This window comes from Coleofasciculus sp. H7-2 (assembly GCF_042747725.1).
Lineage (GTDB): Bacteria > Cyanobacteriota > Cyanobacteriia > Cyanobacteriales > FACHB-T130 > FACHB-T130.
Genome location: NZ_JBHZGO010000109.1, coordinates 1 through 92889, shown reverse-complemented (window position 1 = coordinate 92889; position 92889 = coordinate 1). Strand labels below are relative to the sequence as shown.

The window sequence follows — 92889 nt, the reverse complement described above, 5'->3', positions numbered from 1 at the left end:
GTTGGGTTTCGTCCCTCAACCCAACCTACAATTATTAGAATTTTCTCAAAACTGACAATTAAAATATTTAACATTTTCGAGCATCAGTTGGGTTTCGTCCCTCAACCCAACCTACAATTATTAGAATTTTCTCAAAACTGACAATTAAAATATTTAACATTTTCGAGCATCAGTTGGGTTTCGTCCCTCAACCCAACCTACAATTATTAGAATCATCCCAAAACTGACAATTAAAATATTTAACATTTCCTGGCAGCAGACACATTGTAATCGTGCATATCTGCATCCCAAATACTGATGTAAATAACATCACAATCTTGGCGGACAATCATGCCTTTTAAGGAGCCTTGAGTAAAACGATAAGAACTCAAGCGACGCTGTTGCACTTTTTGCAGTCCATCCTTAATGTAATTGTCGGCTCCACCTTTTAATAATCCATCCAAAGTAGTCTGCATTACTTGAGGATCGACCGATTGAGCAAAGGATGCTTCGGTTTGGCGAAGACGACCAGAATTCCGATCGAATAAGTAGCCGAGATCGATCTGATTTGGCACTAAGTTATAGATGACAGCGCGGGTTCTCCAAGCGCCACTGACATCTGTGTCTGGGTTGCCGAGGGATGCTTGTATAGCGCTTCTTGATGTACCGACGGGAAATGCGGGAACGCTTGAAACTGGACGATTTGGATTCGGGTTATTGTTTTCGGGGATGGGTACGGCGGGAGTTCGTGCAGGTTCGGGAGTTCGTGCGGGTTCGGGTGTCGCAGATTGAACGGGTGCGGGTTCGGGAGTTTGCGCTGGTTCGGGTTCTGGCGATGTTCCAAGGGGACGATCCCTTTCAGGCGATCGCTCCGATCTTGGGCTAGGAGAGGCGGCAATAGGCGGCGGCGTCGCTTCATCCTGTCTAGTCGTTGAATTTTCAGGTGATGGAGAGGGCGATGTCTCCAGAGGACGATTTCTTTCAGGGGTTCGTTCTGTTTCTCTGGTGGTTGGTGCTGATGTTGATGCGGGAGAGGAGGCGACGGTAGGCGATGATTCCGGTGATTTGCTTAAAAGTCGGCTAAGACCGACAATAGCACCGACCAAGGTCAATCCACCCACAATGCCTATCAGCAAAGGATTCCATCGCCGTCCTTGACCGACTACTACAGGCGGAGGGTTAACTTGAGGGGTACGCGGGGAATTAATGGGCGCAGGCGAAACGTTCCTCCCACCACCTGGAGACACGGCAACGGTTGCCATATTAGAAACTCCAGCACCCCCAGCCGAAGCCACCGTTGGAGTTGCACCCGATTGCAAGGCATCGAGCATTTCTCTGGCAGTAGAATAGCGATCGCGCGGATGCGACTGAATCGCCTTATCCAAAACAGCGACAAAGCTAGGACTAATATTCGCTGCGGATTGATGCCACAAAATCTCCCCCGTTCGCGGATCGGTTGGTAAATCTTGCGGTAGTTTCCCGGTTAGTAGATAAATCGCCGTCAGCGCCAAACTATATACGTCGCTGGCGAAGACGGGTTGCCCGACTCCCTGTTCCGGAGGCATAAATCCCGGCGTGCCAATTACAATCGAGGCGGGAGAATTACCTGGATTCACCGCCGCGTTCATACTTTCCTTGACGGCACCGAAATCAATCAATACCGGCTTCCCATCCCGTTGCCGGATAATAATATTGTCCGGTTTGATATCCCGGTGAATTATGCCCTTGCTGTGGATATAATCCAAAACGGGCAGCAGACTGACAAGTATTTCCTTAACCTGATTTTCAGGCACTAACCCCTGAGTTTGCACCTTTTTCGTCAGAGTTTGCCCCTCAATGAATTCCTGCACCAGGTGAAACTGCCCAGCTTCCGAAAAGTAGGCGTACAACTTGGGAATTTGATCGCTAGCTTCACCCAACGCCTCTAAAATAGCCGCTTCCCGTTGGAAGCGATCTTGAGCCATCTGGAACATCTGGGGATTGTTTGCCATCGGCTTCAGCTGTTTAATTACGCAGCGACGCCCTGACGGCATATGAGTATCTTCTGCCAGAAAGGTGTTGCCAAATCCACCACTTCCCAGCGTCTGGATAATGCGATAGCGATTGTTCAACAGGTGTGGATTCATGGGATGTCAGGGCGATCGGGGTTGCTTGGTGCAAGGGTAATATGGGTGTTATAGAAGCGAAGCATTTGTGCAGAAATCAGCAACTAGGTCAAATTAACATAGAACCTCTCCCCTAACCCCTCCCCTCGTAGGGGAGGGGAATTTGCCCCCTTCGCTACGAGGGAAGGGGGTTGGGGGGTTAGGTTTTTGTTTATATTTATACCCATTTACTTACCAAGATGATGACCTAGAAATGTCTGCACAAATGCTTCGTCCTTACTTCAGGTCAAGTAAGCCACTTTCTTTTAATTTTGGATTAAAACGGAGTTCTTCTTGAACTCCACGGGATTTGAGCTGCTGAAAAATTTCTTCTTCAACGCGCCGTGCTACATTTTTTAACAGCTTCCCTTGCCCGACTTCATCCATCGCTGGACTTGTAAACTTAGTTTGTTCCTCAGCCGTCATTGCTAGTTTGGCATCAATCGGCTCGTTCCATGCGGCTTGTTCGGAACCATTGCCAGCGGGTACGGCACCATTTTCTTCAATCCAGGCATTGCGAATGCTTTCTAGAAGGGTACGGTTTGGGCGATCGCTAGTGTGGGCTTTTAGCCAATAGCAGCGTTCGTGTTGACGTACCAAATGTTGCTTGAGGCTGAGATTGATATCGCGGGAATAGTTGATCAGTTGCAGCACTTTCTCTCGATCAAAAATTGCGTATACGCCAATTTTTCCCTGCAATTTCTCCGGTAAATGCCCGGTTTCGTCAAGGTAAGGGATATATTCTAGGCTGGCAAGAGATGGAATGTCGTCAGAAGTCATCGGTAGTTTTTGATTTTTTTATTTGACTTTTTGATAATCTCACAGAGGTGACTAGAATGAATTTAGGAAAAAATATTGATAATGAATTTATTCCTAAATTCGGATTCAGGCTTAAATTCAGATGTTCTTCCTTTGGGTGTCATCTTACTGCCAGGAAAGCGCTAAAAAATAATTATCCTTGTCTCTACGCTTCTTAGCTCACGCTTCACCAGCCTAGTCAAGGATAATGCACCTTAACTATCTTAAAGCGTCTGGGGCGGCGAACGTTGCCGAGCTGCCAATAATTGAATGATTAAGATATAATATCAATTTTTTTAATCTGAATGAATCCTGATGCCAATGGGGATGACACAGTGGCTCTGTCTGGCAGAAGATTGTAATTATTAGAATAAATAGTAAGTATGGCTACCAGGGAGATTGGGAGAATTGAATACGCAAGGCAAATGGATCTGTGATGGTGTACCGAAAAACAATCAACAGTACCCAAGCAATCAAGCCCATCCACCCCAGGAAAATCACGGGCCAGACTGTATTGTTTGTGGCTTGCCTAGAGAGGCAATGACTCCTCAGAAAAGCCAGAAAACGGTCATTTCTAAACCGCCCGGTTCTAAGCCTTCACTTGTGCTGCCAATCCTGATTTTGGTTGGGATTCTGGCGGCACTGGCGGGGGGATTTGGCTTGTATAAACTGACACAGGGGAATAAACAACCGGCAATCGTTGCGTCTCCTGAGACTCAATCTCCCACGTCTAGCGACAATGCACCAACGACAACTGCCGATCCGCAAGCGATCGCCAGCGATACCGCTGACAATGCCGAGTTGATCAGTCAAGGCGAGAAAATCCTGTTAAAGGATGCCACAAATTCCCAAAAAACAGCCGCAGCAGTAGCGTTTGCCCAGAAAAATTGGGAGGATGCGATCGCCCAATATCAACAAGCGGTTAGCGTCAACCCCAACGATCCCGAAAGCAAAATTTACCTAAACAACGCTAAAGCCAAAAAAGCCGGGAATCCCCTGACAATGGCAGTGGTGGTTCCCATCACCCCCAGTCCAGACACGGCGAAGGAAGTTCTCCGGGGTGTGGGACAAGCGCAAGACGAGTTTAACCAATCTCCGGCGACACCCGGACGCTTGTTAGAAGTCGTGATTGCCAACGATATTGACCCGGTAAAAGCAGTTTCCCTGGCGCAAGACCTCACCAAGTCACCGAATATTTTAGGCGTTTTGGGACATGGGATAGATAAGGGTTCTCAGCAAGCGATCGCCATGTACGAACAAGCTGGGTTAACCGTCCTTTCTCCCATCAGCACTAGCATTACTCCCGGTTCTGGCGGTCAGTCTACCTTGCAAACCATCCCTCTCGCCAAGAAAGCCAACGAGTTGCTGGGTACTTATCTGCAAACCGTCGGCACCACCTTAGCAAAATACGCCGCTACAAAGTCCTCAGCGCCGTCTGTGGTGGTTTTTTACAACGCCGATAGTCCTTACAGTCAGCAATTAAAGCAGCAGTTTACCACTGCCCTGTCTAAAGTTAACGGCAAAGTCGTTAAAGAAGTAGATGTCACTGGTGCCAACTTCAATGCTGCTGCTGAGATTCAGAATGCAACTGGGGCGGGGGCGAAAATTGGTTTCTTGGCACTGAGTAAGAATAAAGTAGATCGAGCGATCGCTATTGCCAAAGCCAATCCCACTGGGGCGCAAGGGTTACAGTTAATTGGCGGAGATGAACTGTATAATCCAACTATCCTCACCTCTGGCGGCGACGCGATTAAAGGCATTGTGCTGGCAGTTCCCTGGAGTTCTCAACCCAACGATCCCTTCGCCAACCAAGCTGCCACGATTTGGAAAGGACGTGTCAGCTGGCGCACTGCTACCGCTTATGATGCGACGAAAGCCTTAACGTCTGCTTTTAGTCAAAATCCCTCTCGTTCGGGCGTATCTCAGCTGCTGAATCAGGGAGTTGCAATCGGCGGCACTGCTACCGATTTTAATGTTCTCAATGAAGTGCCGCTTGTGCAAGCTGTGCCTGGTTCTAATGGGCCACCGGGATCTAAGTATGAATTTAATCCGATTTAGAAGAGAACGAACCGCCTTAGCGTTCGCGTAGCGGCGCGGATGCGCTTAGCCATGCGCGTTAGCGCTTTAGACGCAGAGGACGCAGAGGGAAGAGAGGAGAGGAAGGAAATATTTTTGCTTTAAGTGGAGTCCGGAGTGGGCAGTTAAAGGACTGTAGTGTATAGTTTGTTTTTGCTTGTCATGAGTTGTTGTTGTTAATGACTCATGACTCATGACCAATTTACAACAGGGTTCTAAGTGAGTCGTTCTCGTCGCGGTTTGTGGTTGTATCCGTTATTCCAGATTCCGTTGATGTTGCTGGGAGCGTGTATAGTCGTGACGGCACTCATCTGGCTGTTAGGATTAGGTAGACCGCCAGTAGCAGTTGCGATCGCTCTCGATCTGAGCAGCAGCACTTACAGTACGGAATTTAACGCCCCTGGTACAGTAGTGTACCAAGAAGTAGCAGCGGTGCGGTCGTATTTGCAACAAAACGCCCAACAGTTGAGAAACAAGAACCAGATACAGGTTTTGGGATTTGGGGGAGTTGTGCGATCGCTTACGGGTGATTTTAAAACAGACAGTCAACAAGTGGACGCTGAATTAACCCAAGCATTGGCAAATCCCGATTTACCTCAACTGTTAGCAAACAATACGACAGATATTAACTTAGCGATTCAAAAAGGCACGGAAGCACTTAGCGCTATTCCACAAAAACGCTGCCGCGAATTACTTTTAGTCACCGATGGCGGTGCTAACGTATCACCAGCCATTATCACCAATGCCGTGAATCGCAAAGTTAGAATCAATACAGTCGTGGTAGGGGCAGAATCTCTAGAATTGCGAGGTGCAGCCTTGGCTACTGGCGGTATTTACCTGTCTGGCAAACAAAATAATCTAGAAATGCTCTTCATCGACACGTTTTTTACCCGTTTCAACAGTAACCTCAAATGGCTTATCCTTAGTCTAGGTGCAACTTGGATTGCCCTGATGTGGACGCTAATTTTACCCCTAGATCGGTGGCTGTTTCAAGGTTTAATCGGTCTCGATCGCTCGCTTTCTGGTCAATTATCCTTAAGCCATGCCCTATTTTGGAGCGTTTTGACACCTTTGATTGTTTGGCAGCTATTTAATTTATTGGATATCGTTGTTAGATGTTAGTTGTTAGAGGGTTTATGAAGTTCCTGGCAAATAGAATTCGCGGCTATACAAACCAAGTCCGCCTGCGCGGACTTAAGACGGATACTATATTCTAAAACCTGCTCTCGTCAGGTTTTGTTTGTGTAGCTGCAAATTGTATTCGCCCGGTTTTAAAAGAGAGCTAAATAGGAGAAAAACATTATGGCAGTAGAAGAGAAAAGCATGGTTCCCACTGTATTAGTGGGTATCGGTGGCACCGGACATGAAGTATTATCACGAGTGCGTCGCTTAGTAGAAGAAACTTATGGCAGTCTGCAAAATTTCCCCCTGATTAGCTTTTTAATTATTGATACAGATAGAGAGTACAAAGTCAATAATCCTGCCGCCGCCGGTTCTCCTTTTAAAGACAATGAAAAATATTGGGCAAGTGTTGCTGGCAGTGAAGTTAAAAAAATTATGTCGGACATGGGAAACTATCCCTGGATTGAGAGTTGGTTTCCTACAGAATTAGAGCGGAATATTGGGGCAATTGAAGTCGGTGCCGGACAAATTCGCAGTTATGGGCGATTTGCTTTTTATTGCAATTATCACAAACTTCAAAGACGTTTTAATGAGGCTGCTGATGCCGTTAAAGGACACGAAACCTTTATGCGCGATCGCTATGGCATTAAGGTAGATACAACGGGTTTAAATGTCTTTGTGACGGGTTCTCTATCGGGTGGGACTGGTAGCGGAATGCTGATTGATATCGGCTATTGCGTCCGCCATTGGTTGCGGGGACAAGCGAGTCCGATGGTGACGGCAATTGTGCCAATGCCGACGGCTTTCGCTAGTATTAATGTAGGCGATCGCGTTCTCGCTAACGGTTACGCTGCTTTGATGGAATTGAGCTATTTTTCTGACTATAGAACTGAATATATTGCCCAATTTAGCAGTGGTTTGGTAGACGAAATTCGCAGTAAATCTGCGCCTTTTGACTTTACTTATCTGGTAGGAACAAAAAACGGCGAAAGTGAATTTACTCTCGATCAAATTCGGGAGATGATTTCCCAAAATATCTTCCTTGATTTAACTTCTGATTTTGCACCTTATAAACGTTCGATTCGAGATAATATTAAAGGATCTTGGGCGCAGGCAGATCCCGGTGGACGCGGTTATCCTAAGAATTTTATGAGTTTTGGGTTATCTACGGTAGAAATTCCGATAGCTCAAATTCGCACTTCTTTATCAGATAGACTTGCCGCTGATTTTATTCGCTGGTGGCTAAATGAATCGGTACAGTTGCCGCCAAATGTATTAGAAATGGTGCAAAATGACCTAAAACGGATGCGCCTGACAGAAGCGGAACTGATTGCAGATTTATCGGCGGCTGGTGACAGGTCATATATAACCGAAATCTCCGCTTGGGTAAACTCTATCCGCAATGAAATTGCTACGGATAATAAGTTGCAATGTACCCAGCAAGGCGTAAATATTGTTGGTGCAGAAAAGGGTAAGATTCTGCAATTTTTAGACTATCTCCAGCCAAAAGTTGAAGAATATAAAGCCAATCATTTGCGGAAATTAAGCCCGGATGAGCGATTGCACGGGGACTTCTTGCAAAAGATGTACGATAACCGCAACCGCATCGTGCAACAAGGACGAAAAGCGTTAGAGGAAGAGTTTTATCGGATTATTGAGGATCGCACGAGAGGGTCAAAATTTGCCGATGCTTTCGTGACGGCGGTGCGTCAAATTTTTGAAAATGCCGCCGAAAAGTTCCGCCGCGAATCAGAAAAAGTTTGGCAACCAAAGGAAACCGAACGACAGCGAGATTACGAAAAGGCGCTGCAAGATATTACTGAATTTAAAAATAAGTTTGCCCTTACCAAGCACGCAGATATGGAAAAATCCTGCGAGTTAGCGCTAACGGGTTTAGAAGGTAGCTTGGTGGCGACAATTCAAACTCAAGCTAGATATTTAGGTTTAGAAGTTATTACCAGAATGCTAGAGCATCTGGATGAATTAAACCGCAGTTTGGCACGCTTAAATCAAAAATTGAAGCAAACCCGCGATGATTTTCAGCAAAAAGCCGATCGACAAGCGGATAGTGCTGATGCTTTGATTGTGAATGGCATTAAGCTTTATAACCGCGAAGAACTCAATGAATTATATCGAGATTTAATTGAGCAACAAGCAGGTGCCAGCGAAGGTTCTAAGAGTCGCTACGAGTTGGGAATTGATGGGATTTGTAGCAATTTGTCAGTTCAAGTTCTCGCACAAGCAAGTCCGCTGTGGAAGCGCAACCGTGCGGCGGGTGAGGTAATGCGGCTATTTGATGTGCCGAATTTGGCGGATGTGCAGGAGAATGACTTTAAAGAAATTATTGGCGATCGCGCTAAATTAGTCGTGATGAGTGCGCCGGAAAGCAGCCGATTGAAGCGGGAATTGGCAGCTTGCGATCGCTTATTCAAAGTCTTCAACAACGACGAAGCCGAAATTCGCAACCGCATTGGCACTGCCTACAGCAAATCGAAGCCGTTGATTTTACTTTCTGATGCCGTTCTCAAGCGCCAAGACGCAGGCTTTACCCCCGCACTCAATGCCAAAATTGCCCTAGTTGGCGGACGCAACAGCAGCGATCCAGCGGCAATTAAGCTCATCCCCATTCTGCGGGAGAGAGTTGGTAGCAACGAAGGCATTACACCTCTGGGAGAAGCTGAACGTCACCGGATTGTCTTTGTACAAGAAATTGGTGGTTTTTCCCTGCGCTGCATTGAGGGAATGCCGGAGTTACAGCAATCTTATCAAGATTGGAAAGGACAATCCATTCAGGCAAAACGGGCGCAACTTAAAGGCGAAAGCAAAGAACCTCCGATTCCCGTTCACATTCAAAAAGAGCCGCCGTTTTGGGATATCTTTCCCGAAAATCCAGAGATTTTCCGCCTCGTTGTACAAGCAAGGGCGTTACAAGTTTTGCGAATAGAAGAAAATCGCCTAACCAAAGAAAAAGTAATTCGTTACACCCGACAAACAGTGATTGGTTCAGAAAATGTCGATATCGCCTCTAGTTGGGAAGAAGCGGTGCAAGTGCTGCAAGTGTTAGCGTGTCGCCCCGATAAAGAAGAAATTCAGCGTCAGGTGACGGCAAAATTAACCCAAGTTGACACGGTGCAGAAAAAACAAGCGCTGTATCACCAACTTAAAGCATATCTGGATCGGCGTGCCGTCGAACTAGAAAAAGAAGGCGCAACCGATAGCCTGAATTACAAGCGCGAAGCAAGAGTCATTCAGGAGATGATTGAAGCTTATAAACTTTATTCACCGGGTACTCAACTTGTTGATTCTCTTGCAACTCAGCCGATTGCGATAGCTTCAAATCATTCTCCGACTCCAGAGACTCGCACTCACGTTTTCTGCACCAACTGTGGAAATCAGAACCCAGCGAACTCAAAGTTCTGTTCCAAGTGCGGCACTAAATTGGTGCAATTGAGCTAACATCAATTCTCATTCCCTGGCTTTGTCTGGGAATGAGAATTGATTTCTTAAACAAGACAGGACTTACGCAAAGCTTATACATATAGCGTTATTGTCGGTTCAATCCCCCTGTGGTTGCCCTCAGATGTGGTGATGTGCGGCGAGTCCTGACAAGAGTTTCAATCTATCTCCATGAGTAATGTTTAATCCTGCTAGCAGCTACGCTGGGGAAGGGTAACTTCAGTGTTAGCTAAGCTTTATTAACCCTTGTTGCAACTATTATTTCAGGCAAGTTGTTACTGCATCTTTCTATAAATGGCACAAAGACGAGTCGGTTTAAATATTTTTGCTTTGAACATAAAGTTCGGCGGCACGTTGATAATAATATGCTCGTCAGATTCTTTATATTTTTCAAATTCTGCTGGCATTCCTTTGGGAGTTGCAGTGCTGTAAGGAACGGGTTGAAAAAGTAATTCTGTGAACTCAACCGCTTTCCAGTTTGCCTGCTCGGTAATTTGCGTGAGAAAAGCTTCACCTGTTAATAAACTGAACAGAGCTTCTTTCGCTTCTGGAGCAAGCGCAAAACTACTATCAAAGTTCTCGACAATTTTAAGACCCATTTTACAAATACACGCTAATTAATCAACAACGGTCAACGCGCTGCTATTGGAAGACAAACTATGTAGACCTAAGATATTTTACCCATAGATGGAGAGTAGATGGAACGCGATCGCCCGTTGATTGATCCAAGGGATGCTTCTAGACAAACGCCGCGCTCTCTTTCTTGGCTCTGGGCGATATCCTGCTTTGGTTCTATGCATCCCTTAAGATGTTCCCAATCATTTTCACTCATGGATACTGCCATCGGGCATAATTGCCTGAGTCAGGATGGCTCCGCTCAAGTCAACATCCAACAAATCGGCTCCTCTCAGATTGGCTCGACTCAAATTAGCTGCATACAGCTTCACTCCATTCAAGTTAGCTCCGCCCAAAAAAGCTTCACTTAAATTGGCATAACTAAGGTTAGTGCCACTGAGGTCAGCTTTCCACAAGTTCGCGCCAGTTAAATTGGCTTTACTGAGGTCTGCTCGCTTTAAGTCGATTGCAGCCAAATCGGCTTGACTTAGGTTAGCTCCAATTAGGACAATTCCGCTTAGACAAGCAGTTCTTAGATTAGCTCCCATCAAGTTGAACGTAGAAATGCACAGCTTGCCTGCCTGCATTGTTACCTTGCTAAAGGTTCTTTGTCCGGTTGCGTATCGTTTGAGAAGTTCGTCGGCTTTTTTTTGAACCAACTCTGACTGTGGATTCGCTGACGATTTAGTTTTCTTAGAGATAACTTCCATATTAATACTCTGCTAGTTTAAATTGAATATATTCTTATCATCCTCCTTTAGGCATAAAACTAAGCATTGAAAATGATAAAGAATCTATAAAAATTCAGTGAAGTTTTCCATCTCTTAGAGTTAAAGGAATAATAAAAAAGTTCCTAAAAAATAAACTTATACTGCGATTTCTTAATATTGCTCTATACACCTGATTATATATATCTGTATGTAAAAAATAGATTAAGTTCAGTATTTTTTAGGAGAAAACTACAAGAAGCATTTTCAAAATTAAGTAAGACTACGTAATGTGCAATGCTAAATGTGCAATGCTAATACATTTTGTTTTTTGTTTGCAGCATATAGACTTCTTAGCCCTCCAATTTATCGGGGAGCTAGGGAGGAGCTGACAAAATTTGGGTAACCGAACGAACGAAAGACCGTAAAATCAAGGCATGATCTATCAACGCCCTCGCCCCGAAATTCCCGATTGCACTTGGAGCCGTCCCATTGGTCTCGGCTGGGACAAACCCTACACAGTTCGCTACGCTAGTAATCTCGACGATGGCCCCTGGCACGGGATGCCCTTGGGCGGCTTTGGATCTGGGTGCATCGGTCGTTCCTCGCGTGGCGACTTTAACTTGTGGCATTTGGATGGCGGAGAACACGTCTTCCGGAGTCTGCCTGCTTGCCAGTTCAGCGTCTTCGAGCAGCCAGAAGACTCACCCGCGCAAGCTTACGCGCTTTGTACAGAACCGCCTGAGGATGGGACTTTATCCCGGTGGTTGTGGTATCCGAGTCAATCAAAAAGTGCAGAGAAATCGGACTCAGCAGGCAGCACTGGAACCTATCATGCGCTGTATCCCCGCAGCTGGTTTGTCTATGAAGGGGTGTTTCAGTCTCAGTTGACGTGCGAGCAATTCTCCCCCATTTGGGCGGGTAACTATCAAGAAAGCTCTTATCCGACAGCGATCTTTCACTGGACTGCCCACAATCCTACCGATAAGCCGATCGTGATTAGTATCATGCTGACGTGGCAGAATGTCGTGGGTTGGTTTACGAATGCGATTCAATCTCCGGAAGTGCGGGTGCGGGATGATGGCAGTCCGGTTTACGAATACCAGCCGCGATGGGGGGACAGTACCGGAAATTTAAATCAGTGGATTGTGGACTTCCACCGAGTGGGGTGTCTGCTAGATCGGGTGAGGCTGCACGATGAAGTCGGAGAGGGGGAAGGACAGTGGGCGATCGCAACTGTCACTAATCCTAGTTTAGAAGTCTTCTATCACGGTCGTTGGAATCCGATTGGGGATGGCTCAGATATTTGGGATTTATTCGCTTGTAATGGTTCGTTGCCAGATCGAGAAGATGAAACTCCGGCATCACCGGGAGAACAAATCAGTTGCGCGATCGCTGTCCGGTTTACTCTGAAACCTGGGAGAACTCGCCAAATTCCCTTCATCGTCTGCTGGGATTTTCCAGTTATGGAATTCCCACAGAGTGCGGAGAAACCAAATTCTCTGGGCACTCAATACTACCGCCGCTACACCGATTTCTTTGGTCGAAACGGCAAAAATGCCTGGTCGATGGTTCGCACCGCACTCAAGCAAGATGATATGTGGAAGGATGCGATTCGGGAGTGGCAACAGCCGATTTTGCAGCGTCAAGACTTGCCCAATTGGTTCAAAATGGCGCTGTTTAATGAGCTGTACTTACTTTGCGACGGCGGCACCCTCTGGACAGCAGCTTCGGAAGATGACCCCGTGGGGCAATTTGGCGTCCTAGAGTGCTTGGACTATCGCTGGTACGAAAGTCTGGACGTGCGACTTTACGGCTCATTTGCTTTGATGATGCTCTGGCCTAAACTGGACAAAGCGGTGCTAGAAGCTTATGCACGGGCGATTTCCACCCACGACGAGACGCCCCGCATTATCGGCTATAACCAAGCCGCAGCGATTCGCAAAGCCGCCGATGCGACGCCCCACGATTTGGGTGCCCCCAACGAGCATCCGTGGGAGAAAACGAACTACACTAGCTATCAAGATTGCAACCTCTGGAAAGATTTACCCTGTGACTTTGTGTTGCAGGTTTATCGAGATTTTGTCTTAACAGGTTCCACAGATATCGAATTTTTGCGCGAGTGCTGGTTGCCGATTGTGAAGACGCTTGCCTATGTCAAGCAATTTGATATCGATGGGGATGGAATTCCCGAAAATTCGGGTGCGCCCGATCAAACGTTTGATGATTGGCAGTTGCGGGGGGTTAGCGCCTACTGCGGCGGCTTGTGGATTGCGGCATTGGAGGCAGCGATCGCCATTGGTGAAATCTTACACAAGTCTGAGTTCAATTCCGAAGAAAATACCCCTGATTATCAATTACCGATTACCAATTACCAAACCTGGCTAAAACAATCCCGACAGGTGTATCAAGAACAACTCTGGAACGGTCAATACTACCGGCTCGATAGCGAAAGCGGCTCTGATATCGTGATGGCAGATCAGCTATGCGGTCAGTTCTACGCTCGTTTATTAAAATTACCCGATCTCGTGCCGTTTGAGTGTGCCCAATCTGCTTTAAAAACTGTCTATAATTCCTGCTTCTTGAATTTCAATCGGCACCTCCCAACTTCCCAACCTGCAACCATTATCGGTGCCGTTAATGGCGTCAAACCCGATGGGACACCGGCAAATCCCGACGCAACTCATCCGCTGGAAGTTTGGACTGGCATTAACTTTGGGCTGGCGGCATTCATGATCCAGATGGGAATGAAAGAGGAAGCCTTCCAGATGACGGAAGCTGTGGTGCAGCAAATTTATGACAATGGGTTGCAATTCCGAACCCCGGAAGCTATCACCGCAGCCGGTACTTTTCGCGCCAGTCATTACCTGCGAGCAATGGCAATTTGGGCAATCTACGGGGTGATGACGCACTTTTAACGGCAGTATCCTAATACTTTTCGTTATCCCAATTTCCCTAGGTGATGCTACACATTTGATTCCCCCAACCGCCCGCTCAATTGGGGGGCGAAGAGAAGCTTAAGTGTAGCGGTAAAAATATGAAATGGGATCGTTTTTTACCACAAATCGCTACAATCTTTATTCATCCAGCTTTTCAGCTTATTTCGTCGCCCCTTCAGCCTACATTTACTAGAAAGTTATAACCAATAACTCCAGCTACGCTTTTTAACTATCCAAAATAGCTCTCACCTTCACCCTCGATTTGACTTAAAGATGAATTGAAAGCAGAGGTTTTTTTAGGTGAGGGATCGGCTGTAAATTCTGCAAAGGCATCAGCATCGGTAGTCACTTTACTACTTGTCGTAAATATCTCAGTCAAAGCCTCAGTAAAAGCCTCAACCTCCACAGGCGTGTGACTAAATTTATTCAGTTCTACTGTTGCCTCAGACTTGGCTAGAGTTGCAGCCCAACCAGGCGCAGCAACGAATGCAAAACCAGCCATCAAAGGCGTTGCGAACAGCAAGAAGCGTAGGCTGGGACGTTGTTTGGTTATCATAAAAACCTTATTTTCCTATGTCGCTACAATTTTTGAAATGAGAATTTTGACCTGCTTAAAGTTGCAGATCGAAGCAATGAACTAACAAAAGAACAATTTAATCTAGACTGTTTTTAATAACGATAAACAGTCTGTTTGTTAAATGGAGACATCCATTTAACAAGCATTTGGGTTACGCTGAAAAGACTGGCGAAAAAAGTTTTTACTGCACTCTAGCCGAAAACACAGATAGAAACTTTGTACGTAAGTATCGTAATTCCAGTTTTCTTAATTTAGTGTAAAGTTCCAGTAAATCTACTGAAATAGTTTTTAAAGATTTGATGAAGTAGAAATTGTCATCGGATGTTGGACAAAATGAAAAAATTGCCGTTCTATCTATTTGTTCTACAAGGAGTGCTGTTAGGGATAGAGCTACAGGTAGCAGCGCAGCCCCTGGTGCCTCTAAAAGCGGTGGAAAGGTTAGGCGATCGCCAACAGATGCAATCGCCCAAAGCTGCTGTTACCAAGAGTCAGCAGCTATCAGGAAGCCAGAAGTCAGACCATTTTACGAATAAATTGCCACAGATTCCTCTTGATAAGAGGAAATCAAATACGTTACCTCAAAAAAGTGAATGGGTATCAGCATCAGAAATTCCTGCTGCTGATTTCACGTCTCCGTATTCTTACGTATGGGTCATCAAAAACAGCCAAAATCAGCCAGAACAACAGCCTTTTGCCTGGATGGTCAAAGATGCCAAAAAACAGTATGGGGAAGGCAGTACGGTGCCGCTACAACCGATACTGGGGTTGCTGAAAGATACCAACCAGGCAGCGCTTCAGATGGCAGAGGCGGGTAAAGTAACTAAAAAGTCTGGGTTTGATGAAATCGTTAAAAATACGGAGAAGGTGGAAGGGTTGTTTACCCTCTACCGCAACAAGAAGACAGGCAAAATATATCTGGAAATCAAGCCAGAACAGCTAAATAAAAACTTTCTCGGCACCGTGACGATGGAATCGGGGATTGGAGAACGCGGTATTTACAGCGGAGTTCCCCTGAGTGATTTCCTGTTTTATTTTCGTCGCGTGAACGAAAATTTACACTTTGTGGTTCGCAATGTTAACTTTCGCACGCGCTCTGGTGAGCCGCAAGAGCGATCGCTCAACCGGGCGTTTAGCGATTCCGTCCTCTACTCGCTAGACATCAAAGCGACTCATCCGCAACGCAAAACCCTACTTATCGATATGGGTGACTTGCTACTCACCGATTTGCCTGGGTTAACTTCAATGTTAAAAACGTTTTTGGATACTTCCTACCGCCTCGACAGCAGCAAGTCGTATTTCGACACTGCCAAAGCCTTCCCCTTCAATATAGAAATTTCCTCAATTTACGGCTTCTCGTCTACGAGTAGCCAGGACGCAAATTTAGCGACTTTACCTGATAGCAGGGCACTCAGCTTGAAGGTACATTACAGTTTATCCCAGCTACCGGAAAACAACGGCTATATTCCGCGTCTCGCTGACGACCGCATTGGCTACTTTATCACCGCCTACAAGGACTTCTCTAGCGACAACCGCAGAGAACCTTTTGTTCGTTATATTCATCGCTGGCACTTAGAAAAACAAGATCCGAAAGCATCCCTATCACCACCCAAGAAACCAATTGTCTTCTGGATTGAGAATTCTGTCCCGGTTGAATACCGCGACGCCATCCGCGAAGGCGTTCTGATGTGGAACAAAGCCTTTGAGAAGGCGGGATTTAAGGACGCCATTGAAGTGCGGCAAATGCCGGATAATGCCACCTGGAGTCCCGCAGATGTTCGCTACAACACGATTCGCTGGATCAATTCTTTAGATGGATATTCTGCTAGAGGGCCATCGCGAGTCAATCCGCTGACTGGCGAAATCTTAGACGCCGACATCATTGTAGATGCCAACATGGTGCGATCGCTCAAGCAGAGATATCGCACCCTCGTCGAGTCAAGCGAGTCGTCGGGAACCGGGTTATTTTCCCAAATTGCGGAGAATCGCAATCTCTGCAACGGATTGGGGAGAGGAACAGAGGGACCTCAATCATCTACCCCAGATTTCTCGCAACTCCTACAAGACCACGATCTCTGCTACGGCATGGAAGCTGCCACTCAATCAGCGATGGGCGCGATCGCATTATCGCTGGTTCACAATGTCTTGCCTAGCAGCAACGAAATGAAAGAATTTGTGCATCAATATATCCGCCACCTGATTGCCCACGAAATTGGACATACTTTAGGGTTGCGACACAACTTCCACGGTAGCACTCTCCTAAAGCCGGAAGAATTGAACAACACCGACATCACGCGCCTCAAAGGAATGGTGAGTTCGGTGATGGATTACGTTCCCGTCAACTTGGCACCCCAAGGCGTGAAGCAAGGAGACTATTATCCAGCCATTGTTGGCCCTTACGACAAATGGGCGATTGAGTACGGTTATAAACCGAGTGAGGCAACGAATTCTGTGACCGAGAAGCGATTTTTAGAGCAAATTGCCTCCAAATCGCCTCAATCAGAATACGCCTATGCCACGGATGAAGACATCTTGGATCTCGATCCGGGTGCCAGTCTTTGGGATTTGAGTGGGGATGTGCTGCGCTACTCGCAGTCGCAGATGGACAACGCCCGAATGATGTGGGGGCGTTTGGATAAGCGTTACCCGTTGCAAGGTGATAGCTATGAAGAAATGCGCCTGTTGTTTAACACGATACTAAGTTACTACTTCAGTAATGCTAATTTGATGAGCCAATACATTGGTGGACAGTCATTTAGCCGCAACCACGCCGGAGATCCCAATGGGCGTTTGCCGTTTGAACCCGTGCCCCTGGAAAAACAGCGCGACGCATTGACAAAACTAGAAAAGTATGTTTTTGCAGCAGACGCTTTTGATTTTCCGCCGCAATTGCTGAATCAGTTAGCACCGTCGCGCTGGAGACACTGGGGAAATCCGATCCCGATTTTCCGACTAGATTATCCGATTCATGAAAACCTACTGTTGCAGCAAAGTCGCATATTGCGATCGCTTCTATCAGAAGATCGCCTAAATCGTCTGCGCGACATTGAACTGAAGACGAAACCAGGGGAAGCGCTGACGCTACCGGAACTCTTCGACACTCTGCAAAATAGCATCTGGACAGAGGTGCAGCAATCTGATCGCAAACCCGCGAATATTTCCAGCCTCCGCCGTTCCTTGCAACGCGAACATCTGGAAATCATGCTGGGAATGGTGTTGCGGACTGAATCGGTACCGGAAGATGCCCGAACCCTAGCATGGTACGAACTGCGCCAACTGCGGAAATCGTTGGATAGTGCGTCGAAGCAGAAGAACCTCGACACCTACACCAAAGCGCACCTTCTCGAAACACGCGATCGCATTAACAAAGCCTTAAACGCCCAGATGGAATCGAAATGAATCCACGATCAACTATAAATGGTGCAACTTTAAAGAGAAAACCTAACCCCCTTCCCCCTTCCCGATTCCGGGAAGGGGGAGAAATTTACCCCTCTCCTTGCAAGCTACGGTGTACACACATCTTTGGTTAAGTGGCAAAACGTTGATTGATCCCCCCTACCCCCCTTAAAAAGGGGGGAAATAAAGTCAAAGTCCCCCTTTTTAAGGGGGATGCAAGGGGGATCAAAACGGGACTTGCAAGTTTAAGAAGACTTGTGTGTACACCGTAGCCTTGTAGGGGAGGGTTAGGGAGAGGTCAAATCCAGGTGAAACAGCCATCCGCTATTAAATATAAACTTTTTTGGTTTTTTGGCTGGCGCATAGTATTTTTAGACTGCAAAGCGGGAATCTTAAACAGGGAGACGCTACTGCACTCAACGATGGCGTTGAAGACGATGCTCAACTTTAGCGTGCAAAATAGCTCTCTAGGTTTTGTTGAAGAGAAACCAAAGGATTTATGTGCTATCTTCAGTCCCTTTTAGATGATGTTTATAAAGTACCTGGTGAAGAGACATCAAAAGATTACAAATCGTTCGTGCCAAAGCAGATTCGGAAAATCCGGAATTTTGAAATTTGCGTGGGTAGGTTTTTTGTATATCTGGTACAGACTTTTTGCCACCATGAACAAGCTTTAGAGATGCGAAATTCGGCATTTCTACTTCCCAAACCATCATAGTTTCAACTTGAATCAGTAACCGTCAATCAGTTTAATAACAATATGAAAAGATCGCCATTTTACGTGTGTTTTCTCCTGGGACTATTGCTCGGAAATGTTTCTTCAGCTAAAGCCGCCATCACGAACGCTGAAAAACCAGTCGTAAATTCTCAGGTTTTAGCTAAAGATACAAATATAGAAAATTCAGATTTTCAATCCTTCGACGAGACGGTTAAAGACACTCAAAAACTGGAGGGATTATTTACCCTCTACCGCAATAAACAGACCGGCAAAATATATCTAGAAATTAAACCAGAACAGCTCAATAAAAACTACCTTGCCACCATAACCTTAGAATCAGGGATTGGCGAACGCGGTCTTTACAGTGGAATGCCGCTGCAAGATATGCTTTTCTACTTTCGCCGGGTTAACAACAATTTGCATTTCGCCGTCCGCAACGTCAACTTCCGCACCAGTTCCGGCAATCCAGAACAGCGATCGCTAGAACGAGCCTTTTCTGACTCCGTTCTCAGTTCCCTGAAAATTATCAGCATTCATCCGCAACGTCAAACCATTCTCGTCGATCTAGGGAACCTGCTGCTAAGCGATTTACCTGGATTAAGTTCGTATTTAAAAACTGCTTTGGAGGTTTCCTACCAGCTAGAAGAAGACAAAACCTATTTCGGCGCTGCCAAAGCTTTTCCCCTAAACATGGAGATTGAATCGATTTACGGGTTCTCCAACCCTAGTGGAGAGGACGGGGTGTACCTGCCGACGCTGCCTGACAGTCGCGCGCTTTCCCTCAAGGTACATTACAGTCTCTCCCAGCTACCGGAAAACAACGGCTATATTCCGCGCCTTGCCGACGAACGGGTTGGCTACTTCACAACGGTTTACAAGGATTTTTCCAGCAAGAGTGGCAAAGATCCGTTTGTGCGCTACATCCAGCGCTGGAATCTAGAAAAGCAAGATCCCACAGCTTCCCTGTCGCCAGCCAAAAAACCAATTGTTTTCTGGATTGAAAATACTGTCCCGGTTGAGTACCGTGACGCCATCCGCGAGGGCGTTTTGATGTGGAACGCGGCGTTTGAGAAGGCGGGATTCAAGGATGCGATTGAAGTGCAGCAGATGCCAGATAATCCCACTTGGGACCCGGCTGATGTGCGCTACAACACGATTCGCTGGTTCAATTCTTTGGATGCCGCATTTGCATTAGGACCGTCGCGGGTCAACCCATTGACTGGGGAAATCTTGGATGCTGACATTATCGTGGACGCTGACTTTGTGAATTCGTTCAAGCAGGAATATCGCAACCTGATCGAACCAAACCAGAAGGGTAACAGCAGTTTTTGTAACCGTGGCTTCTTGCCTTCTCACTCGTCTAAACAAGGTGTAGAGGCGCGTAGTGGTGCCAACGGACAGCCAAAATCTTCGTTATTAGAACAGGATGGTCACAACCATCGGTGCGAGGGAATGCAATTTGCCAATCAGATGGCAGTTGGGTCGCTGTCGCTGTCACTATTGCAGAATGTCAGTCCTAGAAGCGATCGCATGAAAGAGTATATTCATCAATTTGTGCGATCGCTGATTGCTCACGAAGTCGGACACACTCTAGGCTTAAGACACAACTTTCGTGGCAGTACCCTCCTAACACCAGAGGAATTAAATAACACCGACATCACCCGCGCCAAGGGGATGGTCAGTTCCGTCATGGACTATCTGCCACCCAACTTGGCACCCCAAGGCGTCAAGCAAGGAGATTACTATACCAGCAAAGTTGGTGCTTATGATGAGTGGGCGATTGAGTATGGCTACAAACCCAGCGGCGGGGTAATTCCCATCGCCGAACAGCGGTTTCTCGATGAGATTGCCAAAAAATCGAGTCAGCCGGAATTAGCTTATGCCTCTGATGAGGACAGCTTTGACCTCGATCCCACCGTGAACCAATATGACATGAGTCGCGATCCGCTTGGTTACTCGCGATCGCAACTAGATATCGACCGCCAGCTATGGGATCGTCTCAATAAAGGTTATCCCGGCACCGGAGAAAGTTACAGCGAAGTCAGCGATCGGTTTAATACCGCGTTCATGCACTATTTGCAAAACGTGTTCTTGATTACTAAATATATTGGCGGACAATCGTTCTACCGCGATCGCCCCGGAAACCGCAACGGACGCTTACCCTTTGAACCTGTGCCAGTCGCCAAGCAGCGCGAAGCGTTAGCAGCATTACAAAAGTATGTCTTTGCTGAAGACGCTTTTAATTTCCCTCCGGATCTACTCAATAAGTTAGCACCCTCGCGCTGGATGGATTGGAGCAACGATATTGCAATTAATCGCCTTGATTTTCCCGTTCACGATAGTATTTTCTTCCCGCAAAGCATTGTTTTGAGAGAAGTGCTATCTGGCGATCGCCTCAACCGTCTGCGCGACCTGGAACTGAAGAGTCAGCCAAATCAAGCCCTAACATTACCAGAACTATTTAACACCTTGCAGAGTGACATTTGGAGTGAGTTGCAGCCAGCAGACAACAAATCGGTGAAAATATCCAGCTTTCGTCGCGCTTTGCAGCGAGAACACTTGCAGATACTGATCGGCATGGTATTACGGACTGAGGACGTGCCAGAAGACGCTCGGACGCTTGCCTGGTCGAAATTGCGCCAATTGCGCGAAGACATCAACAACAGCCTCAGACACCGGAGTGGGAACTTGGACGAATACACCAAAGCGCACCTCCAAGAAACACGCGATCGCATCTCTAAAGCCTTAGATGCTCAGATGCAATCAAAGTGAAACAAATAAGTCGCGATCGCGACTTCAAAGATACACTCATCACACCCGTTGGGGTGTTTGAAGTGATGCAGGCGATCGCCAAAACCGAAGGTAGTCTGTCACACCCTGAAACCGTTTAGTTCTTCGACAATATGAAGCAAGAAAAGCGCTTCACGAGCGATGTTTGAGGTGTGCAGTTGCACTTCAAGCCATCAAACAGGTGCAAAAAGACAACTAGCCCAAAGCTGAACGATGGCTCAATCGGTTACATCAGTCGGAGGATGGTCAAGCATCGGTTAAACAGGTGGTGCAACCGTTGCGCTTCTATAACTTGGGATTGCAAGCTTTAACCAAAGGAGTCAGGAGCTACGAATCAAAATCCAGACATTTCCTGACTCCTAAATTCTGCTAGAAGATGTAGTTAGTTGGTGCATTCCCCTATAGTCATCTTGTAAAAAAGTAGTAAACTTGTACCATATACTTGCACGCTTCGGTTATAATAATATATATTTCCATAAAAATGCTACAATTAAAAGTTTGTCCCGTTTTACGGGTCTGAGCTATGATCGATTGTCTCAATGCGGCTCGCTATTTCATTGTGAGAGCTTACGAGGACGGTATAGAAGCTGAAATGACCAACATGAAGGTTCAAAAGCTTCTGTATTATTCACAAAGCGTACATTTGGCATTGTACGATGAGCCATTGTTTGATGAAGTAATCCAAGCATGGCGATATGGCCCTGTATGCCCTCCTGCTTACAATTTTTACAGTGAATTTGAAGCTAAGCAATTACCTATCCCAGGCAAAGCATTCTTGTTGCAGATTCCTAATGAGAAGAAAAAACTTTTAGAAGAGATGTGGGGATATTTTGGTGGGTACCATGCCTATCGACTTAGTGAGATGACACATTTGGAGTTTCCTTGGAAGAAAGCTCGAAAGGGTTTGCACAGTCAAGCAAGTTCAACTGAACCGATTCTTATTGAGGATATGAAAGCGTTAGGTTATCAGAAGCTTGATGTGATAGAGCGTGACAACCCCGCGTATGAATCTGTGATGTCCAAGATATTAGAGGATGCTTGTAACTCGGAATCCTCAACTCGCATTAACCAAGGAGAAGTGCGTGACTGGCTCAACTCCCTTCTCGATTGAAGAATCCGAAAATTTCAGGCGTTCTTTCAAAAAACTTGCAAAAGCTTATGGGGCTGATTTTATTGAGCTTGTCGCGGATACCTTGGAAGATTTAACTGAAGACCAGTATCCCATGAATTCCCGTAGTGAACCTTTACCTGGGAAAATTCAGTTACCTGAAGGATGGACGTTTCATAAGCTGGAGTTAAGGGTTTCCAAGGGCGCTTCAGGACAAATCAGATTGATGTATTTAGTCAGTACCACTGTATGCGTAATCAAACCTATATGGATTTATAGCCACGAGCAGTTTGAGAAACGCCCTGCTGACAAAGAGCTGAAGAGTGTTATCAAAGGAATTTTAGACTGTTAGCTTTCACTTTAACCAAACAGGAGTGTAGCGAAACATATTACGGACTCTTGCGATCGCACTTTTTTCCTAACCTGTATTTAGATGCGATCGCTTCTCATGGCTTTACGCTTTGTATCGTCAGTTGGTAAATTAAGCTAAACAAAGATGGAACCTACAAACCAGCAAACTCAGGGACTTTATAAACTTTGTTATCGACTTACTAACGTTATTTACCTGGGATGGCTGTATAAAAGCATTGAACTTGTCCGGTTAGATGAGCGTACTGGCAATTTATACGTACTAGCTGGAGAGAATTTGGACTTTGAGATAAAGCCAACTGGAGGATACGAGCCATGACAGCAGCTAACTACAATGCTATGAGCCTTGATGAGTTACGTCGATATGTTTTGACTCATCGAGAAGATGTTGATGCCTTTAACGTATACATCGATCGCTCAAAAGCTGCGGGACGCACGATCGGTATAGACTTAAATGACGCTCATTGGGAAGAAAATTTAACTAAGCAAATTCAACAAATGACACCTGTTGAGGGTGAATCAGATCAACGGTAGTCTTGCCTAACAAATCGTTAATTTAGCTTGTTATTAATCAACACCGTTTCAAACAAACAAGAGTGCAGCGAGAGATATTACAGAAGGAGCGATCGCTCATCTACAGTAATTTAAGATGATGAGCGATCGCTCGTAGCTAACAGAGAGCTAGGGCGATTGTTCAGAGGAGAAAATCCGGTGAGTCTGCATTCGCTTCATTATCTGAATATTGCTTCTGACTCCTGATTTTGTTCTTCTAAACTCAGCACTAACTATTTTTTGATGCCCCTGGAATTGTAATATCCACCGACGTAACATTAGGCGTGATGCTGGTTAGCGGCGGCTGAATCGCAGCAGCATTTCCGACCACCAGCGTGACAATGTTTTCTGGCTGGAGATATTTTTCGGCAACCCGTTGAATATCCTCAATCGTGGTTGCTTCCACCTCCCGGCGGTAACGGAAGATAAAATCCTTCGGGTAGCCATAATATTCATATCGCATCAACCGCGATAGAGTTTGGCTGGGATCTTGGAACTTAAAGACAAAAGAATTGAGTTCCGATTCTTTGGCGTAAGAAAGTTCTGCTGGCGTCACCGAACTTGTGCGGATGCGCTCGATTTCCGATAAGACGCCTTTAATGAAGGGTACGGTCGCATCTGAACGAGTTTGTCCCCCAGCGAGGAATACGCCTGGGTAGTCATATTGAGCGCCCCAATAACCGTACACCGTGTAAGCGAGACCTTGGCGCGATCGCACTTCGTTAAACAACCGTCCGCCAAAACCGTTTAACACTCCATTTAATACTGACAGAGCCGCAAAGTCAGGACTGTTCAATTGACCGCCCAGATGACCCATGACAATATTACTCTGCGTCAGCTGCGGCTGATTCACCAGAAACACGCCTCCCTGCTTTGCCTGTTCCGCCCCTGGTATCGGCGGGTTTTGCAGTTTGCCTTCTGGCTTCCAGTTCCCAAACTTTTCCTGAATCATCTGACGCATCGTCTTACTGTCAAAATCCCCCACGATGCCCAGAATCATATTCTGAGGATGAAAATATTTCTGGTAGAAACCAATTAAGTCATCGCGGGAAATATTGTCTAACGTTGCATATTCTACGGTGCGAGCATAGGGGCTATTGTTGCCGTAGACTAATTTCTCAAATTCGCGGGAAGCAATGTCACCAGGATCGTCATTCCGACGGGCAATTTCACCGCGCTGTTGCGTCTTGGCTAAATCTAGCTTTTCGGGTGCAAAAATCGGCTCTTCGATCACCTCAGCAAACAAACTAAATACGTCCTTCAAGTCTTCAGTGAGAGTAGTAAAGTCAGCAGTACCGACAGTGCTAACAATACTGCTCTCTACCGAAGCAGCTCGTTGTTCCAACAATTGGTTCAGTTCATCGCTTGAGTGCTTCGCGGTTCCGCCAGTCCGCATCACTTCCCCAACCAACGTAGCCAAACCTACCTCGTTTTCCGGTTCCAGACGACCGCCAGTGCGAATCATCGCCGTGCCACTCACGAGGGGAAGTTCGTGATTTTCCATCAGATACACAATCATGCCATTGTCCATCTGATAGCGCGTGTACGGGGGTACCTGAATTTCCGGCAACGGCGGAAACTTCAACTCCGTATAATGCCGCGCTGTATCCGCTACCGCTGGCATCAAAAACGTCAAAAGTAAAAAGGAGAAAGTCAAAAGAAACAGAAAATAATTTTTCTTTTGTTTTCCTTTGCCCTTCTTCCTCAAATTCTGCCTAAACCACTGCATACTCATTCCTCTTCCTTCTTCCTCTTCCTCTCAGACCTCAGACCTCAGCCCTCAGACCTCAGACCTCAGCCCTCAGACCTCAGCCCTCAGTCCTCAGTCCTTAAACCTCAGTCCTCAGTCCTCTTCCCTCAGCCCTCTTTCGGGAGAATTCGCCCAATTGTCCGGTTTTGTGGCTGGAAAGTTTCTTTCGCTACGCGCTGAATATCTGCGGGTGTCACCGTAGCGATCGCATCTAGTTGCTTAAACAGGTTCCGCCACGAGCCAGTTTTCACTTCATAGTCCACCAGCGACATCGCCATGCCCATATTAGAATCGAGCGATCGCAATAAATCAGCTCTTGCTTGGGTCTTCACGCGATCCAAATCTAGCGCCGCTACGGGTTCCGTCTTCAGCCGCTCTATTTCCTTGCTCAAAGACGCTGCCACTTCATCCACTGTATGACCGGGAGCTGTCAGCGCATAGAACAGCATCAAATTCGGATACTTATCTCCCGGAAAGCCACTAAAACCTTCCGCATTCAGAGCCACTTGCTGCTCTTCTACTAAAGACTTGTAGAGGCGAGAAGTCCGACCATCGCTCAACAATCGACCGATCAATTCATAAATCGCATGATCCGGATGATTCATCGCCGGACGGTGATAGCCTTCTAGATACCAAGGTTGGGATTGCAGCCGCAAGGTAACATCCTGCGATTTCGTTTGCCTGGGTTCCGTCGGTAATTGCTCCCGTGCCGCCGTTCTAGCTTTGTAACGTCCAAAATAAACTTGAGCCAGCCGTTTCACTTGGGCTGGGTTAACATCCCCAACGACGGCGATTGTTAGCTTGCTGGGGACGTAGTGAGTGTCAAAAAACTTCTGCACATCTTCGCGGGTAAGATTGCGGATGTCTTGGTCGTAGCCAATCACTGGACGCTTATAGGGATGCACTTGAAAGGCTGCGTCGGTAAAAGCTTCAATCATTTGACCGATGGGTGAGTTATCGGTTCGCAGCCGTCGCTCTTCCAGAATGACTTCCTTTTCTTTGTAAAATTCTCGAAACACCGGATCTAAAAACCGCTCCGACTCCAGCGACATCCACAGCTCTAACTTGTTAGAAGGAAAGCTGTAGAAATAGACCGTGGAATCTGTAGAGGTCGCCGCATTTAGACCGACGCCTCCAGCTTGCTCGACAATCTGACCCAGCTCATTTTGCTTGACATATTTCGCTGCCTCGGCTTCAACCTTGTTAAATTCTGCCTGCAACGTTGTCACTTCTGCCGGTTTCTTTGCCGCTTTTGCTGCCTGAATTTGTTCGGCTAACTCGTCCAAACGGTCTAAAAGCGGCTTTTCTGCCTTGTAGTCCTGCGTGCCAATGCGCGTGGTTCCCTTAAAAGCTAAATGCTCTAGAAAGTGAGCAACGCCCGTTTTGCCATTGGGTTCGTTGGCACCCCCCACATCGGCATAGGTGTAAAACGACACGACCGGCGCTTGGTGCCGTTCCAATACAATAAACTTGAGACCATTATCTAAGCGAAACTCTGTCACCCGCTGAATCACGCGGTCTAAGTAGGGCTGAATCGATTCAGCCGTGGCAGGTTTCACATCCGCCTTTTCAAGGGTCTGGGTACGAGCCAATGCCACATTGGGCTGCATACCCCACGCCAGCAGGATAGCCAGCAGAAAAGCTAAGATGCTTCGCCACTGACGCTGTCTTGACCGCTGAGGGCTGGTCAAATCCCGTAACAGTTGCGCTGTTGTTGGGATTGATACACAAAGGAATCGACAAAACTGACTCATACAATACTAAAGATTAAGCAGCGCTAATTCCAAGATATTGACTGTAGCGTGGATTGTGTGGTGTTAACAATCTGTGAAGGTTTAGGTGATTGATTACTCGCCTATAGCACAATTGGATTAGGGTGTTAGTGGTAATCTATTCATTTATTTCTTAATATGGGAATTTTTAACCGGAAAACAGTAGGGGCAACTAAGCAAGTTGCTCATACAGAAGACGATACCCACACCCGGATTTTACAGGCAGCACAGCGGTTGTTTGCCCGCCACGGATATGAGGGGACAACAACCCGCGATCTTGCCGCGACAGCGGGGGTTGCAGAAGGAACGTTGTTTCGTCATTTTCCTAACAAAAAGGCGATCTTGATTGAGGTGGCGACGCAAGGCTGGGTGGAAATTCTCACGGATTTGTTAACGGAATTGAGCGAAATGGGCAGCTATAAAGCTGTGGCTCAGGTGATGCATCGGCGGATGATGAATCTACGTGAAAATGCGGATATGCTGCGGGTTTGTTTTACAGAAGCGCAGTTTCATCCAGAGTTGCGCGATCGCATCCAAGCTGAAGTAATTGTCAAAATGACGGATGTGGCAGAAGCTTTCTTTCAAACTGCAATGGATAGAGGCACCTATCGCCGCATGAATCCTAGAATTGTCGCCCAAGTTTTCTTAGGGATGTTCACAATCGCCGGTTTTAGCCACGACACGCTATTGGGAGAAAATGCTTCCCCGAAAGCAATGCAAGAAATGGCAGAAGGGTTGGCTGATATTTTCCTAAACGGTGTTTTGGCGAAATAAATTTACTCTGCCAGCCAGCCAGCCAGGGGTTTAAACCCCTGGCTAATAGCTAAAGTCAGTTAAAACTGACTAGCAACCATGTTCTTTAAGTTTGTTGAAACTCACATTTTGCACCATTCTTAACTCGGCGGTTTCAACCGCGTCTACACGAGACTTTACCCGCCTTCACGGGTTTCAAAACCTTTGATTTGTCTTATAGTCCGCGCAGGTGGACTTAGTTTGTGAAGCCGCGATTACGAACATCGCCAGGGCTTATTATAACTTGGAATAAATTCCAAGGCGGCACTGAAGCAAAGCGGTAAACTGATGCAAGTGCGCGATAATTGCTAAGCTAAATCAACAATGGACGCTGAAGAACTTCTAGAAAAATACGCCAAAGGCGAACGAAAATTTCATTCTGTACAACTGAGTGGGGTAAATCTCAAAGGTGCAGACCTTAGTGAAATAAGCCTATTCCAGGGAAATTTGAATGGAGCAGACTTGAGTGATGCAACCCTGACCAAGGCTAATTTGAATAGCGCAAGCCTCAGTAGAGCATCCCTGACAGGTGCAAACTTGAGAGGGGTACAGGGAAATTCACTTAATCTAAGTTGGACAGACCTCAGCGATGCTGACTTGAGTGATGCTGACTTAACTAGCGCAAATCTTACAGGTGCAGATTTGGCTGGAGCAAACTTAACTCAGGCAAACCTAACTAATGTAAACTTGCAAAATGCAAATCTCCAGGGAGCTAAACTCCGGGGAGTAAGTCTGGATAAACTCGATTTGTCAGGCTTGAATCTCGCTGATGCGGATTTAGCTGGAGTATACCTGGGAGAGGCAAACCTTAGAAAAACCTGTTTGCGAGGAGCAAATCTAGAGAGAGCAACACTCCAAAAAGCAGATTTGATAAAGGCTAATCTGGATGGAGCCAACTTGAAGAAAGCAATCTTAACTAATGCCAATATGTATGGAGCGAACATCCAGAATGTGGACTTTAGCGGTGCGATAATGCCTGATGGAGAACGCTACAAACCGGAAGCCTCCGATACAACACCTGCTAAACAAGAAGCATCGTTACCAACACAAATACCCATGACACGCAAAGTAATTCGCACCGAGAACGCACCAGCACCAGTCGGACCGTATAATCAAGCGATCGCTGCCAGCGGTCAGATGATCTTCGTCGCCGGTCAAATTGCCATCGATCCCAGAATCGGCGATATTGTCTACACCGACGATGTAGCTAAGCAAACAGAACAGGTGATGGCTCATCTTGAAGCGATTCTCTCTGCTGCTGGGGCTAAATTTGAAAATGTGGTAAAAACCACCGTTTTTCTCAAAGATATGAATGATTTTGCTGCGGTTAACGCAGTTTATGCTAAATATTTTGACGCAGAGACAGCCCCCGCCCGTGCCTGCGTAGAAGTATCCCGTCTCCCGAAGGATGTGCTGGTAGAAATTGACTGCATTGCGGTGATTTAAGACCGACAGCGCCAAGCGCGATCGCATTGTCGGTAAGCACAGCTCGCTACTCTAACCTACGCCTGTATAGCCTGCAATCGATTGGTAGAAGGGTTTGCCTAAAAAGCACTCCCCGCGAACTGCTATGATAATAGTTATCATTATTAAAATAATCTCGGCATTCTGAGAACCTGCCATGTCATCGGAGATACTGCGCCGCATGGTGCGAATCCATGTCTGCACAGTCGCTCACTTAATCTAGAAAGAGCAATGAACAATCTTACAGCACCTAAACAAAACCTGATTCCGGATATTCCTAAACGGGGAATGCCGGTCACGATCGTTACAGGCTTTTTAGGCAGTGGTAAAACAACGCTGCTTAACCATATTTTGCATAATTGTCAAGACTTAAAGGTAGCAGTTTTAGTTAATGAGTTGGGCGATATTAATATCGATAGCCAGCTATTGATTTCCGTCGAGCAAGATATGATCGAACTAACAAATGGCTGTATTTGTTGCACCATCAACGATGGATTGCTCGATGCAGTTTATCGAGTGATGGAAAGAAGCGATCGCATCGATTACTTAATTGTCGAAACAACCGGAATCGCCGATCCATTACCCATTGCCTTAACGTTTATTAGTACAGATTTGCGCGAGCTAACCAGGCTCGATTCTATCTTGACTTTGGTGGATGTGGAGACATTTACACCAGAGCATTTTGAAAGTGATGCCGCCCTCAATCAGATTTCTTATGGTGACATCATTCTGCTAAACAAAGCAGATTTGGTTCCAGAAGCGCAAGTCAACGAATTGGAAGAATACATCCGCACAATGAAAGTAGGGGCGAGAGTTTTGCGAACCTCCTACGGACAAGTTCCTCTGCCATTAATTTTAGATGTGGGATTTTCCCAAGCGGAATCTTATCTAGCTAAAGAAGAATCCAGCCATCATCACCATCACGATCATTCCCACCACTTAGAAAATGATGGTTTCATGTCATTTTCTTTCCAAAGCGATCGCCCTTTCATTTTAGAGAAATTTCAATATCTTTTAACTGACCAATTGCCAGATGATGTTTTTCGCGCCAAAGGGTTACTCTGGTTTAAGGAGAGCAGTTTGCGTCACATCTTTCAACTGTGTGGCAAACGGATTGAGATGAAAACAGACAAGTGGACTTCTCAGAAAAGCAATCAGCTGGTATTTATTGGGCGTAACTTGAATGTAGCCCAAATTCAACAGCAGTTAAAAAACTGCCTTGAGTAAATAAAATAGGTATTGCGTCTTATGTCAACCTCAACGATTTCTGCACCTACTACTATCGGAATTGGTGGAACCGTTCGGGAATATCTCTGGTCTTGGGAAGGGCAACAATTGCCGATAGTTTATGAAACTCTAGGCAAAGGAGCTCCCATATTACTTTTGCCAGCTTTCAGCACCGTTTCCACACGCTCGGAAATGCGCGGACTGGCAGATTTATTATCATCTCAGTTTCAAGTCGTCGCCCTCGATTGGCCTGGTTTTGGGCGATCGCCTCGTCTACCTTTAAACTACCAACCCACCTTATACCAGCAATTTCTGCAAGATTTTGTCAGAAATGTTTTTGATACGCCAGTAGCCATCGTAGCTGCTGGACACGCTGCTGGTTACGCGATGCAACTAGCGCAGCAACAACCGCCCGTTTTGTCGCGGATTGTTTTAGCGGCTCCCACTTGGCGCGGGCCATTTCCGACAATGATGGGTAAACAGCAAGGGTGGTTTGCAACGCTGAGAAATGTAGTGCGATCGCCCATTTTAGGACAAGCTCTCTACAAGCTAAACACCACCGAATCCTTCATTAGCTTGATGTATCGTCGCCATGTCTATGTTGAACCTGACTCGCTGAGTCCTACCCGACTCGAACAAAAGTTGCAGACAGCACATCAACCAGGAGCGCGTTTTGCTCCCGCCGCCTTCGTCACCGGAGGTTTAGATCCGGTTAATCATCGAGACGATTTTCTCGCCTGGTTTCAGCCTTTACCGTTACCAGTGATGGTAGTCATTGGCGAACAAGCGCCGCCGAAATCAAAGGAAGAAATGGAAGCAATGGCTAATGTCCCAGGAGTGCAGACAGTCAGGCTTCCCGGTTCGTTGGGATTACATGAAGAGTACGCAGATGCTGTAGGCGCTGCTATCTTGCAATTTTTGATGGGTGAATGAGCGCGATCGCCTTGACTCAGCTTCCTATAGATAGAGCGATCGCCAATTTAGTGAGGAGTTAGAACTTTAGAGCGATCGCTTTATCTCATCAAATTGCTCCCAGCGTCAACACCCCTGACGGCATATCTACAATTCACTGCCGAGTTTTTAACCACTGACGACCGAGTAAAATTTCCGGTACTCCATCCCCAACATGGACAGGAATATCAAACTCTTGTCCATCTATCCGCACCTTTCCCACATAGATATCGAAACTTGTATCCCCCTGTGCTGTTCTCATGGTTCGGTTAGTTACATAAGTCCAATCTAGCCCTTCTAAATCCTGGTCATTAATGGCTAACCAAGCTGAGAAACCCGTATCTAACATAGCATCAACTGGTAGTTCTAATCCTTCAGTAGCAATTAAATCAATTTCAAAAAATAGCTCATCATCATCGCCCAAGTTGCCCTGGATCATATCGTTCCAGATACCCCTGTTTCATTAATCCGGAAAAGGTACAGCTTAGCATTCCGGTGCTTTTCTTGCGCCTTCTGCGTAGCAACTTCTTCATCCTTATCAATGAAATAATCTCCACTATCAGGTTCAACCGATATATACCAGTTGTAATGAGTCTCGATCAGCTCAGGCTGAACTCTTTTAAAAATTACCTCGCACCGCTGACGAAATGCTTCTCTTTCAGTTTTCCTGGCTTGCTTCTTTTCTTCTGACCACTGGATTTCCGGAAAGATTCTACCTCGACGCGCTTTTGCAGTAGGCTTTGTTTCAGTCATTGTTTTTTCCTCCTTTATCTGTTTTCTAATTATCGTTAAATTTTAGATAAAAATATATCTTGTTAAGGAAGGCGCGAAATGCTTCACGAGCAATACCGCTTTGCGCCCTCACCCTTCCTCTGGGTTGCCGCTCATAATGTAATAATGATAATCATTATTACAAAACCAGAGGAATTCATCATGGTACAAGCGCCGACAAACACCATTCCCGTCACCGTTCTCACCGGATACCTGGGTGCGGGGAAGACGACGCTCTTAAATCGCATCCTGACTCACGAACACGGGCTGAAGGTGGCGGTGATTGTCAATGAGTTCGGGGAAGTCGGGATTGATAACCAACTGATTGTCAATACCGATGAAGAAATCTTTGAGATGAACAACGGCTGCATCTGCTGTACGGTGCGCGGCGACTTGATTCGGATTATCAGCAACTTGATGAAGCGGCGGAACAAGTTTGACCATTTGGTGATTGAAACTACCGGACTCGCCGATCCTGCGCCGGTGATTCAAACATTTTTTGTGGATGAGGATATGCGCGATCGCGTCCAGTTAGACGCTGTAGTGACAGTTGTAGATGCTCTTCACATCTGGAATCACTGGGAGGCGGATGAAGCGCAGGAACAGATTGCCTTTGCCGATGTGATTTTGCTTAACAAAACTGACTTGGTGACACCAGAACAACTTGATGAGCTTGAAAAGCGGATTCGCTCAATGAATGCGATCGCAAAAATCTATCGCACCCGCAACTCCGAGCTAGATATGGAGGCACTTTTAGGAGTAAAAGCATTTGACTTAAATCGGGCGTTGGAAATTGACCCACAATTTTTAAATGAAGATGCCCACGAACACGATGAAACGGTGTATTCAATTGCTTTGGTTGAATCGAAACCACTTAACTTTGAAAAGCTCAACAATTGGATAAGTTACCTATTGCAAACTCAGGGTCAAGATATCTTTCGGATGAAAGGCATTCTCAATATTGCTGGCGAAGACCGCCGTTATGTATTCCAAGGCGTACATATGCTATTTGAGGGAAACCCTGACCGCGCCTGGAAACCCGACGAAGAACGCAAAAATGAACTCGTTTTCATCGGTCGCAATCTCAACGAATCCCAACTAAAAGAGGACTTTCAAGGATGCCTAGCGTAAAGGAACCACTGCTTAAATTGGCGAAGCAAGGAACCCTCTCCGATTACGTAACAGTTGTTGCTTGGTCGCCCGATGGCACAATAGCAGCAAGTTCCGCCGCTGGAGAAGTGATGCTTTTGCACAGTGAGGAAACCACCCTCTTACAATCAGCTAACGGTAACTCTGTAGACTGTTTAGCTTTTTCTAAAGACGGGCAATTTTTAGCAGCAGGAGGACAAGATGGAGGGGTGAATATTTGGCAATTAAATGCTGGGGAATTAATTGCAAGTTTGAAAAATGCACCCACTTGGGTTGACCAGATGGCTTGGAGTCCCAGCAGTAATTTGTTGGCTTTCAGTTTGGGGCGCTTCGTACAAGTTTGGGATGCCGATCAACGCGAAATTGCCGCAACTCTAGATTTTGCCGAATCTTCCGTTTTAAATATTAATTGGCATCCCAACGGTCAGGGGTTAACAGTTGGCGGCTATCAAGGGGTGAAAATTTGGAATCCCCAAGATTGGGACGACGATCCCTATATGATGTCGATTGATTCTGCTAGTTTAGCGATCGCTTGGTCGCCTGATGGCAAATACCTCGCCTCTGGCAATCTAGATCGCACCATCACCGTCTTAGAGTGGAACAATCCCCACCCCTGGATTATGCGAGGCTTTCCCGGTAAAATTCGCCACCTAGCTTGGTCGCAAGCACTGACAAAAACAGGTGCGCCCCTCTTAGCCAGCGCCAGCGCCGAATGTATTGTCGTCTGGGAAAAGCACCCAGATGTCTCTCGCGCTTGGGAAGGTCGAGTGATAGAAAGGCATACAGAAGTCGTACAAGCCATTACTTTTCAACCAAACACCTTCCTCCTAGCTTCAGCATCGGAAGATGGCTGCGTGTGTCTGTGGCACAGAGCCAAGAGCATAGCCCAAAACCTCTCTGGCGCACCTGACGGCTTTTCCTGCCTTGCATGGCATCCCCAAGGGCATCAACTCGCCGCCGGGGGGAACAACGGCGAAATACTAATTTGGTCGCCAAGCCAACGCGGTCAAGGATTTGGTCGCCGTTGAGCGAAACTTAGCTGACTGTTTATTGGCTATAATGCCATCAAAAACTGTCAGCTTTTAAATTATGAACAAAACTGCTCTGGCAATGCTAGCCTGCCCTGTAATTTTGGCATCAATGTTACTGTTAGCTAATGCAGCACAAGCCGCTGAAGCTTCAAATGCCATGCTGTCTGCACCAACTGCACATGCACAAGTTGTTGTAGCGGATCAACAAGTTCCCGCATCTGTGCAACCGAGTAATCCGATCAAAGACCAAATGGGTTGCAGATGCGCTGCTTGCACAAAGGCTTTGAGTCAAATGCAAGGTCAGTTTACCCTTTAGTCAGGATGCAGAGGCGGCGATGCGCTAACCCCCATCACCGCCTCCACTGTTTCATTTGTCGCAAAATCTTTGTCGAACGATTAGCTGTTCCCGCCTGAGTCAAAATTCCTTGGGAAGGACTAAACAGCAAGGCTAGTAAAAACAATCCAGAGACAACTAACACAATTGCTGGTCCAGATGGGACATTCAAGTAATAGCTAATATACAAACCGCTGACACTAGCAATTACGGCAATTATTGCACCTAATCCCATCATTAGGTGCAATTCTTTTACTAATAAATAGGCAGTAATACCAGGGCCAATTAACAGGGATACGACTAAGACAACTCCCACCGCTTGCATACTAGCAATGATAGTGAGAGTAATCGCCGCCATCAATCCACAATGAATGAAATTACCCGGCAATCCGATAGCCTGAGCGCCTAACGGATCGAAAGTATAAAATAAAAGTTCTTTATAAAAAAGCTTGACTAACAATAAAACAATAATAGTAATAATGAAAGTTCTCAGAGCATCTGCACTGGTTACGCCTAAAATATCTCCGAATAGAAAACTATTCAAATCCAATTTACTTCTCAAAAGAGTAATCAGAGTAACACCCAAAGCAAAGAAACCAGAATAAACCAAACCCAATGCGGCATCAATCTTCACTCGTGATTGAGACTGAATCCAGGCAACCACAAAAGTGCTGATAGTACCTGAAATAAAAGCACCAACGAGAATATCAACACCCAAAAAGAATGCGATCGCTAGTCCCGGTAAAACCGAATGAGCGATCGCATCCCCCAGTAATGCCATACGTTGGACAATCAAATAACTGCCCACCACAGAGCAAAGAACGCCTACCATAACCGCAGTAGCGATCGCCTGACGCATAAACTCAAAACTCAATGGTTCAATTAGCCAGTTAGCCATTAGTTATTAGTCATTGGTTATTAGGAATTCAATCAAAACTCTATTCAAGTAGCAAACCAATTCAAATTGTAGCCATAAGCTTCTTGAATATTAGCAGCAGTAAACACTTTCTGACGCGAACCAGTCGCAATTAACTGTTTATTCAATAACAAAAAATTATCATATTGACTCAAACTTTCACCCAAATCGTGACTAATAACCAAAAGAGTTTTCCCAACCGCCTTCAGTTCCGCAAAAATAGCAAAAATAACTTCTTCCGTCTTCTTATCAATCCCGACAAATGGCTCATCAAAAAAGAATAACTCAGCTTCCTGTGCAAGACTTCGTGCCAAAAATACCCGTTGCTGCTGTCCCCCCGACAACTCCCCAATCTGCTTTTTTCGCAAATCCAGCATCCCTACTCGCCGCAACGCCGCCGCCACAACTTCCTCAGATTGACAAGTGGGTTGGCGAAACCAACCTGTATGACGAGTCCGCGCCATCATCACCACATTCCAAGCCGTAATCGGATAATCCCAGTCTATTTGCGATCGCTGCGGCACATACGCCACCTGCTGCAACTGCTGTTTCAGTGAACGGGCGCGAAACTTCACTACTCCACTCCTTGCCGGAATCAAGCCCAGAATCGCCTTAAGCATCGTACTCTTACCCGCTCCATTCGGCCCAATCACTCCCACCACTTGCCCTGGTTCCAAACGGAAACTGACATTCTCTAACGCGCAAACTCCCCGGTAGTTGACAGCTAAATGCTGAACCTCTAACATGACCTGTTATACTTGATAATGATTATCATTTTTATTAAAACATCAATTCGCTAGGAATGTTACAGAACATGAAATTAAACTTGAAAATTATCGGAGTAGCGATCGTCTTTGGACTAATGGGGTGTAATTCAGCACCAGTTGACCCAATTAGCATACCGACAAATACCAACAAGAATCAGCCGCAAGTCGTAGCAACCACCGATATTCTGTGTGACTTAACACAAGAAATTGCCCAAAACACGATCGATCTCACCTGCTTAATTAATCCTGGCACCGATCCGCACCTGTATCAACCGAAACCAGAAGATCGAAAAGTCATTGAGAACGCCAAACTGATTCTCTACGCAGGCTATGATTTTGAACCAGGTTTAATTAAATTAATCCAAGCAACTAAAAATCCAGCCCTCAAAATTGCCGTGAATGAGATTGCCGTTCCCAACCCCGAACCATTTCAGGAGAATGGCGAAACCGTTCCCGATCCTCACGTTTGGCACGATGCCAAAAATGGCATCCGGATTGTGGAAACCATACGCAGCAACTTGGAAAAATTAGCCCCCAGCAATGCGGTACTTTATAACAGCAACGCCGAAAAAATAACAAGTGAACTTCGGCAGGTAGATAGTTGGATTAAAACTCAAGTTGCCACAATTCCCCCCACTCAACGCAAATTAGTTACAACTCATGATGCCCTAGGTTACTATGTCAAAGCTTACGGCTTGTCTTTTGAAGGGGCTTTGGGTGGACTGAGTACGGAAGAAAAACCCACCGCCGCACGAGTGAAAGCACTCGTTAAAGACATCAAAAACGTTGGTGTCCCCACAATTTTTGCAGAAACAACAACGAACCCCAGACTGATTGAAGCGGTAGCTAAAGAGGCGAATGTCAAAGTTTCAGACAGAGAACTATTTGCCGATAGTCTCGGTGCATCAGGAACCGAAGGCGAAAATTACCAGGGAATGCTGATTGCCAATACGCGCACCCTTGTCGAAGGATTGGGAGGAAAATATACTCCTTTAAAGGCGAAAAATTATAGTCAGCCTTAATAAATAAGGCAGGCAATCACCCTACTTAACGTAGATTTTCAAGCTAACAATTCATCTACCGCTACACTAAATCCTGTGAGTACCAATTGCGTACTTACCACATCACCAGTGTTAAACCCTAATGTCTGACTTTGAGTAATTAACAACACCCGACGACTTTCAGGAAATACCAGCCAAACTTCCTCACAACCCGATTCTAAATACTCGCTTGCTTTAGCAAACAAATCCTCGGCTGAATCGGTTGGAGAAGCGATTTCAGCAATTAGCGGCGGACTTTGTGGTAAGGCTCCTGCCTCACCAAACTGCGCTACCAATTCCGCTGTGAGATAGGATACATCAGGACGACGACCCTGCTTCAAAGTCCGACAGGGAAGTTCTACAACAACCTCTCCTCCTTGTCCAGATTGGGTAATGGAATTTCCCCAGTAAAGAACCAACTTACCCTGAACCCGACTGTGTTTTACCGTCATTCCCGTTTTCTCCACAAGTTGTCCATCTACCCACTCCATGTATTCGGGGGGGTTAGTCATAAAGTCTTCTAGAGAGAAGCTTTCGGTTACAGTAGCGATCGCCATAGTCATCTACTCGCTTTGGTCAGATACTAATATTATGACAGGCTGCACATTGCAGATACCCCCAACTTCCCGATCAAAAGAAGTTGGGGGTATCTATTGTCTAAAAATTACGAAACATTATTAACGAACCCTAACTGTTTCGCACTCCAAACGAGGTGCAGTTAATTGGGATATCATTTCATCTGGAAAATGTTTATCTATAATGTCAGGAATTTCTGTAGCGTCAATCCGAGTGTAGCGGGTTTTGTCTGGCATAACGATATTTGGACCAGCTTTGCAACGCTTCATACAGCCAGTTCCTTTAATCGTAACCTGGTTGTCCAAGCCGCGATCGCGCAAACCTTCTTCCAAAGCCTGACAAACTTTATTAGCCCCCAACTTGCAACAATCTGACTTTTTACACACCAAGATTGTCGCTTTGACGCCGGAAGGTAGAGGTAATTTTTTAGCAGGTGCAGGCGTTTCTTGAATCGCCTCTACTTGTGCAACTTCCTGAAATTGGCTGGGAGGAACACCGGGTTTAACCAGATAAGCTTTTTGTTTGACTTCGCCGCTTTTCAACTTGAGCTTGGTTTCGCCAAAAACCTCAACCCAAGTACCGGGTGTCACTGCTGAGCGAAACAGGGAAATTCGAGCTTCTTTGGCAAGCTTGATCTGACATTCACCCTCTGAAGTTGCGAGTCTCAAATATTTAATTTTATAGCCATCTTCCATGACAAAACCGAGTAACCATCCCTCAAGCCGGAATTCGGAAATGTTGTGTTTAAACTTACTCATACTTTTTTAAAACCTCTTTTAATTTTCTTTTGGATCGTTACTCGTCTGCCAGCAGCGTTCCAGATGGCTCACTAACTCGCCGCGCGGTGCGGTTAACTGCCTGACAACACTCCACAGCTGAATCGCTGCTGTAGTGCTGTAAACCTCAACCAGCAAGGGCTGGTCAACCGCACACCCACAGGCAATTCCTAACTCTCGCAAGCGGTAATAAACTTGCCACCGACACGCTCTATTCACCTCAACAACCTTGCCTGTTTCTGGTTGTGGCTCGATTGGCTCTATTGGATTCATTCGTTCCCACAGACGCGAAAAATTAGCATTGTGTGTGACTTCCCTTAACTAGCTAGCCTTTCCGATAATTCCCTGATGTAGGGAATTTTTCCAATTCCACCCTAGATACTACATATAACTCAAACGACAACAATTCTCAACTAGCTTAACTGAAAATTTAATTGTTTGAGAGAAATAGGCAAAGATACAACCGAATAACCCAGTGCTTGCTGCGGATGCGGGTCAAACTGGCTCAGACTATAGTTAGACGCCAAAATTGGTTTAGCGTGATAAACTTACTCCATTGGCAACAACCGTTGCTTATTGAGAGGAGAACACAACGATGTCCGAAACTCAGAGTGTATTGCGCTCCTTCGGTCAGGTTTATGACAATCCGGTGTTGCTGGATCGCAGTATCACCGCGCCGGTTTGTGAAGGCTTCAACATTGCTCTAGCGAGTTTTCAGGCGCTGTACCTGCAATATCAAAAGCATCATTTTGTGGTCGAAGGTTCGGAATTTTATATGCTGCACGAGTTCTTCAGCGAAAGCTACGAACAGGTGCAGGGACACGTTCATGATATTGGCGAACGTTTGGATGGACTCGGTGGCGTGCCAGTAGCTGGCTTTGCCAAGCTAGCAGAACTGTGCTGCTTCACGCCAGAAGATGAAGGGGTATTTTCTTGCCGCCTGATGGTGGAACACGACTTAGTCGCCGAGCAAGCGATGATTCAGCTAATCCGGCGTCAGGCAGGACAAGCAGAAAGTTTGGGCGATCGCGCTACCCGCTATTTGTACGAAACAATCTTGCTGAAAACCGAAGAGCGGGCTTATCATCTGGCTCACTTCCTCGCTAAAGACAGCTTGACCTTGGGTTTTGTCCAGAGTACGAATAATTAGCTGCCTCTTGAATCCAGTTGAGGTAAGCTAGATGTAGCCAAAATATGCAGGCTGCTAAAATTTTCAGCGCCTAACCTGCGGTTCTTTAAGACAGAGAGTAACACTAACTGAGCAGAGAGAAGATATCTTCTCTCTGCTTGCTTATTATGAAGTTTTAAAGGATCTTATTAAGTTGTAGGGAACAATTTATCTTAAGTTTATTGAAATTAGTTGTCAACTAGCCTAAAAGACAGATTTCTTGGCTTCCATACATCATGAGAGCCGAGGAGTTTCAGAATCTAGGGGCGGGTGTGACCTAATAACGGTAGAGACGCGATCGCCTTGTCTCTACAACCAATAGCCTCACTCAAACCACCCTATCGAGGGTCGTGGGGTTGTACCAACAAGACACTCGCCAGTTGACATAAAAGAAGTTGCACAAACCTTTAGTCATCAAATCTTAGACAAATTAGCAAAAACCACTACCAAGCACAGGGAAGAAAGCCCTTAAAATAATCTGGACTTAAAACAGTCACGCTAGGACAAACAACTATGCCCCGCCGCCAGGACATCCACAAAATTCTGTTATTAGGCTCTGGTCCGATTGTGATTGGACAAGCCTGCGAGTTTGACTATTCAGGCACTCAAGCCTGTAAGGCGCTCCGGGAGGAAGGATATGAAGTAGTGCTGGTGAACTCGAATCCAGCCAGCATTATGACCGACCCGGAAACTGCTGACCGTACCTATATTGAACCGTTGACGCCAGAAATCGTAGAAAAGGTGATCGCCAAAGAACGACCTGACGCCTTATTGCCAACGATGGGAGGTCAGACAGCTCTGAATCTAGCCGTCGCTCTTGCCAAAAATGGAGTATTGGAAAAGTACGGTGTTGAGTTAATCGGAGCCAAATTACCAGCTATTGAGAAAGCCGAAGACCGCCTACTGTTTAAGGAAGCGATGGCGAAAATTGGGGTGCCAGTTTGTCCGTCGGGAATTGCTAATACATTAGAAGAATCGAAGGCGATCGCGTCCCAAATTGGCACCTATCCCTTAATTATCCGCCCTGCTTATACCCTGGGCGGCACCGGCGGCGGTATTTCCTACAACCAGGAAGAATTTGAAGAAATGGCTCAGGGCGGTCTGGATGCCAGCCCGGTGTCGCAAATTCTCATCGAACAGTCGCTGCTGGGTTGGAAAGAGTACGAACTAGAAGTCATGCGCGATTTGGCAGATAACGTCGTGATTATCTGCTCGATTGAGAACCTTGACCCGATGGGCATCCACACCGGCGACTCGATTACCGTAGCACCCGCGCAAACGCTCACCGATAAGGAATACCAGCGGTTGCGGGATGCGTCGATTAAAATTATCCGCGAGATTGGGGTAGAAACCGGCGGCTCGAATATTCAGTTTGCGGTTAATCCCCTCACTGGCGACCTGATTGTAATTGAGATGAACCCCCGCGTTTCCCGCAGTTCTGCCTTGGCTTCTAAGGCGACGGGGTTCCCGATTGCCAAGATAGCGGCGAAGTTGGCGGTAGGCTATACCCTCGACGAAATTCCCAACGATATCACCAAGAAGACCCCGGCATCCTTTGAGCCGACAATTGACTATGTGGTGACGAAAGTACCCCGATTTGCCTTTGAGAAATTTCCCGGTTCTCAGGCCATCCTGACGACGCAGATGAAGTCGGTGGGAGAAGTAATGGCGATTGGGCGGACGTTCTGCGAGTCGTTCCAGAAAGCGTTAAGAGGCTTGGAAACGGGTCGCACTGGTTGGGGATGCGACAAGAGCGAGAAATTGCCGAGTTTGGAGCAAATTCGTTCTGGACTGCGGACGCCTCATCCAGACAGAATTTTTACCGTTCGTCATGCCATGTTGATGGGGATGACGGTAGAGGAAATCTATGAACTGACGGGAATCGATCCGTGGTTCCTAGATAAGATGCAACAACTGTTGGAAACAGAGAAGTTCCTGAAGCGAAGCAAGCTGAAAGACCTGACGAAAGAAAAGCTGTGGGACATCAAGCGGCAAGGTTTTAGCGATCGCCAGATCGCCTACGGCACCAAAACAACAGAAGATGAAGTCCGCACCTACCGGAAGAATTTGGGCGTTGTACCCGTCTACAAAACCGTGGATACCTGTGCGGCGGAATTTGAGGCGCTGACTCCTTATTACTACTCGACTTACGAGGAAGAATCGGAGGTATTGCCTTCTACTAAGCGCAAGGTGATGATTTTAGGCGGTGGTCCGAACCGGATTGGACAGGGGATTGAGTTTGACTACTGTTGTTGTCATGCGGCTTATGCCTTATCCAAAGAAGGGTTTGAGACGATTATGGTCAATTCAAACCCGGAGACAGTTTCCACCGATTATGATACGAGCGATCGCCTCTACTTTGAGCCGCTGACGAAAGAAGATGTCCTCAATATCATCGAGGTGGAACAGCCAGAAGGGATTATTGTCCAGTTTGGGGGTCAGACGCCGCTAAAATTGGCTTTGCCATTGCAGGCATATCTGCAATCCCACCCCGAAATTACCGCTAAAATTTGGGGAACCTCGCCAGATTCGATTGACACCGCCGAAGACCGAGAGCGATTTGAAAAAATCCTGCGGGAACTCGATATCAAGCAGCCAGCGAACGGAATTGCTCGAAGTTATGAAGACGCCTTAGTTGTCGCGCAGCGCATTGGCTACCCCGTCGTGGTGCGTCCTTCTTATGTATTGGGAGGACGGGCGATGGAAATTGTCTACTCTGATGAGGATTTGCAGCGCTACATGATGTATGCGGTGCTGGTGGAACCCGATCATCCCATCTTGATCGACAAGTTTCTGGAAAATGCGATTGAGGTAGATGTGGATGCGATCGCTGACCACACTGGCACGGTCGTGATTGGCGGCATCATGGAGCATATCGAACAAGCAGGCATTCACTCTGGGGATTCTGCCTGTTCCTTGCCCCATACTTCCCTATCGGAAGCGGTCTTGGATACCATTCGTACCTGGACTTTCGATCTCGCCAAATCCCTCAAGGTGATTGGGTTGATGAATATCCAGTTTGCAGTTCAAGGGGAACAAGTTTACATTCTAGAAGCCAACCCCAGAGCTTCGCGCACCATCCCTTATGTCTCCAAAGCGACTGGAGTGCCCCTAGCAGCCCTGGCGTCCCGAATTATGGCAGGTGCCACGCTGGAATCCCTCGGCTTGACAGAGGAGGTGCTGCCGCGTCACGTTGCCGTCAAGGAAGCCGTGCTGCCTTTTGAGAAATTTCCCGGTGCTGACACCCTTCTGGGGCCAGAAATGCGCTCGACGGGAGAAGTGATGGGGATTGACGTGGATTTCGGAAGAGCGTTTGCTAAGGCGGCGTTAGCAGCGGGACAGCGGTTGCCCTTATCTGGCACGGTGTTCGTCTCGATGAACGACCGGGACAAGGCGGCGGCGGTGCCGGTGGTCAGAGATTTGATTGAATTGGGCTTTCATATTGTCGCCACCGTCGGCACGCGCAAAGTGCTGCGGGAACATGGGCTAGAGGTGGATGTGGTGCTGAAACTGCATGAGGGGCGTCCTCACGTTCTGGATGCGATCAAAAATAACAAGATTCAGCTAATTATCACCACACCTTCTGGGGAAGAAGCACAGGCGGATGGACGCTTGATTCGTCGCAGCGCACTCACTTACAAAATACCCATGATCACGACGATTGCAGGTGCCAAAGCCACTGCGGCAGCGATTCGCGCCTTGCAGTCAGCTCCTTTGGAGGTGAAAGCACTGCAAGACTATATCGGCATCGGCAACTAGATGTCAGATGCCCTTAGGGAAATTCGCAATGATTCCTAGGGGATTTTACGCAAGCTTGCTTACACAAACCTGTTTTCTTGAAGAAAACGGGTTTGCGCTCTTTCAAAACTAAGCCGAAAACCGGGCAAATGCGATCGCTTCCTTACTTAAGTCGGGTTTTGAAAGAGCGAAGCATCCGCGTTCTTGCACCCTTTCACGTTCCAAATGTCAAGCTTGTCATCCCAGCAACCTGCAATAATCTGTGGCAATTTATTGGCAAATGTTATGAATTATGGGGGATAGGTATAGATTTATTGCACAAATGCTTCGCCCTCGTAAAGGCAACGGTTCGGAGTAACTTATCTAAGATTTTTTGCCAGTCACAGAAATTACTAATTAATTTAATTGTCACCAAATCATCAGATTCGCCTTCTATCTAGAAGCGTGGATTTCCAACTACTTTTTTAGGCAATTTGGTAGAAACTTGACTGGAAAGGCACATTGCTCAAAGGGAATATCGCATGACTAAGGTATCATAATTTACACGGCAACTTGGCTCGGTGTTTCCCCTAACGCGACCGAGCCGATGCGATCGCCAAATAGCCGAGTCATTGCAGCATACGCTGTGTGCTACGCAACACGATCGCTACATAGGCGATCGCACAAAGTACCTCAGATTGGTTAAAGTTAAACGCTCTTCCTCCGAGTCTGATAGATGAGTGCCCGGAACGATCCCAGCTATTTTTGCAATGCCAACAAATTGAACCTCAGACAAAAACAACCGTAAAGTTTTTTCGAGCGAGTTCCAGCAAGGAATCGATACAGGACTTACGCGCCTATACATATAGCGTTTTTTCGGGTTCAATCCCCCTGTGGTTGCCCTCAGATGTCGCGCAAGTTGCGTAAGTCCGGCGCTACTTAAGTAGAGTTAGTATAAAGAAATATAAGTATTCACTTTTATTTTACTGGTTAAACCTAAAAAATAGTTTCTAGAACCCATGCATCATCAGACATCTGGATGAGGATGAGTTTGTTGGGTTTCCGTAACTTGATGAACCCCCGAATTCACGTAAATTTTTAGTGGAGATTGCACCAGCGATCGCAGTCCAATGTTATTTTTATAATGGGTCTACTTAAGCTAATGATGTTGAGGTAAGAAATGCAATACTCCAATCCTAAAAGATTACACCTAGAGATCCTTGAAGATGAATCAACAGATAATCTAGATAAATCCTTAGAAGCAATTTTGGCTCAGCTAGAGCAAAATAACCAATTTATAACTGAATATCCGGATTTCGAGGAACTGGGGTTGAAGCATATTAGTCGTAACAAGAGGGCAGTAATAGAGAGAATGATTGCCCTCTGCCTATTCAAGTCCAAACTAAAGCCTAATGAAAGCAGGACAGAGTTTGAATGTGCCTAATGAGAAATCTCTCCAGCGACTTAGAGACTTGATCTTGCACGTTGTAGAGGCAGATACAGATAACTTCGTTGAATTAGCAGAAATTGCTGGATTAAATCCCGTTAAAGATTTCGCGGGTGCTAATCTAAGTGGCGTTGACCTACATGGTGCCGACTTGAGCGGTGCTATTTTGCTCGGTACAATGCTGCTGGGTGCCAACCTCATTGGTGCCGATCTCGCGGGTGCCAAGCTGAGTAAAGCCAACTTGAATATGGCTGATTTGAGTGGTGCCAATTTGCTCAGTGCCAATCTTAACAGAGCTGACGCCATCAAAATCTGTTTGATGGGTGCCAACTTGATTGGTGCTAACCTCAACAGTGCCAACTTGCTGTGTGCCCAACTGAATGAGGCTCAAATGATTGGAGCCGACCTTTGTCGTGCCAACTTGGTTGATGCTTCCTTGTGTAATGTCAACCTTAGTGAGGCGAACTTGAGTTATGCTATCCTGCGTCGTGCCGACCTGAGTAGTGGCACGTTGATAGGGGCAAACTTGATGGGTGCCGACTTAAGCGGCGCTGACCTGCGTCGTGCCAATTTGAGCGATGCTGATTTAGCGACTGTAAAAGTGGAAAAGGCTCGATTTGGACAGAACACAGGACTTTCAGAAACGATAAAGCGTGACTTGAAGCGGCGAGGGGCAATCTGGCTTTGATGTTCGCGCTCGTCGTTGCTCCTCCAAAATCGCTTCCCGAATGCGCCACAACTAAGTTTTATAATACTTTTCGGTTAACCTCTCTCCAAAGAGTTTGGTTTGCCTGATAGCTGGCGACTCCGCCAATCCAGAAGCAAGATTGGGCGATCGCTAGTTTACCATTGGGGCGAACGTAGTGAATGCGGAAGCGATCGCATCCCAAACGCCAAAACGCTCAAAAACACCAACCCGATTACCCCCGCCAAAGGATTCTTGTCAACACCAGTAATCCAGTCGGACACCCGACCAGAAAATTGCACCAGATTCCCCACATTAATCATGTAATATCCCCAAACCAAACCAGCGTGCAGACCAATCGAGAGTCCCAGACGCCCCTTGCTTCGGCGCTTCGCCCAAACCAGCGTTAATCCCAGCAGCAACAACCCTGGAAATCCCGGCAAAGTCCGAAAAATCTCCCTAAGCGGCTTCAGAAAATGTAGCAGCGCAAAGATAAAAGCATCTGCCAAAAGAGATACGCGGGGGCGATAATCCCGTTCCAACTCATCTAGCAGCCAGCCTCGGAATACCAATTCCTCTGCAAAACCGATACCCAGAGCGCTCGCCAACCCTTCTAAAATCAGTTTGGGTAATGGAATTGTCGCAGGCTGCCACACCAGCCAACCCAATAGCCCCTCCAGCCCAAATAGACTGAAAGTAATCAATCCGCCAATACCAAGTCCAAAGAAAAGTTCTTTGGCATTTTGCCGCGTTCCTTGTAAACCATAGCTTCGCAGCAGATGGGGTTGCTGATAGACTTTCTGACCCCACCACCGAACAAGCAGGAGAAACGCTGCAAACAACAGCCCCATCGTCAGGATGGTGACTAAGTTGGGATCTTTACTCAAGAGTAAGTAAATTGGTGCAGCTACCGGCAACCAGAGCAAGAGTAAACTCAGCACAAAACAGCCTAGCCGCGCCGGTGCCGGGTACTGGGCTAAACGGACAAAGTTTATTTTTAACAACCTCTTGCCTCTTACTTGTTGCCTGGGCGTATCTTATTCGTCTGGTTCAATGGTGCTGGTCAATCCTTGGTTATTCAAAGTTTCGCTATAGAACTCCGCATGCTCCAAGGCGCAAGTAATCACTAGAGCCAGCCCATTGGTATGAGCTTCCATCATGATACTGACAGCCTGAGGTTGCGTGATCCCAGGCACCGTCGTTATCAAAACCTGCACCACGTACTCCATTGGGTTGAAGTCATCATTATGGAGCAACACACGATAACGAGGCGCGAGTTTACGGACTGTTGAACGCTTTTCTACGGTTTCGACAGACACTGCTCTCCCCTCTTGCTTACTGATCTACGATTGATAAATGCTACTTGAACTCTCCCGTTTTCTGCCCCAGATGCGATGCGAACAGAGCTTGCGTGCTACCCTACGGAAAGCCGCTACGCACCTACGCTACCCCATCTGAGTTGGGTCGCTCAAGGCAAATGTTAAGATTATAGCTGCTTTTTTTATATTGCTCAATACTTATGCATTCTGCGGAGGCGATCGCTCGTCACTTCTGCGTCACTCCAGCATTTCCATCGCGTGTGAATACCTTCCCTAAGCGGATGCAGCGACCAAGCCCCTAGACCGAGCGAGTAAATGTCTAAGGTCATCCAGCCTTCCTGAGAAGCTAAAATAATAGAGTTAACATTACTTAACAATTTTTCCGACCATGCAGGCAACCCCAGCAGCCTCTACCGTCCCCATTCCCGGCACTTATTGGCAATGGCGGGGACAATCCATCTACTATGTACGGGCAGGACAACCGCAACTCGAACGCCCGCCCATATTATTGATTCATGGCTTTGGTGCCTCTACAGACCACTGGCGCAAGAATATTACTCAACTAAGTCAGGATTTTGAAGTTTGGGCGATCGATCTGCTGGGCTTTGGACGTTCAGCCAAGCCGGAGTGGCAGTATGGTGGCGACTTGTGGCGAGACCAACTGTATGATTTCATCACTAACGTGATTCGTCAGCCAGTTGTGTTAGCAGGAAACTCTCTAGGCGGATATTCGGGGCTTTGCGTGGCAGCCCAGCGTCCATCAGCCGCTGCTGGGTTAGTATTGCTCAATAGTGCTGGCCCGTTTACCAATCTTAAAGTGCCGACTCAACCGAACCCCATCCAAAAAGTGATGGGTGAAGTCGTTCAGTCACTTTTTCGGCAACCTTGGGCTAGTTTTCTGTTGTTCCAGTACGCGCGACAACGTTCAGTCATTCGGAATACGCTCCAGAAAGTTTATCTCGACCAGAGTGCGATCACCGATCGGTTGGTGGAAGAAATTTACCGCCCCTCCTGCGATCCGGGTGCTGCTCAAGTGTTTGCTTCTGTCTTCAGAACGCCTCAAGGCGAAAAAGTTGACGTTTTATTGAAGCAGATGCGCTGTCCCTTGTTGCTGTTGTGGGGAGAAGCAGATCCCTGGATGAATGCAAGAGATAGAGCCGAGCAATTTCGCCAATACTATCCTCAACTGACAGAGCATTTTCTGCAAGCAGGTCACTGTCCCCATGATGAGGTGCCAGAACAGGTAAATGTTCTGATGCGCTCGTGGGTATTAAACCATTAAAAATGGCTTACCAAGGATTGCCGATCATGGTGAACGCTGCCCAGTAATAGGGATGAGAGAGTTTCTTATTCCCTAACCCTGCCAATTCTGGAGGCAGCAATATATCTTCTGTGGAAGTATGCATTTTATTTCCCTCAATGCTTACTTCTCCGTTGATCATCGATATCTGTGCCCGCCGCAATGCCTCCGCTTTGATGGGGGCTTTTTTCAATTGCGTATAGAAGCTGGTCATCAGTCCCAGCGTCCCTTCATCGCTGACGTACCACAGACTTCCCATTGCCGATTTTACGCCTGCTTGCACAGCCAATCCAGCAAAGCCCATCTCTGCCTGTTCATTGCCTAACGCCGTGCGACAGGCACTCAGCACTAATAGCTCTACGGGTGGATCGTTCCAGCCCATTTGCTTTAGCTGATTCAATCGGAGCTTGGTGTCCCATAGCTGAATGTAGGATTGGCTAGGAGGGCCTAACTCAAATTCGGCATGGGTTGCTAGGTGGACAATCCCAAAGGGCTGCGAGTAGCGCTGGGACTTGAGATTCTTTAGAGTGAAGGCGTCGTTCAGGAAGGCTTTGCCTTTCCACAGCTGGGGCGTAATCATTGACAACTCCAGCGGCACTGATGGTAACGAGCTTTGTTCGGGAAACTTCTCCGCTCCCATTGCCAGGACGTGGGAATTTTTAATGTCTTTGAAGAGAGTATCAGTCAAACTAAGACTGGGCATCAGACCCGTACTGTATTTCTCCACCAGAAACTTTTGACCATCGTGGAGAGCGGCAATCGGGATGGAGCGTAACCCACTGTCTGCGAGGAAGACCATATTCTGGATGCCTCGCGCTTGTAAATCGGCTTCAACGGGTGCAATCAGCCACTTATAAAGTTTTTGGGCTGGAGCCAGGTAAGCCTGCTGTTTCCGGGGGTTAATCACTTCGGCGCGGAATTGATCGGCAACTTTGATTACTTGCGATCGCGTTGTCCCAGAAATCCGCTTGCGAATTGGTACACCATCAGAAGTCACCACCAATATTTCTAACTGGTCGCTATTGTTATGCCCTCCCCCATTGACCTTACTTAGGGAACTAGATTGCTGCACATTTTCTGGTTGATTGAACGGCTGTAGTGACTTAGTTCCGTTGAAAGCCGTCGTATCCAGTAGGCTCGGATCGAGTGCAATCGTCTGGGGCACAAAAGTTACATAGATGAGTGCCGGTTTCACCCCAGTCGCTTTCTCAATTTTTTGCAGAATATTACGAGCCTGCGCCAATGTTGTAGTCCGAGAAGCAGTGGGTTGCCCCAAATATTGCTCAAATTCACGGGTGAAGGATTCTTCTAGCACTGCAACAGATTCATCTACATTCGCCTGTGAAGACGATTCCGCATTCACCTTTTGTGATGATGAATTTTGCTTGCTCGAAGAGGTAGAAACCCGATCGTCTCCTGAGCCGGATAGGTCATCTCCCTGGCTTGTTCCGTCATCTCCTTGGCTTGCTTGATCGCTGCTAGAGCTGCCGGAGCCTGTGTTTTTGCCCGTGCCACCACCGCCCGTGCTACCGCCGCTGGTGTCACCGCCGCCCGTTTTTCCACCCGTGCCACCACCGTCCGTGCCACTGGAGGAGCCTGTGTTTTTGCCCGTGCCACCGGAAGAGCCTGTGTTTTTACCCGTGCCACCGGAAGAGCCTGTGTTTTTGCCCGTGTTCCCACCACCTGTGCCGGAGCCAGCGTCATTGCCACCCGTTCCGGAGCCGTTACTTCCACCCGTATCGGAGCCAGTGTCATTGCCACCCGTTCCGGAGCCGTCATTGCCACCCGTACCGCTGGAGCCAGCGTCATTGCCACCCGTACCGCTGGAGCCAGCGTCATTGCCACCCGTACCGCTGGAGCCAGTGTCATTGCCACCCGTTCCGGAGCCAGCGTCATTGCCACCCGTTCCGGAGCCAGCGTCATTGCCACCCGTTCCGGAAGCGTCATTGCCACCCGTTCCGGAAGCGTCATTGCCACCCGTTCCGGAAGCGTCATTGCCACCCGTTCCGGAAGCGTCATTGCCACCCGTTCCGGAAGCGTCATTGCCACCCGTTCCGGAAGCGTCATTGTTGCCACCCGTGTCGCTGGAGCCAGTGTCATTGCCCGGAGACGGAGTTGGTGCCGGAGCTGGTGCCGGAGACGGAGCTGGTGCCGGAGACGGAGCTGGTGCCGGAGCTGGTGCTGGTGCCGGAGTAGGGAGGGGATTGGGAGTGGGACTTGGAGTAGGGAGGGGATTGGGAACGGGAGTCGGAGCCGGAGTCGGAGCCGGAGTCGGAGTCGGAGTACCTACGACGATCTTAGATCCCGGCAGATTTATAGGACTTGCGCTACCTGCTGTTAAAGTAATAGTGCCCCAAGTGCCTTGGTTGCCATTGCCATTGCCTGTATGTGTCGCATCTATATCGCCGTATGAAATGCTGCCTTGAGCGGACAACTTTACATTACCAGAATTGCCTTGACCCACAGCCGTTGTTGTGATGCCGCCGGTAGTAATGTTGCCTTGCTGTGCGGTCAAATTTATCTCACCACCATTATTTTTGCCCTTAGCATCTGTTGCGATCTTGCCAGTGTTAATGTTGCCCTGTTGTGCAGTCAGCGTTACACTACCAGCACCGCCAGTGTTGCCCTTCGCAGAAGTATTAATATTTCCAACTGTTACACTTGCTCCTGTAATGGTTAACGCTCTCCCCGAAGCTGTGATGGATTGCGTTTTCTCCATTGAAAAAGACCCGACACCACTGTTATCGGCGTCGGCAGTAAAGGTAATCGACCCACCAGAAGAAAAGTCCAGCGACACACCGTTGTCGATGGTAATATCATTAGTCGCTTGTAGTAAGACGTTACCACTCTGGTTTTCGAGTACGCTCTTGGAGATGGTGAAGTCTACCGCATCCCCCCCATCAGCAGATAAAATTTGGCCTAATAGGTCTCCTGTATTCAGAAGATCGACATTGAGTTGGTCGTCGTTCGCACCACCTGTAGCGACTATTTTGATATTCGTTGGGTCGAGGAGAATGGTGCCGTCTATGCCGTTAGTGGCACCTACATTCACCTCTCCTTTGAATGCTAAGTTTTCCTTGCCGGATACCTCGACGAAGCCGCCATTGCCTTGATTGATGCCGCCACTAGCACCGATCTTGCCATAGAAGCCGGTTACTTTGTCTGCCCAGACGATGACATGACCGCCATCGCCGTTGAGCAAACTGTCAGCATTGATCGTAGAGTCGCTGCTGATGTAGGTATGAGAGGCGTTCGGGATGGTGCCTTTCCCCTGAAAATCACCACCAATCAGTACGGTGCCGCCGCCATTGGTGCCAGAAGCGTTAACATTGGCACTAACCAGCCCCACTTTGTCGCCCAAGACTTGCACGGTGCCGCCAGTCTGACCTGAAACGTTGAGAGTGCCAGAGGCGATCGCTGTCCCTGGATCTGTGGGAATGCTAACCCCAGACCCCGTTAACACTACCTGACCGTTGCTGTTGACTGTTAGCCCAGTGGCACTCCCTGCACCGCCTCCCGTTAACAGTTGTGGTAAGGAAGCAACTGGCAATGTCCAATTTGGCGGCTGGCTACCGGCTGCTATGGGTTTAATTTCTAAGCTCAGTAGGTTCCCTGGTTGACTCAGGCGGACTATGTTCTCGCCCGGTACGGCTGTTAAGGTGATATTACCCCCAGGAGCTGTCAGGGTTCCGGTATTTACTACGCTACCGCCCACGAAAGCAATATCTTTTCCCGCGCCTACACTCAGCTGCCCTGCGTTGATAATTGCACCGGGTTGAGCGTTGGTGAAGGCAAAGGCGTTGGGTTCTCCCCCTAGGTCAGCATAATTATTGTTACCAGATGCATTGAACCAGTTGTTGCCAAAACCAATTCCTGTGGCAGTGGTGGCGGTGAAGCTTCCGTTTACGTTTAAGCTGGCGTTGGCACCCAATACAATGCCAGATGGGTTAATTAGAAACAGATTGGAATTGCCATTCGTAACTTGGAGCAGACCATTAATTATCGATGGGCTGCCGCCAGTGACGCGACCCAATATATTTTTAATATTTTGGTTAGAGAGAAAATTCGCAATTTGGTTGGCGTTGAGACCAAACTCGGAGAAACTGTGAAACAGGTTTGCCCCATTACTGGAGGTTTTGCCCCCAGTGATGTCGAAACTGTTGCCATTGGGATTGACAATGGTGTTCGTGCTGTTGGTGGGGTCCTTATCTGGAACAATTTGTGCCTGCGCGATCGCCCACTCGATGCCCCCTGGAGCGATCGCAGGCAACATCCAAAAAGCGAAGGGGAAAATTAGATATCTTATCCTTTTTCCTTTTTCTCTTTTCACTTTAAAATCTTTTGCCTTCAGCAACAGACTGATTTCACACACAGCGACTTTCATTTGCCTAATTCCTGGAAAGAAACACGTCGCTCGTTGCCACTTCTGGAACTGTCACCCCAACTCGTGTTACAGGTAGCAGGAAGCCAGATACTTGGTAAGAATGCACCGAATTTTATTTTTCTACTCTCAAATAGAAAAGTGGGGGAAGCGGCAAAAAACCAAAATTTAGCTTGACCTGTCCAGCCCCATCTCCAAGTTATCCTCAAAAAGCAGATTTTAGCCATTTTTAATACTTTTATTTTAACAAGATATGCTAACGTACTTTTCTCTCTACAGCTATATAAACTTCATAGGTGAACGCATTCCTTTTAGGAGATGGTGAAATTATTTTATTTTGTAAAATTAATTATCTGTGACGCTGTTTGAGTCTATGCCAATCGGGAATTGCCAATCATCGTCAAGACGGATGATTAGGCAAATTTTGATTTTTCACTTCGAGCAGTTCAGGCGGCAACATATATCCTTCCGGAGTATACCGCTTTGTGCCCTTAAAAGTACCCTCCCTTCAACATTGCCGCGTGCGCCGATGGTAGCCCAGGGCTTTGCTGCACCGATCCGAAAAGTCTGTCATTTATCTGAGAATTGGGCGATCGCTGAAGGACCAAAGACTCACTACCGCTTTTGCTGCCACTACATCCTGAGTTTTAGGATTTCCGCAAGAATTGGCGTTAACTGAAAAGTATTGACTCCAATCTTACTCAAATATTGCCGTTCACTGCGCTTCGCCAATCAGGGTAAATGCCGCCCAGTCTAATGGGTTTGGGTAGGTTTTTAGGGTTGTTAGCATGGCACTTCGCAGCGCAGTAGCTCTGTCTGGATTTCCCTGGAGATTTTGATAAAACTCCGTCATCAGGAATGAAGTAGGGGCATCGGGGATCGCCCACAATGACACGATAACGCTGGGAACTCCAGCGGAAATAAAAGCACGAGACAGTCCGATAACGCCATCGCCTGTAATTCGACCTCTTCCTGTGTCACAAGCACTCAAAACCACCAATTCGGCATACCGTAAAGACGAACTGCTTTGCGGTATGCCGAAAGCGGCTGGCTCTGATCGTGCGTACAGATCCAGTATTTCACCGGCTGTCAGCAAACCACTATCTTTCCCGTCTGATGCCAGGGCGAGCGCACCCGGTATCCCGATTCCCTGAAAATCATCTAATAAATAGTGTTTGCTCTGCTTCGAGAAGGTTGCCAGATTGAAGCAGTGCATCGCCTAAATTACTAAGTGCCTGTCCTTCCCCAGCGCGGTCATGAAGTTCTCGCGCGATCGCTAAATATTGTTGATGGTATTCGGCTGATAAGCGATATTTTTTTAAACCATAGTAAACTAATCCCAAATTGCCTAACGCCCGACCTTCGCCCCCGCGATCTTGAAGTTGTCGCGCTAGGCGCAAATGTTGCTCTTGGTAATTCATTGCTCTGGGATAATCTCCCTGAGCAAAATAAGCAATTCCTAGAACCCATTTGAGATATTTAAGAAGCTGCAAGCCTCTTGATCATGAGTCTGACGAAACAAAGATTGAGCTTGGTCGTGGCATTTGGTAAGGTGCGCTCAAAGTTCTTGACGAGAATTTTACATCGTTCCATCCAAGCATTCGAGCGCTCAATCACCGTTCGGCTGAGCGCTCACGTCGAAGCCACCGCGCCACTGCTGGCACAAATCCAGATTTTCCTTGGGCAGCTTTCTGTTGTTTTGAAGGTTTGGTTGAAAACTCAAACTTAATCTTCCGCATTATCTGGGGATACACCAACTCTTGCTCTTGAGTCAGATGCTCCAGGTGATAGCCATGATCGAGCAAGATTGTGATCTTGGGAATGTTCATCGGTTTTGACTGGAAATAGTCAATGTTGTGCGTCAGCATCTCAATCAGCCCAGCATCGTCCGTCACATTCGCCCTCGTGCAGTGCGTGAAGAACGGGAAGCCCAATGTATCGACAGCGAGATGTCGTTTAATCCCATTGGTTGCTTTTTAGAAGCAGAATCCCTTCGAGTCTACACTTGCATTACAGGTATTTTGCACCGCTTGCGAGTCGATGATGATCAAGGTCTTCCACTTGGCTTTTTTTTTACACCTTCGCGCACTTGTCCATGCAGAACGCCCATCAGTTGCTCAATTGCTCCAGCTTCTCGCCACTGTTTATAGTGCCAATAGACCGTTGAATAAGGTGGTAAGTATGCAGGGCAAATCTTCCCAATTGCAGCCATTCTTGAGTTGATAGAAGATGCCATCTAAGATTTCTCGCTGACTCCAGTTCATCGGAGGCGTGCGTTTCTTCTGCGGTAGTACCTCAACCAATAACGGTTCCAGAATCTCCCATTCTGCGTCGGTGAGGCTACTGGAGTATGGCATGGCATCTGAAGTAAAGTTTGGCAATCACTTTACTTCACCCCAGTAAAAGATGTCAAATGGGTTCTATAAGCTATCAGTTGAATGGCACTGATTTAACGGGAATTGAGTTTTATCGTAGGTTGAACCCTTGCATTAGCGAAACCCAACAAAAACAACGTCGGCGTTGGGTTTCGCTAATGCTGAATGCAAGTACAATCTTCTCTCCCCTTTTTCCCTCAGTCCTCCCTCCTCAGTCCTCCCTCCTCAGTCCTCAGTCCTCCCTCCTCAGTCCTCAGTCCTCCCTCCTCAGTCCTCCCTCCTCAGTCCTCAGCCCTCATTCCTCACTCCTCCCTCCTCAGCCCTTTTACCAAGGATTGCCAATCAACGTGAAAGCTGCCCAGTAGAAAGGATGCTCAAGGCTTCTGTTTCCCAATCCAGCCATAGAGGGTGGTAAAGGGAAGCTGCCATTGAGGGTGCGGAGTTGACCTCCCTCTAAACGCACTTGCCCCTTAAGCATTGCCACCTGTGCCTGACGCACCGCCTCTGCCTTGATGGGGGCTTTTTTCAATTGTTCGTAGAACTCTGTCATCAACCCCAAAGTCCCTTCATCGCTGACGTACCAGAGACTTGCTAGAGATGACTTGACGCCTGCCTGCACTGATAACCCGGCAAAGCCCAACTCTGCCTGCTCATCTCCCAAGGCTGTACGACAGGCACTCAGCACCAGTAATTCTACAGGAGGGTCATTCCAGCCTAACTGCCGCAGCTGATCCAATCTCAGCTTGGTGTCCCACAGTTGAATATAGGAATTGCTCGGTTCCCCTGACTTAAATTCTCCGTGCGTGCCCAAGTGAACAATTCCGAAAGGTTCTTGCTGGCGCTGCGCCTTGAGATTCTTTAGAGTGAAGGCATCGTTGAGGAAAGATTTACCCGACCATAGAGAAGAGGCGATAATAGACAATTCCACTGGCACGGCAGGTAAGGGGTTTTGGTTGGTAAATTTGGCTGCCCCCATTGCTAGGACTTGGGATTTTTTAATATCCCGGTAACGAGTATCGGTAAGGCTAAGACTGGGCATGAGTCCGACACTATATTTTTCCACTAGGAATTTTTGACCATCGTGGAGGGCGGCGACGGGGAGACTTCGCAACCCAGTATCCATGAGGAAAACCAAATTATCAATCTTGCTAGCTTCTAAATCAGCTTTTACGGGTGCTATCAACCACTTATAGAGTTGTTGGGAGGAATTCAGGTAACGGTTTGTTTTGATCGGCTTAGTGATTTCTGAGCGAAATTCCTGGGCGACTTTGAGAACTTGATGGCGTGTTGCCCCTGTGACTCTCCTGCGAATTGGTGGCTTTTTGGCTGTCACGATGACGAGTTCAAGTTGGTCGTTATCTTGTGGGAGAGTATTGTTTGACGATTGAGCTGGAATTTGAGCTAGCTGATTTAGGGCTAATCCCTGAGAGTTGAATTGCCAAAAAATGTCTGATTCTGATGCGGGATAAGGGAATTGGCTTTTGTCTGCCGCCGTCCCTGGTGTAACTGTTTCAGGCAAAAACGCGACATAAATGAGTGCCGGTTTCACTCCAGTTGCTTTCTCAATTTCGTTAAGAATTTCACGCGCCTCATCCAAGGTTTTTAGTGGAATATCGGAACCAAGTCCCAAATATTCCTGGAATTGCCGTGTAAACTCTTGGTCGATTTGAGCAACAACCGGATCGATTTCGACTGAGGCAAGGGTTCTAGTTGCCGCTAGTTGTGTCAGAGGCATCTCCTGCGGTGGTGATAATTCCCTAGAAAGTGGCGCTGGGGACGGTGTTGGGGTGGGGATTGGAGTGGGAATGGGTGTGGGGATGGGTGTGGGGATGGGTGTGGGGATTGGCTGAGCTACATTGATGGTGAGCTGTTGCGGGGCGGAGAAGGAAACGCGATCGCTCGCACTAATTGTAAAGGCATTGAGCAAACCAATCGCGTCCCCTGGCGGTGTGTAAACTAAAACATCGCTCAAAGACAAAATGGTTCCCGGTACGATGACGGTACCATCTTGTTTGGTCAGCGTTCCCCCATTAATTGCGTCAATGCGTATTGAGGTAAAGTCGCTATTGCTATCAGTTATAACTGGATTTAAACTCGCAACAGTGAACGTAATCGACTGATTTTGTTGAGTATTCGTTAGCAGGGTATTTGCGGTCAAATTCGGTGCTTGGTTGATAAAGGTTATCCCAATGCCATCGACACTAGGATTGCCCACCTCGAAGGTATTGTTATTGGGAATTAGGGTATCGATAGATGGAATTGTTTGTGTAGGAGAAAGTAGCTCCCCATTTCCACTACTTCCACCCGTATCAATCTCTCCCGCCGTACCATTTTTACTGGCATCGCCGACGATAAATTGAAAGTTATCTGGTCCCCCATCATGCTGGATGAAAACAGAGCCTCCTTGAGTCACTCCACTGGTGAGGATGGTTGTCAGCCGGACAAGACCTGTAATTGTGTTCTTTCCTTTGACGACTCCTAGAGCAGATATTGTGACATTGCCACCGAAGAGAGAGCCATCTAGTCCATCTCCTGCTTCTTGGATAGCTTGGGTATTAATCGTCTCAAAGGTAATATTGTCATCTGTTGTTAAGCTGACTAATCCACCAGTTGCGTCAAGGATATCACCATAAGTTGCGGGGGGATTAAGAGTAGCAGAGGAATTGATGTTGCCGGTGATTATATCGTCCTTAGCTGTTAAGTTGACCGCACCCCCTGTAGCAACGATGGGGTCAATAGCAGAGGAATCAATGTCGCCGGTTTGAATACTACCTTGTGCATCTAAGGTAACTGAGCCGCCTATAGCATCTAATAAAATGTCACTACCAGCGATGAGAGTAACCACAGCAGAGGAATTAATTGCATCTGTTGTAATATTGCCTCCAGCAGTTATCTTGACGTTACCCCCTGTAGCGCCTGGGTTATCTCCAAGTGAAAATATGTCAGCTTCTGCAAAAGAATTAATTGCGCCTGTGGTGATATTACTTCCAGCTTCTAGAGTAACTGCGCCACCTGTAGATGAATTATTAGAGAAGGTAGAGGTGTCTAGATTGCCCGTAGCGATCGCGCCGTTGTTGCTGTTAAGTTGAATCTGACCACCATCGGTATTGATATTTCCAACAGTGAGACTCGCTCCAGAAATCGTTACTGCGTTTCCAAAAGTCTGGATAGTATCTCCTTGATTCATCGAAAAAGCTCCAACACCATCACCGTCAAAATCGGCAATCAAGGTAATTGATCCGTTAGCGTTCAGAGTGTTGTCAGCTAGGTCTTCAATGGTGATATTGTTAGTCGCCTGTAGAATGATGTCAGCATTCACATTTTCAAATTCTGACTCGAAGATGATCGTCGGCGTGGTGTCAGTGCTAACTACTTGACCTAAAGTGCCAGAAGGGTTGCCAGTAAAGCTATTGTTTAAGCCGTCCGTGTCATCTCCATCGTCAGTGCCATTCCTGATGATGATGTCAGTCGGGTCAAGTAGCAGAGTGCCGACTTTACCTTGTGGCGCACTTGTATCCACCGTGCCTTTGAAAGTTAAGCTTTCCTTGCCCGAAACTTCTACTAATCCGCCATTGCCGGAATTATTGCCGCCACGGGCACTAATATTGCCGTAAAATTCAGTTGCCTTGTCAGACCAAACAATCGCACGACCCCCATTGCCGTCGTTTTTGCTATCGACATTGATCGAAGAATCTGGACTGACATAAGTTCTAGAGGCATTCGGTACCGTCCCTTTACCTTGATAATCGCCGCCAATTAGTACCGTTCCGCCGCCGAGACTGCCGGAAGCGTTGATATTGGCACCCACCAAACCTACTTTGTCCCCCAGAACCTGCACTTTACCGCCAGTCTTCCCGGATGCGTCAAGGTTGCCAGCTACAATCGCAGTGCCTGTATCCGTGGGGATGGCAACACCAGATCCCGTGAGTACCACTTGACCTTTGCTATTAACGGTGAGTTTAGTAGCATTCCCAACTTTCCCGCCAGTCAGCAGCTGCGGTACGGATTGGGGATTAGGGATGGGGGATTGGGGATTAAAATTCTGAGTCGCCACCTCCAAACTAAGTAGGTTTCCAGGTTGGCTAATCCGCACGGATTTTCCGCCGGGAACCGCTGCTACGGTGATATTTCCTTCGAGTGCTGAAAGTTGCCCGGTATTGACGATAGTGCCACCGAGTAAGGTGAGATTTTTTCCCTGTCCTACTGCTAAGTTTCCAGCGTTAACAATGGCACCGGGTTGGGGAGTCGTGAAAGCAAAAGTGCTGGGATTTCCTTCTAAAGCGGCATAATTATTATTGCCAATGGCATTAAACCAATTGTTGCCAAAGCCGATACTGTTGGCGGTGGTGGCAGTGAAAGATGCAGGCACATTCAGACTAGCGTTGTTGCCAAATACAATTCCGGCTGGATTGATCAAAAATAAGTTGGAATTGCCGCCAGTTACTTGAATTAAGCCATTAATGACGGAGACATCTCCACCCACGACTCGACCGAGAATATTCTGAATGGTGGGGGTGGATAGGAAGTTAGCAGTCTCACCTTGATTGAGACCAAATTGGTTAAAGCTGTGGAAGAGATTCTCGCCTTGGCTTGATAGCTTACCGCCAGTGATGTCGAAGCGAACCGAAGGTCCTCCTTTGAGGACATCGCCATTGGTGTTGACAAGGGTGCCAGTACCATCAGCAGCCGGAATGATCGATTGTGCCAAGGCTTGTTCTAAGCTGATGGTTCCGGCAAGAGGCAAGGCTGCCATCAGTAGGCTGACTCTTCTCACTAGGGGTTTCATATTACTCTCGCTTTCAGATATTAAGAAATATTGAACAACCAATCGCAGTTCTGCTTTGTCGAAGTCACTACGTTTTTGTTTACACTGGTTGTGCCTTTTAACCAATCGCTCACTGTCACGTATTTTCCAGACAGTTATTCTACTGCTGTTATAACTTATCTGAAGCAAAATTGTCTTCAGTAATTAAACGCAGCCAAGTCTAAGGAAAAAGTTTCTGTAGAAGAATTTGATGAGACTTATGGATTAATTTAATTTTACCGTAAAAAACTGCTACAAAAGCGTCTATTCCCACTTTGGAATTTTGAAGGTTATTGTCGGCAAAAATAAAATCATAATCGTTAAAAATTATCATGCCGCCAACTTTAACAAGCGCCCAACTTAAAACGGCATCTTCAAGAACATCGCTGGCTATGTGGGAGCCATCAATGTAAACAAAATCATAAAAATCTAAAGGTAAAGAACGCAATATTTGTTGAGATTTACCTACTATTTTCCGTACCTTTTTGACTGTTACTGTCCGACTGATGTTAAAGTCAAACCGCCCCTCTATCAAGCTTATATAGTCAAAATCATATCTTTGATGAACTGCCTAATAACCGTTGTATAAGGTGATAGTAAGGATGCATTGAGAAAGTTTGGTAAACTCTCTAGCGCCCGATCATCCCCATCTAGAATAAATACTTGTTGTACGTTTTCTCTTTTTGCATCAGCCAGAGCCTGTATCAGCGTAGAAGCTGGCCCCCGATGCTCTAGTCGTCTGATTTTGCATCTATTTTTAACAGCAGCCAAATCAGGAAAATTCTTGCTTCCATCATCGTATACAACAATATCAAAATCTCCCTGAATCGAACGGATAGCCCGTTCTAAATATGGGATAGCTGGAATCGTAATATAGAACAATTATCCGTGTCATCGCTTTCAATCAGGACTCGCCGCACATCACCGCATCTGGGGGCAACCACAGGGGGATTGCCCTTACAAAACTCTATATGTATAAGCTTTGCGTAAGTCCTGTCAATTTAAGAATGCAGAACAGCCTTCATCCCAAACCAGTCGCTCAAAATTACCCTAGTCTGATTTAGGATGCTTTCGATGGCAGACTCCAGATAACTTTTGCGGTTATAGCGTCAGGACTCGCCGCACATCACCACATCTGAGGGCTTTTCCCAGGGGGATTGCCCCTAAAAAACGCTATATGTATAAGCTTTGCTTAAGTCCTGAGCGTTTCAAGAGTTGGGTAGAATCTATTGCGGTTCTAACCTTCAGTAGGGGCTTTTTGATTGCCATGCCCCTACTGATCTATTGCACCCAACCCTTGAATTGCTATATCTGTCTTAAGGAGTAGGCAAGTCATTGCTGGCATGGGGAGACTTCAGAGATTGTGAAATTTAATTGTCTCCAATAATACTTTGTTACTTTTGGCAGTAGTCTGGGATCGTTAGCCCAGAGCCTTTGCAGCACTACCGGGATGCTGTAGGCGATCGCGCATCGACAGAGCGATCGCCCCATATCTCCGAGTCTAATTGTTGTAACTAATTGGAAGATTCCGAAAATTCTATCAATTGTGCCAATTTCCGGCTGCTAACCTTTAGCAGTAGGCTCTCTGCCATTATTTCTCTCTTAAGTCTTCTTGCTTGTTTGTTAATATTTTGTTACAAATACGATAGTAACCACTCTCATGGACGCGAAACATTATGTTAGGCGGCCTTACTGGATTCACAAATAATACTGGCACTGATTGGGGAGAACGCGCCCTCAATACAGTCGCCAGCAAGACCATTCGCCACCTGTTTACCCAGAGTGAGTCTGTGGAAGTTGCTGTTCGCTGCTATCCCTCCAGCAAGCTTTTGCAGGGCAGTATTGACAGCTTCAAAATGAGCGGTCGTGGTCTCGTGATTCGCCGCGAGTTTCGCGCCGAGGAAATGTCATTTGAGACAGACGCCGTCTCGATTGACTTCAGTGGTGTCATGCAAGGTCAGATTCGCCTGAAGCAACCCACCCAGGCAGTTGTACAGGTGATGGTATCCCAAGCAGATATTAACCAATCCTTTCAGGCAGAACTGGTGCAGAAGCGCCTGCAAGATATTTCTACACCAGCTTTGACAGATTTATCTGGCGGTCAACCCGTTTCCTTTACCGAAGTAGAAGTGCAGCTGCTGCCCGAAAATCAAGTGCAAATTTTTGCAAAGGCAGATTTGGGGGAAAAAGGAGTGGTGCCGGTCAGCATGAAAGCAACCTTAGTAGTGGAACGGCGGCGTCGCATTCGTTTTAAAGATCCCAAATTTCAACCAGAGGCAGTGCCAGAAGAATCACGGGAGATTTCTCAGACCTTGACATCGGCATTTGCTGAAATTTTAGATAACATGGTCGATTTGGATCGCTTTAATCTCGACGGCGTGACGATACGGATCAATCGCCTGGAAACGCAAGGAGATCAGCTAATTTTCAGTGGGTACGCCCAAATCGAGCGGGTTCCAAATAGTCCTTGATTGTAGTCAGTAGTCATGGGTCATTAGCCAATCAAAGTTGAGAACCGCGCCACAAGGAGCGGAGATTGAACGCAGTTCGTTTATCCTTTATTCGTCAAACTAAGCGATCGCACAACTCACTCTTAACCTCTCAGCCTTACCATAACAGTAGTCTTATCTGGGAGATGTCTCGTGAGTGCGAAAACCTCACCCCCGCAGATGAAACGAGAGTTAGGGGTTTTGGGTGCCACGATGATGGGTCTGGGTTCGATCGTCGGCACGGGAGTGTTTGTCAGCATCGGCATTGCTGCCGGAATCGCAGGACCTGCGGTGATTTTAGCGATCGCTATTGGAGCGATTGTGGCAACTTGCAACGGTCTCAATAGTGCCCAGCTAGCAGCAAATCATGCCGTCAGCGGTGGCAGCTACGAATATGGCTACAAGTATCTCAATCCGAGTCTGGGTTTTACCGCAGGCTGGATGTTTCTTTTGGCAAAGACTGCCTCAGCAGCAACGGCAGCTTTGGGTTTTGCTGGCTACTTGCTGAATGCGACGGGTTTGTACGGACGGGGATTTCTGATTCCCACGGCGCTGGCTGCGGCGATTTTGATGACTCTGATTGTTTTAAGCGGGATTCGGCGCTCTAATCGTGCCAATATTGTCATCGTCTCGGTGACGCTGCTATCTTTAATTTTCTTTGTCCTTGTCTGTCTACCCCGCGCCACAGAGGTTGGCCAAGAAAATCTCACGCCGTTTTTTACAGGTTCTCCGGCGACAGTACTCCAAGCCAGTGCGTTGATGTTTGTGGCTTACACGGGTTATGGTCGGATTGCCACACTGGGCGAGGAAGCACGGGAACCCCGGAAGACGATTCCCCAAGCAATCATTATCAGCCTGGTGGTGACAATGCTGCTTTACATGGCAGTGGCAACGGTTGGCATTGGGGCGGTCGGGACAGAAATTTTGGGCAAAGCAGCCCAGGCACAGGCTGCACCCCTGGAGGTGGCAGTCCGCAGCGTTGCCGGTTCAAGGGGTGCGACGATTTTATCGATTGGTGCGATCGCGGCGATGCTGGGCGTACTATTAAACTTGATTTTGGGTTTGTCCCGCGTGCTGCTGGCGATGGGACGACGCCGGGATATGCCCAGAATTTTGGCACGGCTGAATCGGCAAGGAACGACACCAGATTTAGCGGTGGTAGTGGTAGGAATTGCGATCGCTCTTTTGGTTCTGCTTGGCAATATCAAAACAACTTGGTCGTTCAGTGCCTTTAACGTCTTGATTTACTACGCCATTACTAACCTGGCAGCATTAAAACTGCCAGAGTCAGAACGGCTCTATCCCAAATGGATAGCCTGGACAGGTCTAGGATCTTGTCTGTTCCTGGCTTTCTGGGTAGAGCCGCAAATCTGGCAAATTGGTCTGGGATTAATTGTCGCTGGACTAATCTGGCACAAAGTCAGGCAAAGAGTCAGGAAGTGAGTGAGTTTTGAGTTAATAACTCAAAACTCAAAACTTTTTTCCTATCGCCCAACGCCGATGTATTGGAAACCGGCGCTTTCAAGTTCCTTCCGGTTGAGGAAGTTACGACCATCAATCATCACCGGGTTGTTCATCAGCTTAGACATTTTGCTGTAGTCCAGGGTCTGGAATTGCTGCCAGTCTGTCACCAACACGAGGGCGTCACAGCCATCAGCCAGCCGTTCGGGATCGGTTTCTACCATCACGCCGGTTAACCCATGACGCATCCCAGTTGAAGAAACAATTGGATCGTAGGCTTTCACTTTCGCCCCCAGTCGGTTTAGTTGCTCGATGAGATTGAGTGCTGGAGCATCGCGCATATCATCGGTATCGGGTTTGAAAGTTAGACCCAGCAATCCCACAGTTTTGCCTTTGAGGATTTTTAGCGCCTGTTGCAGTTTTTCTATGGCAATCACGCGCTGGCGTTGGTTGACACTCACCGCAGCTTTCATCAACTGGGCATCGTAGCCGTAGTCGTCAGCGGTATGAATCAAAGCGGAGACATCTTTCGGGAAGCAGGAACCGCCCCAACCAATCCCAGCTTGCAAAAACTTGTTGCCAATCCGGGAATCCAAACCGATGCCCTTAGAGACCTGGGTAACGTCAGCACCAACGCGATCGCAAATATTGGCAACTTCGTTGATAAAGCTAATTTTGGTTGCTAGGAAGGCATTAGCGGCGTACTTAATCATCTCAGCGGAGTTGATGTCTGTCACCACGACGGGCACTGGCGGTAAGGATTTGTCTTCTGCCACCTGGCGCTCGACAATGGGAGCATAGAGTTCTTGCATCATGGCGATCGCTTTCGGATTGGTGCTACCCAGCACAATCCGATCTGGGTTAAAGGTGTCGTAAACCGCCGAACCTTCGCGCAAAAATTCTGGATTGCTAACCACATCAAACTGAGGGGTTGTTTCTAGTGTCAGCTCCTCGGTAGCAACGCCACCAGCTCCCACTAGGGACTTTCGGCGCTCCAGAACGCCATCGAGTACAATCATCCGCACCCAGTCCCCAGAACCAATTGGCACTGTGGATTTATTCACAATGACTTTGTAACCACCGTCAAGATGAGCGCCAATTCCACGGGCAACGGCTTCAACGTACCTGGTATCGCTTTCACCATTTGCCAAAGCGGGCGTCCCGACTGCGATGAACAAAATTTCTCCATGACCCACTCCAGCACCCAAATCTGTGGTGAACTCAAGATGCCCTGACTGGGAAGCAGATTGCATAATTTCTGACAGTCCTGGCTCATAAATAGGGGACTGTCCCGCCTTCATCAACTTGACTTTTTCTTCGTTATTGTCCACGCAGATGACATGATGCCCAATATGGGCAAGACTGGCACCCGTGACCAAGCCAACGTATCCAGTGCCAATTACGCAAACACGCATAGGGGTAAATCCTCAAAAAAATTGGAATGACAATTCTGGGGGTATCCGCTGTTGGGTAGTCCTTTGTTAAAAGTCATTGATGATTAACTTTTGACAAAGGACTCTAATTCACGAATCGCGGTGGATGCGATTCTCCGGCAGAGAAGCTAAGCTTAGCGATCGCGAAAATCTTCTATAGTCAGTTTTAACCCTTCTTGCAAGGGTATTGTCGGCTCCCAATCCAGCCAAGTCTTTGCCCGCGTGATATCCGGACGCCGACGGCGAGGATCGTCTTCTGGCAGTGGCTCAAGCTTAATCTTCGAGTCTGGATTCACCATCTTTTGTACAGCCTCAGCCAGCTCTAAAATCGTATATTCATCGGGATTCCCCAAATTAATCGGTCCCTTATGCTCGCCATTCATCAGCCGCATCAGCCCTTCCACTAGGTCAGAAACATAGCAGAAACTTCGGGTTTGCGAACCATCACCATAAACCGTTAGCGGGGAACCTCGCAGAGCTTGCACCACAAAGTTGCTAACCACTCGACCGTCATTTTCTAACATTCGAGGGCCGTAGGTGTTGAAAATTCGCGCAACTCGAATGTCCACATGATTCTGGCGATGATAGTCAAACGCCAGTGTTTCTGCAATTCGCTTGCCTTCGTCGTAGCATGAGCGAATTCCTATCGGATTGACATTACCGCGATATTCTTCTGTCTGGGGATGGATTTCAGGATCGCCGTACACTTCTGAGGTGGAAGCCAAGAGGAATCTTGCCTTCACCCGCTTTGCCAGTCCCAGCATATTCAGCGTACCCAAGACATTCGTTTTCACGGTCTTTACTGGGTTGAACTGGTAGTGTACTGGAGAGGCGGGGCAAGCTAGGTGATAAATTTGCTCCACTTCCAAGCGAATCGGTTCGGTGATGTCGTGACGGATGAGTTCAAAATATGGATGATCCAGCCACTTCAGGATGTTGCGCTTGTGTCCGGTATAGAAGTTATCCAGGCAAATGACTTCATGCCCTTGCGTCATCAGCCGGTCGATCAGATGGGAACCGATAAAACCAGCACCACCTGTGACTAAGATTCTCATTTGGCAATTGAGTTTTTTAAGAGTTGGAATCCATCTTAGACTAACCTTGCCATGCAACGGTGTCCAGATGTACCTGCATTTTGAAGAAATCTATGAAGATATCGATGAAGATATAGTAAAGATTAGCGATCGCTACCTGGCATTCATTTCTTCGCCTCAAGTTTTTTCGTTTCCTACTCTCAGCCTGGAAAATGCCCCGTGTGAGACCCCAAGCTAAGACACGCTGGATGCCCAAGCTCAGCTTGGGCATCCAGCGTGTCTCAATCAAAGCGCTACTCTTGATCCAAGCGCAACACCGCCATGAAAGCTGATTGCGGTACATCAACCGTACCAATCGACTTCATGCGCTTCTTACCTTTAGCCTGCTTCTGCAACAACTTTTTCTTCCGGGAAATATCACCGCCATAGCACTTGGCAAGCACATCTTTTCTCAAGGCAGGGATATGTTCGCTGGCGACGATTTTACTACCAATCGCAGCTTGAATCGGAATCTTGAACTGATGCCTGGGAATCAGTTCCTTCAACTTTTCTGTCAACCCACGTCCTACGTGGTAAGCCTTATCCCGATGCACAATCATCGCCAAGGCGTCAACGGCGTCATTGTTGATTAAAATATCCAGCTTGACCAAGGGATTTTCCTGATAGCCAATCAAATGATATTCCATACTGGCATAGCCGCGAGTTCTGGACTTCATTTGGTCAAAAAAGTCCGTTACCACTTCCGCCAGCGGTAACTCATAAGTCAGCGTGGTTCGCCCTTGTGTCAAATACTTCATATCTTTGAAGACACCACGCCGGTTTTGACATAACTCCATCAGAGTCCCCACGTAGACTTCTGGTGTAATCATGTCTACCTTGACATAAGGCTCCTCAATTTTTTCCCGCTCGTTCGGCGGCGGTAGGCGGCTGGGATTATCAATGTAAATTTCCTCTCCCTTATTGGTCGTCACACGATAGACCACCGAAGGAGCGGTGATAATTAAATCTAAATCGTATTCCCGCTCTAGACGCTCTTGGACAATCTCCATGTGCAGCAAGCCCAAGAAGCCGCAGCGGAAGCCAAACCCCATCGCGCTGGATGTCTCCGGTTCGTAGTACAACGCCGCATCATTTAATTTCAGTTTTTCCAGAGCTTCCCGCAAGTCTGGGTATTGGTCAGCATCGGTGGGGAACAAGCCGCAAAAGACCATCGGCTTAGCCTCGGTGTAACCGGGCAATGCCTCAGCAGCGGGGGCATTCGCTAGGGTAAGGGTGTCTCCCACGCGAGCATCTTCCACAGCTTTAATCGCCGCTGCTAGGTAGCCCACTTCACCGGCGTGCAGTTCGTTCACCTGCTTCTGAGTCGGGGAAAGGATGCCTAATTCGTCAATTTCATATTCTTTGCCAGTCGCCATCAGATGGACGCGATCGCCTTTTTTGACCGTACCATCCATCACCCGGAAGTATACAATTACACCCCTATAGCTGTCGTAGTAACTATCAAAAATTAACGCCCTCAGCGGTTGTGACACCGTATCTACCGGCGGCGGGATTAGCTCAACGATAGACTCCAGGATCTCGTCAATCCCAAGCCCTTCTTTCGCAGAAGCGAGAATTGCACCGCTACAATCTAAGCCGATAATTTCTTCAATTTCTCCCTTTACCCGCGCTGGCTCAGCTCCGGGGAGATCGATTTTATTTAAAACTGGGATAATTTCCAGATTATTCTCTAGAGCGAGATAAACATTGGCAAGCGTTTGCGCTTCCACCCCTTGGGATGCATCCACTACCAAGAGTGCGCCTTCGCAAGCGGCGAGGGAACGCGACACCTCGTAGGAAAAATCTACGTGACCGGGTGTATCAATTAGATTTAGAACGTACTGCTGACCATCCTTGGCGGTATAGTTCATTCGGGCAGCTTGCAGCTTAATCGTAATGCCGCGCTCCCGTTCTAAATCCATATTGTCCAGGAACTGTTCCTTCATCTGCCGATCTTGCACCGTGCCCGTAAACTGCAAGAGGCGATCCGCCAGAGTGGATTTTCCGTGGTCAATATGGGCAATGATGGAGAAATTCCGAATGCGAGAAACAGGTACGTCAGTCATAGCCAAACAAAAAGGCACGAACGGCAATTGAAAAGTTCAGCGGACTTCAAATATTGTAATGTTTCCGATGCCCAGGCAGTTGGGACAGCAGATATGTCCCGTCCGTCAGCCTGAGACAATTCTTTAACTTCGAGTAGGGGACTTACCGCCTTCGATGACTATACAGTAGAAAATCTGCGCTGTTTACCTAAATCAGAGACGGTATAGAAGAAAACGAGGGCTGAGGACTGAGGACTGAGGGCTGAGGACTGAGGGCTGAGGGCTGAGGAGAGAGGACTGAGGACTGAGGACTGAGGACTGAGGAGAGAGGACTGAGTAATTAGGGTACAAGCCCGTGTTTTCAAATAGGCGTAGCCCGAACAAACTCTCGCGTTCTTATTTCAAGCCGCGACTTTTAAGTCTGGGGTATATAGTCAGTCCTCAGCACTCGTTACACAGTCAGTCAGTCAAGCGAAGCGATGACAATCTAATTAATTTGACACGGGAGGGTGATGAGAACACAGCTAGAGGTATTCTTAATCTAAAGACTTAAAAACAACTCTTGTGTATTCAAGTAGAGTAGGGCACATTGAATTAAAGCCATGCAAAAACTGCCCTGATGAAAATCCTTTTAAAAAAAGGTAATTTTCTGAGGAGAGAACGACTTGTCTACGGAAAAGTGGCAACGCTTCAGGACTAGCCGCCCTCACCTCACCAGAAAACAGAGCGCTATACCAACTAGTAGTTAGCGCCCGGAGAATGTCAGAATGCATAGTAGGGATCGGAATTGCAAAATTTTGTTGCCCATTAGGATAAGAGCCGCATTCTACTCACTGCGTTGCTTGCATCAGCAGTTAGCATGGAAAGACGGCGCATCCTCTTTTGCGTTGGATTTGCTTGGAAATGTCATCACTGCACTGATATGAACGATCGGGCCATATATTCTCAGGGGTCAGCCGAAAAGGTGGAAATTTCTATACACCTTGATTCTGAACTGTTAGCGCAAATTAAGCACCTGACCAACGATCCGAGTAAGGTCATTGAGACGGCAATTCGGCAGTGGCTTAGAGGTGAACGAGATCGGGATGATGAACTGACTCGGAGCCTTGAGAGAAATCCGCCCGTGCCTCCGAGAGGGGAATGGAACGATTAATGCAAAATAAGGAACGCTCCAGTTTTAGATTTTAGCCGCAGGGCAAGATGATGTTTGAGGTTGCATCTATCACAGAAAACGGCTGGTAATGATTAGCTTCTTCTCCTTTTGCAGTTTACAGGTATACTCTGATGGCGGCTCCTGTTAATGTCTCACTGCCAACTTTCGAGTCAACTGTGTCAAGTCCAGATCAGTACCAAAAACTGCTGAGTCAGATTGCTAGGAATATCCGTCGCACGCTGGATCTGGATACCATTTGGCAGCAAACGGTTAGAGGACTGGGAGAAGCACTCAACGTCAGTCGCTGTATCATCTGCAATTACGAAAGTTCTAAGCCCAAAGTGCAAGTGGTGGCGGAGTATTGCCAGGAGACGTTTCGGTCGATGTTGGGGCAACAGCTACAGCTTTCCGAGCAGCCCTACCTAAGGCAAGCATTGGAGACGCAAGGTGAGCCAGTTGTGGTAGAACAGGCTGGGGTGAATGCGTTCGGGCAACAGTCGGTATTAGTCGTTTCCACCTGCTATCAAAACCAGCCAAATGGCGTCATCGCCTTACAGCAGTGCGATCGCACTCGGCGATGGAACGATGCCGAAGTTGAGTTAGTCAGAGAACTGGCAGATCAGGTGGGGACAGCGATCGCTCACGCCACCCTGTACAAAGAATTAGAGGAAGCCCGCGAACAAGCAGAAGAAGCTTCCCGCCTCAAGTCAGAGTTTTTGGCAAATACTTCCCACGAACTCCGTACACCGCTAAACGGCATGATTGGCTCCCTGAAGCTGATACTAGATGGTACGGTAGACGAGCCAGAAGAGCAACTGGATTTTATCCAAGATGCTTACCGTTCAGCTTTACATCTCCTAAACCTGATCAACGACATTCTCGATGTCGCCAAAATTGAAGCAGGCAAAATGGAGCTGGAATTGGGACAGGTGAAGCTGGAAGAGCTATTCGGTGATGTCGAGGAATTTACCCAGAATCAGGCGCAGCAGAAGAACCTGAGCTTATGCATTCAAATGCCATCTACCTACGATGAAATTATCCTGTATGGCAACTACCAGCGGCTGCTCCAGGTGATGTTAAACCTGATCGGGAATGCGATCAAATTTACCCACGAAGGCGGCGTCACAGTCAGTGCCGAGGTCAGTAAAAAGAAAATTAAGTTTGGGGGACAGGAATGTCCAGGCGTCGTGAAAGTCCAAGTCGCCGATACCGGGATTGGCGTCTCCCTCGACAAGCAAGACAAACTATTTCAATCTTTTAGCCAGGTGGATGGCTCTCGCACCCGACAGTACGGTGGTACCGGATTGGGATTGGCAATATCCCAAAGACTTGTAGAAGCAATGGGTGGGATCGTAAACTTCTACAGCATGGGCGAAGGACTGGGTTCAACAGTTACGTTCACCGTGCCTCTGTATCAAGAGCCGGTAATGATTTCAACGCAACAGACGGGTTCGATGGATTGTTAATGTAGGTGCTACTTTCGTGGATTGATGAAATTGGGTTGAGTTGGAGCTACCATTTGAAAGCACAAAAGGGCTGCTTGCTGGTAGTTTCAGGCTCATGTGCGATGAAATGTCGAGAAACTAAGCACGCCAACATAGCCTGCGAGGTCAAGAGGATTCTATGACTGAGCAAATTTCCGAGCAGTACCAAAAACTGTTGAACAAAATTTCTAGGAGTATCCATCGCACACTCGATCTAGAAACGATTGAAAAGCAAACGGTTGAGAGTTTGGGAAAAGCACTGGACGTAAGCCGGTGCTTTATTTGTCATAAAATTTCTACTTCCATGCAGGTAGTGGCAGAATATTCTCAAGAGCCATCGAGTTCTCTGCTGGGTCAAGAAATACAGATTGCCGATCGTCCTTACTTGAGTCAGGCGCTAGCGAGTCTAGAGCCGATTGTGGTGGAGAACATCGATCGAGAATTTCAGCGACAGTCAATCTTGGTGGTTGCCAGTAGGTATCAAGATCAACCGAACGGTCTAATTATTCTCCAGCAGTGCGTTGGCGCGTTAGCGTCTTTGGAGGAGATTTGCCCGCGTCAATGGAGCGTCCCCGAAATCGAGCTAGTGGGCGAACTTGCCGAGCAAATTGGCACAGCGATCGCTCGCGTCAACCTTTATCAACAATTGCAGCAGGCGCGCCAACTCGCAGAAACCGCTTCTTGTCTAAAAACAGAGTTTCTCTCTACTATCTCTCACGAACTTCGCACTCCCCTGAATGGGATTATCTGTAGCCTCAAGCTAATCTTAGACGACCTAGCGGAAGACCGAGCCGAGCAGCAAGAATTTATGAATGATGCTCACAGCTCAGCCCTACGTCTCATGAAGAGCGTTAATGACATTTTAGCGATCGCCAAATTTGAAGCCGATCAAAACATAAATCTGACGCTGGATGCAGTTAATTTAAACGAACTCCTGAGTGAAGTAGAACGCTTAAGAAATCCCCTAGCGCTCCAAAAGCACTTAAACTTACAAATTGAAAAACCGCAAACCTTAGATGAAATTATCCTGTACGCTAACTACCGAGGATTACTCCAAATCCTTTTAAATTTAGTTGATAATGCGATTAAATTTACTCGTGAAGGCGAGATTACGATTAATACTCAAGTCATTCAAAAAACGGTGAGGTTTGATAATCAGGAACTCCCTGGGATGGTGGTAGTCACCGTGGCTGACACGGGGATTGGGGTTCCTGAGGATAAACTAGACAGACTATTTCAATTGTTCGGTAAAGTTAATGGCTCTCACACAACCCCCTATGCAGGTACGGGACTGGGACTAACGATCTCTCAAAAGCTCGTCGAAGCAATGGGTGGGAATATTCATTTTCACAGTTACGGCGAAGGACTCGGCTCAACAGTCATGTTCACTGTACACCTGTATCAAGCTCCAGTCATGATTACCACGCCACAGATGGGTTCAATAGAGCTATTAATCTAGATGGGAGAAGCGACGCTATCGGATTTCTCTTCCAACGCCGGTTTTCAGCGAATTGTGTCGCCAGGACGTGTTAATATTCGGCAAAGATTTTTACACTAAGAAAGAAGTTGTTGAAGTAAGAATCTATGACTGAGCAAGCAAATGCTCGTGACTTGTTTCGGGCTGCCTACGAAAACCGCTACACCTGGGATGCCAATTTTCCCGGATATAGTGCTGATGTAGAACTCAAGCAAGGTGATGAAGTCTACAAAGGCAAAATTCGCATCAACAGCGACATGACTGTTGAAGTTACCGGCATCGAAGACGAAACGGTGCAAGAGAGCATCTATACTCAGCTCAGGGATATTGTTACCCACCGCAAGCGGGGGTCTTTTGACAAAGCTCACGGCAAGAACGAATTTAACCTGGGGGAAACGGACGCCACTGGCGCTACGGAAATTCTGGTTAAAGGCGATGCGATGGGGTCTAACTACAAAATCCGAGGCACTGAAATTTGCCAGGTAAGTCGGGTAATGGGTCGAATGGCCTTTGTCATTGATACCGCTGAAAGTTTAGACACCAAAGAAGGCTACGCCGCCAGTCGCTACGATGTTGTCTTCCGGAATCCTCAGACGGGTGAATTGATCAAAGAACTGCAATTTGAGGATACCTTCGAGAAAGTCGGCGATTACTACGTGATGACCAAGCAGGTAGTTCACGCGAATGAGCAAGGTCAGAAAACGACCACCGAGTTTAACTACGCGAACGTCAAGTTACTGGAACCAGCAGCGGTATAGGCTGGAGGCGTTGCGATATGCCCTCAGCGGTTCCCAGTGTCCTCGATTCTCGCGATGAGTTTTTATCTCTGCGTGAACTAGGATCAACATAGCTGCAATAGAAAAAAAGATTCGATAAGGTAAACTAACCATGTCACAAACACTGGCACTGACTTCAGAAAACGTCGAACAAGTTTTGGATGAACTGCGCCCTTACTTAATGTCCGATGGTGGTAACGTTGAGCTGGTAGACATCGACGGTCCAGTTGTGAAGCTACGCCTCCAAGGAGCCTGCGGATCTTGCCCCAGCTCGGCAATGACGCTGAGAATGGGAATTGAGCGCCGCCTACGCGAATTTATCCCCGAAATTGCCGAAGTTGAGCAAGTCCTTTAAAGGCAAAAGGTAAAAGGTAAAGGAAAAAGATTTTTTCTGATTTCTTTTGCCTTTTTAGAGGATGTTTGAAAAGTTATCTATGTGACGCTGAAATCTTGGAGATCCCCCCTAGCCCCCCTTAAAAAGGGGGGGGAATCTTCAAAGTTCCCCAATTTATCGGGGGATGCAAGGGGGATCTCTAAGCCATAGCGTTTGAAAAAGCACTTTTCAAACATCCTCTTAGTTTAGTTGAACCAGTTTTTCCAAGCCAAAGGCAAAAGAAATAGAACAGATATTTCTTTTGCCTTTTTACTTTTTACTATTTACTTTTCCTATGCCCCATCCTCTCTATATCTCTTTCATCTGGCATCAACATCAGCCTCTGTATAAAAGCCGCACAGTCAATCAGTATCGTTTGCCTTGGGTGCGGCTGCATGGGACGAAAGATTACCTAGATTTGGTGCTGCTGCTGGCTCGTTATCCGAAGCTGCATCAAACTGTTAATCTCGTGCCGTCTTTGATTTTGCAGTTAGAGGATTATGTCGCTGGCACGGCGATGGACCCATACCTAGCAGCAGCTTTGACGCCGGAACAGCAACTGAGTGATGAACAAAAAAGATTTATTATTGAGCATTTTTTTGATGCCAATCACCATACTTTAATTGACCCTCATCCTCGCTACGGAGAACTTTATCAGCAACGTCAAGAAAAGGGGGAAGAATGGTGTTGGACAAATTGGAATCCGCAAGATTACAGCGATTTGCTAGCTTGGCATAATCTGGCGTGGATTGACCCTTTGTTTTGGGACGATCCAGATATTGAGGGGTGGTTGAAGCAGGGAAGAAACTTTACCTTAAGCGATCGCCAGCGAATTTTCTCTAAACAGCGAGAAATCTTGAGTCGCATCATTCCGCAGCATCGGCAAATGCAGGAAGCGGGGCAACTGGAAGTATCGACAACGCCCTACACGCACCCGATTTTGCCCTTACTGAACGATACCAACTCTGGTCGGGTGGCGGTGCCCAAGATGACCTTGCCGAAGCAGCGCTTCCAGTGGTCAGAAGATATTCCCAGGCATTTACAAAAAGCTTGGGATATGTATAAAGATCGGTTTGGGCAAGAACCGCGTGGTTTGTGGCCTTCAGAACAATCGATTAGTCCCGAAATTTTGCCTTATATCGCCAAGCAGGGATATAAGTGGATCTGCTCGGATGAAGCCGTCTTGGGTTGGTCAATCAAGCAATTTTTCCATCGGGACGGCGCGGGGAATGTCTACGAACCAGAATTACTGTATCAACCTTATCGGCTGCAAACCGAGTCCGGCGACTTGGCGATTGTGTTTCGGGATCACCGATTATCAGATTTAATTGGCTTTACTTATGGAACGATGGAACCGCGCCGCGCCGCCGCCGACTTAGTGGGGCATTTGGAAGCGATCGCACGCACCCTGAAACACCGCCAGCAAGGGGGCGGTACAGCCCTAGAACAACCGTGGCTGGTCAACATTGCCCTTGATGGCGAAAATTGCTGGGAACACTACCATCTGGATGGTAAACCCTTCTTAGAAGCTCTTTATCAGACGCTTAGCGACCACCCAGAGCTGAAACTGGTCACGGTTTCGGAATTCCTAGACCAATTCCCTCCCAAGGCAACCATCCCCGCCGAGCAGATGCACAGCGGCTCTTGGGTCGATGGCAGCTTCACTACTTGGATTGGCGATACCGCCAAAAATCGCGCCTGGGATCTCCTAGAGGAGGCGCGGCAAGTCTTGGCTAGCCATCCAGAAGCAACCGAGGAAAACAACCCAGAAGTTTGGGAAGCTTTGTACGCCGCAGAAGGTTCCGATTGGTTCTGGTGGTTTGGCGAAGGTCATTCCTCGAACCAAGATGCCATGTTCGACCAGCTGTTCCGAGAACACCTGTGTGCGATTTATCAGGCTTTAAATGAGCCGATACCGCCGAACTTGCGCCAACCCGTAGAAGCCCACGAAGCGCGGGGAGACCACCGACCCGAAGGCTTTATTCATCCCACCATTGATGGACTGGGTGACGAACAGGACTGGGATCGCGCCGGTCGTATTGATGTGGGAGGATCGCGGGGTACAATGCACAAGAGCAGTGCCGTTCAGCGTCTTTGGTACGGGGTGGATCACCTTAACTTCTATCTGCGGTTGGACTTTCAGACCGGCATTGAACCCGGTAAAGGCTGTCCGCCAGAGTTGCATTTGCTGTGGTTTTATGCCAACAAAACGATGCACAATAGCCCAATTCCGCTGGAGAATTTACCCGATGAAGCGCCGTTGAACTATCTGTTCCACCACCATTTAGGGATTAATTTACTGACTCACACGATTGAGTTTGAGGAGGCTGGGGAAAATCTTCAGTGGCATCCTCGGTTCAGCCGCGCTCAAGTGGGTTTAAATAAGTGTTTGGAGGTGGCGGTTCCTTGGGCAGATTTGCAAATCGGACCAGATTATCCGCTGCGGATGATAGCGGTTTTGGCGGATGGCGAACGGTTCAGTAGCTATGTGCCTGAAAATGCCTTGATTCCGATTGATGTTCCTTAAGAATTAAATCGCAAAAATCCCCGACAAGCGCCGGGGATTTTTGTAAAATCTCTAATTTTTCTAACATTCAGGACTTACGCACTGAAAGCTTGAAACCTAGATCCCTCCTAACCCCCCTTAAAAAAGGGGGAACCGGAAAAGTCCCCCTTTTTAAGGGGGATTTAGGAGGATCTCTGCGTAAGTCCTAACTTTGATACCGCATCACTGTCCAAACATTTCCACTAATTAGGGTATCTAGTTGGAAAATGTGAAAACTTGACTTGAGGGGCTGTGAGATTTCTCGCCAAGGAACAATCGTAAAGCCAAGTTGGGAATAAAATCGTACCAATTTAGGCTTACATACTAAATAGAGGGGTTGGGTCGCTTCTTGAACAAGACGCTTCACTAGATACGAACCCAGGTGCTGACTGCGCCAGACAGGTTTCACAAATAAGTAATACAGCATGGAGTGCGTACTGTAGCAGTTTATTTCACCGCAAGCTATTAAACGTCCATTACATTCAATGACCCAGAACCGCGACCAATTGACGAGAGCGTAGGTAAAAATAGATAAGAAAAACAGAATAAAGGAAGCTGCCAAACAAAGAGTAACAATAAAAATACCCGAAAGGATAACAAATAAAATAATTGCGAACGGGAGATTAGAAGCAAAAAAATTTATGATTTGCGCGATCGCTAGCATGAAAAAAGTCAAGGAAATCAAAATTACGAAGTTGAAAAATAAAACTCTCAAGTTAAATTTTAAGGCTTCAGATTTGGTAAATTCCAATAATAATTGCTGAATTAACCATTTTTCCTCCGCACGGGCTGGTCGGAGAACACACCCTGGTAGCAATGAAGGAGGTAGCTCAGCCATTGGTCAATTTTGTGGCGGCAGTGAAAATCAAAGTCTGCGGCGATGAGGGCAATATTACCAGCATGGGAGCCGTTGTCATGTTTAAATTAACTGAAAATTTAGGAGCGATCGCCTAAATATCATTCATCTGTCAGTGTTGGGTGCGACACTCACCCGACGATCGACTTGATCGATCGTTATCGATGCTAACCCAAACTGCTGAATCACCCACGAATTGGTCGTCAGGTGGGTACTAATCTCCGCCACTCGGTACTGACTCATTGAGTCAGCTAAAGCCGCTGGCAACAGCAACTGATCCCCCAGGTGTACATCAACGGGTGCGCCAGTGTGATGAAAATCCAGCAACTCCTGACAAGCCATATCAGCAACTTTATCTGCTGGCAGTCCCACACGTCCCAAGGCACCAAAGCCAGCTAAGCTGTTCTCGTACTCAGCGGTGAGGAAAATTCCCGCCCCCGGTGCGACGCCCCTTTCCCGCAGAGGCTGTACAGTGGCTTTGAGATCCGCCTCATGCAACACATTCTCGGCACGGCTAGCCATTCGTTGGGGAATGTGGGAAGGGAGTTCCGTCACCACAGCAATCCCCCGCACCTGCTGCAATTGTCCGGGTTCCAGAAGGTTTATACCCCGTAAAAATTGGGTTTCCCCGCCCCTACCGCTAACGCGGAGTTCCACTTCCCCTCCGCCTTGGGGATACCACCCCCAACCGCGTAACCTCACCTCAGCTTGCACTCCCATCTGACGTAGGAGAGGCAGGTAGACTTGCTCAATGTAAGTGTAAGCAGGGCTATAGGCGACATGGGTGCCGCCACGCAGTGTCACCTGCGATTCTCCCTGCGCGATCGCTAAGGGCAGCAAAATCGTCTGCAAAACCAAAGTGACAGCACCCGCCGAACCGCCTTGCCGTGCTTCGGTGACATCAAACGTGTATTTTCCAGGTTGAATTGAATCACCAGGAATAAACTCTAAATCCGTCGATCCCAACGTATCCCCCTGTACTTTCGCCTCGCAGATAGCAGCAGCGGCACGCACAGCCGTTAGGTGTTGGGCAGCGAGTCCGGGCTTTTTGCGTCCCGCCCGAATCCGCCCAATCCGGATGGGATGACCTGTAATAGTCGCAAGGCTGAGGGAAGTGCGTAAAACCTGTCCGCCGCCTTCTCCGTAGGAGCCGTCGATGTAAATCATGAGTAAAAGGATGCTTCAAACGTATTATGAAGGAAGTGACCAGATTTTAACGGCGCGGCATGGGAACAGTTTGGGAATTAGATTTTTATTCGCGTCCAATTTTGGACGAACAACAGAAAAAGGTTTGGGAGTTATTGGTGTGCGAGAGTCCATTGGATATCCGCACCAAACCTGAGTCCCTGTTTCGTTACGCCGAGTTTTGCCCCAATAGCACGGTGAATTCGATCTGGCTGCGAACGACTTTGGAGGAAGCGATCGCTAGGGCACCTCAACCTCCTCAAAAAATCCGCTTCTTCCGCCGCCCGATGACCAAAATGATTGTGAAAGCCTGCGATGAGTTGGGCATTTCCGCTCAGCTGAGCCGCCGAACTTTTACATTGTATCGGTGGCTGCAAGATCGGATGCAGGAAGTTTATCCCCAGCAACCGGGCTACCAAGCGGTTGCCCCGAATCCCTCTGTCCAATACCAACCCCAACCGCCCCAACCTTTACCGGATGCGCTGGTTGGGCAAAAGTGGGCATTTGTAACCTTGTCAGCAGCAGCCTTTGAGGAAATGCACGAGTGGGATATTGGCTTTGGGGAAGCTTTCCCACCGATTGGATTAGGAGATTCCGCGCCTTTGCCGCCGGAGACGCCGATTCCAGGGGTGGTAATTTTCTCTTTGAGAGCAGTGCCAATGGCTGGCTGGATGTCTGGGATTGAACCGGCGTTCCTGAAATTTAATCGAGACTCACCGCCTAGATTGCTCTTAGAGACGGGTGAGAGTAATAGCTGGATTTTGGCGAATCTCAAAGATGCAAAAACTTCTGAGGAAGCAGAATCCTTTGAGGACGCCAAGCAAAAAGCGGGGATGTTGCATTTTCTAGCGATTCAGTCCGATCCGCAAGCAGAATCCTTTGCGGGTTTTTGGCTAATGCAAGAATTGCCTCTTAGTTAAATTGATCCCAAAGGAAATCTTTCGGTTTCGCAACCAGACTGGGAGAATAGAATACAAAGACACAAAAAAAGGCTCTCAGACAAGCATAAAAGTCGGAGTAAAAGCGCGGCTGTTGAGACTGTGCGACAGAAATTAGCACTTTTTACTTTTACTTTTGAGGGCGTCTTGGCGGTTCCATCAATAAATTCCACGGTTAGAATATGGGTTTTAACGATTTACCACAAGAGACGCTAGCAGAGCAGCTATTGGAGTTAGCCACTCGTTCTGGAGCCGAGGAGGCGGAGGTTTATCAAGCGCGATCGCTCTCTCGCCCGGTTTTTTTTGAAGCCAACCGACTCAAACAACTGGAAATTGCCCAATCAGAAGGGACGGCGTTACGACTGTGGAAAGAAGGGCGTCCGGGTTTAGCCGTTGCTTATGGTCCCGTGGAACCGCAGGCGCTGGTGGATCGGGCGATCGCTTTGTCGGCACTCAACGGAGTGGAAACTGTGGAATTGACTTCTGGGCGGGCATCTAAGTATCCCGATTTGGGCAAGTTTGTGCCCGTCGAGGAGCTGATATTAATGGGCAAAGAAGCGATCGCTCTCGTCCGAGATGCCTACCCAGAAGTCCTCTGCATGGCTCAATGGGAATGCGATGCAGAAACGACGCGCCTTGTCAACTCCAAAGGACTAGATTGTCGCTATACCGATACTACTCTCAGCTGTTATCTGGCAGCAGAATGGGTGCGGGGGGATGATTTCTTGAGCGTTGCCGATGGACAAACCCAGCGGGATAGCCTCGATACCACCGCGCTGGCAAACCAAATTTTGCAGCGGTTGGCTTGGGCAAAAGAAAACATTTCACCACCCATCGGTCGCGTGCCCGTGCTATTTACCGCCAAAGCAGCGGATATGCTTTGGGGAACCCTCTCAGCCGCGCTGAATGGCAAACGAACGATCGAGGGGGCTTCTCCGTGGAGCGATCGCTTGGGTGAACCCGTGACCTCAAACGCCCTCACTATTACCCAAAACCCAGATTCTGGGCCGTTTAGCTGTCCTTTTGATGATGAAGGCACGGTCACGCGGAATCTGGTATTTATCAAAGACGGCATTTTGCAGCTGTTTTATACCGACCGCACCACAGGACGCCAGCTAGGCAGTGGCACTACCGGCAACGGGTTTCGCCCCGGTTTGGGCAGCTACCCGACACCGGGTCTATTTAATTTGCTGATCGATCCAGGAACTGGGGATCTGCTGAGCTTAATGCAGGAAATGGGTGATGGACTGGTGGTAGACCAGATGCTGGGAGGGGGATCTGGGATTTCTGGGGACTTCTCGATTAACGTTGACCTGGGCTACCGGATCAAGAACGGTCAGGTGGTTGGTAGGGTAAAAGATACGATGGTGGCAGGTAACGTATACGCAGCCCTCAAGCAGCTAGTAGCATTGGGAGGCGACGCTGAGTGGAATGGTTCGGTCTATACCCCGTCTCTGATTGTAGAAGGGCTGTCTGTCACTGGCAAAGTGCTGAGTTAATATTAATTGCGAATGGCTCGCTCGAAGACTGGTTAATTGACTGATGACCAGTCTTCGATTCCCGATTAGCCATGAAGTGAGTTGAGGGCAAAATGTTGAATAACTTATGAATTATTTGAGAGTGTTAAGTTCTCAAGTTTTGTCTTTTCACTCAAAACTCAAATTTCCCAACTCCAAACTCAAAGCTTTCTTTCAACCCAGACGGCGTTTAGCGATCGCTGAAGCTTGTCTGATTGGGCTAGTATCGGGACTCGCCGCAGTTCTGTTCAAAGTAGCAGTCGGTGCTTTGGGAGCATGGCGAGTTCATGCCTCCCACTTTCTCCCCGCATGGTTCGTATTACCCGCCATTGGTTTATCCTTTGGACTCCTCTCCGGCTGCCTGGTAGAACGTCTGGCACCGGAAGCAGCAGGAAGCGGCATTCCTTTTGTCAAAGCTGCCCTTGCTCAGTTCCCCATCCCCCTGAATTTACGAGTTGCCCTCGTGAAGTTAGCCAGCAGCATTATTGCTCTGGGTTCCGGACTCACCTTGGGGCGTCAAGGACCAACCGTGCATATCGGTGCAGCCGTTGCTGCTCAACTCAGTCACTGGGTTCCCACCTCGCCCGACCATCGCCGCCAGATGATTGCCGCTGGTGCGGGTGCTGGGTTAGCCGCCGGTTTCAATGCGCCGATTGCCGGTGTGCTGTTTATTGTCGAAGAACTCCTCCAAGATTTATCCGACCTCACCTTGGGTACAGCCATTCTCGCATCCTTCATCGGTGCGGTTGTGTCGCGGCTGCTGGGGGGTCGTAGCCTTGATCTCAACCTCAACATTACCCAATCTCAGACCAGCTTTTTTGCCCAAGAGATTCCTTTTTACCTATTGTTAGGAGCTTTGGCTGGGTTGCTGGGAGCAATGTTTGGGAAAGGAATTTTCACTTCACTCGCCTTATATCGCCGCCTCAAACTTTCTTTACCGCTGCGAATCGGGCTGGCTGGATTAATTTCTGGTATCGTTACCTCCTTTCTACCCACAACATTTCGAGACAACACCGGGCTGCGAGAGTCCCTGCTGGCAGGTGGAGTGAGCTGGGAAATGGCAGCGATCGCTTTTGTGGCTCAGTACATACTCACGCTGGTCGCTTGCGGTTCTGGTGCCCCTGGCGGTTTATTCGCGCCTTCCCTGATCCTGGGGTCTGGGCTTGGCTATCTGGTCGGGTTCGTCCAGCAGGCAACCCTTAACGTGGGTTCGCCTACCACCTACGCCCTCGCTGGCATGGGGGCATTTTTCAGCGCCGTCGCCAAAGCGCCCATTACCGCCATTGTGATCGTCTTTGAAATGACAATGGACTTCAATCTGGTTCTGCCGCTGATGATTGGGTCTGTTGTTGCTTACTTGGTGTCGGAAAAAATAGTCAGGGGATCGCTCCACGATCGCCTGTTGGTTTGGAATGGGATTGAACTGGAGAAGAAGCCAACCACCGATGGACTCTTATCGACGCTAAAGGCAGCAGAGGTGATGCAGCGGCGGGTGGAAACCTTAACCAGCAATATGACCCTTGATGAAGCCGTTCAAGCCTTCTCTCGCTCCCATCATCGCGGCTTTCCGGTTGTGTACAAGGAGAAACTGGTGGGGATTGTCACCCAAACTGATCTTGCCGGAATTGTCCAACGGGGATTGCCGGGAAATGCCCCTTTGAGTAAAATCATGACGCCGAAGCCGATGACGGTAAACCCTACCGACTCCTTGGGTGATGTTCTCTATTTACTCAATCGCTATCAACTCAGTCGGTTGCCAGTGACGGAAGGGCGCAAGCTGATTGGGATTATTACCCGTGCTGATATTATTCGGGCGCAAGCAGATAAGCTGAACGGTGAATCGGTGAATATCGGCCCGCGTCCGGAGCCTTCCTACTGTGTTTATCAAACTCGTTCCCCGGCAGTGGGAAGCGGACGAATGCTCGTTACCATCGCCAACCCGCAAACCGCACCCGCATTATTGCAGATGGCAGCTGCAATTGCCCGCGATCGCAACTACGAAATCGAATGTCTTCAGGTGATCTCGGTTCCCCGCAGCAGCGCCCCAACTCAAACGCCCGTCAGCACCACGAAAAGTCGTCGGTTGCTCCGTCATGCCGAAAAACTAGGGCAAGATTGGCAAATTCCCGTCCACACTCAGATCCGGGTGTCTCATGATGTTGCTCCAGCGATTCTGGAAACCATTAAGGAGCGTCACATTAATTTGCTGTTGATGGGCTGGAAAGGCACCAGCATCACACCCGGTCGAGTTTTTGGCGATGTGGTGGACACGATCATCCGGCAGGCTCCCTGCGAGGTAGTGTTGGTGAAAATGGGCGACGAGAGTCTAGGAGTCAGGGAGAATATCGCTGCCAATTCCCCCCGGCACCCCGGCACCCTGGCACCCCGGCATCGCATCGGGACACACTCACCCACTCTGTCCCTATGCTTCAATCGCTGGCTGGTTCCGATTGCTGGTGGTCCCAACGCCCAGCAAGCTTTGCAACTCTTACCGGCTTTGATATCTCTGAGTAAGGCACCCGCAATTGAGCTAGCCCAGGTTTTCCATCCTTCCACCCTCTTGCCTGACACCGCCGTGTTAGAAAAATCAGCCCTGTTTCTCAGCCGCCAACTGAGTGCAAGTGTGACGGCGATTCCGCTTCGTTCCAGTTCTGTCTCGGATGCCGTGATCGATCTGGCGCAAGCTGACGCCTGCGATGTCGTGATATTGGGTGCTAGTCGGGAAGGGCTATTGCAGCAGGTGATGAAAGGGAATATCCCCGAAGCGATCGCGCGGGGGGTCAAAAGCACCGTGATTCTAGTCAGAAGCGCCCAGTAGGAAATTAAACAAAAAAATTGTTAATTTCTCATTTTTAATTGCCCCTCACGGATTTGCACCACAGGTCTATTCGCCATCCGCAATAAGCGTTCGTCATGCGTTGTCACCATCACTGTGGCACCGAAGGCGTTGAGTTTCTGGAGAATTCTCAGCACCGATGCCGAATTATCAGCATCAAGGTTTCCGGTGGGTTCATCTGCCAGTAGCAGCGGCGGTGTTCCGACAATTGCACGGGCAAGACTGACGCGCTGTTGCTCTCCACCAGAGAGTTCTTCAGGAAAACAGTCAGCTTTATGCTGCAACCCGACTAATTTCAGAGTTGGAGGGAGGCGGCGCTCAATTTCCTTGCGCGTGAAGCCTTGCGCCCACAGCACAAAAGCAATATTTTCCGTGACTGTCCGGCGGGGGATGAGTTTGTAGTCTTGAAAGACGACGCCGATGCGCCGCCGCAGCAAAGACAGGCGATGACCCCGCAACTGCGCGACGTTGCAGCTATCGACCATTACCTCGCCATCCGTAGGGCGTTCTTCCCCATACAGCAGCTTTAAGAGCGTTGATTTACCAGAACCAGAAGGTCCGGTGACAAACAAGAAGTCTCCTCGCTTGACTTCCAGATTCACATCCAATAACCCACGGCTGCCATTGGAATAAATTTTTGTCACTTCCCGCAATTTCACCATGACCGGCGAGGAGGCTGAGTAATTGGCGTCCCGTGCGTCACTCCGGTGATTTTTGCCAATGCCGGGATGAGCAGAAGCTGTGGTCATATATAAAGTTATCAGTGCGTATTGCTAATGGAAGACTGGCTAATCGCTCATCGTTCATGGCAACTTCCATGAACAATTAACAATTCAAAACTCATAACTTTTTACCACAGCTCGTAAGGCAAATTGTGGTAAAGCCATCATTCTTCGCCAGCGCCAGGGTTCTTGATACAGACGATAAAGCCATTCCAGGTGATTATCCCGCAACCAAGCGGGTGCCCTAGATTTAATTCCAGCCCAAATATCGAAGCTACCGCCGACACCAATCCAAATCGATTCGGGACACAGGTGCCGGTTTTGGGCAATCCATAATTCCTGACGGGGAACGCCTAAACCCACAAATATCAGACGGGGTTGGAGAGTTTGCAGGGTTGTCTTAAATTCTGGTTCTGCTTCGGGTAAGAGGTAGCCGTGTTGACTCCCAGCGATCGCAATTCCTGGCACTCGTTCCTCCCAAACCGCAGCTGCTGCTTGCGCGACTCCCGGTGCCCCACCATAGAAAAAAATTGGGCAAAGCTTTCCCATTTGCCCAGCTTCCTGTAAGAGTGACTCTGCCAACTCAATTCCCGGACAGCGCCTCAGGCGTCTACCCTTTAGCCGCAGATAAAGTACAACCCCAGCTCCATCCGGAATCACCAGTTCAGCCTGCTGGATGATCCCAGCCAGCTTGGGGTTTTGTTCTGCCTGCATCGCCATTTCGGCATTTAGCGTGACTACATGACCACCTACTTTCTCATGTAGGCACGAGATTAGCCACTTAGAATAGTCATCTAACAGATGAACTGGCACTCCCAGGACGGGAAAATGTTCGGGTTTCTCCAATAGCATCGAATTTTGATAAGGCTTCACACCAGCCATAGCAGCTCTGTCGTTTCAAGACTATGAACGCTAACTTATTCGCTGTATTGTAGAGTATTCCCGAACTCAGGTACAGAATTAGGAAACAGAAATTTTTTATATTTGCAGTGCGGATTTTTTCTTCAGCTCGTTCGCTTAAGCAAACCATCTGTGTATAACTCCAGCGGCACCAGTTCGGTTTTTCCGTTTACGTTAACCTTTGAGTAGACAATTCTCACAAAAGGAGCTTGATTTTGGTTGTAGCGATAAGACATATTAAACCGCTTCGTGAAGCTTGACTTTATTTTTTTTGGTTTCTTTTTTTTTCAATGCCTTCTCTTTAGACCTACTTCTTTTCTACACCAAGTCATCTAAAGATATAGAAGTATAGTAAATTTATTGATGAAAATTTTGCAAAAGTTTTAACTCGTCAGAATTACGGCTGTATAGTCTAAAGCCATCTAAATTAAGATTAAATCTACGGATATTGCCTGTCATTAACCCTAGGACTCAAGTCTGTAAATACACGGAAATCAGATTACTTTAAGTGAATATAGCAATCCTATTTGAGTATGAGATGCCAGCGGTTCAGATCCCCGACTTCGTAAGAGTTGTCCTAGGATCTTGCCTTCACGAATCATTTAAGACTGCTATACTTCTCGCGCATCAAGGATAGAGAAAGCCGCCGAATCATCGCAGCATCCGCGACGCCATCAATTTGTAGCACATCCAAATGGTCAGAATGTAACCAACCCCAAAAAACGATTTCCAGGCTTTACTTCAGCGATGCTAGCCAGTAAAAGAACCAGATTCCGATTAGGTTGGCAGCGAGATCGGACAAGGTTGAGGAACGAAGAGGTGAGAGGGCTTGCAGACTCTCATCTAATAGGGCAAAGATACTAATCAGAATCGGTGCCAGTGGTAAACTTATGCAATGAGACCAAATATTAATTATCCGGTTTCCTAAAGCTTTCTGACCTAAGTAACTGGCAAACCCTAATAAAATGAAATGTCCGATTGTGTCATAAAAAGGAATGGCGGAAATTTTGACGGGGACAATTCCCAAATAAGCAAAAACAATAATTGTCAGTAAAATCACGAAGTAAAGAATAAAACCCAGAATCCAGCGCCAGTTTGATTTCATGCCCATTTCTTCAGAATATTCTAGAAAGATCCACACGACACAAAAAGAGCGTTCCGGAGGTGGAAACGCTCTTTTTGTGTTAAATCAACCGACAGATTCATTTAGCCATCGCCGGTAGGGACAGAAGGTCAAATTAGATATGAGAATTTACCCGCGTAGAGATGCGATTAATCGCGTCTCTACAACCCATCAATTTTGGCTGATAAGTTAGTGCATTGAACAGCGTTAAGCGTGACGGTTGACTTCTTGTTGAAGCCAGGGATCGACCGGCTGTCCATCTTTGCGGCGCAACTCAATATGAATAGCGATCGCTTCTTTGGCTCCCGGCGACGCGGGTTTCTGATGGAAGAGAATATCATATTCGGCTGGATCGTGATTGCGCTCTCGCAGCCAATCCTGCACCTTCACTGGGGCAAAGATAGATTGCCCCTCTTGGAACATCCGGGTAATCTGCATCTGTAGCGTGTAAGGATTTAAGCGACCCATAAAGTTTTGCCTTTCTAAACAGTGATATTTATAAACTTCTAGCTCACACTAGCAGTTTTTCCGTTTTTCTGCCGATGAGTAGATAAGTCGTCATTTCTCCCTTCCCTTTCACCTGGATCGCACCCCGCTCTTTCCATTGATACTTTTCTTGTAAAAGCTGGTAAGTGGCGGCGGTAACTTGAATAGAACCGGCTACTCCGTGGGATTCCATGCGACTGGCGGTATTAACCGTATCTCCCCATAAATCGTAGATAAACTTTTTTAAACCAATAACTCCAGCGACAACAGGGCCAGTGTTAATGCCAATCCGGATGTTGAACTCTTCGCCATTTACTACATTGAATCGGTCAATTTCCTTTTGCATATCTAGCGCCATTTCGGCAATGGCTTCTGCATGATCCGTGCGAGGTATGGGTAAACCGCCAACCACCATATAGGCGTCCCCAATTGTCTTGATTTTTTCCAACCCATGTTGTTCAGCTAGTTGGTCAAAAGCTGAGAATATTTTGTTGAGCAAGTTGACCAGTTCTACAGGGGATGTATAAGCAGCCAGTTGAGTAAAACCAACGATATCGGCAAATAGAACCGTGACTTCGGCAAAGTTATCAGCAATGATAGTATGCTGTTCTTTTTTTAAACGCTCGGCGATCGCTTGGGGTAAAATGTTGTGCAGCAATCTTTCCGCTTTCTTTTGCTCTGCTTTTAGTTCTTTTAAAGATGACTCTAAAGTTTCTAACATCCAGTTAATTGTACGAGCCAGGAGCGACAATTCATCTCTGCCAGCAATTAATACGCGCATTGACAGATCGCCTTTAGTGCCAATGCTCCGAACCTCCGTACTGAGATAAGCTAGCCGAGACAGAACCAATTTTTCTAAGAGAAATAAAGTTGCCCCGGTGAACGCGATTCCCACGACCAAAGTTGATATACCCAGCGACACCACCAGATAAGTCAAGAGAAATTGGCTTTGTTGATAAAATTCTTTGGGCATATCAACTCGTAACAGCAACACGGGTTTCCCATCAATATCCCGCAGTAGGGTATATCCCACCACCCCGCCATTGCTGAGCGATCGCACTAGAATCGAAGAAGAATTATCGGACATTTTGGACAAAGCCGGACGCACCGATTTGAAGTCGGGAGGTAGCTGCGGATCGCTTGCCAAGTAAGCAGTGATAGGCAAATGGGTCAACTCGCTCAAATCCTGGATTTTTTCGGCATTCAGGTAGCGTCCTAAGATCAGCGTCCCGCGACTAGGTCCTTGTCCTTGGCTAGTCAGAATTGGCCCCGCTGCGATCGCCATTGACCCTTGTGGCAATAGAACGATGCCAACATAGTGGTTCAGTCGTTCGGGGTTCTGTAGCAGGCTTGTGTTAGCCGCTAAGTATGCCTGGATGTCCTTAGACATCGGTATTGCTTTGCGCTGCTTCAGGTTGAAGCTTTGACCAAAAACCAACTGACCGGAGGAATTGATAAATAGGATTAAGTTGGATCTGAGCGATCGCAAGGAAATATCATTGAGATTGCGATCGATATAGCGGGGGTTGCCATCCTTGATGAAGTCATAGGTGTCATCCCACATCGCCCATTGGTCGTTCAGAACGCTGAACTCACTCAGGTAGTTAGAGAAGGCATCCCGAACTCGTTGAACGTTCCGGTAAGCCTCCCGTTCCTGCAATTTGGCGAAGCCGTTCAGCAGGATGGTTGACGAGGTGACATACAAAACCCCTATCAAACTTACGACGGTAACGCCAATCGTCAGCAGTGTTTTCTCGCGTAGTTTCATGCCCCTGAATGAGCGGTCAGCGATGCAGGTACTGACACGCTACACCTAAAAGTAACTCAAACCAGAGAAAATTTGTAAGCTAAGACTGGCTCAAGGCTGAGTGTAACTAAGGCTTGAGAGTTTTCAAAGGTTTTTGGATTGTTGCGATCGCGTCCGCCATCTGGCGCTAGAAGTGCTTGTGGGAAGGCGGATGTTTGTGTTGCTTCAGTCATGAATTTCAGACTTAGAAAATAAACCGCGAAGACACACTAGCGGAGCCATGCGCGTTAGCGCTATAGAGCGCGAAGAAAAAACAAGAAGAAAAGATTTTGCAGGGTGGGCAATCCCCACCCTACGGGACTTATTGCAAACCTTCAAGAAGCTGAGTTCTAGCACTTAAGAGAGCTTCTTTCAGCTTACTGGAATCGCGTCCACCCGCTTGCGCTAAGTTCGGGCGTCCGCCGCCGCCGCCGCCGCAGATTTTGGCGATCGCGCCGATAAATTTCCCAGCTTGTAAACCTTTCTTATTGACTTCTGGGCTAAAATGTGCCACAAAACTTACTTTATCTGGTTCGGGAATTGATGCCAAGACTACGGCACCATTACCCAGTTTTTGCAGTAATCTTTCAGCGGCATTTTTTAGAGATTCTGCGTCAACATCTCCCAATTCGGCAACTAGAATTTTGAAATCTCCCACTATTTCAGCTGTGCTGAGTAATTGGTCAGATTTCGCAAAGGCGAGTTCTGCCTTTAATGCTTCTAGCTGCTTTTGGGATGCTTTTAGTTCGTTCTGGATGTTAGTAATTCTGTCGGGTAGTTCTTCGGGTTTGACTTTAAAGCGATCGCTCAATTCTTTAACCACTTTATCCCGTACATTCAAGTATTCCAAAACTGCTGGCCCTGCAACCGCTTCAATCCGTCGCACTCCAGAAGCAACACCTGCCTCTGAGACTATCTTAAATAGCCCAATTTCAGCAGTATTGTGAACGTGAGTACCGCCGCACAATTCCATCGAAACGCCGGAGACATCCAGTACTCGCACTTCATCGCCGTATTTTTCGCCAAACATGGCGATCGCGCCTTTCGCTTTGGCTTCCGCGATTGCCAGGATCTCGGTTTCGGCGGGATGCGCTTCGGCGATCCAAGTATTAATTTGATCTTCGATTTGTTGTACTTCTTCGGATGTCACGGGACGAGGACAATTGAAGTCAAATCGCAATCTATCAAAAGATACTAAAGAACCAGCTTGAGTAATCGATTCATCGACAATTTTCTTCAATGCCGCTTGCAGCAGGTGCGTTGCTGTATGATGCGCTTGAACGCGACGGCGACAAGACAAGTCAATTTGTGCAGTTACAGCATCTTCTACCCGTAGCGTACCGCGTTCGATGCGACCGAAATGGACGAAGAAATCGGATTCTTTCTTAACGTCTTCAACTCGCACCAAAACGGAATCGCCGGAGATGTAGCCGCGATCGCCGATTTGTCCGCCCGATTCTGCGTAGAATGGCGTCTTATTCAGGACAATCTGCACTTGTGTTCCTGCTTCCGCCGCTTCGACAGATTTGCCTTCTACGAGGATGACTTCTACTTGCGATTGGCTGGAGGGTTGGGTGTAACCCAGAAACTCGGTGCTGTGAATGTGTTCGGCTAGCTTATCTAGGGAACCTTGTACGGTGAGATCGATGGTTTCGTGGGCGGATTGCGATCGCGTTTGCTGTTCCTCCATCGCCGCATTGAAGCTTGACTCGTCTACGGTTAGCCCTTCTTCTTCTGCAACTTCCTGAGTGAGTTCTAGGGGGAAGCCGTAGGTGTCATAGAGAGTAAAGGCGTCTCGCCCGTCAATGTGAGTTTTACCTTCTTGCTTCACCCGCTGAATCATTTCTTCCAACAGTTTCTCGCCTCGTTCCAGTGTCTTGAGGAAGCGAGATTCTTCCCGTTGCAGTTCCGCTTTGATTTGTGCTTCTCGCACCCGGACTATAGGATAAGCGGATTCGGAAAGCGCGATCGCAGTCTCTGCCACTTTCGTTGTAAACTCACCTTCAATGCCAATCAGTCGTCCGTGACGCACCACGCGCCGAATCAAGCGCCGCAGCACATAACCGCGTCCGATATTCGATGCGCGGATTTCATCGGCAATCATGTGGACGACGGAACGGACGTGATCCCCAATCACTTTCAGAGAAACTTTTGTCTTCTCGTCGCTACTGGCGTAATCGATCCCAGCAATTTCTGCCGCAGTTTTGATAATCGGGAAAATTAAGTCTGTTTCGTAATTGTTCGGGACTTTCTGGAGGATTTGCGCCATCCGTTCCAGTCCCATACCCGTGTCGATATTCTGATTTTGCAGCGGCGTTAGGTTGCCTTCTGCATCCCGGTTGTACTGCATGAACACCAGGTTATAAAACTCGATGAACCGGGTGTCATCTTCTAAATCAATCTTGTCATCACCGCGTTCTGGGTGGAAATCATAGTAAATTTCCGAACAAGGACCGCAAGGGCCAGTTGGGCCAGATACCCAGAAGTTATCCGCTTCTCCCATGCGTTGGATTCTGGCTTCGGGAACGCCTATTTTATCCCGCCAGATCGCAAAAGCTTCGTCATCATCCTCAAAAACACTGACTACAAGCTTTTCTGGGGGTAAGCCAAAGACTTGTGTTGACAGTTCCCAACCCCAGGCGATCGCTTGTTCTTTGAAATAATCCCCAAAGCTGAAATTACCCAGCATCTCAAAAAACGTGTGGTGTCGGGCAGTCCGTCCCACATTCTCTATATCATTGGTGCGGATACATTTTTGAGAAGTCGTGGCCCGCTTGAACTGGGGCGATCGCTGTCCTAAAAATATCGGCTTAAAGGGCAGCATCCCGGCGATCGTTAGCAGTACGGTGGGATCTTCTGGCACTAAGGAAGCACTCGGCAAAATTTGATGTCCTCGCTGGGCATAGAAGTCGAGGAATTTTTGCCGAATTTCGCTACCGCTAAGGAACTGGGAGGAAGAAGACATGGGAATTTACAAGGGCTTGGTATCGGTCAACTTTATCTATTTTTACATTTGTTTATGCGTTGTTGTAGCCCTTCTCGTTCAGGGATTGCAAGGCAGGGGAATTGTTTCACTTTGCTAACGCTTATTTACCATATTTAAAGACTTGTCAAGTTTGGTAAAGTCTGGCGTTTTGCCGGTAAATGCGATGTTAATTTAATAGTGGACACCAAGAAGTTTAGAAACACAAGGAGGCTGATGAAAAACCGAATGGGAAACATAGACGCGGTGTCCCCGGTCTGTTACCCAAGTGCAGCAAGAACCAACCAAGCATAGACTGTAGTGGCACGCCCAACTGGTGCAAAGCCAAACCAAGGTCTGGGAAGACTTGACTATGCTAGAACAATAAAGGTAAAGGTGAAGCTGCCAAACTTGTCCACCCTAGTTGTTAAAGTTCGTTTTTTGATAAAACCAATCCTTTCGTTCTAACGGGCTTAGTCGCACTCGACTAAGTCCAAAACTGTTTTTAGGGGACTTTTTATCGAGGATGCGATCGCGATCGCGCCAGAATGCCGAATCCGCTTATCGCTCAGGAGGCTGATTTATCCGGCACTGTCACAACGGTAAAATGAAGGCTTCTCCAATCGCACTTAGCAAACTTAATTGACTTGAATTGAATTTATGGCACTCCAACTAAAAGTTCCGAGTATCGCCTGTAATGGCTGTGCAGAAACAATTACCGACACCATCCATACGATGGAACCCGATGCCAAGGTGGACGTGGATGTACAAGCCAAGACGGTGACAGTGGAAGCTCAGGCTTCTGAAGAGACAATCAAACAAGCAATAGTGGCGGCGGGTCACACGATTGAAGGTTATCAATAACCATTACTCCGCATTATTAGGGTTAATTTTGAGCCAGTTGGATGACGATCTAGCTGGCTTTTATGAAATGCGATCGCCTGCATCTTCTCATGTCACGCAGTGTACCCAGGCTAGGGAAAGCTGCACTGCATTAAACAGCCGCCGATCTGCTGTCCAGAATTCACATTTCAATTGCTGTGCTAAAGCTAAATAATGGGCATCATAGCTAGCTGGCAATCGCAATTGTGCGGCTAAATTCAAAGCTTGGGGAGTGTAAATTAGCATCACCATAAAGCGCGATCGCTCTGTTCTCGACCAGTGGGGATGCGATCGCGTTGCGGTAGCGCTGAAAGCGCATCGCTCACTTCACCACTGGTAACAAATAGCGATTATCTGCCAGCATAAAGAGGAATCTGCTCGCAGGTCATTCAAGCAGCTGGGTAGCAGGGCTATTTCATTCTAAAGATTGACTTCAAGTGGTTCAAGCTGAACCCACAACGACGCTGAGCTTGAGCCATGTTGTCAAAGCCTAAATCACGATACAGGTTGAGAGCTAGATTGCGGGCGACTG

The 92889-nt window shown here is 47.6% G+C and carries 78 protein-coding genes and 3 pseudogenes; 40 read left to right on the top strand and 41 right to left on the bottom strand.

What is annotated here, in order from left to right; genetic code table 11:
* Positions 1 to 239 precede the first annotated feature (239 nt).
* Together ACFW2W_RS24415 and ACFW2W_RS24410 are read right to left on the bottom strand one after the other, a co-directional pair.
* The gene (locus ACFW2W_RS24415) at positions 240 to 2105 is read right to left on the bottom strand and encodes a protein kinase (protein WP_378184368.1); all 1866 of its coding nucleotides are present in this window, start codon (positions 2103 to 2105) and stop codon (positions 240 to 242) included.
* Between the two features lie 255 nt (positions 2106 to 2360).
* Positions 2361 to 2903: a GIY-YIG nuclease family protein gene (locus tag ACFW2W_RS24410; protein ID WP_378184367.1), complete on the bottom strand. Its 543-nt coding sequence runs from the start codon at positions 2901 to 2903 to the stop codon at positions 2361 to 2363.
* A gap of 426 nt (positions 2904 to 3329) precedes the next feature.
* Here ACFW2W_RS24410 and ACFW2W_RS24405 point away from each other — a divergent pair, with 426 nt between their 5' ends.
* The 3 genes from ACFW2W_RS24405 (at position 3330) to ACFW2W_RS24395 (ending at position 9575) form a co-directional block, all read left to right on the top strand.
* On the top strand, positions 3330 to 4979 hold the full coding sequence (locus tag ACFW2W_RS24405; RefSeq protein ID WP_378184366.1) for an ABC transporter substrate-binding protein: 1650 nt from the start codon (positions 3330 to 3332) through the stop codon (positions 4977 to 4979).
* Between the two features lie 237 nt (positions 4980 to 5216).
* On the top strand, positions 5217 to 6119 hold the full coding sequence (locus ACFW2W_RS24400) for a VWA domain-containing protein (RefSeq protein WP_378184365.1): 903 nt from the start codon (positions 5217 to 5219) through the stop codon (positions 6117 to 6119).
* A 180-nt stretch (positions 6120 to 6299) separates the two neighbouring features.
* The gene (locus ACFW2W_RS24395) at positions 6300 to 9575 is read left to right on the top strand and encodes a tubulin-like doman-containing protein (protein ID WP_378184364.1); all 3276 of its coding nucleotides are present in this window, start codon (positions 6300 to 6302) and stop codon (positions 9573 to 9575) included.
* A 275-nt stretch (positions 9576 to 9850) separates the two neighbouring features.
* On the opposite strand, the gene ACFW2W_RS24390 is transcribed toward ACFW2W_RS24395, so the two are convergent.
* The 3 genes from ACFW2W_RS24390 to ACFW2W_RS24380 all read right to left on the bottom strand — a co-directional run bounded on the left by ACFW2W_RS24390 (position 9851) and on the right by ACFW2W_RS24380 (position 10900).
* Positions 9851 to 10174, bottom strand: a complete 324-nt coding sequence (locus ACFW2W_RS24390) for a hypothetical protein (RefSeq protein ID WP_378184363.1) — start codon at positions 10172 to 10174, stop codon at positions 9851 to 9853.
* Positions 10175 to 10252: 78 nt separating this feature from the next.
* Complete coding sequence (locus ACFW2W_RS24385; protein WP_378184362.1) at positions 10253 to 10375, bottom strand: hypothetical protein; 123 nt, start codon at positions 10373 to 10375, stop codon at positions 10253 to 10255.
* 24 nt (positions 10376 to 10399) lie between these two features.
* Positions 10400 to 10900 carry a pentapeptide repeat-containing protein gene (locus ACFW2W_RS24380; protein ID WP_378184361.1) on the bottom strand — a complete coding sequence of 167 codons (501 nt, stop codon included), beginning with the start codon at positions 10898 to 10900 and terminating at the stop codon, positions 10400 to 10402.
* Positions 10901 to 11334: 434 nt separating this feature from the next.
* On the opposite strand from ACFW2W_RS24380, the gene ACFW2W_RS24375 reads away from it, so the two are divergent.
* Positions 11335 to 13815, top strand: coding sequence for a GH116 family glycosyl hydrolase (locus ACFW2W_RS24375; protein ID WP_378184360.1), 2481 nt, complete (start codon positions 11335 to 11337; stop codon positions 13813 to 13815).
* Positions 13816 to 14065: 250 nt separating this feature from the next.
* Here ACFW2W_RS24375 and ACFW2W_RS24370 read toward each other — a convergent pair whose 3' ends face one another.
* The gene (locus ACFW2W_RS24370) at positions 14066 to 14392 is read right to left on the bottom strand and encodes a hypothetical protein (RefSeq protein ID WP_378184359.1); all 327 of its coding nucleotides are present in this window, start codon (positions 14390 to 14392) and stop codon (positions 14066 to 14068) included.
* A gap of 354 nt (positions 14393 to 14746) precedes the next feature.
* Here ACFW2W_RS24370 and ACFW2W_RS24365 point away from each other — a divergent pair, with 354 nt between their 5' ends.
* From ACFW2W_RS24365 to ACFW2W_RS24335, 7 genes are all read left to right on the top strand, one after another.
* The gene (locus ACFW2W_RS24365; protein ID WP_378184358.1) at positions 14747 to 17809 is read left to right on the top strand and encodes a zinc-dependent metalloprotease; all 3063 of its coding nucleotides are present in this window, start codon (positions 14747 to 14749) and stop codon (positions 17807 to 17809) included.
* A 757-nt stretch (positions 17810 to 18566) separates the two neighbouring features.
* Positions 18567 to 21296 (top strand): zinc-dependent metalloprotease, encoded by a 2730-nt coding sequence (locus ACFW2W_RS24360; protein ID WP_378184357.1) that lies wholly within the window; start codon positions 18567 to 18569, stop codon positions 21294 to 21296.
* Entirely contained in the window at positions 21293 to 21415 is a 123-nt protein-coding gene (locus ACFW2W_RS24355) for a hypothetical protein (protein WP_378184356.1), read from the top strand. Before ACFW2W_RS24360 ends, ACFW2W_RS24355 begins: the two co-directional genes overlap by 4 nt.
* Positions 21416 to 21837: 422 nt before the next feature.
* Positions 21838 to 22425, top strand: coding sequence for a Panacea domain-containing protein (locus tag ACFW2W_RS24350; protein WP_378184355.1), 588 nt, complete (start codon positions 21838 to 21840; stop codon positions 22423 to 22425).
* Positions 22397 to 22774, top strand: a complete 378-nt coding sequence (locus ACFW2W_RS24345; protein ID WP_378184354.1) for a hypothetical protein — start codon at positions 22397 to 22399, stop codon at positions 22772 to 22774. Before ACFW2W_RS24350 ends, ACFW2W_RS24345 begins: the two co-directional genes overlap by 29 nt.
* Positions 22775 to 22918: 144 nt before the next feature.
* A complete protein-coding gene (locus tag ACFW2W_RS24340) occupies positions 22919 to 23110 on the top strand; it encodes a DUF6888 family protein (RefSeq protein WP_378184353.1) in 192 nt (63 codons plus the stop codon).
* Positions 23107 to 23325, top strand: coding sequence for a DUF6887 family protein (locus ACFW2W_RS24335; protein ID WP_378184351.1), 219 nt, complete (start codon positions 23107 to 23109; stop codon positions 23323 to 23325). Before ACFW2W_RS24340 ends, ACFW2W_RS24335 begins: the two co-directional genes overlap by 4 nt.
* A gap of 247 nt (positions 23326 to 23572) precedes the next feature.
* Here the strand turns inward: ACFW2W_RS24335 and ACFW2W_RS24330 are convergent, their stop codons facing one another.
* Positions 23573 to 25078: a M16 family metallopeptidase gene (locus tag ACFW2W_RS24330; RefSeq protein WP_378184349.1), complete on the bottom strand. Its 1506-nt coding sequence runs from the start codon at positions 25076 to 25078 to the stop codon at positions 23573 to 23575.
* A gap of 122 nt (positions 25079 to 25200) precedes the next feature.
* Positions 25201 to 26847 (bottom strand): M16 family metallopeptidase, encoded by a 1647-nt coding sequence (locus tag ACFW2W_RS24325; protein WP_378184347.1) that lies wholly within the window; start codon positions 26845 to 26847, stop codon positions 25201 to 25203.
* A gap of 156 nt (positions 26848 to 27003) precedes the next feature.
* Here ACFW2W_RS24325 and ACFW2W_RS24320 point away from each other — a divergent pair, with 156 nt between their 5' ends.
* From ACFW2W_RS24320 to ACFW2W_RS24305, 4 genes are all read left to right on the top strand, one after another.
* Entirely contained in the window at positions 27004 to 27639 is a 636-nt protein-coding gene (locus ACFW2W_RS24320) for a TetR/AcrR family transcriptional regulator (RefSeq protein ID WP_378184345.1), read from the top strand.
* Between the two features lie 342 nt (positions 27640 to 27981).
* Positions 27982 to 29103: a Rid family detoxifying hydrolase gene (locus tag ACFW2W_RS24315; protein WP_378184343.1), complete on the top strand. Its 1122-nt coding sequence runs from the start codon at positions 27982 to 27984 to the stop codon at positions 29101 to 29103.
* Positions 29104 to 29352: 249 nt separating this feature from the next.
* Positions 29353 to 30348, top strand: a complete 996-nt coding sequence (locus ACFW2W_RS24310) for a CobW family GTP-binding protein (RefSeq protein ID WP_378184341.1) — start codon at positions 29353 to 29355, stop codon at positions 30346 to 30348.
* 21 nt (positions 30349 to 30369) lie between these two features.
* Positions 30370 to 31281, top strand: coding sequence for an alpha/beta fold hydrolase (locus ACFW2W_RS24305; RefSeq protein ID WP_378184339.1), 912 nt, complete (start codon positions 30370 to 30372; stop codon positions 31279 to 31281).
* 133 nt (positions 31282 to 31414) lie between these two features.
* On the opposite strand, the gene ACFW2W_RS24300 is transcribed toward ACFW2W_RS24305, so the two are convergent.
* Entirely contained in the window at positions 31415 to 31738 is a 324-nt protein-coding gene (locus ACFW2W_RS24300; protein ID WP_378184337.1) for an aspartyl protease, read from the bottom strand.
* Positions 31735 to 32052 (bottom strand): hypothetical protein, encoded by a 318-nt coding sequence (locus ACFW2W_RS24295; protein WP_378184335.1) that lies wholly within the window; start codon positions 32050 to 32052, stop codon positions 31735 to 31737. Before ACFW2W_RS24295 ends, ACFW2W_RS24300 begins: the two co-directional genes overlap by 4 nt.
* Before the next feature lie 180 nt (positions 32053 to 32232).
* On the opposite strand from ACFW2W_RS24295, the gene ACFW2W_RS24290 reads away from it, so the two are divergent.
* The 3 genes from ACFW2W_RS24290 (at position 32233) to ACFW2W_RS24280 (ending at position 34566) form a co-directional block, all read left to right on the top strand.
* Positions 32233 to 33201: a CobW family GTP-binding protein gene (locus tag ACFW2W_RS24290; RefSeq protein WP_378184372.1), complete on the top strand. Its 969-nt coding sequence runs from the start codon at positions 32233 to 32235 to the stop codon at positions 33199 to 33201.
* The gene (locus ACFW2W_RS24285; RefSeq protein WP_378184333.1) at positions 33189 to 34247 is read left to right on the top strand and encodes a WD40 repeat domain-containing protein; all 1059 of its coding nucleotides are present in this window, start codon (positions 33189 to 33191) and stop codon (positions 34245 to 34247) included. The genes ACFW2W_RS24290 and ACFW2W_RS24285 overlap by 13 nt, the downstream gene beginning before the upstream one ends.
* A gap of 61 nt (positions 34248 to 34308) precedes the next feature.
* Positions 34309 to 34566, top strand: coding sequence for a hypothetical protein (locus tag ACFW2W_RS24280; RefSeq protein ID WP_378184331.1), 258 nt, complete (start codon positions 34309 to 34311; stop codon positions 34564 to 34566).
* A gap of 34 nt (positions 34567 to 34600) precedes the next feature.
* Here ACFW2W_RS24280 and ACFW2W_RS24275 read toward each other — a convergent pair whose 3' ends face one another.
* Positions 34601 to 35482 (bottom strand): metal ABC transporter permease, encoded by an 882-nt coding sequence (locus ACFW2W_RS24275; protein ID WP_378184329.1) that lies wholly within the window; start codon positions 35480 to 35482, stop codon positions 34601 to 34603.
* A gap of 44 nt (positions 35483 to 35526) precedes the next feature.
* On the bottom strand, positions 35527 to 36246 hold the full coding sequence (locus ACFW2W_RS24270; protein ID WP_378184327.1) for a metal ABC transporter ATP-binding protein: 720 nt from the start codon (positions 36244 to 36246) through the stop codon (positions 35527 to 35529).
* Positions 36247 to 36314: 68 nt separating this feature from the next.
* Between ACFW2W_RS24270 and ACFW2W_RS24265 the strand changes: the two genes are divergently transcribed.
* Entirely contained in the window at positions 36315 to 37289 is a 975-nt protein-coding gene (locus ACFW2W_RS24265) for a metal ABC transporter solute-binding protein, Zn/Mn family (RefSeq protein WP_378184325.1), read from the top strand.
* Between the two features lie 38 nt (positions 37290 to 37327).
* On the opposite strand, the gene ACFW2W_RS24260 is transcribed toward ACFW2W_RS24265, so the two are convergent.
* The 3 genes from ACFW2W_RS24260 to ACFW2W_RS24250 form a co-directional block, all read right to left on the bottom strand.
* Positions 37328 to 37864 (bottom strand): Uma2 family endonuclease, encoded by a 537-nt coding sequence (locus ACFW2W_RS24260; protein WP_378184323.1) that lies wholly within the window; start codon positions 37862 to 37864, stop codon positions 37328 to 37330.
* Between the two features lie 120 nt (positions 37865 to 37984).
* The gene (locus tag ACFW2W_RS24255) at positions 37985 to 38641 is read right to left on the bottom strand and encodes a (2Fe-2S) ferredoxin domain-containing protein (RefSeq protein WP_378184321.1); all 657 of its coding nucleotides are present in this window, start codon (positions 38639 to 38641) and stop codon (positions 37985 to 37987) included.
* Positions 38642 to 38659: 18 nt separating this feature from the next.
* Positions 38660 to 38932: an Asr1405/Asl0597 family protein gene (locus tag ACFW2W_RS24250; protein WP_378184319.1), complete on the bottom strand. Its 273-nt coding sequence runs from the start codon at positions 38930 to 38932 to the stop codon at positions 38660 to 38662.
* 322 nt (positions 38933 to 39254) lie between these two features.
* On the opposite strand from ACFW2W_RS24250, the gene ACFW2W_RS24245 reads away from it, so the two are divergent.
* From ACFW2W_RS24245 to ACFW2W_RS24220, 6 genes are all read left to right on the top strand, one after another.
* Positions 39255 to 39809, top strand: coding sequence for a Dps family protein (locus ACFW2W_RS24245; RefSeq protein ID WP_378184317.1), 555 nt, complete (start codon positions 39255 to 39257; stop codon positions 39807 to 39809).
* 531 nt (positions 39810 to 40340) lie between these two features.
* Positions 40341 to 43586, top strand: a complete 3246-nt coding sequence (carB, locus tag ACFW2W_RS24240; protein ID WP_378184315.1) for a carbamoyl-phosphate synthase large subunit — start codon at positions 40341 to 40343, stop codon at positions 43584 to 43586.
* A 92-nt stretch (positions 43587 to 43678) separates the two neighbouring features.
* Complete coding sequence (locus ACFW2W_RS24235; protein WP_378184313.1) at positions 43679 to 44005, top strand: hypothetical protein; 327 nt, start codon at positions 43679 to 43681, stop codon at positions 44003 to 44005.
* A 120-nt stretch (positions 44006 to 44125) separates the two neighbouring features.
* Positions 44126 to 44284 carry a hypothetical protein gene (locus ACFW2W_RS24230; RefSeq protein WP_378184311.1) on the top strand — a complete coding sequence of 53 codons (159 nt, stop codon included), beginning with the start codon at positions 44126 to 44128 and terminating at the stop codon, positions 44282 to 44284.
* A gap of 440 nt (positions 44285 to 44724) precedes the next feature.
* Positions 44725 to 44988: a hypothetical protein gene (locus ACFW2W_RS24225; RefSeq protein ID WP_378184309.1), complete on the top strand. Its 264-nt coding sequence runs from the start codon at positions 44725 to 44727 to the stop codon at positions 44986 to 44988.
* Positions 44957 to 45679, top strand: a complete 723-nt coding sequence (locus ACFW2W_RS24220; protein ID WP_378184307.1) for a pentapeptide repeat-containing protein — start codon at positions 44957 to 44959, stop codon at positions 45677 to 45679. Before ACFW2W_RS24225 ends, ACFW2W_RS24220 begins: the two co-directional genes overlap by 32 nt.
* A 155-nt stretch (positions 45680 to 45834) precedes the next feature.
* On the opposite strand, the gene ACFW2W_RS24215 is transcribed toward ACFW2W_RS24220, so the two are convergent.
* The 3 genes from ACFW2W_RS24215 to ACFW2W_RS24205 all read right to left on the bottom strand — a co-directional run bounded on the left by ACFW2W_RS24215 (position 45835) and on the right by ACFW2W_RS24205 (position 47324).
* The gene (locus ACFW2W_RS24215; protein WP_378184371.1) at positions 45835 to 46671 is read right to left on the bottom strand and encodes a CPBP family intramembrane glutamic endopeptidase; all 837 of its coding nucleotides are present in this window, start codon (positions 46669 to 46671) and stop codon (positions 45835 to 45837) included.
* 42 nt (positions 46672 to 46713) lie between these two features.
* A complete protein-coding gene (gene clpS, locus ACFW2W_RS24210; RefSeq protein WP_378184305.1) occupies positions 46714 to 46995 on the bottom strand; it encodes an ATP-dependent Clp protease adapter ClpS in 282 nt (93 codons plus the stop codon).
* A gap of 191 nt (positions 46996 to 47186) precedes the next feature.
* Positions 47187 to 47324: a hypothetical protein gene (locus ACFW2W_RS24205; RefSeq protein WP_378184303.1), complete on the bottom strand. Its 138-nt coding sequence runs from the start codon at positions 47322 to 47324 to the stop codon at positions 47187 to 47189.
* Positions 47325 to 47383: 59 nt separating this feature from the next.
* Here ACFW2W_RS24205 and ACFW2W_RS24200 point away from each other — a divergent pair, with 59 nt between their 5' ends.
* Positions 47384 to 48277 carry an alpha/beta fold hydrolase gene (locus ACFW2W_RS24200; RefSeq protein WP_378184301.1) on the top strand — a complete coding sequence of 298 codons (894 nt, stop codon included), beginning with the start codon at positions 47384 to 47386 and terminating at the stop codon, positions 48275 to 48277.
* A 7-nt stretch (positions 48278 to 48284) separates the two neighbouring features.
* On the opposite strand, the gene ACFW2W_RS24195 is transcribed toward ACFW2W_RS24200, so the two are convergent.
* From ACFW2W_RS24195 to ACFW2W_RS24175, 5 genes and pseudogenes are all read right to left on the bottom strand, one after another.
* Positions 48285 to 52679 carry a CHAT domain-containing protein gene (locus ACFW2W_RS24195; protein ID WP_378184299.1) on the bottom strand — a complete coding sequence of 1465 codons (4395 nt, stop codon included), beginning with the start codon at positions 52677 to 52679 and terminating at the stop codon, positions 48285 to 48287.
* 712 nt (positions 52680 to 53391) lie between these two features.
* A pseudogene (locus ACFW2W_RS24190) lies at positions 53392 to 53850 on the bottom strand (CHAT domain-containing protein); the annotation flags it as partial.
* Entirely contained in the window at positions 53834 to 54169 is a 336-nt protein-coding gene (locus ACFW2W_RS24185) for a tetratricopeptide repeat protein (RefSeq protein WP_378184297.1), read from the bottom strand. The gene ACFW2W_RS24185 and the pseudogene ACFW2W_RS24190, both read right to left, overlap by 17 nt.
* A pseudogene (locus ACFW2W_RS24180) lies at positions 54156 to 54637 on the bottom strand (IS5/IS1182 family transposase). The gene ACFW2W_RS24185 and the pseudogene ACFW2W_RS24180 overlap by 14 nt, the downstream one beginning before the upstream one ends.
* Before the next feature lie 183 nt (positions 54638 to 54820).
* On the bottom strand, positions 54821 to 55033 hold the full coding sequence (locus tag ACFW2W_RS24175) for a transposase (RefSeq protein ID WP_378184295.1): 213 nt from the start codon (positions 55031 to 55033) through the stop codon (positions 54821 to 54823).
* A 56-nt stretch (positions 55034 to 55089) separates the two neighbouring features.
* Between ACFW2W_RS24175 and ACFW2W_RS24170 the strand changes: the two genes are divergently transcribed.
* Positions 55090 to 55416, top strand: coding sequence for a hypothetical protein (locus ACFW2W_RS24170; RefSeq protein WP_378184293.1), 327 nt, complete (start codon positions 55090 to 55092; stop codon positions 55414 to 55416).
* On the opposite strand, the gene ACFW2W_RS24165 is transcribed toward ACFW2W_RS24170, so the two are convergent.
* The 3 genes from ACFW2W_RS24165 to ACFW2W_RS24155 form a co-directional block, all read right to left on the bottom strand.
* On the bottom strand, positions 55377 to 59837 hold the full coding sequence (locus tag ACFW2W_RS24165; RefSeq protein WP_378184291.1) for a CHAT domain-containing protein: 4461 nt from the start codon (positions 59835 to 59837) through the stop codon (positions 55377 to 55379). The genes ACFW2W_RS24170 and ACFW2W_RS24165 overlap by 40 nt on opposite strands.
* Before the next feature lie 199 nt (positions 59838 to 60036).
* Complete coding sequence (locus ACFW2W_RS24160; protein ID WP_378184289.1) at positions 60037 to 60390, bottom strand: class I SAM-dependent methyltransferase; 354 nt, start codon at positions 60388 to 60390, stop codon at positions 60037 to 60039.
* Positions 60391 to 60392: 2 nt separating this feature from the next.
* The gene (locus ACFW2W_RS24155; protein WP_378184287.1) at positions 60393 to 60737 is read right to left on the bottom strand and encodes a glycosyltransferase; all 345 of its coding nucleotides are present in this window, start codon (positions 60735 to 60737) and stop codon (positions 60393 to 60395) included.
* A gap of 794 nt (positions 60738 to 61531) precedes the next feature.
* On the opposite strand from ACFW2W_RS24155, the gene ACFW2W_RS24150 reads away from it, so the two are divergent.
* Both ACFW2W_RS24150 and ACFW2W_RS24145 read left to right on the top strand, forming a co-directional pair.
* Complete coding sequence (locus ACFW2W_RS24150) at positions 61532 to 62326, top strand: DUF2993 domain-containing protein (protein ID WP_378184285.1); 795 nt, start codon at positions 61532 to 61534, stop codon at positions 62324 to 62326.
* Between the two features lie 171 nt (positions 62327 to 62497).
* Complete coding sequence (locus ACFW2W_RS24145; RefSeq protein ID WP_378184283.1) at positions 62498 to 63787, top strand: APC family permease; 1290 nt, start codon at positions 62498 to 62500, stop codon at positions 63785 to 63787.
* 41 nt (positions 63788 to 63828) lie between these two features.
* Here the strand turns inward: ACFW2W_RS24145 and ACFW2W_RS24140 are convergent, their stop codons facing one another.
* The 5 genes from ACFW2W_RS24140 to ACFW2W_RS24120 form a co-directional block, all read right to left on the bottom strand.
* Positions 63829 to 65220: a UDP-glucose dehydrogenase family protein gene (locus ACFW2W_RS24140; protein ID WP_378184281.1), complete on the bottom strand. Its 1392-nt coding sequence runs from the start codon at positions 65218 to 65220 to the stop codon at positions 63829 to 63831.
* Positions 65221 to 65372: 152 nt separating this feature from the next.
* A complete protein-coding gene (locus ACFW2W_RS24135) occupies positions 65373 to 66293 on the bottom strand; it encodes a UDP-glucuronic acid decarboxylase family protein (protein WP_378184279.1) in 921 nt (306 codons plus the stop codon).
* 40 nt (positions 66294 to 66333) lie between these two features.
* Complete coding sequence (locus tag ACFW2W_RS24130; protein WP_378184277.1) at positions 66334 to 66543, bottom strand: hypothetical protein; 210 nt, start codon at positions 66541 to 66543, stop codon at positions 66334 to 66336.
* Between the two features lie 22 nt (positions 66544 to 66565).
* Positions 66566 to 68377 carry a translation elongation factor 4 gene (gene lepA / locus ACFW2W_RS24125; protein WP_378184275.1) on the bottom strand — a complete coding sequence of 604 codons (1812 nt, stop codon included), beginning with the start codon at positions 68375 to 68377 and terminating at the stop codon, positions 66566 to 66568.
* Between the two features lie 158 nt (positions 68378 to 68535).
* The gene (locus ACFW2W_RS24120; RefSeq protein ID WP_378184273.1) at positions 68536 to 68721 is read right to left on the bottom strand and encodes a hypothetical protein; all 186 of its coding nucleotides are present in this window, start codon (positions 68719 to 68721) and stop codon (positions 68536 to 68538) included.
* 557 nt (positions 68722 to 69278) lie between these two features.
* Between ACFW2W_RS24120 and ACFW2W_RS24115 the strand changes: the two genes are divergently transcribed.
* From ACFW2W_RS24115 to ACFW2W_RS24090, 6 genes and pseudogenes are all read left to right on the top strand, one after another.
* The gene (locus tag ACFW2W_RS24115; RefSeq protein WP_378184271.1) at positions 69279 to 69509 is read left to right on the top strand and encodes a hypothetical protein; all 231 of its coding nucleotides are present in this window, start codon (positions 69279 to 69281) and stop codon (positions 69507 to 69509) included.
* Positions 69510 to 69691: 182 nt separating this feature from the next.
* Positions 69692 to 70975 (top strand): annotated as a pseudogene (locus tag ACFW2W_RS24110) (ATP-binding protein); the annotation flags it as partial.
* A gap of 157 nt (positions 70976 to 71132) precedes the next feature.
* The gene (locus ACFW2W_RS24105; protein WP_378184269.1) at positions 71133 to 72452 is read left to right on the top strand and encodes a sensor histidine kinase; all 1320 of its coding nucleotides are present in this window, start codon (positions 71133 to 71135) and stop codon (positions 72450 to 72452) included.
* Positions 72453 to 72577: 125 nt separating this feature from the next.
* Positions 72578 to 73228, top strand: a complete 651-nt coding sequence (locus ACFW2W_RS24100) for a DUF3386 domain-containing protein (RefSeq protein WP_378184267.1) — start codon at positions 72578 to 72580, stop codon at positions 73226 to 73228.
* A 130-nt stretch (positions 73229 to 73358) separates the two neighbouring features.
* A complete protein-coding gene (locus ACFW2W_RS24095) occupies positions 73359 to 73601 on the top strand; it encodes a NifU family protein (RefSeq protein WP_190411328.1) in 243 nt (80 codons plus the stop codon).
* Positions 73602 to 73914: 313 nt separating this feature from the next.
* Positions 73915 to 76146, top strand: a complete 2232-nt coding sequence (locus ACFW2W_RS24090; RefSeq protein WP_378184264.1) for a glycoside hydrolase — start codon at positions 73915 to 73917, stop codon at positions 76144 to 76146.
* Positions 76147 to 76330: 184 nt separating this feature from the next.
* Here ACFW2W_RS24090 and ACFW2W_RS24085 read toward each other — a convergent pair whose 3' ends face one another.
* The gene (locus ACFW2W_RS24085) at positions 76331 to 76828 is read right to left on the bottom strand and encodes a GNAT family N-acetyltransferase (protein ID WP_378184370.1); all 498 of its coding nucleotides are present in this window, start codon (positions 76826 to 76828) and stop codon (positions 76331 to 76333) included.
* A gap of 152 nt (positions 76829 to 76980) precedes the next feature.
* Here ACFW2W_RS24085 and ACFW2W_RS24080 point away from each other — a divergent pair, with 152 nt between their 5' ends.
* Complete coding sequence (locus tag ACFW2W_RS24080) at positions 76981 to 77118, top strand: hypothetical protein (RefSeq protein ID WP_378184262.1); 138 nt, start codon at positions 76981 to 76983, stop codon at positions 77116 to 77118.
* A gap of 7 nt (positions 77119 to 77125) precedes the next feature.
* Here the strand turns inward: ACFW2W_RS24080 and rtcA are convergent, their stop codons facing one another.
* Positions 77126 to 78187, bottom strand: a complete 1062-nt coding sequence (rtcA, locus tag ACFW2W_RS24075; protein ID WP_378184260.1) for an RNA 3'-terminal phosphate cyclase — start codon at positions 78185 to 78187, stop codon at positions 77126 to 77128.
* 59 nt (positions 78188 to 78246) lie between these two features.
* Between rtcA and ACFW2W_RS24070 the strand changes: the two genes are divergently transcribed.
* From ACFW2W_RS24070 to ACFW2W_RS24060, 3 genes are all read left to right on the top strand, one after another.
* On the top strand, positions 78247 to 79125 hold the full coding sequence (locus ACFW2W_RS24070) for a Tab2/Atab2 family RNA-binding protein (RefSeq protein ID WP_378184258.1): 879 nt from the start codon (positions 78247 to 78249) through the stop codon (positions 79123 to 79125).
* A 200-nt stretch (positions 79126 to 79325) separates the two neighbouring features.
* A complete protein-coding gene (locus ACFW2W_RS24065; protein ID WP_378184256.1) occupies positions 79326 to 80642 on the top strand; it encodes a TldD/PmbA family protein in 1317 nt (438 codons plus the stop codon).
* A gap of 106 nt (positions 80643 to 80748) precedes the next feature.
* Entirely contained in the window at positions 80749 to 83478 is a 2730-nt protein-coding gene (locus ACFW2W_RS24060) for a chloride channel protein (protein WP_378184254.1), read from the top strand.
* Positions 83479 to 83498: 20 nt separating this feature from the next.
* Here the strand turns inward: ACFW2W_RS24060 and ftsE are convergent, their stop codons facing one another.
* The 7 genes from ftsE to alaS all read right to left on the bottom strand — a co-directional run bounded on the left by ftsE (position 83499) and on the right by alaS (position 91478).
* Positions 83499 to 84158 (bottom strand): cell division ATP-binding protein FtsE, encoded by a 660-nt coding sequence (gene ftsE, locus ACFW2W_RS24055; protein ID WP_378184369.1) that lies wholly within the window; start codon positions 84156 to 84158, stop codon positions 83499 to 83501.
* A gap of 171 nt (positions 84159 to 84329) precedes the next feature.
* Entirely contained in the window at positions 84330 to 85100 is a 771-nt protein-coding gene (locus ACFW2W_RS24050; protein WP_378184252.1) for a WecB/TagA/CpsF family glycosyltransferase, read from the bottom strand.
* Positions 85101 to 85854: 754 nt separating this feature from the next.
* Positions 85855 to 86223 carry a VanZ family protein gene (locus ACFW2W_RS24045; protein ID WP_378184250.1) on the bottom strand — a complete coding sequence of 123 codons (369 nt, stop codon included), beginning with the start codon at positions 86221 to 86223 and terminating at the stop codon, positions 85855 to 85857.
* Positions 86224 to 86448: 225 nt separating this feature from the next.
* Complete coding sequence (locus ACFW2W_RS24040; RefSeq protein WP_378184248.1) at positions 86449 to 86709, bottom strand: hypothetical protein; 261 nt, start codon at positions 86707 to 86709, stop codon at positions 86449 to 86451.
* Positions 86710 to 86752: 43 nt separating this feature from the next.
* Positions 86753 to 88495: an adenylate/guanylate cyclase domain-containing protein gene (locus ACFW2W_RS24035; protein ID WP_378184246.1), complete on the bottom strand. Its 1743-nt coding sequence runs from the start codon at positions 88493 to 88495 to the stop codon at positions 86753 to 86755.
* A gap of 56 nt (positions 88496 to 88551) precedes the next feature.
* Positions 88552 to 88707 carry a hypothetical protein gene (locus ACFW2W_RS24030; protein ID WP_378184244.1) on the bottom strand — a complete coding sequence of 52 codons (156 nt, stop codon included), beginning with the start codon at positions 88705 to 88707 and terminating at the stop codon, positions 88552 to 88554.
* A gap of 128 nt (positions 88708 to 88835) precedes the next feature.
* On the bottom strand, positions 88836 to 91478 hold the full coding sequence (alaS, locus tag ACFW2W_RS24025; RefSeq protein ID WP_378184242.1) for an alanine--tRNA ligase: 2643 nt from the start codon (positions 91476 to 91478) through the stop codon (positions 88836 to 88838).
* A 657-nt stretch (positions 91479 to 92135) separates the two neighbouring features.
* Here alaS and ACFW2W_RS24020 point away from each other — a divergent pair.
* Entirely contained in the window at positions 92136 to 92339 is a 204-nt protein-coding gene (locus ACFW2W_RS24020) for a heavy-metal-associated domain-containing protein (protein ID WP_378184240.1), read from the top strand.
* Positions 92340 to 92544: 205 nt separating this feature from the next.
* Here the strand turns inward: ACFW2W_RS24020 and ACFW2W_RS24015 are convergent, their stop codons facing one another.
* The gene (locus tag ACFW2W_RS24015) at positions 92545 to 92676 is read right to left on the bottom strand and encodes a hypothetical protein (protein WP_378184238.1); all 132 of its coding nucleotides are present in this window, start codon (positions 92674 to 92676) and stop codon (positions 92545 to 92547) included.
* Positions 92677 to 92889: the final 213 nt, after the last annotated feature.

What these genes read in the sequence shown, in the direction of transcription:
- ACFW2W_RS24415 (WP_378184368.1), bottom strand. Translation starts at nt 2,105, where the DNA reads ATGAATCCACACCTGTTGAACAATCGCTATCGCATTATCCAGACGCTG.
- ACFW2W_RS24410 (WP_378184367.1), bottom strand. Translation starts at nt 2,903, where the DNA reads ATGACTTCTGACGACATTCCATCTCTTGCCAGCCTAGAATATATCCCT.
- ACFW2W_RS24395 (WP_378184364.1), top strand. Translation starts at nt 6,300, where the DNA reads ATGGCAGTAGAAGAGAAAAGCATGGTTCCCACTGTATTAGTGGGTATC.
- ACFW2W_RS24390 (WP_378184363.1), bottom strand. Translation starts at nt 10,174, where the DNA reads ATGGGTCTTAAAATTGTCGAGAACTTTGATAGTAGTTTTGCGCTTGCT.
- ACFW2W_RS24385 (WP_378184362.1), bottom strand. Translation starts at nt 10,375, where the DNA reads ATGCATAGAACCAAAGCAGGATATCGCCCAGAGCCAAGAAAGAGAGCG.
- ACFW2W_RS24380 (WP_378184361.1), bottom strand. Translation starts at nt 10,900, where the DNA reads ATGGAAGTTATCTCTAAGAAAACTAAATCGTCAGCGAATCCACAGTCA.
- ACFW2W_RS24375 (WP_378184360.1), top strand. Translation starts at nt 11,335, where the DNA reads ATGATCTATCAACGCCCTCGCCCCGAAATTCCCGATTGCACTTGGAGC.
- ACFW2W_RS24370 (WP_378184359.1), bottom strand. Translation starts at nt 14,392, where the DNA reads ATGATAACCAAACAACGTCCCAGCCTACGCTTCTTGCTGTTCGCAACG.
- ACFW2W_RS24365 (WP_378184358.1), top strand. Translation starts at nt 14,747, where the DNA reads ATGAAAAAATTGCCGTTCTATCTATTTGTTCTACAAGGAGTGCTGTTA.
- ACFW2W_RS24360 (WP_378184357.1), top strand. Translation starts at nt 18,567, where the DNA reads ATGAAAAGATCGCCATTTTACGTGTGTTTTCTCCTGGGACTATTGCTC.
- ACFW2W_RS24350 (WP_378184355.1), top strand. Translation starts at nt 21,838, where the DNA reads ATGATCGATTGTCTCAATGCGGCTCGCTATTTCATTGTGAGAGCTTAC.
- ACFW2W_RS24340 (WP_378184353.1), top strand. Translation starts at nt 22,919, where the DNA reads ATGGAACCTACAAACCAGCAAACTCAGGGACTTTATAAACTTTGTTAT.
- ACFW2W_RS24335 (WP_378184351.1), top strand. Translation starts at nt 23,107, where the DNA reads ATGACAGCAGCTAACTACAATGCTATGAGCCTTGATGAGTTACGTCGA.
- ACFW2W_RS24330 (WP_378184349.1), bottom strand. Translation starts at nt 25,078, where the DNA reads ATGAGTATGCAGTGGTTTAGGCAGAATTTGAGGAAGAAGGGCAAAGGA.
- ACFW2W_RS24325 (WP_378184347.1), bottom strand. Translation starts at nt 26,847, where the DNA reads ATGAGTCAGTTTTGTCGATTCCTTTGTGTATCAATCCCAACAACAGCG.
- ACFW2W_RS24320 (WP_378184345.1), top strand. Translation starts at nt 27,004, where the DNA reads ATGGGAATTTTTAACCGGAAAACAGTAGGGGCAACTAAGCAAGTTGCT.
- ACFW2W_RS24315 (WP_378184343.1), top strand. Translation starts at nt 27,982, where the DNA reads ATGGACGCTGAAGAACTTCTAGAAAAATACGCCAAAGGCGAACGAAAA.
- ACFW2W_RS24310 (WP_378184341.1), top strand. Translation starts at nt 29,353, where the DNA reads ATGAACAATCTTACAGCACCTAAACAAAACCTGATTCCGGATATTCCT.
- ACFW2W_RS24305 (WP_378184339.1), top strand. Translation starts at nt 30,370, where the DNA reads ATGTCAACCTCAACGATTTCTGCACCTACTACTATCGGAATTGGTGGA.
- ACFW2W_RS24300 (WP_378184337.1), bottom strand. Translation starts at nt 31,738, where the DNA reads ATGATCCAGGGCAACTTGGGCGATGATGATGAGCTATTTTTTGAAATT.
- ACFW2W_RS24295 (WP_378184335.1), bottom strand. Translation starts at nt 32,052, where the DNA reads ATGACTGAAACAAAGCCTACTGCAAAAGCGCGTCGAGGTAGAATCTTT.
- ACFW2W_RS24290 (WP_378184372.1), top strand. Translation starts at nt 32,233, where the DNA reads ATGGTACAAGCGCCGACAAACACCATTCCCGTCACCGTTCTCACCGGA.
- ACFW2W_RS24285 (WP_378184333.1), top strand. Translation starts at nt 33,189, where the DNA reads ATGCCTAGCGTAAAGGAACCACTGCTTAAATTGGCGAAGCAAGGAACC.
- ACFW2W_RS24280 (WP_378184331.1), top strand. Translation starts at nt 34,309, where the DNA reads ATGAACAAAACTGCTCTGGCAATGCTAGCCTGCCCTGTAATTTTGGCA.
- ACFW2W_RS24275 (WP_378184329.1), bottom strand. Translation starts at nt 35,482, where the DNA reads ATGGCTAACTGGCTAATTGAACCATTGAGTTTTGAGTTTATGCGTCAG.
- ACFW2W_RS24270 (WP_378184327.1), bottom strand. Translation starts at nt 36,246, where the DNA reads ATGTTAGAGGTTCAGCATTTAGCTGTCAACTACCGGGGAGTTTGCGCG.
- ACFW2W_RS24265 (WP_378184325.1), top strand. Translation starts at nt 36,315, where the DNA reads ATGAAATTAAACTTGAAAATTATCGGAGTAGCGATCGTCTTTGGACTA.
- ACFW2W_RS24260 (WP_378184323.1), bottom strand. Translation starts at nt 37,864, where the DNA reads ATGGCGATCGCTACTGTAACCGAAAGCTTCTCTCTAGAAGACTTTATG.
- ACFW2W_RS24255 (WP_378184321.1), bottom strand. Translation starts at nt 38,641, where the DNA reads ATGAGTAAGTTTAAACACAACATTTCCGAATTCCGGCTTGAGGGATGG.
- ACFW2W_RS24250 (WP_378184319.1), bottom strand. Translation starts at nt 38,932, where the DNA reads ATGAATCCAATAGAGCCAATCGAGCCACAACCAGAAACAGGCAAGGTT.
- ACFW2W_RS24245 (WP_378184317.1), top strand. Translation starts at nt 39,255, where the DNA reads ATGTCCGAAACTCAGAGTGTATTGCGCTCCTTCGGTCAGGTTTATGAC.
- carB (WP_378184315.1), top strand. Translation starts at nt 40,341, where the DNA reads ATGCCCCGCCGCCAGGACATCCACAAAATTCTGTTATTAGGCTCTGGT.
- ACFW2W_RS24225 (WP_378184309.1), top strand. Translation starts at nt 44,725, where the DNA reads ATGCAATACTCCAATCCTAAAAGATTACACCTAGAGATCCTTGAAGAT.
- ACFW2W_RS24220 (WP_378184307.1), top strand. Translation starts at nt 44,957, where the DNA reads ATGAAAGCAGGACAGAGTTTGAATGTGCCTAATGAGAAATCTCTCCAG.
- ACFW2W_RS24205 (WP_378184303.1), bottom strand. Translation starts at nt 47,324, where the DNA reads ATGACCTTAGACATTTACTCGCTCGGTCTAGGGGCTTGGTCGCTGCAT.
- ACFW2W_RS24200 (WP_378184301.1), top strand. Translation starts at nt 47,384, where the DNA reads ATGCAGGCAACCCCAGCAGCCTCTACCGTCCCCATTCCCGGCACTTAT.
- ACFW2W_RS24195 (WP_378184299.1), bottom strand. Translation starts at nt 52,679, where the DNA reads ATGAAAGTCGCTGTGTGTGAAATCAGTCTGTTGCTGAAGGCAAAAGAT.
- ACFW2W_RS24175 (WP_378184295.1), bottom strand. Translation starts at nt 55,033, where the DNA reads ATGCCATACTCCAGTAGCCTCACCGACGCAGAATGGGAGATTCTGGAA.
- ACFW2W_RS24170 (WP_378184293.1), top strand. Translation starts at nt 55,090, where the DNA reads ATGGGTTCTATAAGCTATCAGTTGAATGGCACTGATTTAACGGGAATT.
- ACFW2W_RS24165 (WP_378184291.1), bottom strand. Translation starts at nt 59,837, where the DNA reads ATGAAACCCCTAGTGAGAAGAGTCAGCCTACTGATGGCAGCCTTGCCT.
- ACFW2W_RS24150 (WP_378184285.1), top strand. Translation starts at nt 61,532, where the DNA reads ATGTTAGGCGGCCTTACTGGATTCACAAATAATACTGGCACTGATTGG.
- ACFW2W_RS24140 (WP_378184281.1), bottom strand. Translation starts at nt 65,220, where the DNA reads ATGCGTGTTTGCGTAATTGGCACTGGATACGTTGGCTTGGTCACGGGT.
- ACFW2W_RS24135 (WP_378184279.1), bottom strand. Translation starts at nt 66,293, where the DNA reads ATGAGAATCTTAGTCACAGGTGGTGCTGGTTTTATCGGTTCCCATCTG.
- ACFW2W_RS24130 (WP_378184277.1), bottom strand. Translation starts at nt 66,543, where the DNA reads ATGCCCAAGCTGAGCTTGGGCATCCAGCGTGTCTTAGCTTGGGGTCTC.
- lepA (WP_378184275.1), bottom strand. Translation starts at nt 68,377, where the DNA reads ATGACTGACGTACCTGTTTCTCGCATTCGGAATTTCTCCATCATTGCC.
- ACFW2W_RS24115 (WP_378184271.1), top strand. Translation starts at nt 69,279, where the DNA reads ATGAACGATCGGGCCATATATTCTCAGGGGTCAGCCGAAAAGGTGGAA.
- ACFW2W_RS24105 (WP_378184269.1), top strand. Translation starts at nt 71,133, where the DNA reads ATGACTGAGCAAATTTCCGAGCAGTACCAAAAACTGTTGAACAAAATT.
- ACFW2W_RS24100 (WP_378184267.1), top strand. Translation starts at nt 72,578, where the DNA reads ATGACTGAGCAAGCAAATGCTCGTGACTTGTTTCGGGCTGCCTACGAA.
- ACFW2W_RS24095 (WP_190411328.1), top strand. Translation starts at nt 73,359, where the DNA reads ATGTCACAAACACTGGCACTGACTTCAGAAAACGTCGAACAAGTTTTG.
- ACFW2W_RS24090 (WP_378184264.1), top strand. Translation starts at nt 73,915, where the DNA reads ATGCCCCATCCTCTCTATATCTCTTTCATCTGGCATCAACATCAGCCT.
- ACFW2W_RS24085 (WP_378184370.1), bottom strand. Translation starts at nt 76,828, where the DNA reads ATGCTAGCGATCGCGCAAATCATAAATTTTTTTGCTTCTAATCTCCCG.
- ACFW2W_RS24080 (WP_378184262.1), top strand. Translation starts at nt 76,981, where the DNA reads ATGAAGGAGGTAGCTCAGCCATTGGTCAATTTTGTGGCGGCAGTGAAA.
- rtcA (WP_378184260.1), bottom strand. Translation starts at nt 78,187, where the DNA reads ATGATTTACATCGACGGCTCCTACGGAGAAGGCGGCGGACAGGTTTTA.
- ACFW2W_RS24070 (WP_378184258.1), top strand. Translation starts at nt 78,247, where the DNA reads ATGGGAACAGTTTGGGAATTAGATTTTTATTCGCGTCCAATTTTGGAC.
- ACFW2W_RS24065 (WP_378184256.1), top strand. Translation starts at nt 79,326, where the DNA reads ATGGGTTTTAACGATTTACCACAAGAGACGCTAGCAGAGCAGCTATTG.
- ACFW2W_RS24060 (WP_378184254.1), top strand. Translation starts at nt 80,749, where the DNA reads ATGAATTATTTGAGAGTGTTAAGTTCTCAAGTTTTGTCTTTTCACTCA.
- ftsE (WP_378184369.1), bottom strand. Translation starts at nt 84,158, where the DNA reads ATGGTGAAATTGCGGGAAGTGACAAAAATTTATTCCAATGGCAGCCGT.
- ACFW2W_RS24050 (WP_378184252.1), bottom strand. Translation starts at nt 85,100, where the DNA reads ATGGCTGGTGTGAAGCCTTATCAAAATTCGATGCTATTGGAGAAACCC.
- ACFW2W_RS24045 (WP_378184250.1), bottom strand. Translation starts at nt 86,223, where the DNA reads ATGAAATCAAACTGGCGCTGGATTCTGGGTTTTATTCTTTACTTCGTG.
- ACFW2W_RS24040 (WP_378184248.1), bottom strand. Translation starts at nt 86,709, where the DNA reads ATGGGTCGCTTAAATCCTTACACGCTACAGATGCAGATTACCCGGATG.
- ACFW2W_RS24035 (WP_378184246.1), bottom strand. Translation starts at nt 88,495, where the DNA reads ATGAAACTACGCGAGAAAACACTGCTGACGATTGGCGTTACCGTCGTA.
- ACFW2W_RS24030 (WP_378184244.1), bottom strand. Translation starts at nt 88,707, where the DNA reads ATGACTGAAGCAACACAAACATCCGCCTTCCCACAAGCACTTCTAGCG.
- alaS (WP_378184242.1), bottom strand. Translation starts at nt 91,478, where the DNA reads ATGTCTTCTTCCTCCCAGTTCCTTAGCGGTAGCGAAATTCGGCAAAAA.
- ACFW2W_RS24020 (WP_378184240.1), top strand. Translation starts at nt 92,136, where the DNA reads ATGGCACTCCAACTAAAAGTTCCGAGTATCGCCTGTAATGGCTGTGCA.
- ACFW2W_RS24015 (WP_378184238.1), bottom strand. Translation starts at nt 92,676, where the DNA reads ATGCGCTTTCAGCGCTACCGCAACGCGATCGCATCCCCACTGGTCGAG.